This is a genomic window from Myxococcus sp. MxC21-1 (assembly GCF_032612255.1).
Taxonomy (GTDB): domain Bacteria; phylum Myxococcota; class Myxococcia; order Myxococcales; family Myxococcaceae; genus Myxococcus; species Myxococcus virescens.
In genome coordinates this window covers 2,573,737-2,687,275 of record NZ_CP123278.1, presented here as the reverse complement: position 1 = coordinate 2,687,275, position 113,539 = coordinate 2,573,737, and the positions used below count along the sequence as shown (strand labels likewise).

Here is a 113,539-nt window from a genome sequence, read left to right as displayed (position 1 = left end):
CGCAGGGCGATGTCGCCCAGGGCGCGCGGCACCTTCGGGTTGACGACGTGGGGCGCGCGCGGCGTCACCGTTTCGATGGCCGGCAGCAGGCGGTCATACGGAAGCTTCGGGTCGAACGCGTAGCCATCCGTGAGCGCCTCGTACAGCAACGCGCCCAGCGCGTAGAGGTCCCCGGGAACGCCCGCGTCGAAGTTGGCCCCCTGCTGCCGGTGCCCTCACGCAGGAAGGCGACGCATTCGGGCGGCAGCAGGTGCGGCGCGGCGGGCGCCACGCCCACCGTCAGCGTCGTGGCCCCGGGCAGCCGCACCGTGCCCAGGTCGATGAGGATGGGGCGCTCGTCCTCGCGGCGGATGAGGACGTTGTCGCCCTTCATGTCCCGGTGGTGCACGCCCCGGCGGTGCAGGTCCGCCACCACGCGCACCACCTCCGTGAAGACGGTCAGCAGGTGCGCCGCCGTGGGCTTCACCCGCCAGCGCCACTCATGGAACGTCTCGCCATCGATGTAGTCGGTGACGAAGTACAGGTAGCCGTCGGGAGGCTCGGGCCAGCGGTCCACGGCGTGCAGCGCCGGGAGGTTCGGATGGGGAGCGCAGGCCAGCAGCGCCGCGACCTCGTGCGCCAGCCGGCCGTTGATGTCCTCTTCCTCCGCCGCGTGGAGTCCCGCCGGGCGAAGCGCCATCTTCAGCGAGTAGTGGCGGCCCGCCCGCTCCACCTGGAAGACCCGGCCGAAGCCCCCGAGCCCAGTGATGCCACCACGCGCCAGGGGCCGACCTCGCTGCCCGGGACGAGTTGATCCGGATGGAAGGGAGGCGACCTCACGGCCACGGCCACTGCCCTCCTCCCGTCCCACCCGCGACGTCACGCGCGGGACACACGGCCCGTGGCGGCGCCATTCGCGCGAAAGACTCGGTAACCACCCAGGGAGCGGGGCTGGACAAGGGCAACCTCCAGGGTTGACCCTATCCTTTTCCCCGGGGATGTCACGTTTTCACTTACCCGCGAGGTAAGTCCGCTGCTCAGGAGGACCCAACGCCCTCCGTTGGGTTCACCGCCTCGGCGGCGTCCGCCCAGGCCCCACTCAGCCGGGCCTCGGCGGCCAGCGCTTCGTCCCAGGAAGGGCCGTCCGGCAGCAGGCGCGCCGAATGCGCCAGGACGAGCCGCTCCAGCGCGAGCTCCTCACACAGCCGCCGCAGCCCCACCGCGTCCAACCCCAGGCGCGCGAGGTGGGCCTCACGGCGCGAGGCGGGCACGCGCTGGGCCTGCCACCAACGGGCCTCTTCCTCAGCCACCTCGGCCTCGGAGACGCCCAGCCCCAGGGTGCGCGCCCAGCCCGCGAGCAGCGCCCGCCGCAACCCCGCCTCGGCCAGCGCCACCGCGTTCGGGGACTCCCGAAGGACGTCCAGCACCTGCCCCGAGGACACGGTCCCCGCCTGCGTCGCCGTCACGTCATCCACCAGCCGCCGACGCCGGACCAGGGATGACGGCTCGCGCGGAGCGCCGTGCGGCGCGGGCGCACCCGAGGCCACCCACTCCGCCGCCATCCGGAGGCACGCGAGCGCGTCCTGTCGCTTCAGGTCCTCCGCGCCGTGCGGAAACCACGCGTCCCACGCGGCCCGGGTGGACGCGGACCAGCGAGGTGCCACGGCCTCCAGCACCCGCGCCCACGACCGCTCCTGGTAGAAGACGGACTGGCCGGCGTCGACGAGCGCCCGGGCCGCATCGCGCGTCAGCACCCGGGCCTGGGCCGCGCATGCCGCCGCGTGCCGGACGTTGACCAGGGGCACCGTGAGCGGGCGCCAGCCATGCTCACCATCCGCGTGCAGCAGCGCCACCTCCGAGTCGTCCACCACGTCGCCGTCGCGGTACCACTCGAAGATGCGCCCCACGCCCACCACGCCGTGCGGCGCCAGCTCCGCCGCGCGCAGGGCACCCATGCTGCCGCCTCCGAAGACGGCCACGCCCGCCTCCAGCGCCGCCAGCAGTTCGTGGTGCCACACCGAGGGCTGTGCCTCGAAGACGCCATCCACCAGGGCGATGGCCCGGGGCCGCAGCCGCAGCGCGCGCCACACGTCGCCCTGGCGCGCGGGGGCAGCACCGTGCAGGGCGCCAGTCGCTTCGCTTCCGCCTCTGGGAGCGAGGGCCCCAGGAACACCACGAGATTGTCCGCGCGCCGCTTCATAGGAGCTCCGAGATGCGCATGCCCGGCACCACCACCTTCTGCACGTGAAGGCCCTCGACCGGTGACGACATCGCCACCGCCGCCGCTCGCGTGAAGCCCGCTCGCTGGAGCCGCGCCAGCACCGGCGCACCTGCCCCGCCGCGGCGCCCTTCGCCTTCGCGCCCAGGTCCGGCATGTCCGCGGCGCGCCGCCGTGGACGGACCTGGGCACAGGCCTCCGCGAAGCCTCGCGCCGCCTCCCGGTCCGCGGCGGCCACGTCCTCGCGAGCGCCGTGGATGTCCGTCAGCCGCGACTGCGCCGCCTCCAGCAAGGCCTTCAGCAAGGCCGCCTCGCGCGTCAACGCGCACGCATAACCCGCGGTGAGCGGCACCGGGCCCTCTTCCAGGTCCACCAGCACCGCCGCGCCTACAGGCAGCCCCACCGCGCCCGGCGTGCGCGCGGCGGGCGTGGCGTCGAAGAGGTACACACCAAAGCCCCGCTCACGCAGCGGTCCAGCCAGGGCCTCCACGGCGGGAGCGAGCTCGAGCAGTTCGGGCGTTCGCAGCAACCGCCGCTGGACAACCTCTTCCGTCCACCCCTCCGGCATCATCCGCGCGAGCTGGTCCCGCTCCGTGGCCTCCAGCAGCGCGTGCAGCAGGGCCCGCCCCGCGTCCGGATGCGCGCCGGAGCCGTTGCTCGTCCACGCCACCGCCACCGGGCCCAACGCGGGGCTCCCGGCGGGAGGCACGTGCAGCCCTTGCGCGGGCACCCACACCGGCTCACCGGAGTACAGCTCCCGCGCCTCGAGCCAGGCACAGCGCACGTGCGGGCTCCACAAGCGCGGCGCCACCAGCGCCCCCGCCGAGCCCAGTTCGTCCGCGCCCCACAGCGGACCCAGGTGGCCATCCAGCTCCGCTCGCGAGCCCCACACGAGGGCGTCCGGCACCACCGTCTCCGCCGCCCACAACTCCGCCGTCTCCAGCAGTGCGCCCCAGGCCGCGTCGTCGTAGGAGAGGCCCTTGCCGTTGCACACCTGGAGGACGTGACCGCCCGGCCGCACCGCGCACGCCACCTCCACGCCGGTCCGGTCCAAGCCGGTGACACGCGCCACCCGCGTCACGCCCATGGCCTGGGCCAATCGTTGTTGAAACCGCCGCGAAGACAGCTCGTCCCTGGGAGCCCGCACGGGCGCGGACCTTAGCCTGAACGCCGAACGCCTGTCCGGCGGGCCTGCGGCAAACCGAAGACCTTCACGGTGGGTTGCCCGCACGGCTGGGCGATGCGGACCGCGGCATCAGCCTCGACCATGGCGTGTGGTGGTGCGCGTCTACCCGTACCTGGACGACGTGCGCGCGGACCCACCCTCGGCCCCCTGACGGGCGCTCACTCCCACGAGCAGTGGTACTCGCAATGCGGTGCGCCCCGGGCGCGGCACATGGGGTGGGTGACATGCACGGCGCGGCCGCCACACAGCTCGATGGCGCGCTCGTGCCAGCCGATGATGGTGAGACAGTCCGGCTCGGTGACGTTCTCCGCGCCGAACGTCCGCAGCACCGCGGAGCACGGGCCTGTCTGCTCATAGGTGCGTGAGCCCACCGCGTAATAGAAGCGGTAGATTTTCGGCGCCTGGCTCAGCAGGAAGTGCGGGTCGCCTGCCTTGACGAAGACGTGCTGCGGGCCATGCAGCGCCTCATGGGCGGAAGCGCGCCCCATCTCCAGGAAGGCCCGGTCCTTGTCCTCGGGCGACATCACCCCCGCGATGGCCGCGTCCAACCGCAGGTTCAGCTCCAGGGGATACCAGCCGACGGGAAGCAGCATCTGCCTCAGCAGCGCCTGGTCCTCCGCGGGCAGCCGCCGCAGCACCGCGTCCACCCCGACCTGCCCAACGTGCTGACGCAGCATGTTGAGCCGCGAGATGAGCACGCCGCCCTTGATGCGTGAGCCAGTTCCTTGGGTCAACATGCCCCCGTCCCAGGTAACAACCGCCCACCCATTGTCCCCGCGCGGCCTGCTCGCCATCAACTCGGGAAGGCATGTTTCCTGGCTCAATATCTAGCAATTCACGGACAACCAGAAATTGATGACAGAAATCGGCCGAAATTAACCTTTATCTCCGTCCGGGGTTGGAGCCACGTGAGCATCAGGGAGACAGGCGGCCAGGTGGTGTCCCTGCCGGCGCGCATGGCCCGGGCGGGCCTGGAGCGTGCGCCGGACGAGGCGCTCTGCCGCGCATTCCTGGAGGGTGAGCCGGCGGCCTTCGAGGTGCTGGTGACGCGGCACCGCTCGCTCGTCTTCTCGCTGGTGCGCCGCTACGTGACGCGCCCGGAGGACGCGGCGGACCTGGTGCAGAGCGCCTTCCTGCGCGCGTTGGAGGCCTCGCGCCGCGTCTTCGCGCGCTTCACGCTGTCGGGACCGGCGCCCTTCCGGGCCTGGTTGGTGCGCATCGCGCTCAACCTGGCGAAGAACCACGCCCGTCAGGGGCAGCGGTGGCGCCCGGTGCTGGTGGCCTCCGGGCCGGACGACATGGTGGAGGACCCGTCGGAGTCCGCACAGGACCGGCTGGAGCGGGCCGAGCGCGAACGGCAGGTTCGCGCCGAGGTGCTCACCCTGCCCCGCCGCCAGCGCGAGGTGCTGACGCTGCGCGTGGACGGCGGGCTGGCATTCAAGGACATCGCCGAGACGCTCGGCATCACGGAGAACAATGCGAAGGTGCAGTTCCACCATGCGATGAAGCGCCTCAAGGCGCGGGTGGGCGCGCCCGAGGAGAAGCACTGATGGCTGCGTGCCCTGACCAGGAAGAGCGGCTGGACCTGCACGCCGCGGGGGCGTTGGAGGATGACGAGGCGCTTGGACTCATCCAGCACCTGGAGGGCTGCGAGGGGTGCCGGCAGGCGCTCGCGGCATCCAAGGAGCTGCTCTCGCTGGTGGCGCTGCCCGCGCTGTCACCCCAGGAGAAGACGGAGCTCCAGGAACTGCCCCGGCGCACGCTGGCGGAGTGGCGCCGCGGCGCCCGGCGCCAGGGTCTGGGCTTGAAGACGCTGGGCGCGCTGGTGGCCACCGTCGCGGCGGTGACGTTGCTGCTGCTGGTGCCCGGCGCGTGGCGGCTGCCGTGCCTGGGACCGAAGGCGCCGGTGACGGCGACGGCGGCACCCGCCACCGACGTCGAGGAACTGGACGCGGAGACGATGGCCGCCATCGAGGCCTGGGCGGGACTGGAGCCGCTGGACGCGGTGCTGTTCGAGGACTCCCAGGGCTGGGACGAAGCATTCGACATCGATGTGGGAGAGACGCTGTGAGGACGAGGGCGCGAACGCGGATGGCGGTGATGATGCTGGCCCTGCTGCCCTGGGTGGCGGTGGCCGCGCCTACCGGGCGCGAGGCCCGCGTCGAGGAGCGGCTGGAGCGCGCGGAGCAGCGGCAGCGGCTGCGGCAGGTGCTGGAGCTGTCGGACGTCCTGGACCTGGACAACGCGCAGGCGCTGAAGCTGGAGGAGACGCTCCAGCGCTTCGACGAGCGCCGCCGCCCGCTGCGCAAGCAGGTGCGTGAAGCGGCGCGCATCCTCCACCGGGCGTCGCGGGGTGACAGTGAGGCCCTGGCGCAGGTGGACGCGGCGGCGCTGGGGGCCTTCGAGGCACGCGAGCGCATCGCGGCGCTCGACAAGGAGCTGTACCGGCGCTGGCGAAGACACTGCCCCAGGAGAAGCGCGCCCGGCTCGCGCTCGCCCTGGCGCGCAGCGAGGGCCGCCAGAAGATGAAGCGGGAGCCCGGGAAGGACTCGTTGGGGCGCAGCGGATACGACAGCGGCATGCACTGACGCGGGGGCTTGGGGCCTGACGGCGAGCTCACTCCTCGGTGGGCTCGCTCGGGTCCTTCCTGCCGGTGGCCGGTACGACTCCGCGCGGGCCTCGAGGTGGGCGGCGAGCCGGGGCTCCACACGCGACAGCACCTCCCATTCGATATCCATGGCGCGGCGCACGACGGGCTTCGTCGGCGACAGGGGCTCCCCCGCGACGGAGGCCGCCGCCGCGCCTTCCCCCAGCTTCGCATCCCGATTACCGGCGCCCATGCTCGGATGCGAGGGCGCGCGCCCGTTGGTGGTGTAGTCCATCCGGTAGGCCCGCACCACGGAGCGGCCATCCGACAGCGGATGGACCTGCACGAAGACGCGGGACCAGTTGGCGCCCAGGTCCGTATTGCCCCGGATGCGCCAGGTGGTGTGGACGTAGAGCGGGTCCGAACTGGGAAGCAGCTCGTACTTCTGCTCCACGAGCAGGCGTCGTGCCGTCGTCACCAGTGCGTCCGGCGGCAGCTTGTAGATGGCGTTGCCGCTGGTGGTCTCCACCAGCTGCTGGCGGGTCTCGGGCGTGACGGCGCAACCGCAGGCTCCCAACAGGAGCCCCGCCGTCACCCACGTCGAAAGGCGTGAACGCATGACGATGTTCTCGGCATGCCCCTGCGGGGAAGACGAATGGAGCATGACCTCCGAGCCCGGGGCCCGGCTCACGGAGGACACCCCTGAGAACGCACCGGACGTGCCCTCATATCGCCGTGCGCATTGAGCGGGTGGGCCTCCCTCCGCGGGGCAGAGGACTCGCACCTCGGCCGGGGAGGACCGGGCATCCAGCCCGAGGGGGCCTCGTCATGCCGTGGCTACCGTCAGGGAGGCAACGGCGCGCACCGCGCCGCCACCGAGGAGGCTTCCTTGCGGCTGCTGACCCGAATCGCCCCACCGCTGCTGGCGCTCGCTGTCGCCGCGTGCTCCAGCATCGACGTGAACACCAACTATGACCCCACCGCCACGCAGAAGCTGGAGGGGTACCGCACCTATGCCTGGCTCCCACAGCCCACGGGCAAGGACGACCGCGTCTACAACCCCATCGTCGGCGCGCGCGTCGAGCAGACAGTGGACCGCTACCTGCAGGCGCGCGGCTACCAGCAGGTGGAGTCCACCGCCAACCCGGACTTCCTCATCGGCTGGCACGGCGCCATCCACAACGCGCTGAAGGCGGAGACGGTGGACACCTACTATGGCTATCCCTGGGGCGGTCCCTTCACGGACCCCTTCTTCGCGGGCGGCGCCGTCACCATGCCGGAGACGGAGCTGCGTGAGTACGAGGAGGGCTCGCTCATCCTCGACATCGTCGACCCGCAGTCCAAGCAGCTCGTCTGGCGCGGCACGGCCCAGGCGGAGCTGGACGAGAACGCCAGCGCGGAGAAGCAGCAGCGGCGGCTGGACGAGGCCGTGAAGGACGTGCTGGAGCGCTTCCCACCCAAGGCGAAGTGAGGAGAGCCCTTCGTGCGCACCGGCCTCGCGGCGACGCGCCTCCGCGAGGCCGGGCTTCACGGCGCGGGCTGCTCGGCGACCGTCCCCTCCTCCACGGCGCGGGCCGGGCGCAGGGACTCGGGGACGATGAGCGGCCGCTCCAGGCGCTCCCGCGCCCAGCCGCCCAGGTCCGCGCAGGCCTCGTAGGTGCTCTGGAGGAAGTCGAGCAGGTACGCCTTCGGGTCCTCCGCGCGCCGCACGTCGTCGTACGCCAACAGGTACTCCTTGATGTTGGCGTCGTACCGGGCCTGGGCCGGGCGCACGCTGGCGCGCGCGAAGCCCTCCGGCTCCGGGGCCGCGTAGCTGTAGAAGGCCGCGCCGCCGGTGGCCTGCATGCCGGGCCAGAAGCCCGCGCTGCTGACCTCGTCGCAGTAGGCCTCCTGGGTGATGGGGTCCGCCCCGGGGCGCGCTGGGGCGGGCTGGCCGGAGAAGCGCGTCACCGCCAGGTCGAAGCTCCCCCAGAAGAAGTGCACCGGGCTGCACTTGCCGGTGAAGCGCGCGCGGAAGTCCTCGAAGACGAGCGTGGCCTGCAGCAGCGCCCGCCACCAGTGCTCCACGGCTTCACCGTCATAGCTGGCGTGGTGCAAATCCTCACCGAAGGGCGTGGTGTCGTCGGGAATCTCGACGGGCTGCTCCCAGATGCGCACGTCGATGCCCATGGAGCGCAGCGTCGCCATGAAGTCCCGGTAGAACTCCGCGACGGGCCGGGGCTCCAACGCCATCACCCGGGACGGCCCACGGTTGGCGTGCACGTGCAGCTCGTGCGAGAGGAAGTCGAAGTCCACCTCGAAGGCGCCATTGCCGAAGGGAATGAGCCCCGTCGTCATGCCCCGCGCCGTCACGCGGAACGCGACGTTCCACCAGTGGTTCTGCGGCGGCGTCAGCGCCAGCTTCACCTTGCCGACGACCTGCGTGTACCGGTGCAACGTGGCGTAGGTGTCCTGCCACGCCTCCAGCGGCAGCGGCGGCCACACCGTGTCCCGGGTGTCCATGGGGCCTCCCTTCAAGCCGAGTCGGCATTCAGGGTGAGCCCCCACCGGCGCCCATGCCAGGGCGCCAGCCAGGGCCGCATGCCTCCAGGGCGGGGACCAGAGGGCCAGCCCCCACGCGCCCTCTGGGGGACTACGGCTGCGCGAGCGCGCTGTCGATGGCCGCCTTCAGCTCGGCGCTGTCCGGCGTCACCGCGCTGGGGAAGCCGGCCTTCACCTGGCCGTCCTTGCCCACCACGTACTTGTGGAAATTCCACTTGGGCGCGGGGTGGTGCTGCGACAGGAACGCGTAGACGGGCGACTGGCCGTCCCCCTTCGTCTTCACCTTCTCGAACATGGGGAAGGTGACCTTGTAGCGGAGCTCACAGAACTTCTTGATCTCCTCCGACGAGCCCGGCTCCTGGCCACCAAAGTCGTTGGACGGGAAGCCCACCACCACCAGGCCCTTGTCCTTGTATTCCTGGTGGAGCTTCTCCAAGCCCGCGTACTGCGGCGTGTAGCCACATTCCGACGCGGTGTTCACCACCAGGACGACCTTGCCCTGGTAGCCGGACAGCTTCTCCGGCTTGCCATCGAGCCGGTTGGCGGAGAGGTGATGGAAGGACATGGGCTTCTTCTCGCTCGTGGGTTCGGACTTCGCGGGGGGAGGAGGCTTCGGCGCCGCGGCGAGCGCCGGGGTGAAAGCCAGCGCCGAGGCCAGGGTCAACAAGGGGAGGGTTTTCATGCCGCTCCCCAGGATGCCCCAGTCCCCCGCCCGTTTCACGCCCGCCGCGCCGCGGCACGCGAGCGTGTGTCCTCATCCGAAAAGAGCGACTTGAGCACCCGGCCGGTGGGCGTCTTCTGCTTCGCCACCTCGCGGGGCGTGCCCTCCGCGACGATGTGGCCTCCCGCCTCGCCACCATCGGGCCCCAGCTCCACCACGTGGTCCGCGGCGCCAATCACGGACGGGTGGTGCTCGATGACCACCAACGTGTCACCGCGGTCCACCAGCCGGCCCATGAAGGTGATGAGCTTCTCCACGTCGCCCAGGTGCAGGCCGGTGGTGGGCTCGTCCAGCACGTACAGCGTGGGCTCGTGCCGGGCGGAAGCCGTCAGCTCGGCCGCCAGTTTCAAGCGCTGGGCCTCACCGCCGGACAGGGTGTTGGAACCCTGGCCGAGTTGGAGGTAGCCCACGCCCAGGTCGGCCAGGCACTCCAGCGGCGCGGCCACGCGGGGCAGCGCCTTGAAGACATCCTTGGCCTCGTCGGCGGACAGGCGCAGCACGTCGCCAATGGAGAGCCCGTGGTAGCGCACCTCCAGCGTGGCCGCGTCGAAGCGCGCGCCGTTGCAGGCCTCACACGGCGTCACCACGTCCGGGAGGAAGGACATCTCATGGGAGATGGCGCCCTGCCCGTCGCACGCGGTGCACCGGCCGCCACTGGCCGAGTTGAAGGAGAAGCGCGTGGGCGTGAAGCCCTTGATTTTCGCCTCGGGCGTGGCCGCGAACACGCGGCGCAGCTCGTCCCAGATGCCCAGGAACGTCGCCGGCACCGAACGCGGCGTGCGGCCGATGGGTGACTGGTCCACCGACAGCACGCGCTTCACCGCCTCCGCCCCGTGCAGCGAGGTGAAGGGGCCGGGCTTCGCCGTGACGCGGTCCAGCTTCTCACGCAGCGCCGGGTACAGCACCTGGCGAATCAGCGTGCTCTTCCCGGAGCCCGACACGCCGGACACCACGTTGAGCCGCCCCACCGGCAGCCGCAGGTCCACGCGCTTCAGGTTGTTGGCCCGCGCGCCATTGAGCTCAATCCACTGCTTCGCCTCGCCCCGGCCCGAGGGAGGCCGCACCTGCGACTCCTTCAAGGCCCGCGCGGTGGGTGAATCACTCTCCAGCACCACGTCCGGAGGCCCCTCCGCCAGGATGTGCCCGCCACCCCGGCCGCCCGTGGGCCCCAGGTCCAGCAGGTGGTCCGCCGCGCGGATGGTGTCCGAGTCATGCTCCACCACCAGCACCGTGGAGCCCGTGGCCACCAGGGCGCGCAGGTTGTCCAACAGCCGGTGCGTGTCGCGCGGGTGCAGGCCGATGGTGGGCTCGTCCAGCACGTACATGGCGCCGGTGAGGCCCGCGCCCAGCTGCGCGGACAGGCGCAGCCGCTGCATCTCCCCGCCCGACAGCGTGGCCGCGTTGCGGTCCAGGGACAGGTAGCCCAGGCCCACGCGCTCCAGGAACTCCATGCGGCGCAGCAGCTCCTGACGGGACGGCTCGCCCAGGAGCGCCCGGTCCCCCTTGAACTTCCAGCCGCGCACCCGCGTCAGCGTGGACGCCACGGACTGCTGCACCACCTCATGGTAGCGCGCGCCCTCCAGCCGCACGCCCCGCGGGACGGGGGCCAGCCGGCTGCCACCGCACGTGCGGCACGGCGCGACTTCGCCCTCGGCCATCGCCTCGGCGCCGCCCTGGATGCCGGTGCCCTCGCACGACTCGCAGCGGCCCTGCTTCGTGTTGAAGGAGAACCAGCGCGGATCCAGCTCCGGCACGGCGGTGCCGCACTTGGGACAGGTGCGCTCGGTGGACAGCAGCGTCTCGCCCTTGCCGGCGTCCACCTTCACCGCGCCCTGCCCCCAGCCCAGCGCCTTCTCGAAGACGTCGCGGTCCAGCTTCGACAGCTTGCCCTCGTACATGACGAGGTCGATGTCGTGCTCACGCGTCTTCGCCAGGCGCGGCGGGTCATCCGTGGACGCGAGCTTCCCGTCGACGACGGCCCGCGAGATTCCCGCGCGCGCCGCCGCCGCGAAGATGTCCAGGTAGGTGCCCTTGCGCGAGCGCACCGCGGGCGCCAGCAACGTGCCTTCGCCCTTCATCGCCGTGAGCTGCGCGAAGAGCACGTCCGGCGACAGGGAGGTGATGGGCGAGTCGTCATTCGGGCAGTGCGGCTCACCCAGCTTGGCGAACAGCAGACGCAGGTAGTGGGCCACCTCGGTGACGGTGGCCACGGTGCTGGTGGCTCCCGCTCGCGACGTGCGCTGCTCCAGCGCCACCGACGGCGGCAGCGAGCTGATGCGCTCCACATCCGGACGCGGCATGGAGGGCAGGAACTGCCGCGCGTAGGGGCTCAGCGTCTCCAGGAAGCGGCGCTGGCCTTCCGCGAACACCACGTCGAAGACGAGCGAGCTCTTGCCCGAGCCGCTCGGCCCGGTGACGACGGTCATCTTCCCCAACGGGATGCGGCACGACACGTCGTGGAGGTTGTGCTCGCGCGCGTGCTCCACCTCGATGGCGGGAACCTCGCCCTTGCCCGGCTTGCGCAGCTTCACCGCGCGGCCCAGCGGCTTGCGCTCGCCCCGCAGTGCCTGGGCGGTGGCGCCCTTGCCGCGAGCCACGTCCTCCGGCGTCCCTTCCGCCACCAGCCGGCCACCGTCACGGCCGCCCACGGGGCCCAGGTCGATGACCCAGTCCGAGGCCTTCATCACCGCCACGTCGTGGTCCACCACCAGCACGCTCGCGCCGAAGTCCACGAGCGCATTCAGCGCGGTGATGACGTGGCGCACGTCCTCCGCGTGCAGGCCAGCGCTGGGCTCGTCGATGAGGAACAGCGTCCCCTGCGCCTCACTCGCCAGCGCCCGCGCCAGCTTCAAACGCTGCGCTTCGCCCCCGGACAGCGTGGACAACGGCTGCCCCAGGGGCAGGTAGCCCAGCCCCAGCCGCGCCACCGGCCCCAGCGTGCGCTTCAGCGCCGCGTCGCCGCCGAAGTGCTGGAGCACCTCATCCACCGTCATCTCCAGCACCTGGGCCACGCTGAAGCCCTGGTGGCGGACGGCCAGCACCTCTTCCTTGAAGCGCCGGCCGCGGCACACCGCGCACAGCAGCGCCACGTCGGCGAGGAACTGCATCTCCACCGTCTCGTAGCCCTCGCCCGAGCAGGCCTCGCAACGGCCCTTGTCGACGTTGAAGGAGAAGTGCGCCGCCGTGAGGCCACGCACCTCCGCGTCGGGCTCGGAGGCGAAGCGCTCGCGCAGCCGGTCCCACGCCTTGGTGTACGTGGCCGCGTTGCCGCGCGAGGTGCGCCCCAGCGGGGATTGGTCCACCAGGGTGATGGCCTTCACCGCCTCCATGCCCTCCACCGCGTCCACCGCGCCGGGCGCCTCCACGTCCTTCACGCCCAGCCGCCGCGCCGGTGCCGGTACAGCACCTCGTCCATCAGCGTGCTCTTCCCCGAGCCGCTGGGCCCCGTCACCGCGCACAGCACGCCCAGGGGTACCTCCACCGTGAGGTCCTTCAGGTTGTGCTCGCGGGCCCCCGAATCACCAACGCCCCGGTGCGCGTGCGCGGCGTGCGCGGCACCTCGTCCACGCCGGCCAGCAGCCGCCCCGTGGGCAGGTCCTGCTTCTTCGCCAGCGCCTCCGGCGTGCCATCGAATACCAGCCGCCCGCCCTGCTTCCCGGCCCCGGGCCCCAGCTCCAGCACGCGGTGCGCCGAGCGGATGACCAGCGGGTCATGCTCGATGACCAGCGCGATGTTGCCCCGCTCCGCCAGCTCCGCGATGGCCTCCGTCAGCGGCGGCACGTCGCCCGGGTGCAGGCCCACGGTGGGCTCATCCAGCACGAAGAGCGCGCCGGTGAGGGACGTGCCCAGCGCGGCCGTCAGGGACACGCGCTGCGCCTCGCCGCCCGACAGCGTGCGCGCGGGGCGGTCCAGCGTGAGGTAGCCCAGGCCCACCCGCTGGAGGTAGCGCAGGCGGCCGGCCAGCTCACGCCGCGCCAGCTCCCCTGCCCCGTGGTGGTACGCAGCGCGTCCAGCCGCGCCAGCGCATCCGTCAGCTCCTGGTGGTGCCACGACGGCAAATCCAGCCCGCCCACGCGGTACGCACGCGCCTGGGCGTTGAGGCGTCCGCCGCCGCAGCTCTCGCACAACGTGTAGGCGCGATAGCGCGCCAGCAGCACGCGCACGTGCATCTTGTACGTGCGGCCCTCCATCCACCGGAACCACGCGCGCACGCCCGGATAGGCGCGGCCCTCGTCGTAGTCGCCCTCGCCCTCCAGCACCGACTCGCGCTGCTCGGGCGTCAGCAGGCCCCAGGGCTTGTCCCACGGAATCCCCCGCGCCTTGCACCAGCGCTGGAGCATGCCGCGCTCCCACGTGGTGGACTGGCCGGACCAGGGGCGGATGGCCCCCTGCGACAGGCTCAGCTCGGGGTTGGGAATCACCTTGCCCCAGTCGATGCCAATGGTGCGGCCGAACCCACGGCACGCGGCGCACGCGCCCACCGGCGACTGGTAGCTGAAGAGACCGGGCCGCGCGGCCTCGAACTCCCGCGCGCACCTGGGGCACACCAGCCCGCGCCGCAGCCGCTGGGGCACGCTCTGCCCCGGGACGAAGAGGTGCGCCTCGCCGTCCGCGCGGTTCCACGCGTCCTCCAGGGCCTGCGTCACGCGCGACAGCTGCGCGTTCGTCAGCTTCACCCGGTCCACCACCACGCGCGCGATTCCAGCCGGGTCGGTCGCCTCGGCGGGACGGAGCGACTCCAGCTCCTTCACCTCGCCCTGCACCATCAGCCGGTGGTAGCCGTCCTTCAGCAGCCGGGCCCGCGCGTCCAGGAAGGCCGCCGTGTCGGGGATGCGCAGCGGGAAGGTGAGGATGGCCTGCGCGTCCGGGTGCTCGCGGATGGCCGCGGCCGCCGCCACGCGCGCGTCCGTCCGCACCGCCTCCACGCCGCAGGTGCCGCAGACGGGCACGGCTTCGCGAGTGAAGAGCGCGGACAGGTACGGCTCCACGTCCGCCAGCGTGGCCACCGTGGAGCGCGAGCTCTTCACCGGCGCGCGCCGGTCCACGGCCACGCCCGCGGCCACGGGCTCCAGGGCATCCATGGGCGGCCGCTCCAGCCGCTCGAGGAACTGCCGGGCGTACGGGCTGAAGCTCTCCACGAAGCGCCGCTGCCCCTCGGCATACAGGGTGTCGAGCGCCAGGCTCGACTTCCCGGCGCCGGAGACGCCAGTGACACAGACGAACTCCCCTTCCGAGAGGTCGACCGACAGGTCCTTCAGGTTGTGCGTGCGCGCGCCAACGAGGTGAGTCTTGTGCATACGGGTGGCAGGTTTAACGACTGGACACTTCGCCGCCAATCACAACTGAGGGAGCACCTGTGGGAACTCGCCTCCCTGGCTGGCGATGAGGCGGACACCCGGAGCCCGGAGGCCCGCTCAGGCGCCCGTCCAGCGCACCCGCAGGGCGTACCCCGCGGTCTGCCGCTCCAGCACCTCCACCTGGGGCAACACCTTGGTGCGCAGCAGGACGCCTTCCACCACGCCGGCGACGAAGTCCGGCAGCGGGTCCGGGTCCACGACGCGGATGCGCCATTCCCCGCCTGCACCGGCTCCAGCAGCATCTTCATGTCCTCGCGCCCCGCCCGCAGATACGTGGGCAGTCGCGTCAGACACCGCTCCGTCCCCAACAGGGGCGCGGCGGTGGCGAAGATGCGACCCACCAGCGTCTGGGCGAACCCCTCCACATAGCGGTGCCCCAGGACGCGGTTGGCCGCCTCGGGCGGCTGCCCCACGCAGACATGGCGACGGGCCACTCCCAGCGCCGCCCGCCACACCGCCAGCGGGTAGTACTCCTGCGACGCCTCCATGTCGTAGCCAATGTCTCGCAAGGACTGGGCGAAGGGCCCCGTGGGCTTCAACGCATGGACGAAGAGCCCTTCGAAGTTCCGCCGAGGCACCTGCACCGGCAACGGTGGTGGCTTCCGCGGCTCAGTGGCCGTCTTGTCGTCAAAGCCCCGCCGTTCCATGAGTTCCCCCTGTCTCCACCGGTCCACCCCGGTCCTGAAGCCAGTGTATCAGCCCGGGCGCTTCGTCACCTGCACGCCACACCGGCACGGCACCCCGCTTTTACAACAGCAGACGTCGTGTAACGATGAGCGTTCGTCATCAAGAGGTGTCCCATGCGGGTCCTGATTGTCACCCAGGGGGGAGGGGCGGACCTGGCGCCAGTCGAGTCCTGGCTGCGTGAGCAGGGACACACGGTGGTCACCGTGACGCGCGAGGCGGAGGTGCCCGCCGCGTGGCGCAGCGGAACGTGCGCGCTGGTGATGGTAGATGCCCGGACGGACCCCTCCCGCGTCCCGCTGGTGCGCGCGCTGCGCAGCCTGCCCGGCGGCGAGGAATCCGTGTTGCTGCTCCTGGGCCACCGGGGCGCGCTGGGCGGACTGCGGCCCGTCCTGGAAGCCGGCGCCGATGATTTGCTCGCGTGGCCCGTGGACGAGGAGGAACTGGCGCTGCGGCTGGAGTTGGCCCGCCGCCGCTTCGTCCGGCGCGAGGGCCGCAAGGCGCTGCCCTTCGGAGATGACCTGAAGGAGACGCTGCTGGCCGTCAGCCCCGTGCCCACGGCCATCACCACCATCACCGAGGGGCGCGTGGTGGCGGCCAACGAAGCCTACTTCGAACTCTTCGGCTACACGCGCGAGGAGGTCATCGGGCGCACCACGGTGGAGCTGGCGTTGTGGGAGACGCCCATGGACCGCTCGCAAATCGTGGACAAGCTGCGGCGCCACGGCACGGTGCGCGGCGTGGACGCGCAGTACCGCACCCGCGAGGGCGAACTGCGGCACACGCTGCTCTTCATGGGCCTGGTCTCCTACGGCGGCACGCCCCACGTCATCGCCTTCTTCCCGGACATCACCCCGCTCAAGCGCGCCGAGGAGAGCCTGCGCCGCTCGGAGGTGAGCTTCCGCACCCTCATCGGCAGCCTGCCGGACCTGGTGGCCGTCTTCGACACCGACGCGCGCGTGCGCTACGCCAACCTCAAGGTCGCCACGGCCCTGGGCTACGAGAGCGTGAACGAGCTGCTGGGCAAGCACTTCTCCGACATCATCCCGAAGGAGGACTTCGCCAGCGCCAACGCGCGCATGCATGAAACCCTCCGCACCGGCCGCGCGGCGCTCCAGGAGCGGCGGCTGATCAAACGCGACGGCAGCGTGCTGCACGTGGAGTCCACCACCTTTCCCCTGCCCTTCGACGGCGAGGACTCCATCGTCTCCGTCTCCCATGACTTGACGGAGCGCTACCAGATGCAGGCGCGGCTGATGCTCGCGCAGCGCATGGCCTCCGTCGGCACACTGGCCGCGGGCGTGGCGCACGAAATCAACAACCCCCTGGCCTACCTCACCGCCAACCTGGCGTTCGCGCGCGAGGAGCTCGCCGGCGTGCTGCCCACCGGCACCCGGAACATGGAGCCCCGGCTGGCGGAGGCGGTGGCCAGCGCCCAGGCCGCGCTCGCCGAGGCGCAGCAGGGCGCCGACCGGGTGCGAAGCATCGTCCGGGACTTGAAGACGTTCAGCCGGGTGGACTCAGCGGAGAGCGAGGAAGTGGACGTCCGGCAGGTGCTGGAGTCCACGCTGAACCTGGCCACCACGGAGATTCGTCACCGCGCCCGCCTGGTGAAGCAGCTCGACGCGGTCCCCACCGTGGTCGGCAACGAGTCACGGCTGGGACAGGTGTTCCTCAACCTGCTGGTGAACGCCGCCCAGGCCATTCCCTCCGGGACGCCGGAGCGCCATGAAATCCGCGTCGTCACCCGCCTTTCGGGCAACGGCCTCGTCTGCGTGGAGGTGTCGGACACGGGCGCCGGTATCGCCAAGGAACACCTGCCGCGCCTGTTCGACCCCTTCTTCACCACCAAGGAGCCCGGGGTGGGCACCGGACTGGGCCTGTCCATCTGCCACAGCCTGGTGACGGCCCTGGGTGGCGAAATCCATGCGACGAGCGAGCCGGGCAAGGGCTCCACCTTCCAGGTGCTCCTGACCCCCTCCCAGCGGCTCGGGACGGAGCGCCCACCGCCCGCTCCGCCGCCCGCCCCCACGGAGAAGCGGGGCAGCGTGCTGGTGGTGGACGACGAGCCGCTCGTCTGCACGGCCCTGGGGCGTACGCTGCGTCCACACCACGACGTCACCCTCTTCACCCGGGCCCAGGAGGCCTTGGAGCGCATCGAGGCCGGCGAGCGCTTCGACGTCGTCTTCTGCGACCTGATGATGCCGGGCATGAGCGGGATGGACTTCTACTCCGCCCTCCAGGCCCGCCACCCCGAGCAGGCCCAGCGGGTCATCTTCCTCACCGGCGGCGCGGTGACGCCTCAGGCCCGCGCCTTCCTGGAGTCGGTGCCAAGCCCCCATCTGGAAAAACCGTTCGCTGGCAGGGAACTCCTCTCCCTGATCCAGGAACGGCTCGCGCACGCATAGCGAATTGTCAGCCTGTGGAAGATTTGGACAGGCCCCCCCACCCCCTGCCCCTATCCTCCCCACCGCCCCCGACCGTAGGGCAGGGAACCGTCCACAGGAGGCATGCGCAGAGTGTGCTTTCCGTGACTTTCCAGTGACACGCCGCGCCCAACCTACCGGAATCCCAGCGTTTTCTTGACGGCGGATTCGGGCGTGCGGGGCTGGTACGCGGGTTGCTGAGGCACTGACGCGCCGCACCGCGAGTCCACGCGGAGCGTGCGGTCGGGCGAGGTCCGGGACACCGGAGCCGTTCGGCGAAACCTCTCCTTCGGAGGCGCTCGGACGTGACGTCGTTGCGGCAGAAAGCGTTGAAGCTGGGTGCGCCGTGGCTGTGTGCCGTGGCGGTGGCGTCGAGCGGCGCCGCCGTGGCGGCTCCGCCGGCCAAGGCCCAGAGCGCGGCCACGAAGGGCACGACGGCCTTCTCCACGGAGACGGTGGTGGAGCGCGCGCGGGCGCTGGCGGCCAGGCCCTACCAGGCGCCGCCGAAGTCACTGCCGAAGGCGTACACGCAGCTCAACTACGACCAGTACCGCGACATCCGCTTCCGTCCGGAGCGCGCGCACTGGCGCGACGCGGGCCTGCCCTTCCAGGTGCAGTTCTTCCACCCGGGCTTCCTGTTCCAGTCCCCGGTGGTGATGAACGTCGTGGAGGCGGGCCGCTCGCAGCCGCTGCGCTTCTCCCAGGACCTCTTCAGCTACGGCAAGGTCGTCAACAAGGCGTCCCTGCCTCGCAGCGGCGTGGACGGCTTCGCGGGCCTGCGCTTCCACCACCCGCTCAACCGCCCGGACATCTTCGACGAGCTCGCGGTGTTCCAGGGCGCCAGCTACTTCCGCTCGCTGGGCCAGGGCAACCTCTACGGCCTCTCCGCGCGTGGCATCGCCATCGACACCGCGCAGCCGAGCCCCGAAGAGTTCCCGGAGTTTCGAGAGTTCTGGCTGGAGCGCCCGGCCTCTGGCGCGGGCCAGGTGGTGGTGCACGCGCTGATGGACGGCCCGAGCATCACCGGCGCGTACCGCTTCACCATCACCCCCGGCTCGAACACGGTGATGGAGGTGCAGGCCACCCTCTTCTCGCGCCGCACCATCGACAACCTGGGCGTGGCGCCGCTCACCAGCATGTACCTGTTCGGTGAGAACGACCGCGCGAAGTTCGACGACTTCCGGCCGGAGGTCCACGACTCGGACGGCCTCCTCGTCTGGACCCGGGACGGCGAGCAGCTGTGGCGCCCGCTGCAGAACCCGCGGCAGGTGCGCACCTCCAGCTTCCGCGCGGAGAACCCGCGCGCCTTCGGCCTGCTCCAGCGCGATACGGCCTTCCACAACTACGAGGACCTGGAGGCCCGCTACGAGCGCCGCCCCAGCGCGTGGGTGGAGCCCGTGGGCGAATGGGGCGCCGGCGCGGTGCGGCTGGTGGAGATTCCCACGCCGGACGAGACGCACGACAACATCGTCGCCTTCTGGGTGCCGGACGCGCCGCTCACCCCGGGCACGCCGCTGCGCGTGGCCTACCGCCTGCACTGGGGCGCCAGGTCGCCCTGGGAGAACACCGGCGGCGTCGTCACCTCGACGCGCATCACCTCCGCCATCACCCCGGGCATGCCCGTGGGCGAAGGCGTCACGCCGGCCACGCGCCGGTTCATCCTCGACTTCTCTCGCACCGCCCGCGCCGAGGACGGGCCGGTGGAAGCCGTCATCACCGCGGCCAAGGGCCAGGTGCTGCGCTCCACCATCCAGCGCCACGAACCTTCCGGGGGTTGGCGCACCACCTTCGAGCTGGAGCCCGAGGGCACCAGTGAACCCATCGAGCTGCGCGCGTTCCTGCGGCGCGGTTCCGAGACCCTCACCGAGACCTGGAGCTATCTATGGATTCCGTGACGACGCCGAACACCTGCCCCTCCGTGCCGACCGACTGGGTCCGCCCGGAGACGTGCGTGGCGCTCGACGCCTTCTTCCAGGGCTTCGGCTTCGAAGCCGCCGAGGACCTGGCCGCGCTGGCCGCCTGGGCGCTGGAGGGTGTCACCGCGTCCAACGTGAAGCCGCAGGCCGCCGTGGCCCTGGCCCGTGCCCGCATGGAGACGTGGCTGACGCGCGTGCTGGACATGGACGTGGTGGGCGAGGGCCGGCTGCTGACCCGTGGCCGCGCCGCCTTCGTCCTCAGTGACGGCGCGCGCTTCGGCGCCTCCGTGCTCACCCGGGACGCGGTGCCGCGCGAGCTGTACCGCGCCCTGCGCGCCGCGGTGCCGGTGCCGACGCCGGCGCAGGTTGCCACGCAGATGCCGGAGCAGCAGCTCGTGCTGTGGCCGCTGGGTGAGCGCCTGCGCCGCTGGCTGCGCGCCGGACAGCCGGACATGTCCGTCTCCCGCTGACGCAGCCTCCTGCTCCGGGAGATTCCTCGCGAGGTTCCGCCATGCACGCTCATTCGTTCTCACCGGAGAGCGCCGGCATCCGGCGCCTCTTCGTCCTGGGCCTTGCCGCCGTGTCCACCCTCGCGGGCACCTGGGAGATGCACCGCCTGCTGAGCGCGCGCGGCACCACCGTCCCCGAAGGCGTGCTGCTGGTGCTCTTCGCCCTGTGCTTCGGGTGGATTGCGCTGTCCTTCTGGACGGCGGTGGCGGGGTTCCTCCAGCTCGCCGTGAGCAAGCGGCTGCCCGGCCTGCGCTGGCCCACGGCGGAGGAGTCCGCCACGCGGCTCACCTCGCGCACGTCGGTGGTGATGCCGGTCCACAACGAGGACCCGGCCTCCGTCTTCGCCAACGTGCAGGCCACCTACGAGTCCGTGGAGGCCACCGGGCAGTTGGACGCCTTCGACTTCTACATCCTCAGCGACTCCACCCGCCCGGAGGCGTGGATCGCCGAGGAGCTCGCCTGGGCCGACCTGTGCCGCCGCGTGGGTGGCCAGGGACGCATCTTCTACCGGCGCCGCACGGACAACACCGGCAAGAAGGCCGGCAACCTCCAGGACTTCTGCGAGCGCTGGGGCCGGCACTACGACTTCACCATCGTGCTGGACGCCGACAGCCTGATGGACGGCCGCACGCTGGTGACGATGGCGCGGCTGATGGAGCTCAACCCGCGCGCGGGCATCCTCCAGGCGCCGCCGCTGAACGTGGGCCGCAGCACCCTCTTCGCCCGGCTGCAGCAGTTCGCCGGGCGCGTCTACGGCCCGGTGGTGGCCGCGGGCGCGGCGGCGTGGCAACTGGGCGAGTCCAACTACTGGGGCCACAACGCCATCATCCGCACGGAGGCCTTCATCCAGCACTGCGGCCTGCCGGTGCTCCCCGGCCAGCAGCCCTTCGGTGGCCACATCCTCAGCCACGACTTCGTGGAGGCCGCGCTGATGCGCCGCGCCGGCTACACCGTGTGGCTGGTGACGGAGCTGGGCGGCAGCTTCGAGCAGCCGCCCCCAGCCTGCTGGACTACGCGCAGAGAGACCGCCGCTGGTGCCAGGGCAACCTCCAGCACCTGAGCCTGGTGGCCGCGGGCGGCCTGCACCCCATCAGCCGGGGCCACTTCCTGATGGGCGTGATGTCCTACGCGGCGTCCCCGCTGTGGCTGCTGTTCCTGATGTCCGGGCTGATTGCCGGCCTCTACGACGGGTGGCTGTCCTTCTCCAACCCGCACCTGCTGGAGGACCTGGGCCCGGAGGCGCTGGCGTTCGACACCACGGGCGCCGTGCGGCTGTTCTCCGTGTCCATGGCCATGCTGTTCGCGCCCAAGTGCTTCGGGCTGCTGCTGGCGCTGGCCAGCGCCCAGGACTCGGCGCGCATGGGCGGCCGGGTGCGGCTGGTGCTGAGCGTGGCGCTGGAGAGCGTGCTCGCCACGCTGATGGCGCCGGTGATGATGCTGTTCCAGTCGCACTTCGTCTTCGGCACGCTGCTTGGCTACAAGGTGACGTGGTCCAGCCAGCAACGCGACGACGCCGACCTGCCCTGGGCCGAGGCGGCCCGGCGGCATGCCGTTCACACCACCGTGGGCGTGGTGCTGGCGGCGGTGGCGTTCTTCCTGTCGCCCGGGCTGCTGCTGTGGCTGTCGCCCGTCGTGGCCGGCCTGCTGCTGTCCATCCCCCTCTCCGTCTTCACGTCCCGCGCGTCGCTGGGCATCTGGCTGGAGCGGCGCGGGCTGCTCGTCATCCCCGAGGAGACGGAGCCGCCGCGCGTGTTGGAGCGGGCACAAGAGGTGGCCGAGGAGCACGCGCTGGAGCCGGTGAAGGACGCGGTGGACCACGTCATCTCCGATGCCAAGGCGCACGCGCTGCACCTGGCGCTGCTGGAGTCCCAGCCCTCGCCGGTCGCCGTGCCCATGGCCCTGGCATCCGCGCGGCGCAAGCTGCTGGGTGACAACGTGGAGCCGCTGTCCCCGCCGGAGAAGACGGCGGTGCTGATGGACGCGCACACGCTGACGGAAGCCCGCGAGCGCCGGCTGACGCTCGCGGTCTCCTGAGCACCAGCGGGACTACGCGAAGAGGCGGCTGAGCACGGCCACCATCTGCGCCACGTCGGTGGCGCAGGCCATCTCCCGGATGGAGTGCATGGACAGCATGGGGTTGCCCACGTCCACCGTGCGGATGCCGAGCTGGCCCGCGGAGATGGGGCCAATGGTGCTGCCACAGCCCAAATCCGTGCGGGTGACGAAGTGCTGCGGCGTCACGCCGGCCTCGCGGCACAGCGCCGTGAAGAAGGCCCACGACTCGCCATCCGTGGCGTAGGACTGATTCACATTCGACTTGATGACCGGGCCCGCGCCCATGTGCGGCTGGTGCTTGGGCTCGTGCAGGGACGGGTAGTTGGGATGGATGGCGTGCGCCATGTCCGCGCTCACCAGGAACGAGTGCGCGATGGCGCGGTGGAACGCGTCCGGCTTGCCGTCCGAGTGCGCCAGCGTCAGGCGCTCCAGCAGCGTGCGCAGGAAGGGTGACGCGGCGCCCTGCGCGCTGCGGCTGCCCACCTCTTCGTGGTCGAACAGGATGACGCCGCTGGTGGCCTCACGTGGCTCGCTGCTGGAGAGCAGCGCGGACAGGCTGGCGTGACAGCTGGCCAGGTTGTCCAGGCGCGGCGCGTGGAGGAACTCGCCATGCGCGCCCGAGCGGATGGACGGCTGCAAGTCATAGAGGCACAAGTCGTAGCCGAGGATGTCCCCCGCCTGCGCCTTCACGCCACCCTTGGCCAACTCCTCCAGCAGCAGCCCGTGCAGCTCCGCGACGCCCGCGCGCTCCAGGCCCAGCACCGGCACCATGTGCTCCTGCGCGTTCAGCTTGAGCCCGTCCGAGTTCACCCCGCGGTTGAGGTGAATGGCCAGGTTGGGCACGCGCAGCAGCGGTCGGCGGAAGTCCACCAGGTGCCGCTGGGGGCGGCCCTCCACCATCACCATGACGCGGCCGGCGAGCGACAAGTCCCGGTCCGTCCAGGTGTGCAGCAGCACCCCACCGTAGATTTCCACGCCAAGCTGCTGGTAGCCGTTCTTCGTCACCGCCGCGTTCGGCTTCACGCGCAGGTTGGGAGAGTCCGTGTGCGAGCCCACCAGCCGGAAGCCCGCCCGGTCCACGGGCTGGGTGCCGAGGTGGAACGCCGCGATGCTCGTGTCGCCGCGGGTGATGAACACGCGCGCGCCCGGCTCCAGCGTCCAGGGCTCGCGCTCGTCCAACTGGCGGTAGCCCGCCTGCGTCAGACGGCGGGCCGACTCGCGCACCGCGTGGTACGGCGTGGGCGAGGCGTCGATGTACTCGAGAAGGTCTCCAGCCAGGGCGTCGGTGTCGATGGGGCTCATAGGGCGCCCCAAGCTAACGCCGTCCGGCCCCACCGCCACTCCCGAAAGTCACCGGCCTACCGGGCGGACAGGCGTTTCGCTGGAGGCTGTGCGGGGAGAATGGTGGTCGCGGGCCGGGCCCCCGGGGCCGAGTCCAGGAAGGTGCCCAACAGGACCCAGCGGCGGGAGGTCTCCTCCTTCCCCTTCCGGGCCAGCAGCGGCGTCGTGTAGTGCCAGAAGGGCAGCCGGTACACAGTGATGCCGCCCACGGTGCTGACGGGGGCCATCTGCGTGAAGTGCCCGTCCTGGGCGTAGATGAGGTACTGGTGGTCCACCCCGGGCAGCGTGAGGCTGACGTGCATGTCCACGTAGCCGTCGCGGGCCTCGGGCTCCTCCGGGTGGTGGTCGTTGTGTGGCCCGGAGTAGTCCCCCGGCCCGTAGCACAGCGCCTGGATGCCCCACTTGCGCCGCAGCGCCCGGCCCGTCACCGCGGCGGCGAACCCAGCGAAGGTGTCCGAGCGCAGCATGTCCGTGAGCCCCACGGACTCCGCCGCGCGCCACGAGCGGGAGCGGCGGCTCTCCAGCAGCGCCGTGCTCACCCGCACCGTCTTGGGCAGCAGCTCCATGTAGTTCATCGTCTGCCCGGAGATGGAGTCCGCTGGAATCGGGTCCTCCATGGGCACCATCGTCTCGCGCATCGCCGCGTCCAACGCATCGCGGCATGCGGCGGCACGGCGTGGGTCGATGACACCTTGCAGTGACACGAAGGGACGCGCCGGGTCGAGCAGCGCGCCCACCACGTCACGCTCCTTGCCGTCGAGGATGCGGCGACCCCGGGGGGTCAGCCAGTCTGCGAACTCTTTGGGAAAGGCCTTCATCACGGTGGAACATAGCGCCCCACGCAACCTTTACAGCTGTCTTGTGATAATCACCGACAAGCTGATTTTTCTCGGAGCCCCCAGGCCATGTCCCGCATCGACAGCCGCCCCCGCGTCATCTCGACCCCCACCACCGCGCCTGCGCGGGCCCAGCAGGCGGCCAACGTGGCCCGGGCCACCGCCGTGGGTCACACGCAGGTGAACTCCTTCGAGGGCGCGGCCCGGGCCCGTCCGGCCGCGGCGGCCCAGCCGATTCCCGGTGCGTGGCGCGGCGGTCCGGACACCGAGGTGGGCAAGGCGGTGCAGTCCATCGTCTCGCGGCTCCAGTCGAACCCGGACGCGAACAACATCACCATCAAGGGTGACACCGCGGCCAGCCTGTTCAGCCGGGCCATCCTCGACAGCAAGCACGTGACGAACGAGCAGCTCATCGCCATGGCGAACGTGTCGCTGGACCAGCTCGCCAGCGACGAGAAGACCAAGGCGAAGGTCTACAAGAAGGTCCCGAACGTGCGCGACCTGCCGGTGCACAAGTTCACGGTGGCGATGATGTCCGCCGCGACGGGCATCGACCCGCAGAAGCTGTCCGAGGCCGTGCCGGACCTGGGCCTGACGGGCGCCCCCAACACGCCGCTGCTCTACGCGGCCAAGGGCGAAGGCATGCAGCGCTCCACCGCGCTGCACGACTTCACCGACTACCTGCGCGGCGCGGGCATCAAGGGCCTGAACAAGGCGGTGTGGGGCGTGGAGAACCGCGTCCTCTCCGCCATCGTCTCCGCCGTGGGCGGCGGCCGGTACTGAGCACCGCCACTGCGTCGCGGTGAGCACCGGGGCCGGGTTCTCCTTCGCGGAGGCCCGGCCCTTCGCCTTTCAAGCGCGCCCTGCCCCACGGCCAGGCTCGCGCGGCCGGGCCGCATCGAAGCGCTCCGCCAGAGCCGTGTGGGCAATGCCCGGCAGCGGGCGCGTCCCAACCTTCAGCCGCTTCGCCCCGTTTCCTCTTGGATGCGCTGCCGGGCCGCCTCCAGCCGCTTCGCGCGCACCTTGCCAGCGACGCCCAGCAGCACGCGGTCCCGAGCCCAGCGCTCTCGTGTGATGGCATCCGTGGCGGCCCAGAGGGGTTCGCACCGCTCCAGCACCGCGCGCTTGGTGAGCGCCAGCGCTCCGCCCAGGGCCACGTGCGTGGACGCCGCCGTCGGGTCCGACTGGGACAGGCCCCGCATCAGCACCGCCAGGGCGGACAGCTCCTCGCGCACGTCGTCCGGCCAGCCGCTGCGGCGCCCGACCTGGAGCAGCCAGCCCAGCATCGCGAGCTGGACGTGGCAGTCCTCCACGGTGCGGAAGGGCTTGAGGTAGCGCGCGTAGCCGTCTCCCGGAAGCACGTCCTCCGAGGCGACCGCCACGTCCTCCAGGGACAGCTCCGCGTGGGGAACCTCGGGGATGAAGGGCAGCTCCGGGAGCGCGCTCAGCCGCACACCGGGCCGCTTCGCGTCCACCGCCACCATGCGCAGGCGGTTGCGGCCCTGGGCGTCCTGCCCCTCCGACGCCACCACCAGCAGCAGCTCCGCGCGCGTGCCCAGGGTGACGAACGTCTTGGTGCCTGACAGGCGTGGGCCCGCGCCGGTATCCGTCAGCCGCGTCTCGATGGCATTGGGATGCGCGCCCCCGGCTCCGTGGCACAGAGCGCGATGGTCCGCTCCGCCGGGAGCTCCGGAAACAGGCGCCGGTGCGCGGCGTGGTAGCCAGAAGCGAAGGCGAACCCCAACCGGTCGGCGACAAAGCCCCCGGCCAGCGCCAGGTCCGCGGGCGAGGAGAAGCGGGAGGACAGCCCCAGGTGCTGGCGCCACCAGGCGTCGACTGAATCGAGGACCTGGGGCTCGGCGGGTGCGGTGAGCAGGAAATGGAGGACGTCGTTCACGGGGGGAGTCTATTGGCGACCCTCGCCGGCGCGTCCACCCGTTCTTGCATGAAGGGTCGAGCAGCCACCGCTGCCCTCCCCCCCAGGACTTCTCAGGGCTGTCTTACTGGCTCTGGGTATTCTGAACCACGCGGCAGCTGCGCCTACTGCACAGCAGGATGTAGCTGGCCTGCTGGTCACAGCCTCTCGCGCCAAACGTGTCACGATTCAGCCGCTGGGTTGATATCGAGTCCTGCTCACATTTCAGGTCGAAGGCCGCCTGACGAAGAAGGAGCTCCTGGATGTCGACCCCATGAGGCTCAGGGCAATACCCAAAGGCGTTGCAGCCCACCTCGTAGCGCCGAAGCTTCTGACAGCCTTCCGCATAGTACGCGCCCGACTCGTTCGGAGCCCCGGCGTAATCATAGACAGGATTGACTGCCAGGTCTTTCTCCGGACAGGCCATGTCCTGCGCAGCCTTCCCTCGGATGGCACTCAGAGCGCCGCTCCCACATCCGGATGACATCAACGCCACAACGAAAGCGAGTACGACGGCCCGCATGCAATTGGCTCCGTTTATGAAGCTCGGAAAATGTTTCGGCAGAGAACGCAAAAGACCACGAGCGCACTGTCAATGCGCAGCCCCATACGTGCCCAGCACCATCACGGCACGCACAGCCGGCACTGCGGCGCCCTCCTTGGGAGGGCGCCGGAGCCTGCGCGCAGCTCAGCTCGCGCGCTTACGGCTGGGCGACTTCGCCCGCCGCTGGGAGGACTTGCGGGTACCGGCGGATGACTTCTTCCCCGCCGCCTTCTTGGCCCCCGCGCCCTTGTTGCCCCGGGACTTCGACACAGACTTCTTTCTCGACGTCGACGAGGTCTTCGCCTTCTTGGCCGACGTCTTCCGGGCCGGCGCCTTCTTCGCCGGGGCCAGGATGGTGCCCCGGCAATTGGGCGCGCCGCAGCGGCAGACGTAGAGCGCCTCGGCTTCGGGCCCCATGTCCTCGGTGCGCTCGTAGCCGTAGTCGTACACCAGCTCCTCACCGGGCTCGATGGAGGTGAGCGCGTAGATGTAGATGTGGCCCTTTTCGATGAGGGCTTCACAGTTGGGCGCGCACGAGTGGTTGATGTAGCGCGCCTCGTTGTGAATCGTCCCCGCGTCCAGCACCGTCCTCTTGTCGAGGTTGAACAGGAACGTGTGGTGCCGCGCCATCGATTCGTCGTCGTAGCGGACGTCCGCCTCCGCCTGCGTGATGCGCTCACCGAGGTACTCGATGATGCGCGTGCCCTTGCGGATGCGGCGGATGGCGAAGGCACCCTGGCCCTGGATGGAGGACGGGTGCAGCTCGAAGGGAAGCGGCTTCGTTGAAGGAATGAAGTTGGGTGAGGTCATTCTGTTGTGAGCGCCCCAGGTGTTGATGTCGGCCAGGACGCTCCGGCTGCGGCGGTGTAGCGTGCACCAGTCCGACTTCCGATGAAAGGCGAACGATGATGCGGTGGTGGCTCGTCCTGGGTGCCGTGAACGCTTTCCTCTCCGTCAGCGCGGGGGCCTTCGGCGCGCATGCCCTGAAGAGCCGGCTGCCCCAGGACCTCCAGGTCATCTTCGAGACGGGGGCGCGGTACCACATGTACCACGCGCTGGGCCTGCTGGCCGTGGGCCTGCTGGGACACTTCCGCCCCTCGTCCCTGCTCAACGGCGCCGGCTGGGCGATGCTGGTGGGCATCGTCCTGTTCTCTGGCAGCCTCTACGCGCTCGCCCTCTCCGGCGTGCGCGTGCTGGGAGCCATCACCCCGCTGGGGGGCCTGGGCTTCCTCGCCGGCTGGCTCCTGTTCGCGGTGGCCGCCTGGCGCACCACGAACTGAGCCCCGCTCACTCCCTCCAGGACGGGGGGAGTGGGTAGTACCGGTCGAGGTCGTCGTGGTTGACGAAGCCACACGCCTCCCGCTGCACCATGAAGCACCAGCGCTGGTGCTCGGCTTCCTTGCGCAGGGCCTGGTGGCGGGCAATCTGCGCGCGCCGGTCGGCGGTCCGGAGGGACCGCAGTTGACGTTCGACCTCGGACAGCTCCCGCAGCGTCTCCTCCAGCTTCACTTCCAATTTCCGGAGCGAGGAGGCCTTCTCCGTCTGGAACTCGGCCTCTAGCGCCTGCAGTGCGTTCGAGCGGTCTTGGAAAGCCATGCCCGTCGAATTAACACCCAGGCCTTCCCGCCGCCCGAGCTTGCTCGCTCCCCTGCCTATGCGCGCCTTCCTCTTCGTCTCGCTGTTCGCCACCACCGTGGCGACCGCTGCCGAACCGACGCACACCGCCCCACCAGCGTCCTATCTGTTGCGTCCCGACCGCGTCTTCGACGGTGTCACCGCCAGGCCGCACACGGGCTGGGTCGTCCTGGTGACGGGCGGCCGCATCGCCGCCGCGGGTCCGGAAGCCAGGGTGAAGGTCCCCCAGGGCACCACGTCCGTTGACTTGAGCGGCACCACGCTGCTGCCCGGCCTCATCGAGGGCCACTCCCACCTGCTCCTCCATCCGTACAACGAGGCGTCCTGGAACGACCAGGTGCTGAAGGAGTCGCTGGCGCTGCGGGTGGCCCGCGCCACCAACCACGCCCGCGCCACGCTGGCGGCGGGCTTCACCACCGCCAGGGACCTGGGCACCGAGGGCGCGGCCGACGCGGACGTCGGCCTCAAGCAGGCCATCCACCAGGGCATCATCCCCGGCCCGCGCCTGCTGGTGGCCACGCGCGCCATCGTCGCCACTGGCAGCTATGGCCCCAAGGGCTTCGCCTCGGAGTGGCACGTCCCCCAGGGCGCGGAAGAGGCGGACGGCGTGGAGACCCTCACCCGGGTGGTGCGCGCACAAATCGGCCAGGGCGCGGACTGGGTGAAGGTGTACGGCGACTACCGCTGGGGCCCCAACCAGGAAGCCCGCCCCACCTTCTCCCTGGAGGAACTGAAGCGCATCGTCGACACGGCCCGAAGCAGTGGCCGCCCGGTGTCCGTCCATGCGAGCACGCCGGAGGGCATCCGCCGCGCGGTGCTGGCCGGCGCGGAGAGCATCGAGCACGGGGACGAAGGCACCGCCGAGGTGTTCCGCCTCATGGCCCAGCGGGGCGTCTACCTCTGCCCCACCCTGGCCGCCAGCGAAGCGATGTTTGAACACCGCGGCTACAAGCGCGGCGTGGACCCGGAGCCCGCCCACCTCCAACAGAAGCGCGCCACCTTCCGCGCGGCCCTCAACGCCGGCGTCCCCATGTGCGCGGGTGGAGACTCCGGCGTCTTCCCCCACGGGGAGAATGCGCGTGAGTTGGAGCTGATGGTGGCCTACGGCATGACGCCCGCGCAGGCGCTCCAGGCCGCCACCTCCAACAACGCGGCGATGCTCCACCGCGAGGACCAGCTGGGCCAGGTGAAGGCGGGGCTGCTCGCGGACCTGGTGGCGGTGGAGGGCGACCCGACGAAGGACATCACCACCCTGCGCAAGGTGCGCTGGGTGATGAAGGGCGGCACCGTCGCCGTGGAGCGTCGCTGAGGCGTTACGGCTTCCAGGCCGAGGACCACACGCCCTGCTTGCCCGTCACCGGGTCCGCCCCGGGCAGGGGCACCTGGGCAATCCGCCGGACGGAGGTGTCGTGCGTCGCCTTCTCCGGGCGCTGCAAATCGTAGTCGCCCGTCCCCTCCGGGTAGCCGCCCACCACCAGGAAGTCCCCGCTGGCCTCCAACCGGCGGTGGCCCGTGCCCGCGGGGAGCACCAGCACATCGCCGGCGTGGACGGTGACCTCCTGCCCGGACTCGCCGCCCAGCTTCAGCCGCGCGGTGCCAGAAGCTACGCCCAGCACCTCGTGCGCATTGGAGTGATAGTGGTGGAAGTCATAGACGGTGTACCGCCAGCGCGCCGGCCAGCCATTCGCGGTGAACAGCTTCTCCAGCGCGCTCGCCTTGTCCCCTTCCAGCGTCACGCCGCGATAGACGAGCGTGGGCAAGCGGCTGTTCGGCGTCATCCCGTCATCCTTGAACAGCAGCCGCTCAGGTGATGCCGCCTGCTGCACCTTCGACGTGGACGGTTGGAGTGTCGTCTGTGTCATGCCCGGAGCTCCCAGCAGGAAGGTGGTGGCCAGGGCGCCGCGAAGCAACCGGCGCTGCAGTCGCGTCATCGCCTCACTCCTGGGTGGGGGCCGCGGTGGGCCCCGGCACCTGCTTGCCTCGGTGCCACACCGACTCGATGCGGGAGAGGTCGTCGATGTTCGTCGAAGGGTTCCCCTGCACCACCACCAGGTCCGCCCGCCGCCCGGCTTCGATGACGCCCCGGTCCTTCAACCCCAGCAACTCCGCCGCGTTCGCCGTGGCCATCTGGATGGCCTGCAACGGCGTGAGGCCCGCCTCCGTGAGCAGCTTCAGCTCGCGGTGCTCGGCGAAACCCGGGATGCGCACGGGCGTGGCGCCGGAGTCCGTGCCGAAGCCAATCCGGACGCCCGCGTCGTGGAGCGTCTTCACGTTCTTCAGGTTGATGGTCAGCGCCTGCTTGTTCACCGGCGCTGTCTTCCCATCCTCCAGCACGCTGGCGCGCCACGCCGGGTCATCCAACTGGCGCGCCAGGTCGGGTGACAGCGCGCGGCGGAAGAAGGGGTCGGCCATCCACGCCGGTCCCTCGGCGTAGATGTAGAACGACTCATTGAGGCCCAACGTGGGGATGTACCAGGTGCCCCGCGCCTTCATCGCGTCCACGAGCTCCGCGTCCACCTCCCTGTCGCGAACGCCGTGCGCGAGCACATCCACCCCTGCCGCGACCAGGCGCTTGGCGTCCTCCAGGTCATGGATGTGCGCGGCGACCCGCAGTCCCTGCCGGTGCGCCTCGTCAATCACCGCCGTGTAGACCTCCGGCGTCATCTTGTTCTTCACCGTTCCGCCGAAGTCATCCACCCAGACCTTCACGAACGCCGGGTGGCGGGACGCCGTCTCGCGCACGTCCTGGCGCGCCTCGTCGGGCGTCGCGGGGCGATAGAGCTGATGCTCGACGACCTTCATCGGCGGCGCCCCTTCCGGCACGCCGATGCCCTGGTCCCCGCTGAGGATGGAGGCGCCCGGCAGCGTGCCTTGCTCGACCTCCTTCTGGAGTTCGTAGACGAGCGGCGTGTTGAGGCCCAGCGACGTCACCGTCGTCACGCCGTAGGACTCCCACTGCGTGAGCTGCCGCGCGATGTTGTCGCGCTGGTAGTTCTGCCCGCCCGAATCCGTGCCTCGCGTCATTCCCAGGTGGGAGTGGTTGGAGATGAGACCGGGAAGCACCGTCCGTCCCGGCAGCTCGATGACCGTGGCCGAGGCGGGCACTTCCACTTCATCCACCGGCCCCACGCGCTGAAGCGTCGCGCCCTGGATGACGACGGCGGCGTTCTCCAGCGGCGCACCGCCGCGCCCGTCGATGACCCGCACGCCCCGCAGCACCGTCACCTTCTCCGAATCCTCGCTGCGCAGCCCTTGTCGGCCCTGGCAGGCCAGCAGTCCCGTCGTCAGGGCACCGGCCAGGAGGAGCCGGCCCCAGGCATGGCGGAGTGGATGCTTCATGCGTGTCACCTCGGAAGCGTGGAGCGCGGGCCCTCGCCCCGAAAGCCCGCTCGTACACCGGCAACATGTTCGCGCCGCCACCACCTCGCACCCCGAATTCGGCCTCGCCGCCTCCACTCCTGGGAATGGAAGGGACAATCCCTCCTTCCCACGGAGGGCGGGGGGCCTACGGACGCGACACCGGCTCCGCCTTCACCTGGGTGAAGAGCCGCTCCACGTCCGCCCGGTAACACAGGTCCGTCCCCTGGGTGAGCAGCGCGGCCGTCCCGGAGGCGATGCCCCAGCGCAGCGCGTCCTCAGTGGACTGCCCCCGCGCGAGCGCAAGTGTCATCCCCGCGACAAAGCTGTCCCCCGCCCCCACCGAGCTGTACGTCCGCACCGGGGGCGGCGTCGCCCGGAACTGGGCGGTGCGCGTCGTCACCAGCGCGCCGTCCGCGCCCATGGACACCGCCAGCACTTCGGCGCGGCCCTGGGCCACCAGCTCGCGCGCCGCGGCGGCCTGGGTGGCGAAGTCTTCCACCGACGCGCCGCTCAAGTCCCTCAGCTCGCGGCGGTTGGGCTTGGCCATGAACACGCCCTCTTCCAGCGCGGCCCGCAGCGGCGGACCGTTGGTGTCCACCACCACGCGCACGGCCAGGCGCTTCCCCAGCCGGGCCACACGGGCATAGAAGTCCTCCGGTACGCCGGGCGCCGGCTGCCGCTGGCGACGATGAAGGCCGCACCCACGGCCACGTCCTCCAGTGCGTTGAGGCAGCGCTGCCACTCGCGCTCGGACAGCGTGGGCCCCGGCAGGATGAAGCGGTACTCACGCGCGCCCGTGCCTTCCGCCACCGTGAAGCTCTCCCGGGTGGCGTCCTGCAACGGCACGGAGCGGCGCAGCAGGCCCTTTTCCTCCAGGAGCTCCTCCAGTTGGCTCCCGGTGGCCCCGCCCCGCGTGTAGACGGCGATGGCCTCACCGCCCAGCTCACGCACCACGCGCGCCACGTTGATGCCGCCCCCACCCGGGTCCCTGCGCACGGGGCCACAGCGCAGCTTGTGCTCCGGCGTGACTTCCGGCACGGACGTGGCCACGTCGATGGTCGGGTTGAGCGTCAGGGTGACGATGTGCGGCATCGCGAAGGGCCTCCTGGGTTGCATCGGCGCGAAAGGGCCGAGCCTGCCCCACCCCGCGCACATTCGCCAGCCATCCGAGCGCCCGCGCCGCTCCGTCCCACGGGCAACACCCCACCCCGTGCATGGGGCCCTGGGGGGTTGCCTTCCCAGGTAGGCTCGCGAAGATGCGCGCCCATGACACCGCTCCGTCGCCCTTCGCGAGATGAGCTGGACGCAGCCACCGGTCGCACCATGCCGGACGTCATCGCTCCCCGGCTGCGCGTGCTCTTCTGCGGCATCAACCCCAGCCTCTACTCCGCGGTGGTGGGCTATCACTTCGCGCGGCCCGGCAATCGCTTCTGGCCCACGCTGCATGCCGCGGGCATCACCCCGCACACCTTCCAACCCACGGAGCAGGAGTCCTTGCTCGCGCTGGGCTACGGCATCACCAACGTGGTGGACCGCGCCACCGCCACCGCGGACCTGCTGAACCCCGCCGAGCTGGCCCGGGGCGCGAAGGCGCTGGAAGCCAAGGTGGCGCGCTATCAGCCCCGCTTCCTCGCGGTGCTGGGCGTGAGCGCCTACCGCATCGCCTTTGGCCGTCCCAAGGCCGCGCTGGGCGCGCAACCGGAGCGACTGGGCGACACGCGCTTGTGGGTGCTGCCCAATCCCAGCGGGCTCAACGCGCACTACCAACTCGACGCGCTGGGCCGCCTTTTCGGCGAGCTGCGACGCGCCGTGGAGCAGGGCTGACGACTCCCGGTGCGAGTTCGCGGTGCCTCGCGCACCGTGCCTTGACCCACGGGTGCTCCCGCATGCAACGCTGCCCGCCAGGTTCCCCCGGACCTGCATCGCAACAGGCGCCCCCACCTGGAGCAGACCCCATGGCCTCGAAGGCATTCGCAGCAATCATGAACGTATCGCAGCTACTCCTGGAGCGCGGCTTCGAGACCGCGACAGTCTCGGAGGCCCTGGGCCAGGTGGGCGTCGCGCTCGACGTCGACCGCGTCTACATCTTCGAGAACGCCACCAGCCCCACGGGCGAGCTGCTGTGCAACCAGCGCTACGAGTGGACCGCGTCCGCGGCCTCCGCGCAGCTGGACAACCCCGAGCTCCAGAACGTCCCCTACGCGGAGGTCATGCCCTCCTGGGTCGCGCCGCTGTCGTCGGGCAAGGCCGTCCAGGGACCGCCCCGTGCCTTCCCGTCGCCCGCTCGGGAGCTGCTGGAGGCCCAGGACATCCGGTCGCTGCTGGTCTGCCCCATCACCGTGGGCGGCGAGTGGTGGGGCTTCGTGGGCTTCGACGACTGCCGGACGGAGCGCAAGTGGCCGCCGACGGAGGTCTCCGTGCTCCAGGCCCTGTCCAACGCGCTCGCGGGCTCGCTCCGCCATGCGCGGCTGCGCAGCATGCTCTCCGGCGTGCAGTCCCAGCTGCGCACCATCATCCAGCGCTGCGAGACGACGGCGTCCTGACGCGAGCGGCGTCCGCGAGGCCTCAGCGAAGAATGCCGGCCTCGCGGGCGAACCCGGCCACCACGGGCGCCACGTGCTCGAAGGCGGCGGCGTTGCAGGCCAGCAGGCCGCGGCGGTTCTGGAGCTCCGAACCGTCATAGGCGTACGGCGTCCCGCCCAGGTCCGTGAGGATGCCGCCCGCCGCGCGCAGCACCGCTTCGGGCGCGCAGTTGTCCCAGCGATAGCTCTTGTCGCTGACGTGCAGGTAGAGGTCGCAGGCGGCCTCCGCCAGCAGACCGCACTTGAGGCCCACGGAGCCACACGCCTGCTCGTGCGTGATGCCCAGCCGCTGGGCCACCGCGTCCGTCAGGCGCGAGCGGTGTGAGCGGGACACCACCAGCCGCAGCGCGGACGGCTCCGCCGTGTCCGACACCCGCAGGGCGCGGCGCCCCTCGCGTCCTCCACGAAGCCGCCCTGCCCCACCACGCCCCAGTACAGCGTGTCTCCAACGGGCCGGTACACGACGCCCAGCGTGGCCATCCCCGCGATGGCGAGCCCGATATGGATGGCGAACTCGCCGTTGCGGTTGACGAACTCCTGCGTGCCGTCCATGGGGTCCACGAACCAGCAGCGCTCGAAGCGGCTCGCGCCGGAGGTGTTGTCGGACTCCTCGGCCACGACCCCGTCGGAAGGGAATGCGTCGCGCAGCGCTTCCACGATGAAGGCGTTGGCGCGCTCGTCGGCCTCGGTGACGGGCCCCATGCCGCCCGCCTTGTCATGGACGGCGAAGGGCGTGGCGTAGACCTCCAGGAGGATGGCTCCCGCCTGGCGGGCTACGCGGCGGGCGATGTCGAGTTCGGTGTCGAGCGGATGCATGCAGTGGCCGAAGTCTGCCCCTCCGTCCTCCTCCAGTCACGGCTCAGCGAGCCTCCGGGGGAAGGTCGACGACGAAGGTGGCGCCCTTCCCCGGCTGGCTTTCGACGCGAATCGTCCCGCCGTGCGCTTCCACGAGCCGCCGGGTGATGAAGAGCCCCAGCCCCAGGCCTCCGTAGTTGCGGGACGCGGCGCGCTCGAAGCGGTCGAAGATGCGCGGCTGCGCCTCCAGGGGAATGCCCACGCCATGGTCCTGGATGCGGATGCGGGCCCCCTCCCCGACGCGTGACACCTCCATGCGGATGGGCTTGCCGGCGCCGTACTTCATCGCGTTGGTCAGCAGGTTGATCATTACCTGCTCCATCCGGAGCCGGTCCCATCGCCCCAGGACCGGCGTGGGCGCCACCAGCTCGAACACGCAGCCCGCCCGGCCCATCTGTCCCCGCAGGTGGCCCGTGACGTCCCGGGCCACCGCCACCAGGTCCATGTCCTCGCGCCGCAGGTCCACCTGGCGCTCGTTGACGCGCGACACGTCCAGCAGATGCTCCACCAGGTGCGACAGACGCCGGAGCTGATCCCCGAAGACATCCAGCAGGGCGGCCACCTTCTCCACGGGAAGCTGGCCGGACTCCTGCCGAGACAGGGTCCGCGTCAGTTGCTGCACACGCAGCTTCATGGAGGTGACGGGCGTCTTCAGCTCATGCGAGGCAATCGACAGGAACTCGTCGCGAGCGCGGATGGACTCCTGGGCCTTGCGATAGAGCTCGGCGTTCTCGATGGCGAAGGCCGCGCGCTGCCCCAGCTCCTCGGCCAGTGAGCGCTCGCGTGGGCCATACGGACGCCCCGGATGCGCCGCGACAACGGACAGCACGCCCAGGATGGGGCCCCGCGCTCGCAGCGGGACATTCAGTGATGCCCGAGCGCTCAGTGCCCTCACCGCGCTCCACCGTTCGTCTCGGAGCCCATCCGGGTCCAGCAGGCCCAGGGCATCCGGGGACGACTCCGAATGCCCCGTCTCCAGCACCCCATAGGGACCATCCCGCGGACCGGAGACGGGGGGATGGGCCTGGAGGAACTCGCGAACGGTGCGGCCCCCTTCGGGCGAACTGGCGGCGACGGCCACGGGGCGCAGCGCCGCGTCCTTGCCCAACAGGGAGACGACGCACAGCTCCCCCAGGGTGGGGACGGACAGCTCCGCCACGCGCTGGAGCGTGGTCTCCGAGTCGAGCGACGTCACCAGCGCCTGGCTGGCCTCCGACAGGAAGCGCTGCCCCAGCTCCATCTGCTTGAGCTCGGTGACGTCGGTGGAGATACCGCACAGCGCATAGAGCGTGCCCGAGGAATCGATGAGCGGGAACTTCTGCGTGAGGTGGGTGTGGACGCCGTCTTCCAGGGGGATGCACTCCTCCCGCTGGACGAGCTCCCCGGTGGTGAAGACGGCCTGACTCGTCTCACGGAAGCGCGCCGCCTGCGGCCCGGGGAAGATGTCCGACGTGGACTTCCCAGCGACCTCCTGCAGCGTGCGGTGGAAGAGCCGCTCCCACTCGCGGTTCACGAAGATGTAGCGCTCCTGCCGGTCGAGGATGAAGAACACGGCGTTGGCGTTGTCCAGGATGGCGCGCAGCCGCTTCTCGCTCTCGGCGAGCGCGTCCTCGGCGCGCTTGCGCTCCGTCACGTCGGTCAGCACCGCCAGCGACCGAACCATCTGGCCCGACGCGTCCCGCTCCGAGATGGCGGAGAGGAGGACGTCGAGCACCTCGCCGTTCTTCTTCAGAATCTGGTACGGCACGTCCTTGCAGACGCCCGTCTTGAAGAACACGGGCAGGACGTGCTCGGTCGCATACCGGCGAGACTCCGGCGTGAAGAAGTCCACGGAGTGACGGCCCAGGACCTCCTCGCGCGAATAGCCCAGGGTGCGCAGCCAGAACTCGCTGACGCTGACCAGCCGGCCCTCCGCGTCGATGGAGTGCATCATCGCAGGCGTGTACCTGTAGAGGCTCCGGAACTTCTCTTCCTCCGCGCGAAGCGCTGCCTCCGTCTGCTTGATGGCGGTGATGTCCCGGAACACGGACGCCGCGCCGTATACGTCTCCCGTCGAGTCGGTGAGCACGCGCGCGCCCACCTGCAGCCAGAGGCCCTTGGGGTGGCGGGCGTTGCGTACGTAGACCTCCGCCTGGTCCACCGCCTCGCCATGCAGCAGGGCACGGCTGAGCGGCAGCGTCTCGACGGGATAGGGCGTCACGGTGTCGGGGAGGTAGAGCCCGAAGTACTTCGACCACTGGGACACCGGCATCTCCGGCGGGGGCAGCGCGCCGAAGATCTGCTGGGCCATGGGGTTGAGGAGGACGAACCGGCCGTGCCGGTCGACCACCGTCACGCCATCTCCCATGCTGAGGAAGACCGCCTCCAGGATGCCGAGCGGGATGCCGCCCTCGCCGTCCGCGAAGGCATGCCCGCCGGGACGCGTGCCATCGTCCCGGGCGAGCGGAGCCGACATCCAGGTGCTGTCTTCCAGGTGGTCCATGGGAGGGGCGCGTCCAACGCAAGGAGGCAACGAGGCGCCCTCCCCGTTGGCGTGCCTCCCGTCCACCAACGACTCCTGGACGCCCTTCCTCGTCAACAATGTTGTCTCGTGGCCACGCCGCCAAGCCGTGCATTCCAACGAGGCCATCGCTCGGTGAAGAAGCCCGTTATAGGAAGGGGCCATGCCTTCGCCAGGAGCCGCCATGCCCGTCACCCTCCGTCCCGCCAAGCCCTCGGATGAGCCCGCCCTGGGGCGCATGGGCGCGGCGCTCGCCCGGCAACACCACGCCTTCGACACCGCGCGCTTCATGCTCCCAGACGACGTGGAGTCGGGCTACCGCGGGTGGCTGGGCCGCGAGGCCAGGAAGCCCGACGCGGTCGTCCTGGTGGCGGAGCTGGACGGCGAGGTCGTGGGCTACGCCTACGGCCGCGTGGAAGGCATGGACTGGAATGCCCTGCTGGACCGCAGCGGCGGCTTCCATGACATCTGGGTGGACGAGAAGGCCCGTGGCGCGGGCGTGGGCGTCCTGCTCGCGGAGGAGATGATGAAGCGCCTGACGGCCCTGGGGGTGCCGCGCGTCGTCCTCCACACCGCCGCGCAGAACGCGACCGCGCAGCGCCTGTTCGCGAAGCTGGGGTGGCGCCCCACCATGGTGGAGATGACGCGCGAGGCGCCCCCTCGTGACGCTATTGAATGATTCGCCGCATCGTCGGGGGATGGGCCACCGCGGCCTTCTCGCTCGGCGTCAGACGCATGGACTTCAGCGACGGTGCCTGGGACGGTGGCAGGCCCTGCGCCAGTCCGAAGACGAAGCTGAAATCCGACGCGATGCCCGTCTTGCCAGCGAGCGTCGCGTTCCGGTGACAGACGATGCAGTTGCTCGCCTGGGGCCCCTGGCCGAAGTCCGCGGTCCGCTGGATATAGGTCTCCATGGTCGTGTTGGCGATGGCCACTGACCCGGAGGGCGTGGGCGCGGCGAAGGGCAGCGGCGCCTTCACGGGCTTCGTCGGGCTGGGGCTGGGATTGGTGGACCAGAGCACGTTCACCAGCACGTAGTGCTTCCATACCGATTCCGGGAAGTGCGTCGCGATGTTCTGCTGGACCCGTTGATTCACCCGCTTCGCCATCGGGTCGATGGGCGTCAGCCGCGTCACCTGGATGGGCACGGGCCCCGGGCAGCCGTCGCCAATGTGGTACGGCGGCGGCACGTTGGGCTCGCACCCCACCGTCACCTCCGTGGACGTCCCATCCGCCGCGCAGTTGGCGGGCACCGTCAGCGTGCGCGGCGAGCAGGCGGCATCGAAGAAGTTCCACGCGCCCGTCCCCGCGTCGGTGCCCTGGTCCGGCGCATTCGCCTCGTGTTCGAACGTGGCCCAGATGATGGACGGTTGGGACTGGGTGGCATGGATGATGTGCAGCCCCACCAGCGCCACGGTCGCCGTCCTACACCGCTGCGTCGACGGGTCCACCACCACGGCGGGCGACAGCTTGTACGTGTTCCAGCGCGCGTCGGAGGGATTGGCCACTTCCATCCACGCCGACTTCAGCTCGATGGCGCCCACCGAGCCGGGCGCTGGCTGGTACGCGCCTTGTGGCAGGACCACGGGCACGCCGGAATCCACCAGGGCCAGCTGGTTCGCCGCGTTGTAGAGACCCGCGTCGACGATGTAGTCGTATTCGGGCTGGTTGACCTTCACGTCGTACCAGACGTTGGTGTCTCCGGGCGCCCCCAGCCACGCGGGCGAGCCGTCGAAGGGGAACGCCTGGTTCGCGCTCCCGGGGAAGAAGTTCTCCGCGAACTTCGACGCGACCATCAACGGCAGGCGTTCCCGGGCCTGCGCCACGGAGAGCCCCGCTTCCGCCAGACACGCATCCGTGATGCGTGCCTGCGTGCCCCAGGCGGGAGGCGCGCCCCCGTCCGGCAGGAAGAGCTGGCCGGTGCTCATGTACGTCTGCCATTGCACGGGCTCCAGGTCCCCGGGGGTGCCAAAACCAGCCGTCCCCCCGTCCATGCCGGACTCGGGCCAGTTCAACGCGATGAACTGCTGCCAGGCGAAGCAGTTCGCGTCTTCCTGGCCCACCACCTGGCTGAAGTCCGGAGGCACCTCCGGGCCGAGCTCCAGAATCTGCTGACTGCCGCAGTTGAATTGCGGTGGAGCGCCGGAGGGGGCTGCACGGGCGGGAGCCGGAGCCCCCGTCTCCGCCTGGGCAACAGTCCCCCCCGGAGGCGCTTCCCGGGAGGCCCTGTCCCTGGCACAGCCAGCGGCGAGCAACAGCGACGCCAACGCGACGCCAACGCGATTCTGGAGCACGGGCATGGGCACGCTCGCGGGCCTACCGGGAGGTGACGTGCAGCGCCGCGGGGAACGGCGTCGGTGTCTTCGCCTGCCCCGCACCGGTGACGAAGACCCCCCGGGGGCCCGGCGCCGCGTCCGCCTGCACGGACACCAGGATGCGGATGGCCGCCACCGGCCCGGGATAGGTGTTCCCGGGCACCGCGTAGTCCACCGACTTCATGTCCTGCACCTGGACGGTGATGCCGCCCCCGTCGAAGGCCACAGTCGGCAGCGCGGAGATGTCGGGCAGCAGCGCGGTCAGCACCATGGGGACATTCGTGTCACCGGCCCTCACCGTCGGGGCAATCAGGGTGCTGTTGCTGGCCAGGTTCATGGGCACGCCCATCAAGTTGGGCACGTGGGTACCGGCCAGGGCGCTGAACACGCTGGAATGGAAGAGCTGTAGCGGCTGCGCCAGCTCCGTGGACGGCACGCCCACGCAGTCCTGTACCGGCGCGCGGGAGGGCTGCGCCAGTCCCATGCCGGTGATTTGCATGAGGAAGGTCTGCGCCACCTGCCCGGCCCAGCGAATCTTCTGGCCGTTGATGGTGATGTCGGAGACGGTGTAGCGCTTGTTCGGCGGCACCCGGAAGGTGGCGTGCAGGATGTAGTTGCCCGGCATGGGCCTGCCATCCGGGTCCGTCAGCGACGAGGTGCCTCGGACGATGGTCCAGAACTCCGCCGCGCTCGTCTGGTCCGGCGTCTGGTAGCCAGAGAAGTCTGGCATCTGGATGTAGAGCCCGGGCGGATTGGCCAGGGTGGCCTTGTTCGACGGCCGCTGCGGATTGGGCGGCGCGACGAGCTGATTCACGGACAGCCCGATGTGCGGGTCGCTGTTTCGGGCGGGCTGGCCATACTGCGCGCAGCAGATGAGCGTCTGCGCATTGGAGTTGCCCACGGGACGCGGCACCGTCGCGGCCGAGGCGAGCCCGATTTCCGTCTGGAGCGTGTTGGGCGTGCTCGTCAGGTGCATGGCGCCACCCTGGCTCGCCGTGGACACCGGCCCGCTGTTCCACCTGTTGAGTGGGTTGTACGCGGGGCGTCCCGTGGACGGGTCCTCCACCGGCCGTCCCGTGGACGGGTCCATCAGATACAGGTCCTCCAGCGCGATCTGCCGCTTGCCCAGGGTGGAGCGATACAGCTCCAGCACCTTGTTCGGGTCCACCGCCCACAGCGTGTTCCAGTACTCCGGATTCTCACACGTGAAGTCGATGCGGAGGATGTTGCCCTGGCTGTCGCGCTCGACGCTCCATTCGCAGTATTCGTCCTGCCAGCCCCGAGGGCCGAAGGGGCCGTAGTGGCTCACGTCCCCGGAACAGGGATTGGTGATTTGCGGCAGGTCCGAGAATGGCGTTCCATCCTTCGTCCGGCCCGTGTCCGCCAGGGCCAGCAGGTCCTCCTCCGGCAGTACCAGCCCCTTGGCATTCGTCCCACCCTGCCCGCCGAAGTAGAAACCCAGACGGCCGGGGAACGCATTCCACTGGATGGCGGCGTAGCTCCCCTGCGCCGTGTCCGTCTGCGCGGGGTTGAAATACCAGGTATTGTTGGCGGAGTTGGACATGTTCCACGGGTTGCCCGTGATGCCCTGGTCGGTGAAGCCCGTGAGGTTGAAGTTCCATGCCTCGTTGAGCTTCTTCTGTGCTGTCGGGTCCTCGGGAAAATCAATCTGGTTCGCCGGGGCCAGGAAGCGATGCACGCCATCGGGGGAAGGCTTTGCCATATCATGGGCTCCTTTTTCGACAGCCATTGACGCCAACCCTTGTCGTGCATGAATGACTGTCTATGCAAGACACCCCTTCACTTCTCATGAACAAGCGTCCGACAGAAAACCCGACTTCTGGACTAAGGGAAAACCGGGGCGGCCCGTGAAAACAGCTGCAATCACCCGCATCCCCGCACGTACTGCGCGAAAAGAAGGGGAGGTCTGAATGAGATGGCTGAGCGCGCGCCTCATGGGCGCACTGGTGGCTTGCGTGCTGGTGGCGCCGGTGGCGGAGGCGGCGAACCGGAAGCAGGAGGTAGACCGGTACATCCATGGGTTCCACCAGAAGGGCCTGTTCAACGGGACGGCGCTCGTGGCCCATGAGGGAGGCCTCCTCCTCAAGAAGGGCTACGGCTCCGCGAACCTCGAGTGGAAAGTGCCCAACGCGCCGGATACGAAGTTCCGCATCGGCTCCATCACCAAGTCCTTCACGGCGACCGTCATCCTGCAGCTCGTCGCCGAGGGAAAGCTCCAGCTCGATGACCCCATCACGAAGCACCTGCCGGACTACCGGGGCGACACCGGCGGGCGCGTCACCCTCACCCACCTGCTGAACCACACCTCCGGCATCCCCAGCTACACGTCGGCCCCCCAGTTCCGGGCCGACTCGGTCAACCCCTATGGCGTCGCGGAGTTCGTGAAGAAGTCCTGCAGTGGCGACCTGGAGTTCGAGCCCGGCACGAAGTACGCGTACAACAACTGCGGCTACTACCTGCTGGGCGCCCTCATCGAGAAGCTCACCGGCCAGACGTATGCGCAGGCCGTGCAGGCGCGCATCTTCGGGCCGCTGGGCATGAAGGACTCCGGCTATGACGTCACCGCCACGGTGCTGCCCAAGCGCGCCAGCGGCTACACGCCCAGGCCGGGCGGGTACGTCAACGCGCCCTACATCGACATGGGCCAGCCCTATGCCGCCGGCGCGCTGTACTCGACGGTGGAGGACCTGTACCGCTGGGACCGGGCCTTCTACGGCGACGCGCTGATGCCCGCGGAGCTCAAGCAGAAGATGCTCACCCCGGGCCTTCAGCACTACGGCTTCGGCTGGGCCATTGCCCCCGTGCAGTTGCATGACGGCAAGACGAAGCTCCCAGGCATCTTCCACAGCGGCGGCATCAACGGCTTCTCATCCCTGCTGGTCCGCGTGCCCGAGCGCAAGGAGGTCGTCATCCTCCTCGACAACGCGACCCACGGCGACCTCCAGGAGATCGCAAGCGGCGTGCTGAGCATCCTCCATGGCATCGCCCCCCGGCAGGCCCGGATGCCCATCGGCACCGTGATGATGGAGTCTCTCGGCAAGGGCTCCACCGCCGAGGCCATCGCCCACTACCGCGCGCTGAAGAAGACGAAGGAAGCCCAGTACGACTTCAGCGAATCGCAGTTGAACACGGTGGGCTACCACCTCTTGCGCGACGGGCGCGTGGCGGATGCCATCGAGGTGTTCAAGCTCAACGTGGAGACGTTCCCCAAGGGGGCCAACGGCTACGACAGCCTCGGCGAGGCCTACGCCGCCCACGGCGACAAGGAACAGGCCATCGAGAACTACCGCAAGTCCCTGGAGCTGGACCCCAAGAACGAGAACGCGGTGAAGATGCTCAAGGAGCTCGAGCAGCCCGCCGCGACGCGGTAGGCCGCGAGCCTTCCGAAGAAAGCACCGGACCGGGTGCCGCCAGCGTGGGCGGCACCCGGAAGCACGCCAGGGACTACTTCCCCTTGGCCTGCTCCTTCGTCCATGAGTCCTTCAGCGTCACCGTGCGGTTGAAGACGGGCTTGCCCGGCTTCGAGTCCTTCGGGTCCACGTAGAAGTACCCGGTGCGCTCGAACTGGTAGCGCGACTCCACGGCGGCATCCACCAGCATCGGCTCGACGCGGGCGTCGCGCAGCGTCTGGAGGCTGGCCGGGTTGAGGAACGTGGTGAAGTCCTTGGACTCGTCCGCGTCCGGCGCCTCCACGGAGAAGAGCCGGTCATAGAGGCGGACCTCCGCGATGGGCGCGTTGCCGGGCACCCAGTGCAGCGTGCCCTTCACCTTGCGGCCATCCGGCGCGTTGCCGCCGCGCGTGGCCGGGTCATACGAGCAGCGCAACTCCACCACGTTGCCCGCGGCGTCCTTGATGACCTGCTCGCACTTGATGAAGTACGCCGAGCGCAGCCGCACCTCCTTGCCGGGCGCCAGCCGGAAGAACCCCTTCGGCGGGTCCTCCATGAAGTCGTCCGCCTCGATGTACAGCTCGCGCATGAAGGGCACCTGGCGCGTCCCCATCTCCGGCTTCTGCGGATGGTTCTGCACCTCCAGCAGCTCCGTCTGCCCCTCCGGGTAGTTCTCCAGCACCACCTTCAGCGGGCGCATCACCGCCATGGCGCGAGGGGCCGTCTCGTTGAGGTCCTCGCGGATGCACAGCTCCAACAGGCTCATGTCGATGAGCTGCTGCGCCTTGCCCACGCCCACGCGCGTGGCGAAGTCCCGGATGGACGCCGGCGTGAAGCCACGGCGGCGCAGGCCGGTAATCGTCATCATCCGGGGGTCATCCCACCCGGCCACGAAGCCCTCCGTCACCAGCTTGAGCAGCTTGCGCTTGCTCATCACCGTGTAGTTGAGGTTCAGCCGGTTGAACTCGTACTGGTACGGCCGGTCCCCGCTGACGAGGCTGTCGACAATCCAGTCGTACAGCACGCGCCGGTTCTCGAACTCCAGCGTGCAGATGGAGTGGGTGATGCCCTCAATCGCGTCCGACAGGCAGTGCGCGAAGTCGTAGAGCGGGTAGATGGGCCACGCGTCGCCGGTGCGGTGATGGTGCGCGTGACGGATGCGGTAGATGGGCGGGTCGCGCAGCACGGGGTTGGGCGACGCCATGTCGATCTTCGCCCGCAGGGTGTGCTGGCCGTCGGAGAACTCGCCCGCGCGCATGCGGTGGAACAGGTCCAGGTTCTCCTCCACGGAGCGCTCGCGGTACGGGCTGTTGCGCCCCGGCGTGGTGAAGTCGCCGCGGTACTCGCGAATCTCCTCCGGGGACAGGCTGCACACGTACGCCTTGCCCTGCTTGATGAGCTGCACGGCGAAGTCGTAGAGCTTCGGGAAGTAGTCGGACGCGAAGAACTTCCGGTCCTCCCACTCGAAGCCCAGCCACTTCACGTCACGCTGGATGGCCTCGACGTAGTCGGTGTCCTCGGTGACGGGGTTGGTGTCGTCGAAGCGCAGGTTGCACTTGCCTCCGTATTGCTGCGCCAGCCCGAAGTTGAGGCAGATGGACTTGGCGTGGCCGATGTGGAGGTAGCCGTTGGGCTCGGGCGGGAAGCGGGTGTGCACGCGGCCCGCGTACTTTCCCGTCCGCTGGTCTTCCTCGATGATTTCCTGGAGGAAGTTCAGGCCCTGCGTTTCGTTCGTCGTCGTCATGATGGGGGCGAATCCTCGTGAAGCAGCCGGGAGCCGGCAAGGGATTCCTGCTCCAGGTGCCGCCCGGCCGGGCCTCCGGGACGAAGGTGGACGTCCCGAAGCCGTGCAGGGGAACCCCCGAGAGGGCTCATTTCATCCCCCCGTCCGGAAGGCGGGGGACCGGGCCCCTCTCCCGCTGTCAGAGCGACGAGAGCAGGGACTCCCAGGCCTTGAGGGCGCGGTCGGCGGACAGCTCCTCGGAGCGGCGCCGGGCCCGGGCGGACAGGTCGGCCCGGTGCACGTCGTCCTGGACGATTCGCGCCAGGGCGTCCGCCAGCGCCTGGGGCTGCTCCATGGGCACCAGGACGCCGTGCTTGCCGTGCTCCAGCACCTCCGCGGGGCCGGAGGGGCAGTCGGTACTGACCACGGGACAGCCCAGGGCCAGCGCCTCCAGCAGCACCATGGGCAGCCCCTCGAAGCGCGAGGACAGGGCGAAGGCCGCCGCCCGCCGCATCAGCGCATGGGGGTTGGGCGCGAAGCCCGGCAGGAAGACGGAGTCCTCCACGCCCAGGGACTTCACCAGCGCCTTCAGCTCCGCCTCCAGCGAGCCTTCCCCCAGGATGAGCAGGTGCTGGTCCACCCCGGCCTGGCGCATCAGCGCGTGGCTCCGGATGAGCACGTCGAAGGCCTTCTGGTGCTCCAGCCGCCCCACGGCGATGACCACGGGCTTGCGGAAGACGGGCTCCGCCCAGGCGGGCAGCGGGTGCTCACCGGCGGCGCGCACCCGGTCGCCGTCCACGAAGTTGGGGATGACGTGGAGCTGCTCGGGCCCCACCGGCACCAGGTCCCGGAAGGCCTTCGCTGAGTCGTGGCCGCACGCGACGATGCGGCTCATCCGAGGGTAGAGCCACCGCAGCCCCCAGAGCTGCCGCCGGGGCTGCTCCAGGTGGAAGGCGCCCCAGTCGAAGTGAATCATGCCCACCACGGGCTTGCGCAGCAGCTGCCCCGCCAGGCACGCCAGCAGCGCCGCCCGGCCCTCCTGCCCCGCCACGATGACGTCCACGTCGCGCGCCTCGCGCACCAGCCGCCAGAAGAAGCGCGGCAGCATGCCCCGCCGGTACTCAAAGGCGTCGGTGCCCCACACCACCTCGGTGCGCTGCGGAATCCGGTCGCTCTGGCTCTTCGGATGGGGCCGGTGGTGGAAAAACATCTTCGTGTCGAACCGGCCGGGGTCCAGCCCCGTCAGCACGTTGCACACGGACCGTTCGATGCCGCCCGAGCCCAGGAACACCAGCGTGAACAGCACCCGCTTCCGAGCGGCTACTGGAGGCGCCTCGCCCTGTGTCGTTACGAGCATCACCCGCACTCTCACGTGCTTCGAGACACCGCGGTCCAGGACCTTCGGAGTGACAGGACTCCCCCCGGCTCCAACCTGACCCACCCGCGGTGTAGCCAACTTGCATTCGCTCCGCCACCCCCTCGGCTCAGCTAGGGTTCGCTTTATTCCAAGCCAATCCTAGATATCCGTGAAAACACGCACTCAAGTCCGCTGTCTCATGGCGCTGGCGCCCCTCTGCGTGTCGCTCGCCGCGGCGGGATATCTCGTGGTGAACGGTCATCGCATCGGCCAGGGCCTGCTGCATCCGCCGCCCATTCCGGTGACACGTCCCCCGGCGGAGCCGGCGTTGTCGCCACTGAAGGACGTGGCCTTCACCACGTCCGACGGGGTGCCGCTCAAGGGTTGGTACGTGCCTTCCCGCAACCGCGCCGCGGTGGTGCTGGTACACGGCTTCGCGGACAACCGCGCGCAGCTGCTCTTCGAGGCCCGGACGCTCGCGGGCGCGGGCTACGGTGTGTTGCTCTTTGATTTGCGCGCGCACGGCGAGAGCGGCGGCGACACGGTGACGTGGGGAGACCGGGAGCGGCGCGACGTCACGGCGGCGCTGGATTTCGTCTCAGGGCGCCCGGACGTGGACCCGGGACGGTTGGGCCTCTTCGGCTTCTCCATGGGCGGCACCACGTCGCTCCTGGTCGCCAGCGAGGACGCGCGGGTGAAGGCGGTGGCCGCCGCGGGGGCGTATCCCGCGCTGGAGGCGGACATCTACGCGGGCTATGGCCGCTGGGGTGCGATGAGCGCGGAGCCGGTGCTGTGGGCCCTGCGCCGCGCGGGCGTGACGGTGGACGCGGTGCGCCCCATTGACGGGATGTGCCGGCTGGGCGGCCGGCCGCTGCTGCTGGTCAACGGCGACGTGGACCCGGACGCGCCCGCGAAGCTCCAGGCCAGCCTCTTCCAGGCCGCGTGTGAACCCAAGTCACTCTGGGTCGTCGAGGGCGCGGGCCATGGCCAGTACGCGCGTGTGGCGCCGGAGGAGTACGCGCGCCGGCTGCTCCAGCACTTCGGCGCGGCGCTCCAGGCCCTGCCTCAGGCCTCCTCGGGCGGCGCCACCCAGTGAGGCGCCGCGTCCAGCGCGGGCCGCTCCTCCAGCAACTCGTGCGGGCGGAAGGCGCCCTTGTAGCGCAGGGACGCGCAGGCCAGCACGCGGTAGCCCAGGTAGACGTGGGGGATGCCCCGCGCCTTCGCCAGCTCCACCTGGTGCAGCACGTTGGCCGTGCCCAGCGACAGGTGCGCGTAGGCGGGGTCGTAGAAGAAATACACGGCGCTCCAGGCGCGCGGCGTCTCGTCGCAGATGCCCACGCCCACCAGCCTGGGCCCGCCCTCCGCGCCGTCGTCGTACCACGCCACCTCGCGCGCGGACGGGTGCGGATAGGAGAACTGGAGCGAGTACTCGCGCGCGGTGATGGGTGACGGCTCCCATTCGCGCTTGGTCTCGCGCTCCGAATGCCACTGGCGATACAGCGCCAGCCGCGCGTCATCCACACGCGGCGGCCCCACCTCCACGCGCAGGTGCGCGCACGCGGCACGCGCGCGGCGCTGGCTGCGGTTGGGCCGGAAGCCCTCCACGGGGATGCGCAATGACACGCAGGCATTGCAGCCCACGCAGGCCGGCCGGAAGTACACCAGGCCGAAGCGGCGCCAGCCTCGCACCAGCAGGTGCTCGTACTCCTCCGGCGTGACGTCCTCCAGCACGAGGTTTTCGAGCGAGGCCTCCCGCTCCGGCAGGTAGCTGCAGGCCCGGGGCTGCTCGACTTCGTGTGCCAGGAGGAACGCCATGCGTGGCCTGTTCCTGTCGCGACCGTCGTCCCGCGTCAAGTCTGACCCGGTGCCCCGAAGCCACCACTTCCGGGCGAGCCCCCGCTTCTCAGAGGGAAAAGCGTCGTACGCGGCACGCCCGTCTGCCCAGCCGGCAGGCTGGCATGACGTCTGCACAACCAACGGCCAGCCTCGCGGAGTCGAGGCAGGAGGATGACCATGGCCCGCCACCGCACACAGCCTTCGCTGAACCGCCTGTCGCATTGGGATTTCGGTCGAGCGGACAGGCAGGTCCGTGCGGCCACTGGCAGCCATGACTGGGTGGTCGTGAGCGCCACATCTCCCTCGCGTCCGAGTGGCCATCGCCAGAATCCGGACATTCCTGTCCTACTGGCGGCGGTCCGGGCACAGGTCGAGTGCGACCCAGAAGCGGTGAATGGAGTGGATTTCGACCTGGAGTTCGCGAGCTACTGATGTGACGGGATGGCGCGCGGGCGCGCGGCTTCTCAGGCGTGGCCGCCAACGCGTATAAGTCCGCCATGTCCGTCATTGACGTCTCGGTGGTGATGCCCACCCACAAGCGGGAGAAGGAAGTGGTGGAGGCCATCCGCTCGGTCCTCCGCCAGGAAGGGGTGAACGTCGAGGTCCTCGTCCTGGACGACACGCCCGAGGGCACGGCGCGCGAGGCGGTGGAAGGGCTGAAGGACGAGCGGGTCCGCTACCTGGTGAACGACCCGCCGTCGAAGGGCCGCCCGGCCGTGGTGCGCAACCACGGCGCCACGCTGGCCCGCGGGCGCTACCTGCACTTCCTGGATGACGACGACATGCTCGCCGAGGGCGCGCTGCACGCCATGGTGAGCGCGCTGGACGCGCGGCCGGACGCGGGCGTGGCGGTGGGCTGGGTGGTGCCCTTCGGCGACGACGCGGACTGGCTCAAGGACAAGAGCGAGTACTTCGAGTGGGCCGCCCAGGTGGGCGCCAGCACGCCCAACAGTGCGTGGACGGTGGCTCACATCCTCTTTCGTGGCACGCTGTATGTGAACTCCGCGTGCATGGTGCGCCGCGAGCACTTCGCCCCGCTGGGCGGCTTCGACGCCACCATCCCCGTCTACGAGGACGTGGACTTCTACCTGCGCGGCATCCGCGCGTTCGGCCACGTCTACGTCAACCGGCCCATCCTGCACTACCGCACTGGCCGGCCGTCGCTGATGCACAACCTGGGCAAGGACGGCACGCTGGTGGTGCAGTCCAACGAGATGATTCACGGCAAGTACCGCAAGACGAACGGCATGCTGGAGTACCGCCTCATGCAGGCCGCCCTGCGGGTGCTGCCCTTCGAGGTCGCCCGCCGTCTGCCGCTGCGCCTGCGCAACCAGGGCCGCGCGTCATGAGCCTCAAGAGCCGGCTTCTCGGGACGGCCAGGCGCCAGGTGAAGCAGACGCTGCGCCCGGTACTCCAGCGGGCCATGGCCCCCGCGCGCAACCACATCCCCGCCTCGCACTGGGGCCTGCGGGACGTGCCCGGCCAGGGCCTGAGCCTGGAGGGTGTCCCGCTGGCGCAACTGGTGGAGCGCTGGGGCTCGCCGCTGCACGTGGTGCACATGGCGGCGCTGCGCCGCAACGCGGAGCGCTTCCTCGCGGTGCCGCCGGGGCGCACGGGCGGCTGCGAAGTCTATTACTCGTACAAGACGAACCCGGTGCCCGGCGTGCTGTCCTTCCTGCACGGCCTGGGCGTGGGCGCGGAGGTCATCTCCGCCTACGAGATGTGGCTGGCGCTGAAGCTGGGCGTGCCCCCGGAGCGCATCGTCTACAACGGCCCGGTGAAGTCGGAGGCCTCCGTGCGCGAGGCCATCTCCCGGGGCATCCAGTTGCTGGCCGCCAACCACGCGGAGGAGATTGCCGTCTTCGCCCGGCTGGCCGCGGAGCTGGACCGCCGCCCGCGCGTCGCCGTGCGGGTGACGACGAACAGCGGCTGGTCCGCGCAGTTCGGCACGCCCATCGCGGGAGGCGCCGCGCTGAGGGCCTACCAGCAGGCGCGCGGCTCGAAGCACCTGGACGTGGTGGGCCTGCACGCGCACCGTGGAGAAACCATCCGCACGGAGGGCGACTTCACGGCCTTCGTGGAGTCGGTGCTCGACTTCACGGACACGCTGCACCAGGAGCTGGGACTGGACTTGGAGGTGCTCGATTTGGGCGGCAGTCTCAACACGCCCACCGTCCAGCACATCGCCGAGCGCGACTGGCGCCTCAACCTCACCTTCTTCCGCGACGTGCCCGCGCCCGACCCGGCGGCGTCGCTGTCCATCGACCGCTACGTGGCGCTGGCGGTGGAGATGGTGGAGACGCACTACGCGCGGCGCGGCCGTCAGCGTCCCCGCATCTTCCTGGAGCCGGGCCGCGCCATGACGGGCGACACGCAGCTCTTGCTGGGCCGCGTGCACGCGCTCAAGGCGGGAGAAGACAGGACGTGGGCGGTGCTGGACGCCGGCATCAACCATGCCGAGTGCGTGCGCAACGAGTACCACCAGCTCTTCCACGTGAACCGGCCGGACGCGCCGGCCGACAAAATCTACACGGTGGTGGGCCCCATCTGCACGCCGGGCGACACGCTCTACCACGCGAAGCGGCTGCCCGAGCTGCGCGTGGGAGACACGCTGGCCATCATGGACGCGGGCGCCTACTTCGTGCCCTTCGCCACGTCCTTCTCCTATCCCCAGCCGGCCATCATCGCGCTGGAGGACGGGAAGGAGCGGCTGCTGCGGCGCGCGGAGACGTTCGATGACCTGGTGACGTTCGACGCGCCGGACAGCCGCGCCGCGCTCACCGGTTGAGCACCATCATCCGGATGAAGGCCCGGGGGTGGCGCGCGGAGCCATAGAGAATCTGCGCCACCTCCACCGCGGTGGGCATCAGGTCATCCGAGTCGATGAGCGGGTCCACCGCCACGTCCCGGTGTGACGCCAGCCAGCTCCTCCACTGGCGGGCCTCGTCCTCCGGCAAAGCACCGGACAGCCGCTGGAGGTTGAGCAGCATCTCCAGCGCGATGCGGTTGCAGAACACCTCGCCATTGCCGCGCCAGTCACGCGCGGCCCGCAGCTCGCGGCGCAGGGCATCCCGGTCCCCCAGCGCGGCGTGGTAGGCCAAGAGCGGCAGCGGCAGGCCCCGGGCGATGTCGAAGCCCATCTGCCCGTAGTAACGCGGGTTGAAGTCGATGAGGAGGAAGTCGTCCTTCGTCTGGATGAACTCCACCTCGAAGACGCCGTGGTAGCCCAGGCGCTTGCACAGACGCTGGAGCCCCGCGGCCAGTTCCTCGCGCACCGGGGCGGATTCGAAGCACACGCCCACACCCAGCCGCCGCGGACGCTGGAGCACCTTCATGGCGCCGCGCACCTCGAACAGCTCGCCCGTCTCGTCCACGAAGCCGGAGAGGCTGTAGATGCCCTCCGCCGCCTCCGGGTGGAACTCCTGCACCATGGGGCGCGACACCGCGGGGTCGAAGCGCACCAGCATGGGCGCGTACCCGTCTCGCGAGAAGGCGCGGTACTCCTCCGCGAGCTGCTCGGGCGCCTGCACCGGCTGTCCCTTGCGGTGGGTGGAGTAGAGAATCTGCGTGGTGGGCTTGATGAGGACCGGGAAGCGCGCCTCGCGGGACACCACGTTCAGGTCCGCTTCCGATTCGGGGAACCAGGTGCGCGGCAGCTTCAGGCCCACTGCCTGGCCCACCTCGAAGAGCTTGCGCTTGTTGAGCAGGCCGTAGACGGCGTCGACGCCCGGGTCGTAGAGGTGGAAGTACTCCGACAGCGCCTCGCGGTGGACGGACACCAGCCACGCCAGCTCATCGCTCGTCGGATAGAGCACGTGCCGCATCGGCTCGCGGCGGCCCAGGTCCATCAGCCACTCGATGAAGGCCTCGGCCTGGGACTCCGGAGGACACTGCACGCGGCGGCCCACGAAGCGAGACCAGCTCGCGGGCCCCAGCTTGCCGGGGTCCGCCACCGTGACGTCAATGCCATTGCGTCCGAAGCAACGCGCGGCCGCGAGCGTGCCGTAGAAGCCCGCGGAGAAGAGCAGCACGGACGGACGGCCCTCCATTCGAACCTGGGGTGCCTGCTCCAACATGACGGTGTCGTTCTCCCGCTGCGTTCCCGGCACGCCTCACGCGAAGGAGAGGAGGTGCCGTTTCAAGTCCTGGTCGCGCGAAGGATAACCGCACGCCACCCCACTTGGCTTCCCTCGGCTGCGCCCTCTCCTTCAGTCGTCAAGAACAGACGCCCCCCTTGGGCCTCCAAACAATGTAACCCTGGGACAAGAGCCACGGGTCGGTCGCCACTCCCTCCATGCGTGCGGAGAGCCCCAGTGCGGCTTCGCGAAACGCATCGGGTGGGTGCGTATGGCCCAGGGTCCGCGCCTGCTGCCAGGCGGCGCTCCATGCGGAGAAGAAGTCATGGATGGGCTCCCCCGGGCGTACCCGGCGGCGCAAGTCCCGGGGCAGCCAGTCCCGGAAGAGCATGGGCGCGAAGCCCAGGCTGAAGTCGGTGTGGAACAGGAGTGCTTCGCGCAGCGGCAGCTCCGCGCCCTCCCCAACGCCGCGGCGCAGCAGGTGCGCGGCCATCACCGCGCCCGTCGCATCCGCGCTCCCCTCCACCAGCAGGCCCGACGGCAGCAGGTAGCGGGTCAGGGTGCGGTGCACCTCGGGGACACGCTCGGGAGGGCCCTGGCGGAGCAGGTTCATGGCCCGCACCAGCCGGGCGGGCTCGTCGGGGCGAAGGGGCAGCGCGAAGCCGCCCTCGCGGAAGGACGTGCGGGCATCCGCGTCCGCCTGCGCCGCCCGCGCACGCGCCGCGTCCAGCTCCACGCCCACCACGGCGAGCTCCGGGTTGAGCGCGCGAAAGGCCTGGGCACTCTCCAGCGTCGTCCATGGGTGCTCGCCGAACCCCACGTCGACGAAGACCGCGTGTGCCCAGGGCCCGTCACGGCGTTCGAGCAACGGGCGCTCGAAGCGGCACAGGAACGCGTCCAGCGCGCGCAGGCGCCCGCGCGACGTCCGTCCCCGTGTCTTCGTGTCCAGCGGTGGCATGGTGCGCTCTTGGGTGAGTCTGGCGTGGCCGTCAAGCCCACCCCACTCCATCCCCCGATTTTCGCCGGACGCGGCGGCCTCCTAGAGTGGAACCACCGTGGAAGCCTCGTCCCCCAGGCCTGCCCCCGCTGCCAGTCACCTCGCGCCGCCGGGCCGGAGTGCCCCCGCTGCGGCATCATCTACGCCAAGGCGGAGGCCCGGGCGGCGCGGCAGCGCGAGGAAGCCCCCGCAGTGGCGCCCGGGGAACCACCGCCGCTCGTCGACCCCGCCTGGCTGGCGACGCCCGACCTGCGCCCGGACGTGCTGCCACCGGAGACGCCCGCCTGGGACGGCGACGCCGAGGAGGCCGCGTTCGAGCACCGCCTGCGCACCTGGGCCATCCCCGTGGCGCTCCTGGTGTCCTACGTGGCGCTGAACGGCAACTTCAGCGCCTTCGCGGCCCGGCTCATCACCATGCCCTTCCATGAGCTGGGCCACGCCATGACGGCCTGGTTCTGCGGCCGGTCCGCGTTCCCCACGCTGTGGAAGACGGCCATCTTCGGCCGCTCCTATCTCCTCGCGCTGATGCTCGCCGCGGCGCTGGGCGCGTGGGCGTGGTGGGGGTGGAGGCGCCGTCAGTGGCTGTGGGTGGCCTGCGGCGCGAGCCTGCTGGCGCTTCAAGCCGTGGGCACGCTGCTGCTGTCGCCGCAGACGGTGGACATGCTCATCACCTTCAACGGCGATGGCGGGATGATGGTGCTGGGCACGGTGATGATGCTGACCATCTACGCCCCGGCGGGCAGCTACCTCCACAAGCAGGCCCTGCGCTGGGGCTTCCTGGGGCTCGGCGCGCTGTCGCTCGTGGACGGCCTCCTCACGTGGTGGAAGTCGAAGAAGGACTTCAACGCCATCCCCTTCGGCAGAATGGAAGGCGTGGGCCTGAGCGACGCCAGCAAGCTGGTGGGGATGCCCCACAACTGGGGCGAGCACCAGCTCATCGGCAGGTACCTGACGGTGGCCACCGTGTGCTTCGCGGTGGTCGCCGGGGTGTACGTGGTGCAGTTCGTGCGAGGCAGGGCCCGGCTCGCCGCGCGCTGAGTCCCCGCGCGGCGGACACGTCACGCCGCGTCGCCGAAGGGCCACACGAAGCCAGGGTGGCGCACCACCTCCGGCGTCCTCGCGCCCTTCCAGCGCAGCGACTCTCCCGGCCGCAGCACCAGGGGCCTGGGAACGTCCTTCATCGTCCGCCGGACCTCGGCGAGCCGCTCCGGATAGGGGTCCGCGTCCGGGTTCTCATCCAGGTGACTGGCGCCGCTCACGGGCTCGCCGGGATAGCCCGCGTAGCGAGGCCCCATGCCCTCGCGCCAGTACCAGGGCGCCCCGCCGTCCGCACAAGGCACCACGTAACGCGCGCCCAGCAAGGCGCCATAGCGCAGCGCCTCCTCTGGCCCGGCCATGAGCCGCTGCGGCGCCTTCAACATGGCGCGGGGGACGTTGACCAGGAACGCCTCCAGCGTGGTGAAGCCAAAGAAGATGGGCGCCAGCCGGAAGCCGCGGACGCCGCAGAAGAGCACGTCCACTGGCGCCTCGCGGCGCACGCGCCGGCACACCGCCGCCATGTCTCCGCGCACGTCGTGCCCCGAGTCCGCGAAGAACGCCGCGGAGAAGCCGGGCGCCCGCACCAGCCACGCGTTGCCCTCATTGAAGAGGTCCGGGTACGGGCCTTCTCCATCCGTGGGCTGCTCGCCGTAGAACGGCAGCGCGCGCACGGTGACGTCGCCCACCTGCCGGGACTCGCCCCAGCGCAAGGGCTCCACGCGCGTGAAGCCCAACTGCGCCAGCCGCAGGGCACAGTCCGTGGAGAAGAGACTCTCACGCGCCACCGCCGGCACGAAGATGCGCGTATCGCGGGGCAACTGGAGCAATGAGCCCAGGTGGAAGTGGTCCCCATGTGAATGGGTGATGACCACCGCGTCCACGCGTCCCACGTCGCGGGGCTGCATCGGCGGATAGCCCGGCGCGTCCACCGCGCCCTCGGGCCGGAAGTACGGGTCCACCAACACACGTCCCTCGCGGCCCGCGACCAGCACCGTGTTGTGCCCCACGAAGAGCGCGCCGGGCGCGGGCACGTCCACGGGCGCTTCATGGCGCACGAGCCAGCCCGCCTGCCCCAGGTCCGTCACCAACTCCGCCAGCACGGGCAGCGCCGCGAAGGCCCGAAGCTCCGCGCGCGTGGCGCCGCGCGCGAGCGCCGCGAAGAAGTCCGCCACGGCGGGCCACTCGGACGCACGCACGGGTACATCCAGGCCCAGTTCCTCCTGGCGAAGGTGCAGCACGCGCGGCCGGTGTCGCGTGGCCACCGGGAACAGCACGTCGGGACGCAACACGCGTCGGCCCATGCGCCGCTGCTTGCCCACGCACAGCGCGGCATAGCGTGGGGTGTCTTCCAGCCAACGCACCAGCGCCTCCGCATCGTGCAGCGCGCCCTCGCGCCCCAGCGTGGCGACGTGCCGCTTCAGTGGGAGAAAGGCCCGGCGGACAGGACGCGCGGTGGGGCCCTGGATGCTACAGCCCAGGTCCGCGTGGTGGTCGTCCTCCGTCCGGGCCGAGGCAAGCACAGCCAGACTGACGCCCCGGTTCAGGGTGAATCGCATGACGGCGGATGTTGCCACGCGTCACGCGCGGTGCGGCGTTTCTCCAACGTTCGGGCGAGCGGGCGGCCCGTCCCCCTCACCCGACGGCCCAGGTTGTGACAGGAGCGTGGAAGGCCGGTACCCTTGCCTTCGAATGTCATTGTCAGCCCCCTCGCTCCCCCCGGAGCCCCCTCCCCCGTCCTCGGGCGGCGCCCTCGCGGAGCCCTCCCAACGTCGCTTCCACTGGCTACCCCCCGTGGGGACGTGGAAGTACCACCTGCTGCTGAGCGCCGTGGCCCTGTTCATCCTGGGGCCCCTGGGCGGCATCGCCGCCTCGTACATGAACTTCAGCGTGGGCTTCTTCGTCGGCGGCCAGGTGCTGGCCGGCATCCTCGGCAGCGCCGTCACCTACGGGTACGGCGCGGAGGGCAAGCACGGCGCCAACTACATGCAGACGATGGCCGCGTCAGTGGCCTCGCTGTGCGCCATGTCCGTGCTCATCCAGTCCATGGTGTGGCTGGGCATGGAGATGCCCGCGGCCTGGCAGCTCATGCTCTTCGTCGGCTGCGTGGGCATGTTCGCCGTGGGCGTGGGCATGCTCTACACGCCGCTGCTCGTGGACAAGCTCCAGCTCGACTATCCGTCCGGGCTGGCGGTGGCCAACATCCTGCGCGCCCTCACGGACAAGCGCCTGCTCAAGGCGTCCATCTCCAAGCTGGGCGGCGGCACCCTGCTGGGCGCCCTGGCGGCGTGGATGACGGAGAAGGTGGCCTTCGTCTCCTCCATCGGCACCAGCGCGGCGACGCTGGGCGCGGGCATGATTGTCGGCAGCCGCATCACCGTCCCCGCCATCGTGATGGCCGTCATCGGCGCGGTGCTGGTGCCCACCCTCCGTGAGATAGGGTGGCTCGGCCCTCAGGACCCGTTCCGTAAAATCGGCTTCGTCATCGGCCTGGGGATGATTTGCGGCGCGGCCGTGGTGGACCTGTCGCTGCTGGCGGTCCAGGCGGCGAAGCGCATCCGCGAACGGGCCTCGGTGAAGGACGAAGGGGAAGAGGAGTCCTGGAAGAAGGTCAACATCCCCCGGCTGCTGGCCTGGGTGGGTGTCTGGGGCGGCGCGACGCTGGTGGTGGGCACGCAGGTGCTGAATCAGCCCGTCGGCTGGCTCCTCTTCGGCATGCTGCTGGCCCTGCTGTTCGTGCTCATCAACGGCATCTCGTTCGGCATCACCGACCAGAACCCCATCTCCAGCGCCTTCGTCATCTCCGTGCTGATGATGTCCATGATGGGCCTGCGCGTTCCGCTGGTGGGCATGATGGCCGCCACCATCCTGCTCATCTCCACCTCGGTGGGCTGCGACATGCAGCAGGACCGCTCCACCGGCTGGCGCCTGGGCACCAACCGCGTCACCCAGTTCCGCTATCAGGTGCTGGGCGTCATCATGGGCGCGCTGCTGTGCGTGGGCCTGGCGCGCGTGTTCATGACCGCCTATCCGGCGCTCACCATCAACCAGTTGGACAACCCCAACGCCGAGGTGGGCCAATGGGGCTCCGCGATGACGTACAAGCTGGTGGGCGCCATCCGCGACCTCGGCTCGCTGTCGCAGGCCGTCGTGAATGCCCTGCTCCTCGGACTGGCCATCGGCTTCATCTACGAACTGCTGCGCAAGGTGGTGCGAGGCAACGCGCGCTACCAGCGGTACGTGAAGGGTTCCCGAAAGGGCTTCGCCGTCGGCTGGACGGTGGACGCCATCCTGCTCCCCAGCCCCTACGCGTCGTCGTTCGGCGGCTTCGTGGCGTTCCCGGTGTCGCTGTGGTTCGGCGCGGGCGGCATCGTGACGTCCGTCTGGAACACGTTCTCCAAGCGTGGAGAGCCCGCGGTGGGTGGCAGCCCGGGTGAAGGCGAGGCCCTTCCGGAGGACATGAGCACCATGTCCCTCATGGGCGGTGGCCTCATCGCCGGTGAGTCGCTGTTCTTCCTCATCGCCGGCCTCATCGGGCTCGCGTCGCTGTTGGCGTAGCAACACCTGCACGGGCCCTCCCAGTAGCGCAGGGTCCGTGCAGGGGCCGAGTTGACAATTCTCCGAGCCCCTCGCATCTTCTTCGCCGTGAGCTTCGTCATCACCACCACGACCACCGGCACCACGACTCGCTTCGGCGGGCGTGGAGCCGTGCGCGTCACGTGGTGAGCTGACGAACGCACGGTCCCCTGCCCCGCCTTCTCCGGCCGGGGCAACCGTGCGCTCGCTCAGCGCTCCGACCGGATGGCGTTTCACCCTTCCGAATCGGAGACGAAGCAATGCTCGACGAACACGACCACCGCGCGCTGGGCCAGCGCCTGGACCTCTTCCACCTGCAGGAAGAGGCACCCGGCATGGTGTTCTGGCACCCGCGCGGACTGGTGCTGTACCGGCTGCTGGAGGAGCACGTCCGCCAGCGCATGCGCCGCGAGGGCTACCAGGAAGTCCGCACCCCACAGCTCTACGCGCAGCCCTTGTGGGAGCGCAGCGGCCACTGGGACAACTTCCGGGAGAACATGTTCCTGGTGGAGGACGGCGCGCGACACCTGGGCGTGAAGCCGGTGAGCTGCCCCGGCCACATCGAACTGGTGCAGCGCATGGCGCCCAGCTACCGCGACCTGCCGCTGCGCCTGGGCGAGTTCGGCCTGGTCCACCGCGCGGAGCCCGGCGGCGCGCTCCACGGCCTGTTCCGCCTGCGGCAGTTCACCCAGGATGACGGCCACATCTTCTGCGCCGAGCCGCAGGTGGTGCCGGAGGTCGTCCGCTTCGCGCGCTCGCTGAGGGACTTCTACGCGGGCTTCGGCTTCGACGACGTCCAGGTGGCCTTCTCCGGCCGGCCCGCGTCGCGAGCGGGGCGCGATGAGCTCTGGGACAAGGCCGAGTCCTGGCTCCTCCTCGCGGCGAAGGAAGCGGGGCTCCAGTGCCACATGCAGCCGGGCGAGGGGGCCTTCTACGGGCCCAAGCTGGAGTTCGTCCTGAAGGACCGGCTGGGGCGCGCGTGGCAGTGCGGAACCATCCAACTGGACCTCGTGCTGCCGGAGCGCTTCGACCTCCACTACGTCGACGCCTCCGGGGCCCGCGTCCGTCCGGTGATGCTTCACCGCGCGCTGCTCGGCAGCCTGGAGCGCTTCATCGGCGTCATGCTGGAACACCACGGCGGCGCGCTGCCGCCCTGGCTGGCGCCGCAGCAGGTGGTGGTGGCCGCCGTGGGTGAAGGCGCGGGCGACTACGCCGAGCGCTTCGCCGCGAAGCTCCAGGAGGCGGGCTGCCGCGCCAGCGTGGACCGGCGGGGTGAATCCCTGTCCCGCAAGGTCCTGGATGCCCACGCGGCGGGCGTCCCATGGCTGGTGGTGGCGGGCGCACGCGAGGTGGCCGCGGGCAACGTCCGCCTGCGACAGCGGGACGGCGCGCAGCGGGACGTCCCGTGGGAGGATGCCGCGGCGGAGCTCGTATCGTCGTGCCGTCCGGCCCCGGACGCCTGAGGATGACACCAGGGCGCGAGCGGTGAAGCCCACCGCTCGCGCCCCGTCGCTTCAGACCTGCTGGAGCCGCTCCAGCACCTCGCCCGCGTGCAGGACTTCCTCTGGCACCGTGGCCAGGTCGTCCAGGCTCAAGAGCCCCACCGGCCGCCGCTCACCGTCCACCACCACGAGGCGGCGCACCATCTTCTCCTCCATCACCTGTTCCGCCACCTCGAGCGTCGCGTCCACGTCGCAGGTGATGACCGTGGCCGTCATCACCTCGCGCACGGGCGTGGTGTTCGGGTCCTGCCCCAGCGCCGCGGACCGCACCGCGATGTCCCGGTCCGTCAGCATACCCACCAGCTGCCCACCCTCCAGCACCGGCAGGGAGCCGATGTTGCACGTGCGCATCCTCAGCGCCGCGGCCCGGATGGGCTCGCCCGCTTCGATGGTCTCCAGGTTCTTGGTCATCAGCTCGCCAATCCGCATTGCACGCTCCTCGCTTTGCATGACGCCCCTCCCACTCCCGTTGAACCCCGGCGCCCCGCCGTCGCCTCCCGGATTGCGCCTGGCCCTGGAGCGAGGAGCCGGGCGAGTTCCCTCACACCTTGCTGCCCACCAGGCGCGACGCTGGGGCAGGATGCGCATCTGAAGTGCGCGTGGGCCCCGGTCCGGGCCCGGACAAGGAGCAGGAAGGCATGGTCGACAAGCTCACCCTCAGCGACGACGAATGGCGCAAGCGCTTGAGCCCCCAGGAGTATGAAGTCCTCCGCCGCCAGGGCACCGAGCGGCCTGGCTCCGGGTGCTTCCTGGGCACGAAGACACCCGGCACCTACGTGTGCGCGGGCTGCGGCAATCCCCTGTTCAAGGCGGGCACGAAGTTCGAGTCCGGCACGGGCTGGCCGTCCTTCACGCAGCCGGTGGCGCCCGACGCGGTGGCGGAAATCCAGGACGTCTCGCACGGCATGATTCGCACCGAGGTCCGCTGTGCGCGCTGCGACGGGCACCTGGGCCACGTCTTCCCCGACGGCCCCCCGCCCACCGGCCTGCGCTACTGCATGAACTCGGTGTCCATGAAGCACGTCCCCGAAGGCCAGCCGCTGGAGCTGGTCAAGGCATAGCCTCCGCACGGAACGAGTGAGCGGGCCGGATGCTGTCCCGGCCCTGCTCCCCGCCCAGCGAACCCGCGGCGCTCAGCCCAGCCAGACGCGGGCGTTGCGGAACATGCGCATCCAGGGGCCGTCGTCGCCCCACTCGCGAGGTCGCCACGAGTGCTGCACGGAGCGATGCACCCGCTCCGGGTGCGGCATGGTGATGGTGAAGCGCCCATCCCGCGTCGTCAGACCGGCGATGCCGTGGGGTGAGCCATTGGGGTTGGCGGGATACGATTCCGCCACGCGCCCGTGGTTGTCCACCCAGCGCGTCGTCACCAGCCCCAGCCCGTTGACGCGGGCGGCGTCCTCCGCGCTGGGGAACTCCGCGCGGCCCTCGCCGTGCGAGGTGACGATGAGCATCCGGCTGCCTTCCATGCCCTGGTAGAAGAGCGACGGCGTCTTCGACACCTCCACCAGCGACAGGCGCGCCTCGTACTGCTCGGAGGCGTTGCGCACGAAGCGGGGGAAGTGCTCCGCGCCCGGGATGATGTCCTTGAGCTGCGACATCATCTGGCAGCCGTTGCACACGCCCAGGCCGAAGCTGTCCGGCCGCGCGAAGAAGGCGGCGAAGGCGTCTCGCGCGCGAGGGTTGAAGAGGATGGACTTCGCCCACCCGCCACCCGCCCCCAGCACGTCACCGTAGGAGAAGCCGCCGCACGCCAGCACACCCTTGAAGCCTTCGAGCGACACCCGCCCCGACAGGATGTCACTCATGTGGACATCCACCGCGGCGAAGCCCGCCCGCGTGAAGGCAGCGGCCATCTCCTGCTGGCTGTTGACGCCCTGCTCGCGCAGCACGGCCACGCGAGGACGAGCCCCTTCGCGATGAAGGGCGCGGCCACGTCCTGGGCCGGGTCGAACGTCAGCTTCGGCGACAGGCCCGGGGCCGCCGCGTCAGTCCTCGCGGCGGACTCCTGCTCCGCACAGGTGGGATTGTCGCGCAGCTTCTGCATCTCGTAGCTGACGCGAGACCACGTGCGGCGCAGGGACAACGTGTCCTCCGCCAGCAACGTGTCGCCGCCGTGGCGCACCCGCACCTGCAACGCCGTCACCGGGCGGCCCAGCTCGTGGACATCCCGTGACAGGCCCTGCTGCGCCAGCACCTCGCGCACGCGCGCCACATCCGAGGCGCGCACCTGCACCACCGCGCCCAGTTCCTCGTTGAAGAGGGCCGCCGCCACGTCACCGCCCAGCGGCGCCAGGTCCACATCCAGTCCGCAGCGACCCGCGAAGGCCATCTCGCACAGCGTGGCCCACAGACCGCCGTCGGAACGGTCGTGGTACGCCAACAGCGAGCCGCTTTCGCTGAGCGCCTGCACCGCGGCGAAGAAGCCACGCAGCAGCGCCGGGTCCTCTACGTCCGGGCTCTCCGGCCCCACCTGCCCGTTGACGTGCGCCACCACGGAGCCGCCCAGCCTCTGCTTCCCGCGCGCCAGGTCGATGAAGAGCAGCCGCGTGTCGTCCGCCACGTCCACCAGTTGCGGCGTCAGGGACTTGCGCACGTCCAGCACCGGCGCGAACGCGGAGATGATGAGCGACACCGGCGACGTCACGGCCTTGCGGGCACCGCCCTCCTCCCAGACGGTGCGCATGGACATGGAGTCCTTGCCCACGGGGATGGTGAGGCCCAGCGCGGGGCACAGCTCCATGCCCACCGCGTGGACGGCGGCGTAGAGGCTGGCGTCCTCGCCCGGGCTGCCCGCCGCGGCCATCCAGTTGGCGGACAGCTTCACGTCGGACAGCTTGCCGATGCGGGCCGCGGCGATGTTGGTGAGCGCCTCGCCCACCGCCATGCGCGCCGAGGCCGCCGCGTCGATGAGGGCCAGCGGCGTGCGCTCGCCCATGGCCATGGCCTCGCCCGTGGTGCTCGTCACGGTGGACAGCGTCACCGCGCAGTCCGCCACCGGCACCTGCCAGGGGCCCACCATCTGGTCCCGGCTGCTGAGCCCGGACACGGTGCGGTCGCCAATGGTGATGAGGAAGCTCTTGTCCGCCACCGTGGGGTGGCTCAACACGCGCTCCGCCAGCACCGCCAGCGAGCCATCCAGCGTCAGCGGCGCGAACGACACCGGGCGCGACGTCACGTCGCGGTGCATGCGCGGCGGCTTGCCGAAGAGCACGTCCATGGGCAGGTCGATGGGCGCGTTGCCGAACTGCGTGTCCCCCAGCTTCAGGGTCTGCTCGGCGGTGGCGTCACCCAGCACGGAGAAGGGCGCGCGCTCCCGCTCGCACAGCGCGGCGAAGCGGGCCAGGTCCTCTGGCGCCACGCCCAGCACGTAGCGCTCCTGCGCCTCGTTGCACCAGATCTCCACCGGCGACATGCCCGGCTCTGCGTTGGGCACCGCGCGCAGCTCCAGGCGCCCGCCCAGGTCGTTGTCGTGGGCCAGCTCCGGCACCGCGTTGGACAGACCGCCGGCGCCCACGTCGTGGATGGAGCGGATGGGGTTCTTGTCGCCCAGCGCCCAGCAGCTGTCGATGACCTCCTGGCAGCGCCGCTCCATCTCCGCGTTGTCCCGCTGCACGGAGGCGAAATCGAGGTCCGCCGCGCTCGCGCCCTGCGCCATGGAGGACGCCGCGCCACCGCCCAGGCCGATGAGCATCGCGGGCCCCCCAGGACGATGAGCTTGTCACCCGGCTGCAGGCGCCCCTTCTGCACGTGCGGCGCGCGGATGTTGCCCAGGCCACCGGCAATCATGATGGGCTTGTGATAGCCCCGCACCTCCACGCCATCGGGCGTGGGGACCTGCACCTCGTAGCTGCGGAAGTAGCCCGTGAGGTTCGGCCGGCCGAACTCGTTGTTGAAGGCCGCGCCGCCCAGGGGGCCGTCCACCATGATGTCCAGCGCGGAGACGATGCGGTCCGGCTTGCCGTAGGCCTGCTCCCAGGGCTGCTCGAAGCCGGGGATGCGCAGGTGGCTCACGCTGAAGCCGGTGAGGCCCGCCTTGGGCCGGGCGCCACGGCCGGTGGCCCCTTCATCGCGAATCTCGCCGCCCGCGCCGGTGGCGGCGCCCGGGTACGGGGAGATGGCCGTCGGGTGGTTGTGCGTCTCCACCTTGATCATGATGTGGGCCGGCTCGCGCACGGAGCCCCACTCACCGGTTTCGGGGGACGGGAAGAAGCGGTCCACCTCGAAGCCTTCGATGACGGCCGCGTTGTCCTTGTACGCGCCGAGCACGCCTTCCTTGTGCTGGACGTAGGTGTTCTTGATGGCCTGGAAGAGCGAGCGCTCCTGCGGCTTGCCGTCGATGGTCCAGCTCGCGTTGAAAATCTTGTGCCGGCAGTGCTCGCTGTTGGCCTGCGCGAACATCATCAGCTCGACGTCGGTGGGGTTGCGCTTCAGCTCGGTGAAGCGCGCCACCAGGTAGTCCATCTCGTCGTCGGCCAGGGCCAGGCCCAGCTCGCGGTTGGCGGTCACCAATGCCGCGCGGCCTCCGCCCAGCACGTCCACCGTCGTGAAGGGCCGGGGCGTGTGCCCGGCAAACAGGATGGCCGCGTCTTCGAGACGCCCCACCACCGCCTGCGTCATCCGGTCATGCAGCACCGGCTTCAGGCGCTCCAGTTCCGCGTCCTGCAACGCCTGCCCGTCGGGGCCCGCGATGAAGAAGGCGGTGCCGCGCTCCATGCGCCGCACCCGTTCGCCCAGGCCGCAGTTGTGGGCAATGTCCGTCGCCTTGGAGGACCAGGGGAGATGGTGCCCGGCCGAGGCAGCACGAGCAGCAGGCTGCCGGCGCGCGCCCCCGTGGCCACGCGGGGCCCGTAGTCGAGCAAGCGGCCCAGGGTGGCCAGGTCCGCCTCGGAGAGGGGCGCCGGAGCGTCGATGAGGTGCACGAACTCCGCATAGACGGATGAAACGGAGGGCACCCGCTCACGGCACTGGGCCAGGAGCTTGGCGAGCCTGAAATCAGAAAGGGCCGGAGCCCCACGCAGGGTGTGCATGCTGGACATGGGTCGAGATCGTGGCTCTGGGTAACAGCGGGGCCGTCCTTATCACCGTGTGTCGGCCCGGCGCGTGAAGAGTTCGCGCCGGGATGCCTGACGGACATGCGGGCAGGAGCCACAGTAGGTGTCAGCCGCACGTCAGAGCCTGCGCAGCGCTCGTGACAAAGCGGGAAGCACCGCCAACAGACTTACCGGTCCCCCAGGGCGCCGGACGGGGCATCGCAGGAGCAAGCAACCTTCACGCTCCTCCAGGGCCCCCGCGCGGGATGCCCCCTCACCAGGCGTGCGTTCGCGCCGCTATGCCGCTTCGCGTTCCGGGACCTCCGGAGGCGGCGCCTCCAGTGTCGCCAGGTGGGCCCTGGCCAACTCCAGGTTGTCATTGTCCAGCGGGTGGAAGGAGGGGCGCAGGTACTGCCGCAAGCCCCGCCCCAGCACTTGGAACAGCACCGGGTCCTTCCGGTGAGCGCGCCACAGCTCGCGCAGCAGCCCCATCCGCCCCAGCCCACGCTCCTGGCGCAGCAGCGTCACCGTGGCGGCGAACCACAGGGCGAAGAGGGACAACACGCCCAGCACCATGCCCAGCACGCGCAGCCCATAGCCCGGTGCCACCTTCCGTAGCACGTCGAAGGCCACCGCCTTGTGCTCAATCTCCTCGGCGGCGTGCCACTCGATGAGGTTGCGCATCGCCGGGTGGCCGTCCGCGAACACGCCCAGCGTCAGCGTGTTCTCGCCCATCAGCGCCGTGTAGTGCTCCAACGCGGCGGTGATGGACAGCCGCAGCGACGGCGGAAGCTTCGCGTCGATGACGCCCCAGAGGAATGACTCGTACCGCCGCATGAAGCGGCGGATGTCGTAGCCCTGGGACTCCAGCAGCTCGATGTAGTCCTGGTGTTCGCGCGCGTGCTTGCCTTCCTGCGCGAAGAAGGCCTTCACCTGCGCGTGCAGCGCGGGCGTGTCCGCCAGCTGCGGCATGTAGTGGTTGACGCTGCGCACGAAGAACCGCTCGCCCTGAGGAAAGAGCATGTTGAGCCCGTTCCACAGGTGCGTGGTGCCAGGGCCGTTGCGATGCCAGATGCGCGGGAAGCTCGAGTCGAAGGGGAACTGGAGGTGCGGTCGCGGCCGGATGCGTCCGGGGTCGTGGGGGGAGACCATGGAGAGCTCTCGTGACGGAAGACCAGGAAGGTTCAAGGGAGTGCCGGGCGTCGCGGCCGGGCCCTGCTGACCGCCTCCGCGACGAGCACATCCCGGAAGGCCAGCAGCTTCTCGCGCGTGCCCAGGGCGCCACTGCCCGCGAGCGCCGCGAAGAAGCGCTTGCGCACGCCCGAGGGCGTCGCGTGGAGGACCTCTGTCACACAGAGGGCCACGCCGCCCCCCACGGCACACAGCGGCCGCATCGTGTTGAAGAAGAGCGGGGAATGCCGCGCCAGCGCTTCATCATCGTCGACCTCCAAGGTGATTTTGGACAGCAGGGCATTGCCTCCCAGGGCGGCGGGCACCTGCCGCAGCAAGGGCGTGAAGGCGAAGCCGTGCGTGGTGAGCGAGGGCATCCACCACGGCAGCGCCGGTGAGTACAACGTGGAGAAGATGTCCTTCAGCACGCCGCCCCCCCGCCGCGTCTGCTCCAGCAGGTGCGCGACGTGCGCGGGCGTCATCGGCCCTGTGCGCGTCCGCGAGGGCACCACCGCGATACCAATGCGCCGCCACTTCCGCGCCACGGTGTGCGGCGACGCGGGCAGCACCGGCACCAGCAGCGTGGGATTGTCGACGGGGAACACGCCCTCGCCGGCCCGCTGCACCGCCTGGAGCATCGCGCAGGTGAGGTTCCGGAAGTCGAGCCCTCCGGCAGCTCCACTCGCAGCAGCGGCGACGGCTCCTCGGGACCGGTGAGCCATTCGCCCGGCGCAGCGCGGCCCTCCCTGCGCGGCAAGCCCTCCGAGGCCGCCAGCGAGAGCTCGGCCATCGCGGTGCCATCCATCACCAGGTGGTCGAAGCTCAGCTCCAGGGCGCCCGTCGCCGCGTCCACTCTCGCGCCGAACCAGGCGCTCGACGTCAGCAGGTGGGACGTCCAGGCGCTGTCGCCTCGCGAGGCGCGGTCCACCAGCACCTGCGGGAACAAGCCCTCCCGGCGTGCCTCGGCCAGCGAGCGGCTGGGCGTGCGCGCCAGCAACGCCGCCACCGCGTCAGGCGTCAGCGCCGCGTCGTCCAGGGACAAACGCACCACCTGGAGCCCACCGTCCTCGCACGTGATGGCGGCGGTGAGGACGTCCGCATCCTGGACGCGTTGGCGTGCATCGGAGCCTTCACGGCCCAGGCGCGCCACCCAGACGTCCAGGGGCTGGTTCTGCCGGCGCACGCCGCGGCTGTCGCGGAACCAGCGCACCACACGCGCCAGCAGCACCGGCGCCCACGTCCCGCCGTCCGTTTCCACGCCCAACGGCTGCACCGTCACCATGATGCGGCGCGAGCGGCTCGGTCGTCAGGAACTGCTCCCACGTCGTCAGCGCGGGCACCACCTGGGTCGGCCACCGCGCCGGAAACAGCCGCCGCCACCCGTCGCAGAAACGCACGAGCCCGCTGATGGCATGACGCGCCACAGGATGCAGGTGTGGAAACTGATGCGTCAGCGCCGCATGCACGCGTCCGATGACGCCAACGTCCTGGGCTTCATCCGGAAACGGGAGGGGACCGGATCCGTCCATGGCACACCTCCGAGTGGTCAACGGGGGGGATGACCCACGGCATTGGCTGCGTAGCCTACTGGACACGCCACCTGTACCGTCAGGTCATCGCGCGATTTCACTTACAGCCATGCTTTTTGACCTGCCTGCGCGGGTGAAACACGACTCACGAAGGCGCCCCCTCACGGAGCGCATGGGCAACTCACGCAGCGGGCGTGATACGCAGCGCATCAGTCGGGACGGAATCTTCGCGCGACGTGCCACGTCGGCCGGCAAGAATGTCTGACATTGAATGCAAGCGAGCAAAAACGCCTGCCTTCACCCCAGACACATCCTGGTATTCTTTGACAGCCTGACATTCCCATGCACTCCCGCCCGGGGTGTCGGCTCAGGAGCAGTCATGTCTTTCATCCGCCGTCCCTTCGCCTGGAGTGCCGCCCTGCTGCTGACGTTCGCGACCGTCGCGGCGGCTGACCCCATCAGCTCCGGGCCCGAGGCGCTCTGTGAGAACAGCGCGAGCGCCGAGTCCTCGCTGGCCATCTGCTTCCAGTCCTTCTGTGACGAGGACTGGGAGTGTGCGAACGCGTGTCCCAGTGCGCAGACGGCCGCCTGCGTGAACTCCGTGTGCGAGTACACCTATCGAACGGGCGGCGGCACCGGCGGCTCAGGCGGCCCCTTCTGCTCGGCGATGTTCTGTGCGGATGACTACCACTGTCAGTGCGGAGACCGTCAGGGCTACTGCGGCTTCGACTCCATCTGCTACTTCTAGGCCGCTCGACGCGTCGTTCCGCTCGTCAGGCTCCGGGAAGAAAGCCCGCGCCAGTGAGTCCGGCGCGTCGGTGGACACCTTCCCGGAGCCGCCATGCCACGCATGCTCGACAGCCTTCCCCTTCTCTACCGCGACCTCCTTCCTGACTTCTTCCGGCAGGACGTTCCCGAGGAGAGCAAGGCCACCTGTTCGAACTGCGCCATGAGCCAGGGCTCCGCGCAGGGCGCCGTCGACTCCGTGGACGGCGTCAGCCGCATGTTCCGGCCGGACACCAAGTGCTGCACGTACTCACCGCGCCTGCCCAACTACCTGGTGGGCGCGCTGCTGTCCGATGACCGCCCCGAGCTGGTCGAGGGCCGGCGCCGCATGGAGGCGAAGATCGCCAGCCGCGTGGGCGTCACGCCGCAGTGGGTGAAGCCTCCCGCCAAGTTCCAGTTCCTCTACAAGAACGGCCACCAGTTCTTCGGCCGGGCCGCGTCCCTGCGCTGCGGCTACTTCTCCGCGGACAGCGGTGGCTGCACCATCTGGCCCTACCGCGAAGCCGTCTGCTCCACCTTCTTCTGCAAGTACGTGGCGGGCGCGGACGGCCGCAAGTTCTGGATGTCCCTCAAGACGTACCTGACGCTGGCCGAAATCCAGCTGTCACGCTGGACGGCGCTCCAGCTCCTCCCCGACTACGTGCTGTCCGGCAGGGACCGCGCGGAGACGCAGCCCGGGCCGCTCACCGTGGAGGACCTGGATGACACCGCGCCGCCCGCCAAGACCTACGCGGCGCTGTGGCAGGGCTACGAGGGACTCGAGCTCGACTACTTCCGGGAGTGCTACCGATTGGTGAAGGCGCTGCCCCCGGACGGCGTGGAGAAGCTGCTGGGCCTGGATGGCACCATCGAGCTGAAGACGCTGGAGAAGCTCCACCACACCGCCGTGGCGCCCCAGTTGCCGCGCACGCTCAAGCTCAACCCCGATGCCACCGTCCAGTGGATGCAGGACGGCAGCGTGGCCCTGGGCGCGTACAGCGAATACGACGCCGTGGCCCTGCCCGGTGAAGCCTATGGACTGCTCGTCGACTTCACCGGACGCGAGCCCGTGGACGCCGTGCGCAAGCACCTGCGCGAGCACAAGCAGGCGGACCTGTCCGAGGACGTCCTGCTGGAGCTGTACCGGCACCGCATCCTCGTGGACGCGTGAGGCAGGCGTCTGGCTACGACTGCTGGGACAGCTCTCCCAGCTCGCGCAGCGTGCGGACGGAGGCCTGGGCGTTGCGCCACGCGAAGACCGTCTCTGACAGGTGGTCCGCCATCCACGAGCAGAAGCCCGGGTCTCCGGCGCCCAGCCACGCCGCGGACTCGGACAGCTCCGTCTCGGCGGCTTCCCACGCGCGGCGGTAGGCGCTGGCCGCCGTCATCAGCTCGGACAGGGAGTGGGTGAAGGCGTCCAGGGCCGCGCGCAGCTCCAGCGGCGCGCCCGGCTCCCCCGGCGGGAATCGCGCAGCCGCCCCAGGTGGACCAGGAGCCCCTGCTCCAGCGCGGCGGCGGTCCCCAGCCGCGCCTGGGCGCCGTGGAGCAGGACCTGGAGGTCCTCGCCCAGCTCATGCTGAAGCTCCTCGGTGGAGCGCGCCACCGGGCGTCCCAGCCGCGTACACACCGCCTGCCACAGGCTGCTGTACCCCAGGAGCTCCGCCACGCCGCGGCGAACATGGGGCGGGACGCGATCCAGGAACTCGAGCGCGCACTGACGGGCGGACGTGGCCAGGGGCCCGCGCCCGGCCCCGCCTTCGCGCACTTCAGCACCCGCCAGGCCCACTGGAGCGTCGTCTCGGTGGAGCGGAAGAGGGCTTCACAACCCGCGCTCAGCGTCCCCGCATGGCTGGCGTCCATCAGCGAGGTGGAGGTCGCGGGCACGGTCCGGGCTTCCTCGCCGGAGACCTGCTCCGGGCGTGGCTCCCGTTCCGATGAACCGCGGTCCGGCGACATGCTCCGCCTCCCTCAACGCGACGAGCTACCCCAGGTATCGCATGCCCTGCGCACAAGCTCCAACACCCCATCAGGGGAGGGTTCAGGGCGCCGCGCGTGGCCTGAGACGGACCGGATGCCCGGGGATTCAAGCCGGTGTCGTGTCGCACGGGTTGAGAAAATCCGGCCGGGCGCCCGGAACGAGACACCCGGCCGGCGCGCATCCGCGCGGCACGCGCTAGTGAAGGGTGCGCTTGAGACGGCTGAGCCGCTCATGCGTCCGCTTCTGCGCGGGAATCAGCTCCATCCGCACGAAGCGTCGATTCTCGCCATGCACCTGGTCCGCGTCGCGCTGGTAGTCGGCGAGGCCATGGTCCTCGCCCTCCTCCAGCGCCTGGATGGCGGCCTTCTCGCCCAGGATGTCCGCGCCGCCTTGGACCAGCTTGGCGAAGGTGCCCCACATGCCCGAGCTCTCCACGGGCTCACCGCCCATCCTCAGGATGCGCTCGCGAATCTCCTCGACCCGGTGCTCATGGTCGTGCTGGCAATACTCCAGCGCGTCACGAGCCAGTGCGTCCGAGACGTGCCCGATCGCCTTGCGATAGGTCTCCACGGCGGAGATTTCGCCGCGCAGGAACGAGTTGAGCATCTCGACGTCCTTGTTGGTGCTCGCCATCGATGGCCTCCATGGGTGACGGGTGAATCCGGCTTGCCGCAAAAGGTGATGCCCGCTGCCGCATGGGCAACGCGGGCTCGCCTCCCCGCCTCCTTCCAAGGTCTGCGCGGACGTTCACCCGACGGCGCCGTGTCCCGCTCCCCATGCGTGCGGGCGAGCGGGCGTCCCTCGGGCAGGCCCAGCCCCGCATACCGCATCAAGGAGGACGGGTTGACGCGCGCCTGAAACAGCCGCTAGCGTAGGTCTTCGCGATGACGCACTCCCACACACCGACCGCCGCGCCGTTTGCCAGCCGCTGCTGTCCGTCGTGTGCCTGTTGTCGTCAGCCGGACCTGGGTTGTTGACGCGCACACGGGACGCCCTTCCAAGCCTCCCTCCTCGCGCTCTTCCCGGCCCGGTCTCCTCTCCCAGGAACCGGGCCGTTTTCGTTTCCTCCCCCAGCCCTGCACCGCGCCTCCCTCATGACCTTCACCGCCGACGCCCGTGTCCCCTGCGCTCCCGTGCTCCCCGCCGGGGGTGATGACGCCTGTGCAACGGGTGGCGCGTTCTGTCTGTGCCGTGCGAGTCCCGTGTGTCCGCCTGCAGGCGGGTGCCGAGCATCGAGAAGCGTGTAGCGCGTCCTTCTCGAACCTTCTTGCTCGTGCGGCCCGCCCTCGAAAGAGGCGGGCCTTTTCTTTTCCTGGAGTCACCATGTCGCCCCCGCAGCCCCAGGCCTCGGCCCTGCTCGCCGAAGCCGCTGATGTGAAGGACGCCCCCGCGCAGGACCTCCTCGCCTGGGCCGAGCGCCGCTTCGGCGCGCGCGCGGCCATCGCCTCCAGCTTCGGCGTGGAGGACATGGTCCTCATCGACCTGGCGCGCCAGCATGCGCCCAGCCTGCGCCTCTTCACGCTCGACACCGGACGCCTGCCCCCGGAGACATACGAGCTCATGGAGGTGGTGCGTAAGCGCTACGGCGTCACCGTGGAGACGTACTTCCCCGAGCGCGCGCGCGTGGAGGCGCTGGAGTCCACGAACGGCTACTTCTCCTTCCGCCAGAGCCTGGAGGCACGCAAGGCGTGCTGCGCCATCCGCAAGGTGGAGCCCCTGTCGCGCGCGCTCGCGGGCCAACAGGCGTGGGTGACGGGATTGCGCCGTGAGCAGTCCGTCACCCGCACCGACGTGGCGACGCTGGAGGTGGACAGCGTGCATGGGCTGCTCAAGCTCAACCCGCTGGCCACGTGGAGCAGCCGGGACATCTGGGCCTACGTCCGGGCGAACAGCGTGCCCTACAACGCGCTCCATGACCGTGGCTACCCGTCCATCGGCTGTGCGCCCTGCACGCGCGCGGTGAAACCCTACGAGGACGAGCGCGCGGGCCGCTGGTGGTGGGAGTCCGCGGAGAACCGCGAGTGCGGCCTCCATCCGGTCCGATGAAACGCGCCATGCCTTCACACGCCTTGGATTATCCCGTGTGCCTTCGACTCGAGGGACGCTCCGTCCTGCTGGTGGGCGGCGGCGCCATCGCGGAGGGCCGTGCCCTCGCGGTGCTCGACGCCGGCGCGCGACTGCGCGTCATCGCGCCGGAGGCCACCGCCACGCTGCGGCGGCTCGCAGCCGATGGACGCCTGGAATGGCAGCCCCGTTCCTACGAGGCCGGCGACGTGCGCGGCCATCACCTGGTGCTCGCGGCCACGGATGACGAGGCCGTGGGCCGGCGGGTGGCCGCCGAAGCCCGGGACCTGGGCCTGTGGGTCAACACCGCGGACGAACCGGCGCTGTGTGACTTCACCCTGCCCTCCGTCGGCAGGCGCGGCCCCATCACCGTCGCCGTGTCCTCGGCGGGGCGGGCCCCCGCGCTCGCCAGCCACCTGCGCAAGACGCTTACCGCCCAGGTGACGCGACACCACATCTGGCTGGCGCGACTCAGCGGCTGGCTCCGCGAACACCTGCCCCGAGGCGAAGCGCGCCAGCAACTGCTGAAGCAGGTGGCGGTGGGAGACATCGGCGCGCTGCTGGAGCAAGGCGAGCGCAAGGCCGCCTGGGCTCGGCTCCGCACGGAATTGGAGCACTCGAAGATTCTTGGAGAGACACGATGAGAGAGCAGACGAGAGGCCGAGTGTTCCTGGTCGGCGCGGGTCCGGGAGACCCGGAGCTGTTGACCTTGCGCGCCGTGCGCGTGCTCCGGGAGGCGGACACCGTCGTTCATGACCGGTTGGTCCACCCTGGCGTGCTCGAGCATGCGCGTCCCCACGCCCGGCTCATCTACGTGGGCAAGGAGGGTGGCGGAGACTCCGTGAGCCAGGAGGAGATTCACGTCATCCTCATCGCCCAGGCGCTGCTGGGGCGCCGCGTGGTGCGGCTCAAGGGCGGTGACCCTTTCGTCTTCGGCCGCGGCGGCGAGGAAGCGCTCGCGCTGGAAGAGGCGGGCATCCCGTATGAAGTCGTGCCCGGCCTCACCGCGGGGACAGCCGTGCCCGCGGCGGCGGCCATTCCCGTCACGCACCGGGGTGTCTCCGGGGCGGTGACGTTCGCCACCGCATACCGAGGCGGCAGCGCGCCGGCCTGGGACTTCCTGGCGAAGGCCCAGACGCTGGTCCTCTACATGGCGGGCAGCCGGTTGGAGGAGACGGTGCGCGCGCTGGTCGGCGCGGGGCGTTCCGCGTCCACCCCGGCCGCCGTGGTGGAGGCGGGCACGTGGGAGCATCAACGGGTGGTGGAGGCTCCGCTGAGCCACATCGCCCAGGCGGCGACGCGTGACGCGCTCGGCTCGCCGTCGCTGCTCATCGTGGGCGAGGTCGTCGCGCTGCGCGAGCGCCTGCCTTCGCTGGTGGCGCAGGGAACCTCGGAGCATGGACACGCGCCAGCGCGCGTGGCGGAGGGCGGTCATGAGTGAGCACACGTTCGCGCGGGCGTCCCACCTGTCGGAGCTGGAAGCGGAGAGCATCCACATCCTCCGGGAGACGGTGGCCGAGTTCGCCAACCCGGTGATGCTCTACAGCATCGGCAAGGACTCCCAGGTCCTGCTGCACCTGGCGCGCAAGGCCTTCCACCCCGCGCCCCTGCCCTTCCCGCTGCTCCACGTGGACACCACCTGGAAGTTCCGGGACATGTATGCGTTCCGGGACTCCTTCGTGGCGCGCCACGGACTGCGCCTCATCATCCACCGGAACCAGCGCGCGCTGGCCGAGGGCATCAACCCCTTCGACCACGGCAGCCAGAAGTACACCCATGCGATGAAGACGCAGGCGCTGCTGGAGGCGCTGGCGGCGCATGGCTTCGACGCGGCCTTCGGTGGCGCGCGGCGCGACGAGGAGAAGTCCCGCGCCAAGGAGCGGGTGTTCTCCTTCCGGGACCGGCACGGACAGTGGGACCCTCGCCGCCAGCGGCCGGAGCTGTGGAACCTCTTCAACGGCCGCGTCGACGCGGGCGAGAGCATGCGCGTCTTCCCGCTGTCCAACTGGACGGAGCTGGACGTGTGGCACTACGTGCTGCGCGAGCGCATCCCCGTGGTGCCGCTCTACTTCGCGGCGGAGCGTCCTGTCATTGACCGGGGCGGAACGCTGCTCATGGTGGATGACGAGCGCATGCGGCTGCGGCCCGGGGAGAAGCCCGAACTCCGGCGCGTGCGCTTCCGGACCCTGGGCTGCTACCCGCTCAGTGGCGCCATCGAATCCTCCGCCACCACGGTGGAGACCGTCATCCACGAGATGGTGAACGCCCGCCAGTCCGAGCGGCAGGGCCGACTCATCGACCACGACGAAGAGGGCTCCATGGAGCTCAAGAAGCGCGAGGGCTACTTCTAATGGACACCGGCTTGCAGCAACTGCTCGACCAGCATGCCTCCCGGGAGCTGCTCCGGCTCGTCGTGGTCGGCTCCGTGGATGACGGGAAGTCCACCCTCATCGGCAGGCTCCTCTACGAGTGCGACGGGCTCTTCGAGGACCAGATTTCCGCCGTGCGGAAGGCCAGCGCGAAGCGGACCGCCGCCGCCGTGTCCGTGCCCGCCGAGGCGCTGGTCCAGGGACTGAAGGCCGCGGCCGGCGCGGACGCGGAGGAACTGGACTTCTCCTCTTCACCGACGGCCTGCGCGCCGAGCGTGAGCAGGGCATCACCATCGACGTTGCCTACCGCTACCTGAGCACCGCGCGGCGCAAGGTCATCGTCGCGGACACGCCGGGCCACATCCAGTACACGCGCAACATGGCCACCGGCGCTTCCACCGCGGACGCGGCGGTCATCCTGGTGGACGCGCGACTGGGCGTGCTGCCGCAGACGCGCCGCCACGCGTACATCGCCTCGCTGCTGGGCATCCCCTACCGGCCGTGGCGGTGAACAAGATGGACCTCACGGACTTCGACCGCGGCACCTTCGAGCGCATCGGCGCCGAGCTGGTGGACTTCGCCCACGCGCTCGGCTTCGAGGGCGTGCGGCTCTTCCCCGTCAGCGCCAGTCGCGGGGACAACATCACCCGGCCCAGCGCCCGCACGCCCTGGCATGAAGGCGGCACCCTGCTCGCGTGGCTGGAGTCCCTGCCCCACCAGCGCCGGCAGGACGACGCGCCCTTCCGCTTCCCCGTTCAGTACGTGCTCCGGCCCCACCAGGACTACCGAGGGCTGGCGGGACAGATTGCCTCCGGCACCGTCCGCGTCGGGGATGAAATCCAGGTCCATCCCTCCGGGCGGCGCACGCGCGTGGCGAGCATCGACACCTTCGACGGACCGCTGGAGGAGGCCGCGTCCCCCGCGTCCGTCACGCTGCGACTCGCGGACGAAGTGGACGCCAGCCGAGGCGACGTGCTGGCCCACGTGGACCAGCCGCCGCTGTCGCTCCACCAGCTCGACGCGATGCTCGTGTGGTTCGGAGAACAGCCGCTGGACTGCTCGCGCCGCTACCTGGTGAAGCAGGCCTCGCGGACCGCGCCCGCGCACATCGAGCGGGTGCTGTGGCGCAAGGAACTGGCGGACCTGTCCGAGCAGCCCGCCGAGTCCCTGTCGCTCAACGACATCGGCCGGGTGCGGGTGGTGTGCCGTCGGCCGCTGCTGACCGACCCGTACCGCGACAACCGCCGCACGGGCGCCTTCATCGTCATCGACGCGCTCACGCACGACACGGTGGCCGCGGGCATGGTCCTGGGGCCCGTGGAGGAGTCGACGAAGGGCGACGTGGCCTCCTCGCTCGTCACACAGCCCGAGCGGCGGGGACGACTGGGTCAGCCCGGCGCCATCGTCCTGCTGCCCACCACGCCGGACGCGGGCTCACGCGCATTCCAGTTGGAGCGCCGGCTGTTCGACCTGGGCTGGCACGTCACCACCACCCCCGGTGATGTGGAGGTCGCGCTGGCGCTCGCGGCGGCGGGATTGGTGGCCCTGGTCCACACCGACGCGCCCCAGACACGCCGGGCCCTGCGCGCGGAGGCCCGCGATGCCGGCGCCGCGTGGCTGGAGCTGGAAGCCACTGAAGACCTGGAGCAACACCTCGACCGGATCATCTCCCTCCGGGAGGCCGCACGATGAGCGCATCCCCTGCCACCCACGCGCCCCCGTTCATCAACGCGCTGCTGGGTGAGAACAAGAGTGCCCTGCTGCTCAAGCTCGTGGAGGAGATGGATGCCTCCGCCCTGCACTGGCTGAGCGGCTACACGGCGGGACTGGCCGTCCGCGCCCCCCAGGCCACCGTCGTCCCCGTGGCGCCCGTACCCGTGGCGGCCCCCGCCGGTCACTTCACCATCATCTACGGGACGCAGACGGGGAACAGCCGCCTCCTGGCCGAGCGCCTCAAGCACCAGGTGGAGTCCGCCGGGCTCGCCACGCGGCTGTTCCGGGCCAGCGACTATCCGGTGCGGGAGCTGGCCAAGGAGAAGCTGCTCTGCGTGGTCATCAGCACCCAGGGAGATGGCGACCCGCCGGATGACGCACGCGGTTTCTGTGAGTTCATCCTCGGCAAGCGCGCGCCTCGCATGGAGGGGCTGCGCTACGCCGTGCTGGGGCTGGGAGACTCCAGCTACCCGCGCTTCTGCGAGGTGGGCCGGCGGCTCGACGCCCGCTTCGCGGAGCTGGGCGCCAGCCAGTTGTTGGCGCGTGCCGATTGCGACGTGGACTTCGAGCCCGTGGCCAAGGGTTGGCTCGACCAGGCCTACACCCTGGCGCGCGAAGCACTGACTCCGCAGGCGACGGTGACGGCCACTGTCGTGCCGCTGCGGGAGCCGCACGCCACGCCCACATTCACCAAGGAAGCGCCCTACACGGCGGAGGTGCTGCTCAATCAGCGCATCACCGCACGCGGCGCGCTCAAGGACGTGCGACACCTGGAGCTGGCGCTCGCGGGCTCCGGGCTGGAATACGCCCCCGGCGACGCGCTGGGCGTGTGGCCCCACAATCCGCCGGAGCTGGTGGCGTCCTTCCTGTCCGAGCTGCGCCTCGACGGAGAAGCGGCGGTCACCCGAGAGGGCCGCACGCTTCCGCTGGCGCGTTGGCTGAGTGACGAGCTGGAAATCACCAGGCTCAACCGCCCCTTCCTGGAGCGGCACGCCAGGCTGTCCGGCAGCGCGGCGGTGCGCGAAGTGCTCGAACCGGGCCGCGCCGAGGCCTTCCGCGCGCTGCTCGCGGGGCATCAGGTCATCGACGTACTCCGCGCCCACAAGGCCACCTGGGACGCCACGGAGCTGGTCCAGTCCCTGCGCCGGCTGACGCCCCGGTTGTACTCGATTGCCTCCAGCCCCAAGCGCGTGGGTGAAGAGGCGCACCTCACGGTGGCGGTGGTGGACTACACGGCGTTCGACCTGCGGCACTTCGGCGCGGCGTCGTACCACCTGGCCACGCGCACGGCCGGCACCGACACGGTCCGCGTCTTCATCGAGCCGAACGAACGCTTCCGGCTACCGGAGGACGGCGACAAGGACGTGCTGATGATTGGCCCTGGCACCGGCGTGGCACCCTTCCGGGCCTTCGTCCAGGAGCGCGCGGAGACCGGTGCGAAGGGCCGCAACTGGCTCTTCTTCGGTGAGCAGCACTTCCGCACCCAGTTCCTCTACCAGACGGAGTGGCAGGAGGCCCTGAAGAAGCAGACGCTGCACCGGCTGTCGCTCGCCTTCTCGCGGGACCGCACACAGAAGGTCTACGTGCAGCACCGGCTGCGTGAGTCCGGACGTGACGTCTACGAATGGCTCGAAGGCGGCGCCCACCTCTACGTGTGCGGCGACGCCCAGCGCATGGCCCCGGATGTCCACGAGGCACTGGTGGACGTCGTCTCCACCCATGGCGGCAAGAGCCGCGAGGACGCGCACGCCTGGCTCGAATCCCTGCGCGAGCAGCGGCGCTACCTGCGCGACGTCTACTGACCCATTCCGATTGCGAGCAACGACATGAGCCACCAGCCCAAGCCACTCTCCGAAGTGGAGCACATCAAGACCCAGAGCCGCCTGCTCCGGGGCAGTCTGGCGGAGAGCCTGGAGGATCCGGTGACGGGCGGCCTCGCCACGCCGGACACCAACCTCATCAAGTTCCACGGCAGCTATCAGCAGGACGACCGCGACGTGCGCGAGGAGCGGCGTCAGCAGAAGCTGGAGCCCGACTACAGCTTCATGCTCCGCACCCGCCTGCCTGGAGGCGTGTGCACACCGGCCCAGTGGCTGGTGATGGACGCCCTGGCACGCGAGCACGCCAACCACACGCTGCGCATCACCACGCGGCAGGCCTTTCAGCTGCACGGCGTCATCAAGGAAGACCTCCGGCCCACCATCGCCCGTATCAACGAAGCGATGATGGACACGCTGGCCGCCTGCGGCGACGTGAACCGCAACGTGCTGTGCAACCCCAATCCGGTGGACTCGCGCGTCCACGAGACGGTGTACCAGTGGGCGGTGCGCATCTCCGAGCACCTGCTGCCGAAGACGCGCGCCTACTACGAAGTCTGGCTGGGGAAGGAGAAGGTGGCCGGCGGTGAGGACGAGCCCATCTACGGCGCCACGTACCTGCCCCGGAAGTTCAAGACCGCCGTGGCGGTGCCGCCCCTCAACGACGTGGATGTCTTCGCGCAGGACCTGGGCTTCATCGCCATCATCGAGGGCGACGCGCTCGTGGGCTTCAACGTCTCCGTGGGCGGCGGTATGGGCGCCACGCATGGTGACGCGGCCACCTATCCCCGGCTGGCGGACGTCGTCGGCTTCATCCCTCCGGAGCAGACGCTCGCCGTCGCCGAGGAGGTGGTGAAGATTCACCGCGACTTCGGGGACCGCACCAACCGCAAGCACGCGCGCCTGAAGTACGTCCTGGAGGAGCGCGGCGTTCCCTGGTTCACGGCGGAGCTGGAGAAGCGGCTCGGCTTCCCGCTCCAGCCGGCGCGCCCCTTCGCGTTCGAGCACAACGGAGACCGCTTCGGGTGGACGGAGGGCCATGACGGCCGGTGGCATCTGACGCTGCATCTGGACAGCGGCCGCGTGGCGGACCGGCCCGGCGCCACGCACTTGACGGGCCTGCGGGAGATCGCGCGCATCCACACCGGGGACTTCCGGCTCACGGCGAACCAGAACCTCGTCATCGCGGGTGTGACGCCCGAGGCTCGCGACGCCATCGGCGCGCTGGTGACGGCGCACGCGCTGGACAGCTTCCGCACCGCCAGCCCGGTGCGCCGCAACGCGCTGGCGTGCGTGGCGCTGCCGACGTGCGGGCTCGCCATGGCGGAGGCGGAGCGCTACCTGCCCGCCTTCGTGGGACGGCTGGAGGACCGGCTGCGGGCGCATGGCCTGCAGGACGCCAACCTGCTGCTCCGCATCACCGGGTGCCCCAACGGCTGCGCGAGGCCGTACCTGGCGGAGGTGGGACTCGTGGGCAAGGCGCCGGGCCGCTACAACCTTCACCTGGGCGGAGATGCGCGAGGCCAGCGCCTCAGTCACCTCTACAGGGAGAACATCGACGAGGACGCCATCCTCGCCGCGCTGGAGCCATTGTTCGAAGGCTACGCACGCGAACGTCAGCCCGGTGAAGGCTTTGGCGACTTCGTGGTGCGCGCGGGCCACGTCCCCAGCCCAGCCATTCAGCCTCGGCCGGCCTGAGCCAACGCGGACCGCGCGCGTGTTCAATCGCCCGCGGCCCGCACCGCCGTGAGGAGCAGGTCGTACTTGCCGCCCAGGAACGTACGGAAGCCGTGCTGGTGCAGATAGCGGCGGTAGAAGGACAGGTCCTTCACCAGCAGCGACAGGTCAGGCTCGCGCAGGTTCCGCACCCGCGCGCCATAGACGACCTCCCCATCCCGGAAGCGGGAGTTGGGAAAGCCCAGCAGCAGCGCCGAGCTCGGCTCCAGGTGCTCCTGCACGAGCTTGCGCAGCAGCGCATGGTCGTCCACACCGGGGCTCTGCAGCGTGCCTACGGACACCACCAGGTGGAAGCGTCCCAGGTCCTCCGGCAGCGCATTGAGGTCGGCGACGACAAAGCGATGCCGGGCATCGGGGAATCGAGCGCGCGCCTCTTCGATGGCGCTGGCGCTGTGGTCCACCCCCACGAAGCGCGCGTCCGGGCTTTCCTCGAGCCACGAGAACGCCGCCAGTTCATCCCCGCGATTGACGCCCAGGTCGAGCACGCGGCCTGACGCCGGCAACCGGATGCGCCCAAGCGCTTCGAGCCAGGGCAACAGGAAGCCCGCGTCCTCCAGCTTGCGCAGGCGCGCGAACGCGGAGGCCGCGCCGTAGCGTTCTTGCGGTGACACCACTCCGTCCGCCTTGCCCCCCGCGTGCCAGGGCGCCTCAGGCCCCAGCCGCTCGAAGGTCAGCGAGATGTGCGTCGCATCCACCGCGCGGGGCGTCAGCAGCCGGCACGCGAGCCCCTCCGCCAGGTCGCACCAACTGCGCAGGGGCCGATGGAGCAGCGCGCCAGACGGGCCCACACGCTCGCCGGGGTAACACCCCCTGCCCAGGTCCGGGTCTGGCACCTCGATGGTGACAGGCCCCGCACCGAGCGACGCCAGCAAGTGCCGATGGATGTGGATCAGGGACTCGGCATGGAAGCGGCGAGGATGCGAGGAGGACTCGGTGGGGCTCGGCATGATGGCGCGGAGCCTATCGTGGCATCTGTCCTGTTCCGTGGCTTCCGCGCGGTGCACAATCTCCCCCAATCGAAGGCCCGCACCGCCGAGGTATTCCTTGCATCGGTTCCGCACCCCTTCCGCCCTTCTCGCCGCCGTCGCCCTCCTGGGCTGTCAGTCCAACAAGGAGGACAAGCCGGCCGCGCCCCCTGCCCCCGCGACAGCGCCCCGCGCGGAGGCCGTGCCCGCCCCTCCGCCCAAGCCCGCTCCGCCCCCCGCCGAGTCACAGACGGAGCTCGGCTACCTCAAACCCACCGAGGACGCCGAACACTGCGAATGGATGCGCCAGCCCTTGAAGGGCACGGCCACCCGAGTCTTTCGCTTCGACGCCTATTGCGACAGGTCCTCGGTGTCATGGAGTCCGGATGGCCAGCAGGGGCTCCTCTTCACGTGGCCCTCGGGCGAAGGGGAAGTCCCGCGTGCCTGGCGCGTGGACGTCGCCGCGAAGTCCGGGCAGCCGCTGGACCTGAAGTCCCTGCCCGGAGGAAACAGCGCTGGAAACCCCAACGAGCCCTCTGTGATGCGCGTCGGCTTCGACGCGCAGAGCCGACCCGTGGCGCTCGTCGTCCTGGCCTCGGAATCGAAGGGGCCCATCACCTTCGACGGCGAGAGCATCCCCGTGCCGAAGGGCAAGGGCGTGCCGGGACTGGCCATGGCCTATCGCCTGGAGGACGGTGGCTGGAAGCGCATCGAGCTCAAGGCGGCCCGCTTCCAGGGGGACGCGCCGTCCGAGCACGGCCTGCTCGAAGCGGAGGCGACCCTCACGCCGACATGGACGGCCTCACTGCCCACCCGGATTCCTGGCAGCAAGGCCGCGCCGACGGTCGCGAAGGAACTGAATGCGCAGGAGTCGGGGAGCGAGGGAACGGGCTGGTGGATGGAGCTGCCCGGCCCGGACGGCACGCTCTACTACCGGGCACGCCAGGAGGGCCCGATGCTCGTGCTCGGACAGCCCCTGCTCTGGGCCCATGGAGACCAGCGCCTGTCCTTGAAGGACCTCACGGAGCCGGACGCGTACCTGGGCTTCCAGTTCGACCGGGGACTCCTGCTGGTCACCTCCTACGGAGGCTATGCGGCGGCCACCGTCTGGGACCCGAAGACGCAGCAGCGCGTGGTGTCCGTGCCGGACGTCTACGCACCCGCCTTCTGGCCCACGCCCTGAGCGCCGGAAAGACGACGGCCCGGCGCCCACATCGGGAGCCGGGCCGAAGTCGCGGCACGTCGTGGTGAGCTACGCGGGGCCGGCGCCGTTGTACCAGCCGGTGATCTTCCGCACGTAGTCCTGCGTCTCCTTGAACGGAGGCACGCCGCCATACTTGTTCACGTTGCCCGCGCCCGCGTTGTAGGCGGCGAGCGCCAGCCGCACGTCACCGTTGAAGCGCTTGAGCTGCTGCGAGAGGTACTTGGTGCCACCCTCGATGCTCTGGCGCGGGTCCGTGCGGTTGGTGACGCCCAGCTCGCGCGCGGTGGCCGGCATGAGCTGCATCAGGCCCACCGCGCCCGCGCCCGACTTCGCGTTCGGGTTGAAGGTGGACTCCTGCTGGATGACCGCCTTGATGAGGCGCGCGGGCACGTTGTACTTCTGCGACATCTCGTTGATGAGGTTGTCGTACTTGTTCGACGAGAAGCCGCTCAGGTCGTTGTTGCCCTTCGCGGGGCCCGCGTTGCCCGTGCCCTGCGTACCGCCCGTTCCACCCGTGCCGTTGGTGGCGCCGGCGCCGCTGGCCACGGTGGCGCCAAGCTTCGAGAACGCCGCGCGCGTCAGCGGACCGTAGTAGCCCGTGTTCTTCACGTTGTTGGCGGCCTGGAACTCCTTGAGCGCCGATTCCGTGCGAGGACCGAAGACGCCCGGGCCCGTGTTCATCTCGGCCTGGGTCATGTAGCCGCCCTTCACCAGCGCCTGCTGGAGCTGCTCCACGGCTGGGCCGCGCGCGCCCTTCTCCAGGTCACCCGCGGGCAACTTCATGCCCTTCACCGAGCCGCCCGAGGTCGGCGGCGGCTGGGAGCCCACGCCGCCCGTGCCACCACCGCCATTCGTGTTGCCCGGACGCGGGTTGCCGCCCGAGAAGGTCACCAGCTCACCCGTCGTCTTGTAGCCCTGGGGGCCGCCCGACAGACGGTTGCCCTGGACGTTGAGGGTGATCTCCTTCCCCGTGGCCGGGTCGTTCGCGTAGTAGACGGGCTTGCCGTTCTGCGTGCCACGGCCGGTGATGGTGATCCAGTGGTCGGTGCCGTTCGAGCCACCACCGCTGCCCGCCTTGTAGTCCACGCCTACGACCACCGGCCGGCCCGCGTCGACCTGCCGGTTGATGGTGTCCAGTTTCCACGCCTGCTTCGCGGCGCCCAGGCCGCCCATGGCCGCCGCCGAGCCCCACTTGAGCGCGTTGCCCGAGTAGCCGTTGTTGCGGTCCAGATACGCGTCCATCTCCCCTGGGTTGATGGTCTTCCCGGTGATCTTGCTCACGGCCATGGCGGTGGCCGTCATGGCACAACCCGCCGCGGACAGGCTCGAACCGGTGCCCAGCCGCCGCGAGCCCCACTGCGCGTCGCCCTGCTTGTAGAGCGGCGTGCCGTCACGGGACGTGGGGAACTGCCGGCCGTCGTCGTCGCGAACCTGACCGTTGGCGGCGCGCGTCGTCGTCGCCGCGGGGGTGAAGTTGTCGCCGCCCGCCGGACGGTTGGCCGTGCCGGAACCCGTGGAGTCCCCTCCCCGCGTGGGCGCGCTCTCGAACGTGTCCGGAATGGTCAGCTTCTGGCCCGCACGAATCTTGTTCGGGTCAGTGATGTTGTTGGCCTGGGCCAACGCGGAGACGGACGTGTTGTACTTGCGGGCCAGCGCGTTCAGGGTGTCGCCACTGCGAACGGAATGGGTCTTCACGGCCAATACCTTTCGTCACCCGATGCTGCGTTGGGGCCGGGGGATATTCACGATTCTCGCCCGTGACGAAACGAAGTTGCCTCATCCCCAGACAAACACTGGTATCGAAATTGTCAAATCTGACAGGACACATCGATCCGTCATTTCTGTTCAATTCCACAAACACCACACAGGACGCGACGCACCGCGCAACGCGTGACACTTCTGTCAAAGAGCGCCGTGACAGGCTGTCACCCCCACGTCGCACCTCCGTGACAGGGAGGGCTGGGTGAATCCCGTGCGGGCAACGCCATCAGAGTGAGCGCAGCCCCACTCAGGCCCTGGCCTCGTGCTTGCTCAAGGGCCGCGTGTCACTCCTGAACCCAAAGGCACTCGGCCATGGCCCATCCACTCCGGAAGCACTTCTGGCTCCTCACCACGACAGTCATCGCACTCGCCATGCTGCTCCTGGCGAGCACGACCAACCTGCTCGTGGAGTTCGCATTTACGCCACGCATTTCAAACATGCGGGATGAGAAAGCCTTGCCGACAGAGGCTGCCTCACGCCCTCGCGCGGCATTGGAAGGCAGTCGTCTGGCAAGACTCACAGGACTGCCCCTCGACCAATCGCCGGAGCCAGCGCCGCCCTCGGGTGGCGGCACGGCCATGAACACGTCCCTGCGGCTGAAGCTGCTCGGCACCCTGGTGGCGCATGACTCGCAGTGGTCGCTCGCCTCGGTCGAGGACCTCGACGCGAAGCGCATCCGCAGCGTGATGACCGGTGACGACCTGCAGGGCGCTCGCGTCGTCTCCATCGAGCGCGAGCGCATCACCTTCCTGGTGGACGGCCGGGAGGAGTTCATCCGCGCCGACCGCCATGGCGGCGTCTCACCCGCGCCCTTCCTGACGAACGCCGCGCCCGCGCAGATGGGCGTCCGCGCGGTGGGTGAGCACACCTATGAGGTGTCCCGCCGCGCTGTCGAAGACGCGCTTTCCAATATGGACGGCCTGCTCGCCCAGGCCCGGGTGGTGCCGTCCTTCCGCGACGGCAAGCCCCAGGGCTTCAAGGTCTTCTCCATCAAGAAAGGCTCCCTCTACGAGCAGCTCGGCATCCAGTCTGGTGACGTGCTCCGGCGCATCAATGGCGTCTCGCTCGACGCGCCCGACAGAGCCCTGGAGGCCTTCATGCTGCTACGGGGCGCTTCGCACCTCGAGCTCGACATCGAGCGAGGAGGGAGCCCGGTCCGCAAGGTGTACGACGTGAGGTGATTGCCGTACGGCCCTTCAGCTCCGGACCAGTGCCGCCGCGAGCCGGGGAAGCGCATCCCCTGCCCGCGCCTCCAGGTGCACGTCCGCGAGCTCCACGCCCCGGCACTCCCCCAGGTTGAGGATGGCGATGGGCATCCGGCGCTCGGACGCGCGCACCAGGAAGCGGTAGCCGGAGAAGATGGCCAGCGAAGAGCCCACGACCAGCAGCGCGTCGCCCTCCTCCAACAGGGCGAACGCCGACGCCACGGTGGGAACCGGCACGTTGTCGCCGAAGAAGACGACGTCTGGCTTGAGCGTTCCACCACACACCAGGCACGCAGGGACCTGGAAGGACGACAGCTGCTCGGAGGTCAGGTCCGCGTCACCGTCCGGACGCAGCTCCAGCACCTCGAGGGAGAAGCCAGGGTTGAGCGACAGCAGCCGCGCCTGCAACGCCTCGCGCGCCTCCTGCGCGCCGCACGCCAGGCACCGGACCTTGGCCAGTGCGCCATGCAGCTCAATCACCCGCGAGCTGCCAGCGGCATGGTGCAGCCCGTCCACGTTCTGGGTGATGAGGCCTCGGACATGGCCCGCCTGCTCCAGCTCCGCCAGCGCCGCGTGCGCCGCGTTGGGCCGGGCCGAAGAGAAGCGCGGCCAGCCCCTCAGGCTTCGCGCCCAGTAGCGCGCCCGGGCCTCGGGGCGCGTGAGGAACTCGCGATGCTGAATGGGATTGCGCGCCTGCGCCCGCGTCCCGGGCCCCCGATAGTCGGGGATGCCTGACTCGGTGCTGCACCCCGCCCCGGTGAGCACCACCGTGCTGCGGCGCGAGAGCAATGAGACCAGCGCCTCCATGCTCGGAGCGAGGCTGGGAACAGGCAGGGCATCGTGCGGGGCAGTCATCGCGGCCTACATATTAACCGCGCGTCCCTGGCCGCGCCGGATGTCCGCCCTCCCCTGGGACCTCCCAGGCGCACACCTGCCCCCGCCCGCTCGGGCAGGCACGCCTGCCAGCCTGGCCAGCGGGGTGCTCACGCGCTCCGGACGGAAGACAGCCTGCGCAGGAACGTCGGTGCGACGAGGAAGATCAAGAGCAGCCGTCCCACCTGGACCGCCAGCACGACGGACAAAGTGGCACGCGTGCCCAGCGCGATGGCCAGCACGGAGTCAGCGCCGCCTGGAGACGTCGCGAAGTAGGTGGTGAGCAGGTCCACGCCCGTGGCGGCGGACCAGCCCCACGCCAGCAGCAGACACCCCACCACCATCCCCACCGAGGCCGCCAGTGCGACGTGAGCGACGCGCTTCAGCTCCTGCACCGCCGAGGCATCGAACTGGCTGCCCACGCGCACGCCCAGCACCCACAGGCCCAACGGGAGGAGGCCCGGGGCCACGCGCCCACCGGCAGGCCCAGCGCCGTGAGGGGATGCCCAGCAACACGGGCCCCAGGAAGGCACCGGCCGGCAGCTTCAAGCGCAGCCCCAGGAAACTGCCCACCGCGGACACTCCCGCCGTCGTCAGCCATGCCCACAGCGGTGGCGGCGAGCCCGGCAGGTCCGCCGCGCGGGCCACTGCCACATCCGGCGTATCCCCCACCCACCGCCCCACCACCACGGCCACGAGAATCACGATGCACAGGCGCATGAACTGGAAGAGCGTCACCAGCCGCGCGTCCGCGCCCAGCTCATCGCTCAGCGCCACCATCGCGGACGCGCCCCCGGCATCAGCCCCAAGGTGGCGGTGCGCGAGTCCAGGTAGCCCAGCTTCGCGCACACCCACGCCACGCCCTGCGCCACGGCCACCACGCCCACCACGGCGCCCAGTGACACGGCCCAGCTGTCCGCGAGCGCGCTCCAAGCCTCCGGAGAGAACGACGAACACAGCGCGCCCCCAGCACCGAATGCGCCACCAGCAGCCCCCGGCGCGGCACCGGGACGTGCACGGACAGCGTCAGCGACGCGGCGATGGACACCACCATCGCCCCCAGCAACGCCCCGGCAGGCAGGTGGGCAAGCTCCGCGAGTCCAGCGGCGAGCAGCGTCGCCACGGTGACGGCCACCACGCGGCGTGAGCGGCGTCCAGGCGCGGAGTCATTCGTCATCACGGCGCCGAACGTACCAATGAAGGGGGAGACATGCGCCGGGCATCCGCCGAGGAAAGCCCCGCACGCTAACCCATGCTAGACGCCCTCCTCATGCGATGCTGGCAATGGAAGTCCTTCCAGGCGCTGTCCCTCGATGAGCTGTACGACGTGCTCGCCCTGCGACAGGAAGTCTTCGTGGTGGAGCAGCGCTCCATCTACCAGGACGTGGACGGTTTCGACCGGAGCGCGGAACACCTGCTGCTCCACACGGAGTCGCAGGGTACCCGGCTGCTCGCCGGGTATTTGAGGGTGCTGCCTCCCGGTGCGAAGTATCCCCAGGCGAGCAGCCTGGGCCGCGTGGTGACGTCGCCCCACGCACGGGGCCAGGGGCTGGGGCGCGAGCTGGTGACGCGTGGCCTTGCCCGGCTGGACAGCCTGTACCCACAGGCCGCCGTCCACATCGGGGCCCAGCACTACCTCCAGCGCTTCTACGAAGGCTTCGGCTTCCAGACGCAGGGCGACGTCTATGACGAGGACGGCATTCCCCACATCGACATGGTGCGGCCAGCAGGCGGGCCGCGCTGACGCCGGGTCACGGCCTCGCGATGGGGGACGAGAGCGAGCCTTGACTGCCGCTGGGCATGGCGCTGCGGCACGCCCCCGTCACCCCGACGCCTGAAGCACGGAGGCTGGCGATGGGCCGACAACACTTCCCGGACGCCATCTGTCGCGTACCTCACGCGCCGGGGTGGCTGGGGCGGCCGGCGACTTCGTGGACCCATGACGCAATGCGCGTCCATGGCTTTCCTGCGAGGCCATGAGCCAGCGCACTCACATCGTCGACAATCCCTTCACCGGTGACGTCGCCGCTTCGGTCGAGCCCACGTCGCCCGCGAAGCTGGACACCGTCCTGGAGCGAGCCCGCGCCGCGTCGCGCGCGCTGCGCGCCCTGAGCGTGGCGGAGCGCGTGAAGCGGGTGCTGTGCGCGTGCGAGGCGATGGAGAAGAACGCCGACGCCATCGCACGGGACATCACCCGACAGATGGGCAAGCCGCTGTCCCAGGCCCGGGGTGAGGTGGGCGGCATGGCGGGACGCCTGCGCCACATGGCCGCCATCGCCGAGGAATCCCTCGCGGACATCGTCCTGCCGCCCAAGGACGGCTTCGAGCGGAGAATCGCGAAGGAGCCGCTGGGCGTGGTGCTGGACCTGCCCGCCTGGAACTACCCACTCCTCACCGCGGTGAATGCCATCGCGCCCGCCGTGCTCGCGGGCAACGCGGTCATCGTGAAGCATTCGCCGCGCACGCCCCTGTGCGGTGGCCACTTCGCGCGCGCCTTCGCCGAAGCAGGCGCGCCCGACGGCGCGGTGCAGGCCATCTTCCTGGACTACCCAGGCACGGAGCAGCTCGTCGGTGACGCGCGTGTGGACCACGTCCTCTTCACGGGCTCGGTGCTCGGCGGCCACAGAATGCAGGCGGCCGCGCGCGAGCGCTTCCTCCACATCGGCCTGGAGCTGGGAGGCAACGACCCGGCCTACGTCGCGCCGGACTGTGACTTCGACAAGGCGGTGGAGAACATCGTCGACGGTGCCATGTACAACGCGGGGCAGAGCTGCTGCGCCGTGGAGCGGGTGTACGTGCACCGCTCGCTGTACGAGCGCTTCATCGCCGCCGCGGAGCCACTCGTGCGCGCCTACGTACTGGGCGACCCGGAGTCCGAGCAGACGACGATGGGCCCCATCGCCCAGCCCTGGCACCCCGCCGAGTTGCAGTCCTTCGTCCAGGACGCCACGAGCCTGGGCGCACGGCTCGTCACGGGTGGCCGCGCGGCACAAGTGGAAGGACGGGGCCGGTTCTTCGAGCCCACCCTGCTCCGCGACGTGAGTCCCCAGGCGCGGCTGATGCGTGAAGAGTCCTTCGGGCCGCTGCTGCCCATCGCGCCGGTGGACTCGGATGAGGAGGCCCTGGCGCTGATGAATGCCTCGCGGCTGGGCCTCACCGCGAGCGTGTGGACGTCTGACCGGGAGCGCGCGGACCGGCTGGCGCGGCAACTGGAAGCGGGCACCGTCTACATGAACCGCTGTGACGCGCTGGACCCCGCGCTGCCATGGAGCGGCGTGAAGGACTCCGGACGCGGCGTGACGCTGAGCGCGCTGGGCTTCGACGCCCTGACGCGGCCCAAGGCGCTCCACTACCGCCTGCGCTTCTGACGCGCGGCTACAGCTTGCGCAGCCTCACCCGCTTCACCTTGTGGTCGGGGCCCTTGAGGAGGATGAGGCGCGCGCGCGAACGGGTGGGCGCGATGTTCTGGGCCAGGTTGGGCCCGTTGATTTCGCCCCACACCGACTCCGCGAGCTGAATCGCCTGCTCGTGGTTCAGCTCGGAGAAGCGGCGGAAGTAGCTGCGCTCGTCGCGGAATGCCGTCTGCTGGAGCTTGAGGAAACGGTTGACGTACCAGCGGCGGATGTCGTGCTCGTGCGCGTCCACGTAGATGGAGAAGTCGAAGAAGTCGGAGAGGAACGTCGCCGGCATCTGCTTCCCCTCCTGTGCCCCGGCCTGGAGGACGTTGAGCCCTTCCAGGATGAGGATGTCGGGCTGGCGGACCACCTGCGCCTCGCCAGGCACCACGTCGTAGACGAGGTGCGAGTACACCGGCGCCGCCACCTCCGCCCGTCCGGCCTTCAGCTCCGCCAGGAAGCGCACCAGGGCGCGCCGGTCGTAGCTCTCCGGGAAGCCCTTGCGCTTCATCAAGTCGCGCGCGGTGAGGACATCGTTGGGGAAGAGGAACCCGTCCGTCGTCACCAACTCCACGCGCGGGTGGTCCGGCCACCGCTTCAGCAGCGCCTGGAGGATGCGCGCCGTCGTGCTCTTGCCCACCGCCACGCTCCCGGCGATGGCGATGATGTACGGCACCTTCTGCGCCGAACCTCCCAGGAAGGCTTGCTGCTCCGCCCACAGCCGCTGCGCCGCGGCCACCTGCAGGTTCAGCAATCGGGACAAGGGCAGGTAGACGTCCACCACCTCGTCCAGGTCGAGGTGCTCTCCCAGGCCCCGCAGTCCATCAATGTCCTCGGACTTCAGCGGCAGAGGCGTAGCGGCACGCAGCGCCCGCCAGGCCTCCCGTTCCAGGTCGATGAACATGGATGGGGACAGACCGGTGGCTAAGGCCATGGATTCCACTCCAGGAGATGAACATCCTGGCCGCCGCGTAGCACAGCCGAGACGTTCACGCTCGGACGTTCAGGTGCCAGCCGCAGGATCCCACCCGTAGAAGCGCTTCAGTTCCTCATAGAGCTCCGGCGTCTTCTTCTGCATTTGCCGGGGTTTCTCGAAAAACGATTCGGTGGCCACCGCGAAGAACTCGGCCTCGTTGAGCCCACCGTAGTCATCCAGCACCTGCCGTTCCCGGCGCTGGCCCTGCTGAAGCTTGTGGAAGTGCTCGCTCATCACCGCGCTCCAGGCCCGGTAATGCGAATACGCGCGCAGGTTGGGCGTGCCATCGAAGGCGCCGTCGGCCCGGTCCAACACGTGGGCGAACTCATGCGTGGCGGTGTCGTGACCATCGCCCGGGTTGCGCAGCCCCGCGAGCACCGACTCCCACGAGAGGATGACGGAGCCCCAGTTCTTCGCCTCGCCCAGCACCCCGCCCGTGCGGTCCGGGATTCGGAAGGCGCTGGGATAGACGATGACCTCCCGCAGCCGGTCGTAATACGACAGGCCCAGGTGCACCACGAGCTGCACCGCGGTGGCGGATATCACCACGCGAATCTCGTCGGTGACCTCCAGGCCGCCGGCGCCGATGAACTCCTTCTCCCACGCGAACACCTTGAGCTTGTCCAGGAAGGACTGCCGCAGCTCCGGAGAGAGGGTGCGGAAGAAGGGCACGCGCGCGTCGAGGTAGCCCAGCCAGGCCTCCGGAAAGGGGCGGCGAAGCAGTCGCCGACGCCGGAACTGGCGGATGAAGGAGAACATGCGCCCTGGCATAGCAGACGCGCACGGCGCGAGGAGCACCTCCCGGGACGAAACTGGAGGTAGATTGCGCCTGGCGGGCGCGGCCGGCAGCCCCTTTCACGGACGTGCAACGAGTGATGAGCAGACGCGTGTGGGTTCGGTGCGCGGCGCTGGGGCTGAGCCTCCTGGCGTCCCAGGCACCGGCGCAAATCACGGAGTCAGACCCGGTCGTCGAGGAAGTGGTGGTCCGCGGCCCGGAGAAGACCCAGCCGGACACGGTGCGCGCCTATGCGCGCGTGGGGGAAGGAGACCCGCTCACGCTCGAGGACCTGGCCAAGGTCGAGCGGCGGCTGGTCGCCACGGGCCTCTTCCAGGAGGTGAAGGTCAGCTACGAGCCTTCCGGGCCGGGCCGGGTGCGGCTGATTCTGGAGGTGGAGGACAAGGCCTCCTGGGTGGTGGCGCCCACCTTCGTGCTGCAATCCGACAACGTCGGCGGCGGCGTGCTGTACGCGGAGAACAACCTCTGGGGTCGCAGCAAGAAGTTCGCGACCGCGGCCCAGGTGAGCACGGCGGAGAGCGGCATCTTCGCGGGCTTCCTGGACCCGAACCTCTTCGGGCTGCCCCAGCTCCGCTTCAGCCTGGAAGGCCAGCTTCGCAGCGACCGGGTAGACGAGTACCAGGCCGGCTCCGGTCAGCGGCGCCCAGAGGTGGTGCGACGGACGCGGATGAACTCCGCGTCCATCGCCGGAGAGCTGGGCTTCCTGCTGTTCGAGCGCGTCCGCGCGGCGGCCAAGTACCGGCTGATGTCCATCGACGCGAAGTCCCCCGACACCTCCGAGGAGGTGACGACGCCCGCGTTCTCCCTGGGCCCGTCGCAGCAGGATGCATCCCTGCGGCTGATGGTGGGCATCGACACGCGGCAGAACCTGCACGCGGTGATGGAGGGCCTCAACCTGGAGGCTTCCTACGAGCGCTCCAATCCCGGCGTCGGCAGTGACTTCCGCTACGAGCGCTTCGGACTGCTGTACCGCCATGGACTGCGGCTGGTGGGTGAACACAACCTGGTGCTGCGCGGCGAGGCCGTGGCGGGGGTGGACCTGCCGTTCCATCAGGAGTTCGTGATGGGCGGCAATTCACTGCGCGGCTTCGTCTACCGCCAGTTCCGGGGCGACACGCGCCTGTCCTTCACCGCCGAGTACCACTTCCCCCTCTTCACGGTGAACCCGCTGTCCTTCCGCGGCGTCGCCTTCTCCGACACGGGGATGATGATGTGGCGCAAGCTGCCCGGGGACCGGGAGTTGCGGGACGTCAATGGGCGCGTGGTGCGCAGCTACCTGCCCGACGCGGAAGACGGGCTGGGCAACGCCACGGTGGCCCAGGGCGTGGGCGCCGGCCTGCGGCTGTACCTGCGCAACATCGTGCTGCCCCTGGTGGGCGTGGACGCGGCCTACAGCGTCAACTCGGGCGAGTTCCGCTTCTACCTGGTGGCGGGGGTGAATCCGTCCTAGGGACGACACGTCAGGCAGCCCCGCGGTGGGGCGTCGGGTGCGGCGCGCCATGCCTCCATGTCATGAGGGCATGCGCGTCTCCCCTCCCCGCTTCCCGCGAGTCCGCCATGTCCGACGAACGCTTCACGACCAGCCGCGAGGTCTACCACCGCATCCAGTGGGACCCGCGGTTCGACCCCCGCGAGTTCACCATCGGCTACGACGCCCATGGTGAGACGCGCGAGGAGATGCCGTTCGCGGCCTTCGTTCCGGACGGCGAGATTCCCTGGCACCGCGTCTGGTACTTCAAGCGGGGCCACCAGGTGGTCTGGGACCGCGAGCAGCGCTTGGACCTGCTGAATTCGCCGCAACCTCCGCCCGGGTAGCGGGTTGAAGGGAGCGGATGCGAAGATGACGGGCATGCGGAGAACGCTGCTGGTCCTCCTTGGAGTCGTCCTGGCTGCCTGTGGTGAATCGGACGCGCCCACCCCGAATGGAGGCGCGTCTCCATCCGCCCCCGACGCGGGAGTTCCCCAGCCCGACGCGGGGAGCCCTCTGGACGATGCCGGAACCCCGGAGCCGGACGCCGGCTCGCCGTGGACCACGGTGACCGCCGTGCTGGAGGCACGCGTCGCCGAGGCGGGTTCCTCCGTCCCAGGACTGGGCCTCGCGGTGTACGACGCGCAGGACCGCAAGGTGTACGAGCACATCGTCGGGGACTTCGCGCCGGACCGGCGGGTGGCCGTGGCCTCCGCGTCGAAGATGGTGTCTGGCGCCCTCCTCTTCGAGCTCATCCGCCAGGGCCGTCTCTCGTTGGACTCCACCACGGGCCAGGTGCTCGGCTGGACGGGGAACAAAGCGGGAATCACCCTGCGACACCTGCTCTCCTTCACGTCGGGACTGCAGCCCTCACACCTCTGCACGTTCCAATCCGGCATCACCCTGGCGGACTGTGTCGCCAGCATCGCCCAGACCCCACAGGTCGCGGCTCCCGGGGCGCGCTTCGACTACGGCAGCACGCACTTGCATGTCGCCGCGCGCATGGCGGAGGTGAGCACGGGCAAGACGTGGAACGCCCTCTTCACCGAGACGCTGGCCCAGCCGCTGGGCCTGCCTTCAGGCGTCACCTACTTCACCGCGCCCAATCACCCGCTGGGCACCACCAATCCCCTGGTGGCGGGCGGGCTGCGCGCGTCGATGAATGAGTACGCGCCCCTGCTGGCGCTCGTCTTCCACCGAGGCACGCATGCCGGCGGTGTCGTGGGCACGCCGGAGCTCTTCGATGCACAGGCCGTCGAGCCCTTCCCTGACGTCGTCGTCGGCAACTCGCCAGCGGCGGACATGGGCCTGGACCTCCGCTACGGCCTGACGGCGTGGCTGGAGTGCCCCACGCCCGCGCAGGGCTGCGCCGTCATCAGCTCGCCAGGGGCGTTCGGATGGACGCCCTGGGTGGACCGGGAGGCGGGCTACTACGCCGTCCTCGGGATGCACCTCCAGCGAGATGACCCGGGCGCGGGCGTCGTCAGCTTCGCGATGAGCCTCTCCACGGAGGTGAAGCCCCTCATCCGGGCGGCGCTGGCCCCCTGAACCAGCGGCTATCCGTCGAAGCGCCTCCGCCGCAGGTCCAGCATCCACGCCTCCAGCGCGGCCACGGCCTCATCGGGCGGCGACTCGGGCAGCACCGAGTCCGCCCGCGCGGCTTCGAGCACCTCGAACGCGCGCGACACCTCGCCGCGCCACCGCTCGCTCAGGGCCTCCGGAAGCTCGCTCTTCTCCCCGCGCAGCTTCTGCTCCACCAGGGCATGGGCCTCCGCGAAGCCGTACCGCGACAGCAGCTCCGTGACGTCCGTCTCCACCACGCCGGTCCGCAGCGCATGGGTGCCCGTCAACGTGGTGCGCAGCACGTAGAGCAGCCGCTTCGCCGAACGGAAGCCGCTCTTCTCCCACTCGCGCAGCTGTCCCTGGGCAAAGCCGTTGTAGTGCCGGTACATCTTGCGCGACAGCGCCGCGCGCACCAGCGGACGCAGCGACTCCAGCTCCGGAGACACGCGCAGGGGGATGGCCCCCAGCACCCGCTCCAGGTAGTTCCCATTGCCTTGCAGGATGCCCTGGAGCACCGGCAGCAGTTCGTTGGACGAGTAGTCCACCTCCACGCCCTCCAGCACCTCCAGTCGCTCCGTGGGGACATGCACGGGCTGGAGCGTCAACAACGCCGCGGTATGCGCGACGTGGATGGACTTCAGGTCCAGGTCGCTGTCCGGCGAGGGGAAGCCATAGGCGTGCGCTCCGGACAGGGAGACGACCAGATGCGCGCGGTGCCGGGACTCCTCGTCCAGCACCCGGTCCGCCATCGCGCGTTGATGTTCCGTCAAGGTGCCCTTCATTCCGAATCCCTCCACCCCATGACCGGGGCCTCCGGCGCGTCACGTCCCAGCGGCCCGGGCTCCTTCAGCACCCAGCGCCGCGCCAGCTCCTCGCCCACGCGCCGCAGCAACCGGTCCGCGCGTTCGTAGTCCGGATGCTCCGGCAGACGGCTCTCCCGGTGCGCGGCCTCCAGGTCCGGCGCAAGGGCCTCCGCGTCCCGCAGCACGTCTTCCAGCGGCACGCGGCCCGCCTTGATGTCCAGCAGCCTCGCCTTCAGCGCGCCAGTGGCCTCGAAGATCGGCGTGCCTTCGCGCAGCCACCCTGTCGCCGTGGCCACCAGCCGCAGCAGGTTGTAGGCGTTCTTCGGGCGCAGCTCGCGCGCGGAAGGAGGCCGCTGACCGCCGCTTCGCGCATAGGCGGTGAGCGCCTTGAAGTCGTTGGCCGCCAACAGCCCCTGGTCCCAGAGCGAGCGGTAGAGCTGCTTCACGTACGTCTTCGCCGCCAGCAGCGCGTCCTGCGCCGACGGCGCCTCGCGGGGCGATACGGCCGACAGCCGGCGCGCCACCTCGTCCAGGTCCGGCGCGGGCTCCTCGCACAGCCATTCGAGCAGCAGGTCCCGATGCTCCGCCAGTCGCTGGCTGCGCGTGAGCTTGTCGAGCTGGCTCATGGCGTAACGCCCGAAGCTGCCGAACAGGGCCTTGGACACGAAGGCGTCACGCTCCGCCAGGAGCCACTCGCCCACCGGATCCAACGCCTTCACGCCCGGAACGAAGAGCGTCTCCAGCGTGTTCGGGTCCGCGCGGAGCGCCTGCTCCACCGCCTTGTGGACCTCCCAGTACGTGGTGCTGCCATCCGCGCTCACCAAATCCCTGGGCGCGTCGACCAGTCCGAACCGCCAGGGGAGCGGCAAGGCGAACACGCCCCGCACATCCACGTCCGAGCGCTCGTCGGCGAGCCCCCATGCATGGCTGCCCACGCGCGTCTCCAGCACCACACACGGCGTCAGCGCGCTCCAGGCCGCCTCGCGGCGCTGGGCGAACTGCACCTGTCCCGGGCGCCGGGGCACCAGCTCGTCCCGCGCGAACCACACCTCCCCCACGCCGACAATCTGCACGTCGAAGCCGCCGTCATGCGCGCGGACCACACGGCCCACCACGCCCTGCGGAATGCGCCGGCCTCCCGAGGCCGGCGCTCCACGCGCGTCGTCACCTCGGTGCCGTGGGGCAGCGGCACCGACAACCGGTCCACCTGCTCCATGCCCCGGATGCGCGCGCCGCCTGGGGAGGGAGCCTCCGTCGAGGAATCACTCATGGGGTCGTCACCTCTCGAATCAGTGCGAAAGCCGCCCAGGGACGGCGGGACGAGCGCCCCCTGACCCGACCCGAGGCGGGCCTCAGCGCCGGGTAGACACCGCCGCATCATGGCCCAGCTCCGCCGCCAGCCGCTCGTCGGGGTCCGGCCGCTTGTCGCGCAGGGTGACGAACTCCTCGGCCGCGGTGGGGTGGATGCCCACGGTGGCATCGAGCTGCTTCTTGGTGACGCCACACTTCACCGCCACCGCCAGTCCCTGGATGATTTCCGGCGCGTCCGCCCCCACCATGTGACAGCCGAGCACGCGGTTGGACTCGCGCTCCACGACCACCTTCATCATGGTGCGCTCATTGCGCCCGCTCAGGGTGTGCTTCATGGGGCGGAAGCTGGTGACGTAGATGTCCAGCTTCCCATGGCGCTCCCGCGCCTCCTGCTCCGTCATCCCCACGGAGGCCACGGGCGGCTGGCTGAAGACAGCCGACGGTACGTTGGTGTGGTCCATCTGCGTCGGGTTGTCGTTGAAGAGCGTCTCCGCCAGGGCACGCCCTTCCGAGATGGCCACTGGCGTGAGGTTGATGCGGTCGGTGATGTCGCCCACCGCATAGATGCTCTCCACCGAGGTGCGGGACCACGCGTCCACCACCACCGCGCCGCGCGCGTCCAGCACCACTCCCACTTCCTCCAGCCCCAGTCCCCCCGAGTTGGGAACGCGCCCGGTGGCGAACAGCACCGCGTCCGCCTCCACCGTCTCGCCCCCGCCCGTCAGCAGGCTCACCCCACCCTCGGCGCGCTTTTCGATGTCCCGGATGAAGGTGTCCGTCATCAGCTCGATGCCCTTCTTGCGCATCTCCTCCGTGAGGAAGGAGCGGACGTCGTCATCGAACCCGCCCAGCACGCTGGCGCCGCGAATCAACATCGTCACCTTGGAGCCCAGCCCGTGGAAGACGCCCGCCAGCTCCACGCCGATGTACCCGGCCCCGACGACGACCAGCCGCCGAGGCAGCTCGGGGAAGGACAGCGCCTCATCGGAGGTGATGGCGTGCTCGATGCCGGTGATGTCGGGCGGAAGGTAGGGCCGCGAGCCGGTGGCAATCAGGATGCGCTCGGCCGTGTACAGCTTTCCGGCCACCTCCACCGTGTGCGGGTCCACCACGCGCCCGCGTCCTTCCATCAGCGTCACGCCCGAGTCGCGCAACAGGCGCGCATACACGCCGCGCAGCCGGTCCAACTCCTTGTCCTTGGCGGCCAGCAGCTTGCTCCAGGTGAACTGCGGCTCCTGGACCGTCCAGCCGTAGCCCTCCGCGTCCTGGAACTCCTCCCGGAAATGCGCGCCGTACACCAGGAGCTTCTTGGGCACGCAGCCGCGGTGGACACACGTGCCGCCCACGTCGCGGTCCTCACACACCGCCACCCGGGCCCCGTGTGCCCCGGCCCTGCGGCTGGCCGCCACACCGCCAGAGCCGCCGCCAATGGTGAACAGGTCGAAGTCGTATCGGGCCATGCGCTTTGAATCTCCTCGGTGGCATTCGCGAATGAGCCTGAAGAGATAGCGCTCGGATGGGGCGTCGCGCACCGTCGACGTGCGCCTCCGCCGCGGAATCCGGGCCGCCCCGCTCTCCGCGTGTCAGGCGCCGGACAGGGCCAGGACGCTGTCCCGCAGGCGGCCCAGCAGCAGCCGCGTCACTTCGAGCTCCGTCCGGCACCGCTCGAGCCGCTCGGGCATGTCCTCCAGCAGCCCGGAGTCCGCCTGCAATTCGATGTCGCGGGCCTGCGACTCCAGCGCGCTGGCACCGAACCAGGCCGCGTTCGACTTGAGCGTATGCGCCGCCCGGCCCAGGTCGTCCGCGTGCCCACGCACCAGGGCCGAGTACGCGTCCTCCAGGAGCGCCGGCATGCTGTGCAGCGCGGTGTCGATGAGCTCGGGGAGAATCTGCGCCGCCTGCGCCCCCAGCTCCGCCCACAGCCGGGCGAGCGCGGCAGACTCCAGGCCCGGGATGCGCGCCGCGTCCGGCAGGCCTTCCATGACCGTTCGCAGCGGCGTCAGCGCGACCGCGCCGCTCGCGACCCGCCGCTCCGGTGCTACCTCTGAACGCCGGGGCTGGCAGCGCAGCAGCGCCGCCGTCAGCGCCTCCACGCGGATGGGCTTGCCCAGGAAGTCATCCATGCCCGCCGCGAAGCACTGCTCCCGGTCGGAGTCCATGGCGTTGGCCGTCATCGCGATGACCCAGGGCTGCGCCTTGGGCGGCAGTTCCTGGCGGATGCGGCGCGTGGCTTCCAGGCCGTCCATCTCCGGCATCTGCAGGTCCATGAGGACCGCGTCGTAGCGCTTCTGGGACAACGCCTGTAGCGCCTGGCGGCCGTTCAGCGCCACGTCAGCGCGGTAGCCGAGCCGCTCCAGCACGAGCAGCGCCAGCTTCTGATTGGTGGCGTTGTCCTCCACCAGGAGGATGTCCAGCGGGACCGTGTCCCCCGGCCGCTCCCCCGGAAAGGGCCCCGCTTGCGAGGGCCGCGTCTGCCGGGGCTCCGGGAGCTGGGGAAGGTGCTGCGAGAAGCACGACACCAGCGCGTCGTAGAGCTGCGAGTCCTTCAGCGGACGCGACAACACGGCCGCGAGCAGGCCCTCGGGGGATTGCCCCGCCGGCCCGGCGTCGACACCAGCACCAGGGGAAGGCCCCGCGTCTCCTCGCGCTGCCGGATGCGCTCGGCCAGCGCGGTGCCATCCAGCCCCGGCATGTGGTGGTCGATGAGCACCGCGTCGAACGAAGCCCCCGCCTCGAGTTGGGCGAGCGCCTCCATCCCCGACGCGGACTCCACGGGCACCAGGCCCCACGCCTGGAGCTGCCGGCCCAGCAACCTTCGAAACAGGGCGTTGTCATCCACGACGAGCACGCGCCGGCCCTGCAACAGCCCCTGTTCCTGGCGCGGCTGCACCGCGTAGGCCTGTGGCGCGGCCTGGGCGCGCAGGGTGAAGCGGAAGGTGGTGCCTTGTCCGGGCACGCCCTCACTCTCCACCCAGATGGTGCCGCCCATGGCCTCCACCAGCCGCTTGGAGATGGCCAACCCCAGCCCCGTGCCGCCAAAGCGCCGCGACACGGAGGCATCCAACTGGTTGAACGGCTGGAACAGCCCGGTGCGCCGGTCGTCGGGAATCCCCGGGCCGGTGTCCTGCACGCTGAAGGTCAGCTCCCAGTCCGCCGCGCCCTCCGCGCCGCCCAGGGCCAATCCCTCCACGCTCACCACCGCACCGCCGTGCTCGGTGAACTTGAGCGCGTTGCCCACCAGGTTGAGCAGCACCTGGCGGAGGCGCGACGCATCGCCCACCAGCATCTGCGGCAGCTGCGGCGCGAGGTCACACCCCAGGTCCAGCCCCTTCTCGCTGGCGCGCACGGCCATCAGGTCCAGGACGGACTCCACGCACAGGCGCAGGTCGAAGGGCCGCAGCTCCGCCTCGAAGCGACCGGCCTCGATCTTGGAGAAGTCCAGCACGTCGTTGAGCAACGTCAGCAGCGCCTCGCTGCTCTGCCGGATGGTGGCGACGAAGTCGCGCTGCTCTTCCGTCAGCGCCCGGTCCAGGAGCAGGCCCGTCATGCCGATGATGGCGTTCATCGGCGTGCGGATTTCGTGGCTCATGGTGGCCAGGAACAGGCTCTTGGCTTGATTGGCCGCCTCCGCCGCCTTGCGTGCCCGTTCGAGGTCGGTGATGTCGTGGTAGATGGCGATGAAGCCGAGCTGCCGCCCTCCCACCGACACCGGCAGCGCCCGCAGCTCCACGTCCACCACGCTGCCGTCCTTGCGGACCCGCCGGGTGACGGAGCGCAGCCGCCCGCGCTGCACCACCTCGCGCGACGCCTGCTCCGCTTCCGGGAGGACGGTGGGCTCGGTGGCGACCAGTTCGAAGATGTGCTTGCCGAGCGCTTCCGCCGGCGAATACCCGAACAGGCGCGTGGCCTCGGGGTTCCACGACAGCACGCGGAACTGGCGGGTGATGGTGATGATGGCCACCGGGCTGTTGATGACCACCGCCTCGAAGAACTCCTTCTGCTGCCGGAGCGAGGCCTCCACCTCCAGGCGGGCCGTCATGTCATGGAGCTGCAAGACCCAGCCCCCGTCCCCTTCTCCGGACAGGGGCAGCGTCACCACCCGCAGGTAGTGCGCGGGGCCAGAGCCGCCTGGGCGATGCCCGGCCAGCTCCGTCTCGCGCAGGGCGGCATCGGCGGGAGCGCGGGGCTCGGGAGGACGCCAGCCGGGCAGGAGCAGCCCCACCGGCTGCCCCACGAGTCTGGCACGCGGCCCGAAGATGCGTTCCGCGGCGCGGTTGACCTCCACGATGCGCTGCCCAGCATCCAGCACGAGCACCCCATCCCGCGAGTGCTCGAAAATCGCTGCATGTGCGCTTGACGCCAGGTCAGCCACCCTTCCCCCTGCCGCGAGAATGAAGGCCCGCTCGGACCGCATCATGCCAGACGCGCGCGCGGACCAGGTCGGTGTTGCAACGAGCGTCAGCGGCTGTTCCACCAGGCCTTGAACTCGTTCCAGGAAATCTTCCCGGTGCGGTCCGTGTCGACGATGTCGACGGCGATTTCCAGCTCCTCGTCGGAGATGTTCTGCCCCAGCGCCTCTAGCAAGCGCGCGAACTCCGCACGGTCGATGGTGCCGGTCCGGTCGCGGTCGTACCGCTGGAAGATGTCGAGCACCTCGTCGCCGGAGCTGGTGAACTCGTCCACCGCGGCGTGGACGGGCGCCAGGGGCTGGAGCCCCGCGGACGTCGTCTCCACCTGCTCGACGAAGGGCGCCCCTGTCACGGGCCGCTCACGCCGAGACTTGGAGGTCCGCCGCGTCGCCGCCTTGCGCGTGGTGGCCTTCTTCGCGGTGGTCTTCTTGGCCGCTGCCTTCTTCGCGGGGGCCTTCTTCGCCGTCGTCTTCTTCGCGGGGGCCTTCTTTGCCGCCGCCTTCTTCGCCGTGGTCTTTTTCGCCGTCGTCTTCTTCGTGGTCGTCGTCTTCGTCGCGGTGGTCTTCTTCGCGCCGCGCGCCTTGCCAGCCGCCTTCTTCGGCGTGGCCTTCTTCGCCGTCGCGGTACGCCGGGATGACTTCTTCGCAACAGCCGTCTTGCGTGACTTCGTCGCCATGATGAACCCCTCCCTGGACGGCGCGCATCGTAGCGCTCCCTCGTTCGGGTCCAAGCATCGGCACGCGCCCCCACCCACCCATTATGGGGTGCGGCCTCCGTCCCCTGGCGAACGCGGACGGTGGGGAGGGCCTGGAATCAAGCCCAAAACATGGTCCAAGATGACCCACCCAGCGCATTCAAAGCCCAGGCTACCCTGGAACCCCGGGAGGCAAACTGCTAGCAGGCCGTCCGCCAGCCTTCTTGACTGCTTGCCGCACCGTGTTGGTAGCAAGAAGGGCCCGCGAGATGTTCACATGCCGCCGTGCGCCGCGAACAGGGCCGCCCGCACGCTCGCTACTGCGCCGCCAATCCTGCCCGGCCCCCACTGGAACCCCGCGTCGGAATGAATGACTCGCTAGAGACCCTCCTGGCCGATGGCATCATCGAAGCCGTCATCGGCCAGTTGAAGACGGGCAAAGAGGCCGAGGTATGGCTGGTCCAGCATGCCGGCCAGGTGGTCGCGGCCAAGCTGTACAAGGAGCGCCACGAGCGCAACTTCCGCAACAACGTGGGCTACCGGGAAGGCCGCGAGGTGCGCAACTCGCGCACGCGCCGCGCCATGGAGAAGGGCAGCCGCTTCGGCCAGAACGCCGCCGAGGACGCCTGGAAGAGCGCGGAGTCTGACTCGCTCTACAAGCTGCACGCCCAAGGTGTGCGCGTGCCCACGCCGGTGCTGTTCTACGAGGGCATCCTCCTCATGGAGGTGGTGCTGGACCCAGAGGGCCACCCCGCCCCGCGCATGGTGGAAGCCCCACCCACCACCCCCGAGGACGCGCACGCCCTCTACGTGGACCTGCGGTCGCAGGTCATCAACATGCTGTGCGCCGACCTCATCCACGGCGACCTGTCCCCGTACAACATCCTCATGAGCTATGCGGGGCCGGTCATCATCGACTTCCCGCAGACGGTGGCGGCTGCTCGCAACAACCGCGCGGAGTTCTATTTCCGGCGCGACCTGGACAACGTCCGCAACTTCCTCGCGAGCACCGCGCCCTGGCTGCACAGCATCGCGAGCGACACGAGCGAAATCTGGAATGCCTACGTGCGCCGGGAGCTCACCCCGGACTTCGTGCCGTCGGGCAATTTCCGGGACGGGCCTCGCCATCACGGTCGCGGAGGGCCTCGGAACCAGGGGTTCCAGCCCCAGGGTGACGAGCGCAGGGGCGGGTTCCGTCCGCCGCCGCCCACGCCGGTCGAGCAAGTCGCCGCCCCCCGCGACATGACGCCCGAAGAGGCCGCCGAGGCCGAGCTTCGGGAGCTGGAGGCGCTGGTGCTCAGGCAGGGTGGCGGTGAGCGTGGCAAGCCCGCGGTGGCGGCACCTCCGCCTCGGGGCGGACGCAACCGGGGTTTTGGAGGAGGCCGGCCCCCGCCGAGGGGCGGAGGCAACGGCGCACGGCCGCCGCAGAACGGGCAGCGGACAGGCAGCGGTGCGCCTGGGCGCCCAAGCGAGCCGCGTGCGAGTGGTGGCCCCCAGGGCGGCCCGCGCGTGAATGAGCCTCGTGGCTCGAATGGCGGTCCGCGCACGAACGAGCCTCGTGCGAACGGCAGGTTCCAGAACGGCCCCCGCCAGAATGACGCGCGTGCGAACGGCAGAGGCATGGGCGGCTCCCAGCCGAATGAGCCGCTCGCGAACAGCGCGCCCTCGAGTGGCCCCCGCCAGAACGAACAACGCAATGGCCGGCCTCCCCGCTCCAACTCGCGCGGTGGCAATCCAAACGTGCCCGGCAATGAGCAGCGTGCGTTCGACAACGGCCGTCCATCTCGGACCAAGCCTCGCGGCGACGCCTTCGCCTCACCGGCGAACCCGAGGGGTCCTCGCGGTGGAGGGCCTCGCTCCGACCGGAACGAGCGGCGCGGCAATGGCAGGCCGGAGCCCGTCGTCGAGACTCGGTCCATGCCAGGCGCTCCCGCGCAGAACACCGTCCGGGAATCCCGTCCGGGCAATGGCGGCAACGAGGGTGGCCCTCGACAGCCGCGCCAGTCCCAGGGCCGCGGAGGACCGCGTTCACCGCGGACTGGCGGGCCCCAGGTCTCCTACGTGGCCCGCCCGGCCTCATCGTCCGACCCAGGCTCGCACGAAGCGGGTTCCTGAGCCGTCATTCGGGGCTCCCGGAGCGAACTCCGGGGCCCGACTTCGATGACCTCGTGCACGTCTGGCGATGGGGACTGCCTCACCCCACCCGGACGACCACCTTCCCGAAGTGCGCCCCACTCTTGAGGTGCTCGAAAGCAGCGCGTGCCTCGGAGAACTCGAAGACGCGGTCCATCACCGGGCGAACGGTGTGCAGCGCGAAGGCCCGGTTGAGCGCGTCGAAGCTCTGCCGGTGGCCCACGAAGATGCCCTGCACCCGCAGGTTCTGCATGAGGATGGGCGTCAGCGGCACCGTCCCCGCGCCACCGCTGAGCACGCCAATCACAGACACCGTGCCGCCGGGCCGGACCGCGCGCAGCGACTTCTCGAAGGTTCCCGCCCCACCCACTTCCACCACGTGGTCCACGCCCACGCCGCCCGTCAGCGCACGCGCCGCCTTGTCCCAGTCTGGCGTCGTCCCGTAGTTGATGCCTTCATGCGCGCCGAGCGTCCGGGCTCGCGCCAGCTTGGCGTCACTGCTGGAGGTGATGATGATTCGCGCGCCCAGCAGCTTCGCAATCTGCAACGCGAAGATGGACACGCCACCGGTGCCCTGAAGCAAGACGGTGTCTCCCGCCTTGAGCGCCCCATGGGTGACCAGCGCGCTCCACGCCGTCACGGCCGCGCACGGCAGCGTCGCAGCCTCTTCATCGGTGAGATAGGCGGGCGTGGGCACCGCGCCGTCCTCGTGCAGCAGCACCGTGTCCGCGAGGGCACCGTCCAACGGTCCCCCCAGCGTGCTCACCTGCGCCGCCCGCGTGGGCTCTCCGGCGCTCCAGGCCTGGGAGAAGAGGCTCATCACCCGGTCACCGGGCTTCACCCGCGTCACACCCGGGCCTACCGCATCCACGACGCCCGCCGCGTCCGAGTTGGGAATGAGTGGCAGCTTCTGCCGGGGGTTGTAACGCCCCTCCACCATCATCAAGTCACGGGAGTTGAGGCTCGTGGCCTTCACGCGCACCCGCACCTGCATGGGGCCGGGCGTCGGGTCCGGCCGCTCGACCTGCACCAGCTTGTCCAACCCGAACCCTGCTTGGATTTCATAGGCTTTCATAAGTGAGGCGTTGTATCGCGCCCCTCCCAATCACGCCTACAGTGCGGGGCCACCGTGTCCGTGCTCGTCCTCTTCACCTGTTCGCTGCTGGCCACAGCCCCCACGCCGCGTTTTCCCAAGGGCACCGCGCGCATGGACGTGGGACCCGCGCCGCATGGCCTGCCGGACTGGAATGTCCAGCGCTGCGCGGAATGCCACGTCGTCCAGGTGGACTCCTGGCGACACAGCGGGCACGCCACGGCCCGCACGGATGACGTCTTCCAGGTCGCGTTGACCGAGGACCGGCCCGGCTGGTGTGTGCAATGTCACGCGCCGCTCGCCCGGAACCTGGAGCGGGGCCCGCTCCCCAAGGACAGTCCTCCCGAGGAGCGCGGTGTCACCTGCGCCGGCTGCCATGCCCCCACGGGCAACGAGGGCCAGACGCCCGGAATGCCCTGTGCGGGCTGTCACCAGTTCGGCTTCCCCGTGCTGACGAGCGCGGGCCAGCGGGTGCGGCTGTCCCCCACGCAGCTTCAACAGGACACAGTGGGAGAGTGGCGCCGCTGGCAGACCCAGAGCGGCGACACGCGCCATTGCACGTCCTGCCACATGCCCCAGGGAGACCACGGCTTCGGAGGCACGCGGCGCACCGAGTCCCTCAAGGCCGCGCTCCGGGTGGAACAGGCGGGCGCATCACTCCGCGTCTCCACGCGCGAGGTGGGCCATGCCTTTCCCTCGGGTGACGTCATGCGCTGGGTGAGCGTGGAAGTCTCCGAGGGCCCCCTCTTCGAAACCTCCCGCACCGTGGCCACCTTCGGCCGCAGCCTGGAGGTCCGGGAATGGCCCCACGAGCCCCTGCCCCACCTGGGCGCGGTGGAGGACACGCGCTTGCTGCCTGGAGAGACACGCCAGGTGCCGCTCCCCAAGGGGGCCCGGTACGCGCGCGTCGTCTACCACCTCGTGTCCCGCGAGCAGGAAGACTCGGGGCTCTACCCGCAGGGCCTGTCCCAGTTCGTGCTCTGGGCCGAGCCCCTTCAACCTTTTCCGCTGTCACACAGCCCGAAGGAACGCACGCCATGATTCTCCTGTCGCTCCTCCTCGCCGCGACACCGCCCGTCATGCTCGAACCCAATGCGGGCTCGGCGAACCGGCTGCATCCCCGCCGTGTGACGGCCTCTTCCTTCCTGGAGAACGGCTGGAACAAGCACGCCCAGAACTATCTGCCGCTCTACATCGCGGATGACGACCCGGCCACCGCCTGGGTGGAAGGCGCCAAGGGCCGCGGCGAGGGCGAGGCCATTGAATGGTGGGGACCGGAGCTGTCGCGCGCGAAGACGTACCGCCTGTTCCTTCGCAATGGCTTCCAGAAGTCCGAAAAACTCTTCCGCGCCAACGCCCGGCCTCGCAAGGTGAAGCTGGAGCCGCTGGTCCAGGGAGAAACGGGCCCCCAGGCGACGGGCACCGCGCTGGAGCTGGAGCTGGAGGACGTCCTCGGCTGGCAGGAAGTCCGCCTCCCCGTTCCGAACAAGGTCCACGGCGTGCGGCTCACGCTCGTCTCCACCTATCCCGGGACGTCCTACGACGACACCTGCCTCAGTGACTTCCGCGTGTACGTAGAGGGGGAAGACCCCTACAAGCCGGAGGCCGAGGCCGCGGCCTTCGAGCAGGTCCGCACCTTCGCGCTCGAGCGGAAGCAGGCCGCTGCCCGCAGCGGGAGCGCCGCCAAGATGGAGTGGGCGCCCCGCTACGAGGTGGAGACGCTGCTCACGCTGGAGCGCTCCTACGAGGAAGGTGAGCCTCCGCGGGGAAATACCTACGCCGTCGGACTGTTCTCCACGGTCCCGGTGAAGGGCAGCTACAAGTCGGCGTTGGACCGCGCGAAGAAGGTGGCCGAACTCTTCGACCGCGCGAGCCTCGACTACGAGGGCCAGGACTCCGAGGCGCGCGCGAAGTGGACACGCGTCAAGCCGGCGCAGCTCAAGGCCCAGACGGCCTCGGCGCGCACGGCCCTGTCCGCCATGGAGAGCGACGGCATCGTGCGCGTCGCGGGGCTGCTCCACCTGGGAGACGCGTCCTTCTTCGAGGCGGATGCCAGCCAGGCGCAGATGCTGGCGAGCATCGAGAAGCTGGACAAGAAGGAGGCCCAGCAGACCAAGGCCTGCATCAGCAAGTGTGAGAAGCGCCGCGCGGGGACCCGCGAGGACAGCTACGACTGCTCCTGCGCGGACGAGTGCATGGGCTGCGGCGACCCCAGCCTCCCCGCGGCAGAGAAGCTCAAACACCAGCTCACCGGCGGCGACTTCCTCCTGGGCTCACTCGCCCGACCCACGGCGTTCCTGCGTGGCAAGTCCGAGCTCTCCGGGAGCCGTGAGTCCTGGTACGCCTTCCGTCAGACGCTCGTCACCTACGCGGGCGAGAAAGCCGATGTCGTGCTTACGAACGACCAGACAGACATGATGATGGAAGGCACCGTGTCCCTGCGCATCCATGTCATCGACTGGGGCGAAACGAACGGCAAGGCGAGCCCGACCGCCATCACCAGCTTCCTCGTCTCCGAGACCCGGGTCCAGGTGCTGCGCTACCGCCCGGCGCCTCGGGCCTGAGCCGCCTCAGCGCATCGACGCACACGGCGGACCCGGCAACCCTGTCCGGCTCCGCCGTGTGCGCTTCAGCCCCCGTGCTCCTTGCCGCACGCGGAGGTCGACGTCCCCGTCTGACAGACATTGTTGAAGCAGCAGCCCGCGCAGTTCGAGGCATCACACTGCACCTTCTGCGGCGTGCCGTCAGGGTTGTCGTCATCGCCACCACAGCCAACGAAGGTGGACAGGGCCAGCGCCGCGACCATCGCAATCCGGAACATGTTCTCTCGCTTGGGAATCGAGTGAATGTGCAGCTCGACGCGAAAGATGTTCCGGAGCGGGCGGCGTGTATCTACCCCCTGGGTGGTAGGCGAGCCACGGCCTGCCGGGGCGTGAGGATGGCAAAAGACAGGCCCGTACGGTCCGCCATGGACAGCACTCGCTTGTCCTTGCTCACCAGCCACGCCGCTCCGGCTCGCGCGGCCAGGCTCAAGAACTTCTGGTCGTCCCGGTCCCGGCAGCGGGGCAATGACGGCGTGGGCACGGACTCGGCGGACGGCGCCATGTGGACCTGGGCCCGGTAGCGCTCGAACGCAGCGGTCCGATGGGGCGCCCCCAGGCCGGGTTGAAAGTTGCGCGAGGCCAGCACGTAGCCCAGCTCCGCCAGCGTGTCCGCGTCCGTCCAGGCCGTCAGCGTCCCCGCCGCCAGGGCCTCGGCCAGCGGGCGTGTGTAGGGGTCATCGAACACGAAAAGGTCCAGGACCACGTTGGTATCCAGGACCACCGGCAGCGGTGTGAAGGGCATCAGGTGTTCCAATCCGGCCATCATGCCCTCCTGGCGGGCGGGAATCACGGTGCCTGCCCCGTGAGGCCCTTTCCCACGAGGCCTCGCGACGTGGTACCCCCAAGCCGTGAGCGACACCTTCGACAATCTGGGCCTCTCGCGGGAGACGCTGGGCGCCCTGCGCCGCGCGCGTTTCACGCAGCCCACGCCCATCCAGCAACAGGCCATCCCTCCAGCGCTCGCCGGGAGGGATGTCATCGGCTGCGCGGCCACCGGAACGGGCAAGACGGCCGCGTATGTCCTCCCCCTGGTGGAACGGCTCGCGGGGAAGAAGGGCACGCTCGCGCTGGTGCTGGCCCCCACGCGTGAGCTGGTCCAGCAAATCGCGGAGCCGGTGCGCTTCTTCGCGGAGCCCCGCCGCCTCACGCACGCCACCGTCATTGGTGGTGAGGACATGGGCGCGCAGGTCAATACCCTGAAGACGCTGCCTTCCTTCGTCATCGCCACGCCCGGACGGCTGGTGGACCTGATGGAGAACACCGCCATCCGCTTCCCGCACCTGGAAGCGCTCGTGCTGGATGAAGCGGACCGGATGCTCGACATGGGCTTCCTGCCGCAGCTCGAACGCATCGTCGCCCACCTGCCTCGCCGCCGGCAGACGCTGCTGTTCTCCGCGACGCTCGGGCCCGACGTCACCCGCTTCGCCAAGAGCCGGCTGTACAAGCCCGTACGCCTGGAGGTCACCCGCAGCGGCACGCCCGCCGAGCGCGCCGAGCAACGGCTGTACTTCCTCCGGCCCGAGGAGAAGACGCCGCTGCTGCTCACCCTGCTGGCCCAGGACTCGGCGACGGCGCTGGTGTTCACCCGGGCGAAGGAGCGCGTGGACAAGGTCCAGCGGGCGCTCCAGCGCGCGGGACACCGGACCGCGGTGCTGCACGCGGACCGCACGCAGAACCAGCGCAAGCAGGCCATGGAGGGCTTCCGGAACGGCACCTACCGCTGCCTCGTGGCCACCGACATCGCGGCGCGCGGGCTCGACGTGGAGGACGTGGGCCACGTCATCAACTACGACCTGCCCCATGCACCCGAGGACTACGTGCACCGCATCGGCCGCACGGCACGGGCCGCCGCCAGCGGTGTCGCCTCGACCTTCGCCACCACGCGCGAGGGGCAGGTCATCACGCGCATCGAGCACCTGATGCGCTCGGAGATTCCCCGCGTCCAGGTGCCGCGCGAGGACCCCGTCTTCAAGGAGGCCTGGGAGGCCTTCCTCGCCGCGCAGAAGGACCCGGGCCCTCCGCAGAAGGACCACGGGCAGTCGAAGCGCGCGCCAGACCAGGCACCGGGGCGGCACGCGCGCTCGCACGGCAAGCGCCGCTCGTAGGCGCGGGGCGGCCCTGCGTCAGGCCGGCGTGCCCTGCGCCTCGCGCGCGAGGGCCTCACGGAAGAAGGCGCTGCCCTGCGCGAGCTTCGCCATGTAGGGCCGCACGTCCTCGCGCGCCTCGCGGGAGAGCGCGGCGAACGGGATGACGTGCTCGTCCGGCACGTAGCGGAACGTCAGGTTGATGCGGCGGGTGCGGAAGTCCGGCAGCTCCGGGGCCAGCGTCTTGCCCGTGCGCGTGTCCACCCGCTGCACGCGGTGGAACGTCTGGTCCTTCCAGCGCGCGCCGCCGAAGAGCTGGAGCGAGCCGTCATCCAGCCACTGCTCCAGCACCACCGCGTCACGTTCACCTGGGCGGGAGGACGTGACGAACTGGATGAGGGCACGCTCACCGAAGGACAGCGAGGCCACGGGGCCCGGCTCGAAGTCCTTGTGCTCGCCCACTCGGGCGGTGTCCACCCAGCGCCCGTCCTCCAACCGGCTCCCGTAGAAGTTCACCAGGCAGGTGTTGAGGTGCCAGCGGGGAGGCATGTCCGGCCCGCGGTACATCCGCCGCGCCAGCTCCTCGATTTTCGTCACCTGGCGCTGGAGCACCGCCGGAAAGGGCTCGGCCTGGACGCACCGGTTCAGGATGCCCTTGGGCGGGTGGTAGTAGTCGAGACACGCGAACTGCCAGTTGCCGAGCCAGTACACCGGCCGCAGCAGCCGCCGCTGGGACTGCCCCGGTGGCGGAGGGAAGTGCTTGGAGTAGCGCTCTTCCCACAGCGGGTGGAGCGTCGCGAGCCAGCTCAGGGTCTCCGCGCGGTCGGCGGCGGACATGAAGCTCGCGTTGTAGTGGTGGCCGGGGGAGCGCTGACGGGCCTTGTGGGCCAGCGAGCGGCCCTTGTGCGGTGAAAACGCCATGGACGGCCCGTGCCTACCACACTCCGGAACGAACGAGCCCCGTGTCACCACATGGGAGACACGGGGCCCAAGCCTGCATGGCCGGTGGAGGACAGGTCAGCGGCCGTGAGTGATGCCCGCGGCGCCCTCGCCCTTCTCGCGCGTCGGCACGACGGTGGGCTCCATGGCCGGAGCCGGGCTGGACGCAGCGGTCTGCTCCGCCGGAGCCACCTTGGCGGAAGCGGGCTGCGCCACCGCGGTCTCCGTGGTGGCAGGCGTCGTCGCCGAGGCACCTTCCGCCGCGGCGGGGACCACCGTCGACGCCACGTTGACGGCGTTCGCGGGCTTCACCGTCGAAGCCACATTGATGGATGTCCCTCCAGCAGGCTTCACCGCAGCCACGTCCAGAGCCCCACCGGCCGCGGGCTTCACCACAGCCGCATCCACGGAGTTCCCCACAGCCGACGTCACCACCGGAGCCGACTCCCCCACGGGAGCGGAGGACAACACAGTCGATGCCGCCTCGACGGAGGCCGCGCCCACCGCGGGAACGACGGTGGCCGCCTCCTGCGCCACGGCGCCCTCGGTCCGAACACACCCATTCTCCGCCTTCGCCACGGGAGCGGCGGCAACCATCGCCGGCGCCACCACGTTCGGCGGCAGGCGCCGGGTGGGCAGCACGAGCGGCGGCGGAACCGGGCAGTGCGTGCAGGGCCCGCGCAGGGGCACGGACAGCCGGTTCCCCGCGCGCAGGAAGTTGTTCTTCATCCGGTTGGCCTTCTTGATCATCGAAACCGACGACCCGTACTTGAGCGCGATGCCGCCCAGCGTGTCACCGTTCCGGATGCGGTGCGTCGTCACGTTGTGCTCCGGCTGGAGCGCCAGGAACGGCTGCACCCGGCGGCCCAGCTCCTGGGCACGCGGGTTGTGGAAGCGGATGTGGAAGTGGTCGCGGTGGCCGCGGGCATGCCGGACGATGCCCGTGGGGCCGTCATTGAAAATCGAGTCCAACCACGCCTTGTCCTCGCCCGCGCGCACGGCGTGGTCGTAGATGACCTTCCGCACGCGACGGTCGACGAGAATCATCTGCACGTCCGTCTTCACGAGCACCGAGCGGATGAACTCCCAGTTCATGCGCACGTCGATGACGTGCTCGCGCGCGCGGGTCCGGATGGGGTCCACCGTCGGGTAGTAGAAGCCCACGTCCACGTCACGGCCGTTCTGGTGGCTCTTGTGAGGGCGCATGTAGCCGCCCTCCTTGTGGCTCATCCCATTGACCCGCAGCGGAGGCGCGTTCGGGAAGCGGGCGCGCACGTCGCGGATGGCGTCGGCCAGGTAGTTGACGGTCTCCTCGGTGGCCCAGGCGCCCGCGGGCGTGACGACAATCCAGTCCTCCCCCTGGGGGAACTGCTTCGCGTTCACCAGCCGGCCACTGTGCGCGAAGCCCACGGCCATGGAGCCCAGCGAGGCAATCTCGTCCTTCCACCGCCGCGCCAGCTCCTCATCGGAGATGTCAGCCGTGTAGAGCGGCCCGGTCGAAGCGGCGCCCGCGGCCACGGCGTCCGGCGTCTCCTTCTCGCCGTCGTCGCCCTCGCCCTCGGCCAGTTCCTCCTCCTCGGACTCCAGGTCCTCCGCGCTCAACGCACAGTCATCCGCGGTGGACGTGGGCGCGGAAGCAGCCTCCGCCACCGGGGCCACCGGCTCAGTGGCGGAAGCGGACGCCAGCGGAGGAGCCTCGGGTAGCGGCTCGGCGGCGGCCCCGGGGACGGAGTCCTGGGCACGCACGGCGGCGGCCGGCGCAGTGCCAGCGTGGGGGAGATACGCGCGGCACAGCCGGCGCAAACGAGGAGGAGCCAGATTGGGTAACGCACCGGCCCGGAGGATGGCCCGGAATCCCGCTGGGCACAAAGCACCGTCCGGGAATTCTGGCCGCCCCCGGCGCTGGAAAGCGCTCCGAGAGCGGCCCTCTCGTACCTTCAGAGCGGACAGGCCCCCTGCCCGCCTGCCCACCAACAAGGCGCTACGGCGTGGGTTCGGCGTGTGCGACGTCCAGGGCGAGCTCAATCATCTCGTCGAACGTCGTCTGCCGCTCCTGCGGCGTGAGCTTCTCCCCGGTGATGATGTGGTCCGACACCGTGAGCAACCCCAGCGCGCGGGCGCCCGACTCCGCGGCCACGCCGTAGAGGCCGGCGACCTCCATCTCGACGGCCAGGACCCCCATCCGCGCCAGGGTGGCGTTGAGCTGCTCCTGCGGGTGGTAGAAGAGGTCGGAGGTGAAGACGGGGCCGGCGCGCACAGGCTTGTTGCGCCGCTCCGCCGCCTCCACGGCCCTGCGCGCGAGCGTGAAGTCCGCCACCGCGGCGAAGTCATGCCCCATCAGCCGCATCCGATTCACGTTGGAGTCCGTGCCGGCCCCGGTCGCGACGATGACCTCCCGGACCTTCACGTCGGTGCTCAGCGCGCCGCAGCTGCCGACGCGGATGAGCGCGCGCACCCCATACGTCTTGATGAGCTCGGTGGCGTAGATGGAGATGGAGGGAACACCCATGCCGTGCCCCATCACCGACACGCGCCGGCCCCGGAAGGTCCCGGTGAAGCCGAGCATGTTGCGCACGGAGGTGACCTCGCGGGCACCTTCCAGGAAGCGGTCGGAGATGTAACGAGCGCGGAGCGGGTCGCCGGGCATGAGGACCACGTCAGCGAAGTCACCCGGGGCAGCGGAGATATGAGGAGTCGCCATGGGCGCACCATATACCGCGCTCAGGGCCCGGCCACCCAGGCCACGTGGAAGTGGGCGTCCAGCGTGGCGCCGGGGAAGTTCGCCGGCAGCGGCGGGAAGGGCGCCGCCTTCTTCACGGCCGACAGCGCGGCGGCATCCCACGTCTTCGAACCAGACTCCGTGGACACGTCGGCGGAGAGGAGCTTGCCGTCCCGGCCAATCACGGCCCGGACCACCGTCTTCTTCCCCAGACCGGGCGTGCCCTTTGCACCGGGTTGCCGCCACTTCCCCGCGACGCGCGAGTAGACCTTCTGCTGGTAGTCAGCGCTGGTCAGGTCCTGCTGGAAGAAGGCCTGGAGTTGCGGACTGCCCGCGGCGGCCAGGGCCATGGGCGACAGGGCCAGGACGAGCACGGCGGCGAGCGCCAGGCGACCATTTCGGAACAGGGTTTCCAAAAGCGTTCCCTCGTCAAGAAAAGGCCAATGGTAGTCCGCCAGCGTGCGCCCTCCAACGGGCCGGAGCCGGGCCCGGATGCGCTCGCCGCGGGGGATGAACACCCCATGCCCAGCACGAGGCTTCGTTGCCAGGAAGGGAGCTCGCGGCCATGTCCATCCATCCAGCGGGTGCGTCCACCGCCGCGCCCCTTCCGCCCATGTCACCAGGAGCCCCGCTGATCGGACATCTCCGTGCCCTGAGAAAGGACCCGCTCCACTTCCTGCAAGCCCAGGTGCGGGAATACGGCGACGTGGTGCGCCTCCCCATGGGGCCCACCGACCTCGTCCTGGTGGCGCACCCGGATGGCGTGCGCCACGTCCTTCAAGACCATGCGCGCA

General features: G+C 70.1%; 91 protein-coding genes and 12 pseudogenes (2 of these 103 running past the window's edge). 44 read left to right on the top strand and 59 right to left on the bottom strand.

What is annotated here, in order from left to right; translation table 11 throughout:
• The 5 genes and pseudogenes from QEG98_RS12505 to QEG98_RS12485 form a co-directional block, all read right to left on the bottom strand.
• Window positions 1–149, bottom strand: partial view of a hypothetical protein gene (locus tag QEG98_RS12505; RefSeq protein ID WP_316566904.1) — the 5' portion only. 451 nt of this gene lie to the left of the window's left edge; 149 of the gene's 600 nt are visible here — the first part of the coding sequence; the start codon lies at window positions 147–149; its stop codon lies beyond the left edge, outside the window.
• Entirely contained in the window at window positions 65–712 is a 648-nt protein-coding gene (locus tag QEG98_RS12500) for a protein kinase domain-containing protein (protein ID WP_316566903.1), read from the bottom strand. The genes QEG98_RS12505 and QEG98_RS12500 overlap by 85 nt, the downstream gene beginning before the upstream one ends.
• A gap of 304 nt (window positions 713–1,016) precedes the next feature.
• Window positions 1,017–2,179 (bottom strand): annotated as a pseudogene (locus tag QEG98_RS12495) (TfuA-like protein).
• Window positions 2,176–3,284: pseudogene (locus QEG98_RS12490) on the bottom strand (YcaO-like family protein). The pseudogenes QEG98_RS12495 and QEG98_RS12490 overlap by 4 nt, the downstream one beginning before the upstream one ends.
• A gap of 257 nt (window positions 3,285–3,541) precedes the next feature.
• A complete protein-coding gene (locus QEG98_RS12485; protein WP_316566902.1) occupies window positions 3,542–4,120 on the bottom strand; it encodes a TIGR02265 family protein in 579 nt (192 codons plus the stop codon).
• A gap of 171 nt (window positions 4,121–4,291) precedes the next feature.
• On the opposite strand from QEG98_RS12485, the gene QEG98_RS12480 reads away from it, so the two are divergent.
• From QEG98_RS12480 to QEG98_RS12465, 4 genes are all read left to right on the top strand, one after another.
• A complete protein-coding gene (locus QEG98_RS12480) occupies window positions 4,292–4,933 on the top strand; it encodes an RNA polymerase sigma factor (RefSeq protein ID WP_090489553.1) in 642 nt (213 codons plus the stop codon).
• Window positions 4,933–5,454 carry a zf-HC2 domain-containing protein gene (locus QEG98_RS12475; protein WP_316566901.1) on the top strand — a complete coding sequence of 174 codons (522 nt, stop codon included), beginning with the start codon at window positions 4,933–4,935 and terminating at the stop codon, window positions 5,452–5,454. The genes QEG98_RS12480 and QEG98_RS12475 overlap by 1 nt, the downstream gene beginning before the upstream one ends.
• Complete coding sequence (locus QEG98_RS12470) at window positions 5,451–5,912, top strand: hypothetical protein (protein ID WP_316566900.1); 462 nt, start codon at window positions 5,451–5,453, stop codon at window positions 5,910–5,912. The genes QEG98_RS12475 and QEG98_RS12470 overlap by 4 nt, the downstream gene beginning before the upstream one ends.
• Before the next feature lie 947 nt (window positions 5,913–6,859).
• Window positions 6,860–7,441, top strand: a complete 582-nt coding sequence (locus QEG98_RS12465) for a DUF4136 domain-containing protein (protein WP_316566899.1) — start codon at window positions 6,860–6,862, stop codon at window positions 7,439–7,441.
• Window positions 7,442–7,497: 56 nt separating this feature from the next.
• On the opposite strand, the gene QEG98_RS12460 is transcribed toward QEG98_RS12465, so the two are convergent.
• The 5 genes and pseudogenes from QEG98_RS12460 to QEG98_RS41845 form a co-directional block, all read right to left on the bottom strand.
• On the bottom strand, window positions 7,498–8,472 hold the full coding sequence (locus QEG98_RS12460) for a DUF5996 family protein (RefSeq protein ID WP_316566898.1): 975 nt from the start codon (window positions 8,470–8,472) through the stop codon (window positions 7,498–7,500).
• 130 nt (window positions 8,473–8,602) lie between these two features.
• Window positions 8,603–9,193 (bottom strand): glutathione peroxidase, encoded by a 591-nt coding sequence (locus QEG98_RS12455; protein ID WP_090489934.1) that lies wholly within the window; start codon window positions 9,191–9,193, stop codon window positions 8,603–8,605.
• Between the two features lie 35 nt (window positions 9,194–9,228).
• Window positions 9,229–14,529 (bottom strand): annotated as a pseudogene (gene uvrA, locus QEG98_RS12450) (excinuclease ABC subunit UvrA).
• Between the two features lie 117 nt (window positions 14,530–14,646).
• A complete protein-coding gene (locus QEG98_RS41850) occupies window positions 14,647–14,787 on the bottom strand; it encodes a hypothetical protein (RefSeq protein WP_410478002.1) in 141 nt (46 codons plus the stop codon).
• An 86-nt stretch (window positions 14,788–14,873) separates the two neighbouring features.
• Window positions 14,874–15,236: pseudogene (locus tag QEG98_RS41845) on the bottom strand (DUF2378 family protein); the annotation flags it as partial.
• A gap of 153 nt (window positions 15,237–15,389) precedes the next feature.
• Here QEG98_RS41845 and QEG98_RS12440 point away from each other — a divergent pair.
• From QEG98_RS12440 to mdoH, 4 genes and pseudogenes are all read left to right on the top strand, one after another.
• Entirely contained in the window at window positions 15,390–17,681 is a 2,292-nt protein-coding gene (locus QEG98_RS12440; protein WP_316566897.1) for a PAS domain S-box protein, read from the top strand.
• 323 nt (window positions 17,682–18,004) lie between these two features.
• Window positions 18,005–19,594 (top strand): glucan biosynthesis protein, encoded by a 1,590-nt coding sequence (locus QEG98_RS12435; RefSeq protein WP_316566896.1) that lies wholly within the window; start codon window positions 18,005–18,007, stop codon window positions 19,592–19,594.
• Window positions 19,582–20,085 carry a hypothetical protein gene (locus QEG98_RS12430; RefSeq protein WP_090489571.1) on the top strand — a complete coding sequence of 168 codons (504 nt, stop codon included), beginning with the start codon at window positions 19,582–19,584 and terminating at the stop codon, window positions 20,083–20,085. Before QEG98_RS12435 ends, QEG98_RS12430 begins: the two co-directional genes overlap by 13 nt.
• 41 nt (window positions 20,086–20,126) lie before the next feature.
• Window positions 20,127–22,159 (top strand): annotated as a pseudogene (gene mdoH / locus QEG98_RS12425) (glucans biosynthesis glucosyltransferase MdoH).
• Window positions 22,160–22,171: 12 nt separating this feature from the next.
• Here mdoH and QEG98_RS12420 read toward each other — a convergent pair.
• Window positions 22,172–23,482 (bottom strand): M18 family aminopeptidase, encoded by a 1,311-nt coding sequence (locus QEG98_RS12420; RefSeq protein ID WP_316566895.1) that lies wholly within the window; start codon window positions 23,480–23,482, stop codon window positions 22,172–22,174.
• A 56-nt stretch (window positions 23,483–23,538) separates the two neighbouring features.
• Complete coding sequence (locus tag QEG98_RS12415; protein ID WP_316567876.1) at window positions 23,539–24,339, bottom strand: hypothetical protein; 801 nt, start codon at window positions 24,337–24,339, stop codon at window positions 23,539–23,541.
• A gap of 87 nt (window positions 24,340–24,426) precedes the next feature.
• Here QEG98_RS12415 and QEG98_RS12410 point away from each other — a divergent pair, with 87 nt between their 5' ends.
• Entirely contained in the window at window positions 24,427–25,140 is a 714-nt protein-coding gene (locus QEG98_RS12410; protein WP_316566894.1) for a hypothetical protein, read from the top strand.
• Between the two features lie 173 nt (window positions 25,141–25,313).
• On the opposite strand, the pseudogene QEG98_RS12405 reads toward QEG98_RS12410, so the two are convergent.
• Window positions 25,314–26,254: pseudogene (locus QEG98_RS12405) on the bottom strand (acyl-CoA dehydrogenase family protein).
• 706 nt (window positions 26,255–26,960) lie between these two features.
• Entirely contained in the window at window positions 26,961–27,626 is a 666-nt protein-coding gene (locus QEG98_RS12400) for an SET domain-containing protein (RefSeq protein ID WP_316566893.1), read from the bottom strand.
• A 95-nt stretch (window positions 27,627–27,721) separates the two neighbouring features.
• Here QEG98_RS12400 and QEG98_RS12395 point away from each other — a divergent pair, with 95 nt between their 5' ends.
• Window positions 27,722–28,096 (top strand): DUF423 domain-containing protein, encoded by a 375-nt coding sequence (locus QEG98_RS12395; protein ID WP_316566892.1) that lies wholly within the window; start codon window positions 27,722–27,724, stop codon window positions 28,094–28,096.
• 7 nt (window positions 28,097–28,103) lie between these two features.
• Here the strand turns inward: QEG98_RS12395 and QEG98_RS12390 are convergent, their stop codons facing one another.
• A complete protein-coding gene (locus QEG98_RS12390; RefSeq protein ID WP_171443558.1) occupies window positions 28,104–28,412 on the bottom strand; it encodes a hypothetical protein in 309 nt (102 codons plus the stop codon).
• 40 nt (window positions 28,413–28,452) lie between these two features.
• Here QEG98_RS12390 and QEG98_RS12385 point away from each other — a divergent pair, with 40 nt between their 5' ends.
• Window positions 28,453–29,760 carry a metal-dependent hydrolase family protein gene (locus QEG98_RS12385; protein WP_316566891.1) on the top strand — a complete coding sequence of 436 codons (1,308 nt, stop codon included), beginning with the start codon at window positions 28,453–28,455 and terminating at the stop codon, window positions 29,758–29,760.
• A gap of 4 nt (window positions 29,761–29,764) precedes the next feature.
• Here the strand turns inward: QEG98_RS12385 and QEG98_RS12380 are convergent, their stop codons facing one another.
• The 4 genes from QEG98_RS12380 to QEG98_RS12365 form a co-directional block, all read right to left on the bottom strand.
• Complete coding sequence (locus tag QEG98_RS12380) at window positions 29,765–30,382, bottom strand: cupin domain-containing protein (protein ID WP_316566890.1); 618 nt, start codon at window positions 30,380–30,382, stop codon at window positions 29,765–29,767.
• A 4-nt stretch (window positions 30,383–30,386) separates the two neighbouring features.
• Complete coding sequence (locus QEG98_RS12375) at window positions 30,387–31,790, bottom strand: amidohydrolase family protein (RefSeq protein ID WP_316566889.1); 1,404 nt, start codon at window positions 31,788–31,790, stop codon at window positions 30,387–30,389.
• 166 nt (window positions 31,791–31,956) lie between these two features.
• On the bottom strand, window positions 31,957–32,421 hold the full coding sequence (locus QEG98_RS12370) for a 1-phosphofructokinase family hexose kinase (RefSeq protein ID WP_316566888.1): 465 nt from the start codon (window positions 32,419–32,421) through the stop codon (window positions 31,957–31,959).
• Window positions 32,331–32,903, bottom strand: a complete 573-nt coding sequence (locus QEG98_RS12365; RefSeq protein WP_316566887.1) for a PfkB family carbohydrate kinase — start codon at window positions 32,901–32,903, stop codon at window positions 32,331–32,333. Before QEG98_RS12365 ends, QEG98_RS12370 begins: the two co-directional genes overlap by 91 nt.
• Before the next feature lie 231 nt (window positions 32,904–33,134).
• Between QEG98_RS12365 and mug the strand changes: the two genes are divergently transcribed.
• Both mug and QEG98_RS12355 read left to right on the top strand, forming a co-directional pair.
• On the top strand, window positions 33,135–33,635 hold the full coding sequence (gene mug / locus QEG98_RS12360) for a G/U mismatch-specific DNA glycosylase (protein WP_316566886.1): 501 nt from the start codon (window positions 33,135–33,137) through the stop codon (window positions 33,633–33,635).
• A gap of 131 nt (window positions 33,636–33,766) precedes the next feature.
• On the top strand, window positions 33,767–34,354 hold the full coding sequence (locus tag QEG98_RS12355) for a GAF domain-containing protein (RefSeq protein ID WP_090489597.1): 588 nt from the start codon (window positions 33,767–33,769) through the stop codon (window positions 34,352–34,354).
• Between the two features lie 22 nt (window positions 34,355–34,376).
• Here QEG98_RS12355 and QEG98_RS12350 read toward each other — a convergent pair whose 3' ends face one another.
• From QEG98_RS12350 to QEG98_RS12340, 3 genes are read right to left on the bottom strand one after another with little or no spacing between them, the layout of a single operon-like run.
• A complete protein-coding gene (locus QEG98_RS12350; protein WP_316566885.1) occupies window positions 34,377–34,766 on the bottom strand; it encodes an inositol monophosphatase family protein in 390 nt (129 codons plus the stop codon).
• Window positions 34,700–35,209, bottom strand: coding sequence for a 3'(2'),5'-bisphosphate nucleotidase CysQ (locus QEG98_RS12345; RefSeq protein ID WP_316566884.1), 510 nt, complete (start codon window positions 35,207–35,209; stop codon window positions 34,700–34,702). The genes QEG98_RS12350 and QEG98_RS12345 overlap by 67 nt, the downstream gene beginning before the upstream one ends.
• A 43-nt stretch (window positions 35,210–35,252) precedes the next feature.
• A complete protein-coding gene (locus QEG98_RS12340; RefSeq protein ID WP_316566883.1) occupies window positions 35,253–37,730 on the bottom strand; it encodes a PAS domain S-box protein in 2,478 nt (825 codons plus the stop codon).
• Window positions 37,731–37,932: 202 nt separating this feature from the next.
• Here QEG98_RS12340 and QEG98_RS12335 point away from each other — a divergent pair, with 202 nt between their 5' ends.
• Window positions 37,933–38,427 (top strand): GNAT family N-acetyltransferase, encoded by a 495-nt coding sequence (locus QEG98_RS12335; RefSeq protein WP_316566882.1) that lies wholly within the window; start codon window positions 37,933–37,935, stop codon window positions 38,425–38,427.
• On the opposite strand, the gene QEG98_RS12330 is transcribed toward QEG98_RS12335, so the two are convergent.
• Both QEG98_RS12330 and QEG98_RS12325 read right to left on the bottom strand, forming a co-directional pair.
• Window positions 38,417–40,048, bottom strand: a complete 1,632-nt coding sequence (locus QEG98_RS12330; RefSeq protein WP_316566881.1) for a cytochrome c family protein — start codon at window positions 40,046–40,048, stop codon at window positions 38,417–38,419. The two genes, QEG98_RS12335 and QEG98_RS12330, sit on opposite strands and share 11 nt — an antisense overlap.
• Window positions 40,049–40,064: 16 nt before the next feature.
• Complete coding sequence (locus QEG98_RS12325; protein WP_316566880.1) at window positions 40,065–41,786, bottom strand: hypothetical protein; 1,722 nt, start codon at window positions 41,784–41,786, stop codon at window positions 40,065–40,067.
• Window positions 41,787–41,994: 208 nt separating this feature from the next.
• Between QEG98_RS12325 and QEG98_RS12320 the strand changes: the two genes are divergently transcribed.
• The gene (locus QEG98_RS12320; protein ID WP_316566879.1) at window positions 41,995–43,455 is read left to right on the top strand and encodes a serine hydrolase; all 1,461 of its coding nucleotides are present in this window, start codon (window positions 41,995–41,997) and stop codon (window positions 43,453–43,455) included.
• Window positions 43,456–43,528: 73 nt separating this feature from the next.
• On the opposite strand, the gene QEG98_RS12315 is transcribed toward QEG98_RS12320, so the two are convergent.
• Complete coding sequence (locus QEG98_RS12315) at window positions 43,529–45,217, bottom strand: glutamine--tRNA ligase/YqeY domain fusion protein (protein WP_090489609.1); 1,689 nt, start codon at window positions 45,215–45,217, stop codon at window positions 43,529–43,531.
• Between the two features lie 178 nt (window positions 45,218–45,395).
• Complete coding sequence (locus QEG98_RS12310) at window positions 45,396–46,553, bottom strand: glycosyltransferase (RefSeq protein WP_316566878.1); 1,158 nt, start codon at window positions 46,551–46,553, stop codon at window positions 45,396–45,398.
• Between the two features lie 199 nt (window positions 46,554–46,752).
• Between QEG98_RS12310 and QEG98_RS12305 the strand changes: the two genes are divergently transcribed.
• Window positions 46,753–47,649: an alpha/beta hydrolase gene (locus QEG98_RS12305; protein WP_316566877.1), complete on the top strand. Its 897-nt coding sequence runs from the start codon at window positions 46,753–46,755 to the stop codon at window positions 47,647–47,649.
• On the opposite strand, the gene QEG98_RS12300 is transcribed toward QEG98_RS12305, so the two are convergent.
• Window positions 47,619–48,368 carry an arginyltransferase gene (locus tag QEG98_RS12300; RefSeq protein WP_316566876.1) on the bottom strand — a complete coding sequence of 250 codons (750 nt, stop codon included), beginning with the start codon at window positions 48,366–48,368 and terminating at the stop codon, window positions 47,619–47,621. The genes QEG98_RS12305 and QEG98_RS12300 overlap by 31 nt on opposite strands.
• 198 nt (window positions 48,369–48,566) lie before the next feature.
• Between QEG98_RS12300 and QEG98_RS12295 the strand changes: the two genes are divergently transcribed.
• The 3 genes from QEG98_RS12295 to QEG98_RS12285 all read left to right on the top strand — a co-directional run bounded on the left by QEG98_RS12295 (window position 48,567) and on the right by QEG98_RS12285 (window position 51,177).
• The gene (locus QEG98_RS12295; protein ID WP_316566875.1) at window positions 48,567–48,821 is read left to right on the top strand and encodes a hypothetical protein; all 255 of its coding nucleotides are present in this window, start codon (window positions 48,567–48,569) and stop codon (window positions 48,819–48,821) included.
• 65 nt (window positions 48,822–48,886) lie between these two features.
• Window positions 48,887–49,738: a glycosyltransferase family 2 protein gene (locus QEG98_RS12290; protein WP_171443547.1), complete on the top strand. Its 852-nt coding sequence runs from the start codon at window positions 48,887–48,889 to the stop codon at window positions 49,736–49,738.
• Window positions 49,735–51,177: a pyridoxal-dependent decarboxylase gene (locus QEG98_RS12285; protein ID WP_316566874.1), complete on the top strand. Its 1,443-nt coding sequence runs from the start codon at window positions 49,735–49,737 to the stop codon at window positions 51,175–51,177. The genes QEG98_RS12290 and QEG98_RS12285 overlap by 4 nt, the downstream gene beginning before the upstream one ends.
• Here QEG98_RS12285 and QEG98_RS12280 read toward each other — a convergent pair.
• Window positions 51,167–52,465 carry a carbamoyl-phosphate synthase gene (locus QEG98_RS12280; RefSeq protein WP_316567875.1) on the bottom strand — a complete coding sequence of 433 codons (1,299 nt, stop codon included), beginning with the start codon at window positions 52,463–52,465 and terminating at the stop codon, window positions 51,167–51,169. The two genes, QEG98_RS12285 and QEG98_RS12280, sit on opposite strands and share 11 nt — an antisense overlap.
• A gap of 139 nt (window positions 52,466–52,604) precedes the next feature.
• Complete coding sequence (locus QEG98_RS12275; RefSeq protein ID WP_316566873.1) at window positions 52,605–53,423, bottom strand: methylase; 819 nt, start codon at window positions 53,421–53,423, stop codon at window positions 52,605–52,607.
• Window positions 53,424–53,447: 24 nt separating this feature from the next.
• Between QEG98_RS12275 and QEG98_RS12270 the strand changes: the two genes are divergently transcribed.
• A complete protein-coding gene (locus QEG98_RS12270) occupies window positions 53,448–54,500 on the top strand; it encodes a hypothetical protein (RefSeq protein ID WP_316566872.1) in 1,053 nt (350 codons plus the stop codon).
• A 20-nt stretch (window positions 54,501–54,520) separates the two neighbouring features.
• Here QEG98_RS12270 and QEG98_RS12265 read toward each other — a convergent pair whose 3' ends face one another.
• Window positions 54,521–56,056: an MBL fold metallo-hydrolase gene (locus tag QEG98_RS12265; protein WP_316566871.1), complete on the bottom strand. Its 1,536-nt coding sequence runs from the start codon at window positions 56,054–56,056 to the stop codon at window positions 54,521–54,523.
• A gap of 235 nt (window positions 56,057–56,291) precedes the next feature.
• Between QEG98_RS12265 and QEG98_RS12260 the strand changes: the two genes are divergently transcribed.
• Together QEG98_RS12260 and thrS are read left to right on the top strand one after the other, a co-directional pair.
• Entirely contained in the window at window positions 56,292–58,055 is a 1,764-nt protein-coding gene (locus QEG98_RS12260) for an OPT/YSL family transporter (RefSeq protein ID WP_410478001.1), read from the top strand.
• 278 nt (window positions 58,056–58,333) lie between these two features.
• On the top strand, window positions 58,334–59,536 hold the full coding sequence (gene thrS / locus QEG98_RS12255) for a threonine--tRNA ligase (RefSeq protein WP_316566869.1): 1,203 nt from the start codon (window positions 58,334–58,336) through the stop codon (window positions 59,534–59,536).
• A 51-nt stretch (window positions 59,537–59,587) separates the two neighbouring features.
• On the opposite strand, the gene QEG98_RS12250 is transcribed toward thrS, so the two are convergent.
• Window positions 59,588–60,025, bottom strand: a complete 438-nt coding sequence (locus QEG98_RS12250; protein ID WP_237079351.1) for a CBS domain-containing protein — start codon at window positions 60,023–60,025, stop codon at window positions 59,588–59,590.
• A gap of 188 nt (window positions 60,026–60,213) precedes the next feature.
• Between QEG98_RS12250 and msrB the strand changes: the two genes are divergently transcribed.
• Window positions 60,214–60,636, top strand: a complete 423-nt coding sequence (gene msrB / locus QEG98_RS12245) for a peptide-methionine (R)-S-oxide reductase MsrB (RefSeq protein ID WP_090489950.1) — start codon at window positions 60,214–60,216, stop codon at window positions 60,634–60,636.
• Between the two features lie 72 nt (window positions 60,637–60,708).
• On the opposite strand, the pseudogene purL reads toward msrB, so the two are convergent.
• From purL to QEG98_RS12225, 4 genes and pseudogenes are all read right to left on the bottom strand, one after another.
• Window positions 60,709–64,614 (bottom strand): annotated as a pseudogene (gene purL / locus QEG98_RS12240) (phosphoribosylformylglycinamidine synthase).
• Window positions 64,615–64,905: 291 nt separating this feature from the next.
• A complete protein-coding gene (locus QEG98_RS12235) occupies window positions 64,906–65,760 on the bottom strand; it encodes a metal-dependent hydrolase (protein WP_316566868.1) in 855 nt (284 codons plus the stop codon).
• A gap of 32 nt (window positions 65,761–65,792) precedes the next feature.
• Window positions 65,793–66,260, bottom strand: a complete 468-nt coding sequence (locus QEG98_RS12230; RefSeq protein ID WP_316566867.1) for a hypothetical protein — start codon at window positions 66,258–66,260, stop codon at window positions 65,793–65,795.
• Window positions 66,257–67,060 carry a hypothetical protein gene (locus QEG98_RS12225; protein WP_316566866.1) on the bottom strand — a complete coding sequence of 268 codons (804 nt, stop codon included), beginning with the start codon at window positions 67,058–67,060 and terminating at the stop codon, window positions 66,257–66,259. Before QEG98_RS12225 ends, QEG98_RS12230 begins: the two co-directional genes overlap by 4 nt.
• 626 nt (window positions 67,061–67,686) lie before the next feature.
• Between QEG98_RS12225 and QEG98_RS12220 the strand changes: the two genes are divergently transcribed.
• Together QEG98_RS12220 and QEG98_RS12215 are read left to right on the top strand one after the other, a co-directional pair.
• The gene (locus QEG98_RS12220; protein ID WP_316566865.1) at window positions 67,687–68,055 is read left to right on the top strand and encodes a hypothetical protein; all 369 of its coding nucleotides are present in this window, start codon (window positions 67,687–67,689) and stop codon (window positions 68,053–68,055) included.
• A 93-nt stretch (window positions 68,056–68,148) separates the two neighbouring features.
• Window positions 68,149–69,243, top strand: a complete 1,095-nt coding sequence (locus tag QEG98_RS12215) for a hypothetical protein (protein ID WP_316566864.1) — start codon at window positions 68,149–68,151, stop codon at window positions 69,241–69,243.
• 13 nt (window positions 69,244–69,256) lie between these two features.
• Here QEG98_RS12215 and QEG98_RS12210 read toward each other — a convergent pair whose 3' ends face one another.
• From QEG98_RS12210 to QEG98_RS12200, 3 genes are all read right to left on the bottom strand, one after another.
• Entirely contained in the window at window positions 69,257–69,460 is a 204-nt protein-coding gene (locus QEG98_RS12210) for a hypothetical protein (RefSeq protein ID WP_316566863.1), read from the bottom strand.
• Window positions 69,460–69,738 (bottom strand): hypothetical protein, encoded by a 279-nt coding sequence (locus QEG98_RS12205; protein WP_316566862.1) that lies wholly within the window; start codon window positions 69,736–69,738, stop codon window positions 69,460–69,462. Before QEG98_RS12205 ends, QEG98_RS12210 begins: the two co-directional genes overlap by 1 nt.
• A gap of 507 nt (window positions 69,739–70,245) precedes the next feature.
• The gene (locus QEG98_RS12200; RefSeq protein WP_186817892.1) at window positions 70,246–70,683 is read right to left on the bottom strand and encodes a DUF2383 domain-containing protein; all 438 of its coding nucleotides are present in this window, start codon (window positions 70,681–70,683) and stop codon (window positions 70,246–70,248) included.
• Window positions 70,684–71,373: 690 nt separating this feature from the next.
• Here QEG98_RS12200 and QEG98_RS12195 point away from each other — a divergent pair.
• From QEG98_RS12195 to cysI, 7 genes and pseudogenes are all read left to right on the top strand, one after another.
• The gene (locus QEG98_RS12195) at window positions 71,374–72,096 is read left to right on the top strand and encodes a phosphoadenylyl-sulfate reductase (protein ID WP_316566861.1); all 723 of its coding nucleotides are present in this window, start codon (window positions 71,374–71,376) and stop codon (window positions 72,094–72,096) included.
• Complete coding sequence (locus QEG98_RS12190; protein WP_316566860.1) at window positions 72,093–72,758, top strand: bifunctional precorrin-2 dehydrogenase/sirohydrochlorin ferrochelatase; 666 nt, start codon at window positions 72,093–72,095, stop codon at window positions 72,756–72,758. The genes QEG98_RS12195 and QEG98_RS12190 overlap by 4 nt, the downstream gene beginning before the upstream one ends.
• Window positions 72,755–73,555, top strand: a complete 801-nt coding sequence (gene cobA, locus QEG98_RS12185) for a uroporphyrinogen-III C-methyltransferase (RefSeq protein WP_316566859.1) — start codon at window positions 72,755–72,757, stop codon at window positions 73,553–73,555. Before QEG98_RS12190 ends, cobA begins: the two co-directional genes overlap by 4 nt.
• Window positions 73,548–74,465 carry a sulfate adenylyltransferase subunit CysD gene (cysD, locus tag QEG98_RS12180; RefSeq protein ID WP_316566858.1) on the top strand — a complete coding sequence of 306 codons (918 nt, stop codon included), beginning with the start codon at window positions 73,548–73,550 and terminating at the stop codon, window positions 74,463–74,465. Before cobA ends, cysD begins: the two co-directional genes overlap by 8 nt.
• Window positions 74,465–76,175, top strand: a pseudogene (locus QEG98_RS12175) (sulfate adenylyltransferase subunit 1). The gene cysD and the pseudogene QEG98_RS12175 overlap by 1 nt, the downstream one beginning before the upstream one ends.
• Window positions 76,172–77,998, top strand: coding sequence for an assimilatory sulfite reductase (NADPH) flavoprotein subunit (locus QEG98_RS12170; protein WP_316566857.1), 1,827 nt, complete (start codon window positions 76,172–76,174; stop codon window positions 77,996–77,998). Before QEG98_RS12175 ends, QEG98_RS12170 begins: the two are co-directional and overlap by 4 nt.
• A 24-nt stretch (window positions 77,999–78,022) precedes the next feature.
• Window positions 78,023–79,711 (top strand): assimilatory sulfite reductase (NADPH) hemoprotein subunit, encoded by a 1,689-nt coding sequence (gene cysI, locus QEG98_RS12165; RefSeq protein WP_316566856.1) that lies wholly within the window; start codon window positions 78,023–78,025, stop codon window positions 79,709–79,711.
• A 23-nt stretch (window positions 79,712–79,734) separates the two neighbouring features.
• Here the strand turns inward: cysI and QEG98_RS12160 are convergent, their stop codons facing one another.
• A complete protein-coding gene (locus QEG98_RS12160; protein WP_316566855.1) occupies window positions 79,735–80,697 on the bottom strand; it encodes a class I SAM-dependent methyltransferase in 963 nt (320 codons plus the stop codon).
• Between the two features lie 97 nt (window positions 80,698–80,794).
• Here QEG98_RS12160 and QEG98_RS12155 point away from each other — a divergent pair, with 97 nt between their 5' ends.
• Window positions 80,795–81,898, top strand: coding sequence for a hypothetical protein (locus QEG98_RS12155; protein ID WP_316566854.1), 1,104 nt, complete (start codon window positions 80,795–80,797; stop codon window positions 81,896–81,898).
• Between the two features lie 69 nt (window positions 81,899–81,967).
• On the opposite strand, the gene QEG98_RS12150 is transcribed toward QEG98_RS12155, so the two are convergent.
• The gene (locus tag QEG98_RS12150) at window positions 81,968–83,614 is read right to left on the bottom strand and encodes a transglycosylase SLT domain-containing protein (RefSeq protein WP_316566853.1); all 1,647 of its coding nucleotides are present in this window, start codon (window positions 83,612–83,614) and stop codon (window positions 81,968–81,970) included.
• A gap of 378 nt (window positions 83,615–83,992) precedes the next feature.
• Between QEG98_RS12150 and gspC the strand changes: the two genes are divergently transcribed.
• Entirely contained in the window at window positions 83,993–84,862 is an 870-nt protein-coding gene (gspC, locus tag QEG98_RS12145) for a type II secretion system protein GspC (RefSeq protein WP_316566852.1), read from the top strand.
• A 15-nt stretch (window positions 84,863–84,877) separates the two neighbouring features.
• Here the strand turns inward: gspC and QEG98_RS12140 are convergent, their stop codons facing one another.
• The 4 genes and pseudogenes from QEG98_RS12140 to QEG98_RS12125 form a co-directional block, all read right to left on the bottom strand.
• On the bottom strand, window positions 84,878–85,741 hold the full coding sequence (locus tag QEG98_RS12140; protein ID WP_316566851.1) for an NAD-dependent protein deacetylase: 864 nt from the start codon (window positions 85,739–85,741) through the stop codon (window positions 84,878–84,880).
• 128 nt (window positions 85,742–85,869) lie between these two features.
• Window positions 85,870–86,229: an AbrB family transcriptional regulator gene (locus QEG98_RS12135; protein WP_316566850.1), complete on the bottom strand. Its 360-nt coding sequence runs from the start codon at window positions 86,227–86,229 to the stop codon at window positions 85,870–85,872.
• A 91-nt stretch (window positions 86,230–86,320) separates the two neighbouring features.
• Window positions 86,321–86,718: pseudogene (locus tag QEG98_RS41840) on the bottom strand (AbrB family transcriptional regulator); the annotation flags it as partial.
• Window positions 86,719–86,774: 56 nt separating this feature from the next.
• Window positions 86,775–86,936: pseudogene (locus QEG98_RS12125) on the bottom strand (AbrB family transcriptional regulator); the annotation flags it as partial.
• Between the two features lie 93 nt (window positions 86,937–87,029).
• Between QEG98_RS12125 and QEG98_RS12120 the strand changes: the two are divergent.
• Window positions 87,030–87,503: a GNAT family N-acetyltransferase gene (locus tag QEG98_RS12120; RefSeq protein WP_316566849.1), complete on the top strand. Its 474-nt coding sequence runs from the start codon at window positions 87,030–87,032 to the stop codon at window positions 87,501–87,503.
• A gap of 232 nt (window positions 87,504–87,735) precedes the next feature.
• The gene (locus tag QEG98_RS12115) at window positions 87,736–89,127 is read left to right on the top strand and encodes an aldehyde dehydrogenase family protein (RefSeq protein WP_316566848.1); all 1,392 of its coding nucleotides are present in this window, start codon (window positions 87,736–87,738) and stop codon (window positions 89,125–89,127) included.
• A 7-nt stretch (window positions 89,128–89,134) separates the two neighbouring features.
• Here QEG98_RS12115 and coaA read toward each other — a convergent pair whose 3' ends face one another.
• Together coaA and QEG98_RS12105 are read right to left on the bottom strand one after the other, a co-directional pair.
• On the bottom strand, window positions 89,135–90,088 hold the full coding sequence (gene coaA / locus QEG98_RS12110; protein WP_090489673.1) for a type I pantothenate kinase: 954 nt from the start codon (window positions 90,086–90,088) through the stop codon (window positions 89,135–89,137).
• Between the two features lie 69 nt (window positions 90,089–90,157).
• Window positions 90,158–90,889, bottom strand: coding sequence for a zinc-dependent peptidase (locus tag QEG98_RS12105; RefSeq protein ID WP_316566847.1), 732 nt, complete (start codon window positions 90,887–90,889; stop codon window positions 90,158–90,160).
• 116 nt (window positions 90,890–91,005) lie between these two features.
• On the opposite strand from QEG98_RS12105, the gene QEG98_RS12100 reads away from it, so the two are divergent.
• The 3 genes from QEG98_RS12100 to QEG98_RS12090 all read left to right on the top strand — a co-directional run bounded on the left by QEG98_RS12100 (window position 91,006) and on the right by QEG98_RS12090 (window position 93,942).
• Complete coding sequence (locus tag QEG98_RS12100) at window positions 91,006–92,376, top strand: BamA/TamA family outer membrane protein (RefSeq protein ID WP_244171662.1); 1,371 nt, start codon at window positions 91,006–91,008, stop codon at window positions 92,374–92,376.
• Between the two features lie 107 nt (window positions 92,377–92,483).
• Window positions 92,484–92,741: a DUF504 domain-containing protein gene (locus QEG98_RS12095; RefSeq protein ID WP_171410160.1), complete on the top strand. Its 258-nt coding sequence runs from the start codon at window positions 92,484–92,486 to the stop codon at window positions 92,739–92,741.
• Between the two features lie 34 nt (window positions 92,742–92,775).
• Window positions 92,776–93,942 carry a serine hydrolase domain-containing protein gene (locus QEG98_RS12090; RefSeq protein WP_316566846.1) on the top strand — a complete coding sequence of 389 codons (1,167 nt, stop codon included), beginning with the start codon at window positions 92,776–92,778 and terminating at the stop codon, window positions 93,940–93,942.
• Between the two features lie 8 nt (window positions 93,943–93,950).
• Here QEG98_RS12090 and QEG98_RS12085 read toward each other — a convergent pair whose 3' ends face one another.
• The 6 genes and pseudogenes from QEG98_RS12085 to QEG98_RS12060 all read right to left on the bottom strand — a co-directional run bounded on the left by QEG98_RS12085 (window position 93,951) and on the right by QEG98_RS12060 (window position 101,234).
• Window positions 93,951–94,739, bottom strand: coding sequence for a DNA polymerase beta superfamily protein (locus tag QEG98_RS12085; RefSeq protein WP_316566845.1), 789 nt, complete (start codon window positions 94,737–94,739; stop codon window positions 93,951–93,953).
• Window positions 94,736–96,030, bottom strand: a pseudogene (locus QEG98_RS12080) (DNA polymerase beta superfamily protein). Before QEG98_RS12080 ends, QEG98_RS12085 begins: the two are co-directional and overlap by 4 nt.
• A gap of 82 nt (window positions 96,031–96,112) precedes the next feature.
• A complete protein-coding gene (gor, locus tag QEG98_RS12075; protein WP_316566844.1) occupies window positions 96,113–97,531 on the bottom strand; it encodes a glutathione-disulfide reductase in 1,419 nt (472 codons plus the stop codon).
• A gap of 123 nt (window positions 97,532–97,654) precedes the next feature.
• The gene (locus tag QEG98_RS12070) at window positions 97,655–98,635 is read right to left on the bottom strand and encodes a response regulator (RefSeq protein ID WP_316566843.1); all 981 of its coding nucleotides are present in this window, start codon (window positions 98,633–98,635) and stop codon (window positions 97,655–97,657) included.
• A complete protein-coding gene (locus tag QEG98_RS12065) occupies window positions 98,617–100,443 on the bottom strand; it encodes a PAS domain S-box protein (protein ID WP_316566842.1) in 1,827 nt (608 codons plus the stop codon). Before QEG98_RS12065 ends, QEG98_RS12070 begins: the two co-directional genes overlap by 19 nt.
• Window positions 100,444–100,529: 86 nt before the next feature.
• On the bottom strand, window positions 100,530–101,234 hold the full coding sequence (locus QEG98_RS12060) for an EF-hand domain-containing protein (RefSeq protein WP_316566841.1): 705 nt from the start codon (window positions 101,232–101,234) through the stop codon (window positions 100,530–100,532).
• 306 nt (window positions 101,235–101,540) lie between these two features.
• Between QEG98_RS12060 and QEG98_RS12055 the strand changes: the two genes are divergently transcribed.
• On the top strand, window positions 101,541–103,289 hold the full coding sequence (locus tag QEG98_RS12055) for an RIO1 family regulatory kinase/ATPase (protein ID WP_316566840.1): 1,749 nt from the start codon (window positions 101,541–101,543) through the stop codon (window positions 103,287–103,289).
• A 79-nt stretch (window positions 103,290–103,368) separates the two neighbouring features.
• Here the strand turns inward: QEG98_RS12055 and QEG98_RS12050 are convergent, their stop codons facing one another.
• Window positions 103,369–104,382, bottom strand: coding sequence for an NAD(P)-dependent alcohol dehydrogenase (locus tag QEG98_RS12050; RefSeq protein ID WP_316566839.1), 1,014 nt, complete (start codon window positions 104,380–104,382; stop codon window positions 103,369–103,371).
• 54 nt (window positions 104,383–104,436) lie between these two features.
• On the opposite strand from QEG98_RS12050, the gene QEG98_RS12045 reads away from it, so the two are divergent.
• Together QEG98_RS12045 and QEG98_RS41835 are read left to right on the top strand one after the other, a co-directional pair.
• Entirely contained in the window at window positions 104,437–105,441 is a 1,005-nt protein-coding gene (locus QEG98_RS12045; RefSeq protein ID WP_316566838.1) for a multiheme c-type cytochrome, read from the top strand.
• Window positions 105,438–105,905, top strand: a pseudogene (locus QEG98_RS41835) (NADase-type glycan-binding domain-containing protein); the annotation flags it as partial. The gene QEG98_RS12045 and the pseudogene QEG98_RS41835, both read left to right, overlap by 4 nt.
• Before the next feature lie 1,124 nt (window positions 105,906–107,029).
• Here the strand turns inward: QEG98_RS41835 and QEG98_RS12035 are convergent.
• Both QEG98_RS12035 and QEG98_RS12030 read right to left on the bottom strand, forming a co-directional pair.
• Window positions 107,030–107,221 carry a hypothetical protein gene (locus tag QEG98_RS12035; RefSeq protein WP_316566836.1) on the bottom strand — a complete coding sequence of 64 codons (192 nt, stop codon included), beginning with the start codon at window positions 107,219–107,221 and terminating at the stop codon, window positions 107,030–107,032.
• Between the two features lie 71 nt (window positions 107,222–107,292).
• Entirely contained in the window at window positions 107,293–107,769 is a 477-nt protein-coding gene (locus tag QEG98_RS12030) for a putative toxin-antitoxin system toxin component, PIN family (RefSeq protein ID WP_244171666.1), read from the bottom strand.
• A gap of 82 nt (window positions 107,770–107,851) precedes the next feature.
• On the opposite strand from QEG98_RS12030, the gene QEG98_RS12025 reads away from it, so the two are divergent.
• Window positions 107,852–109,108 (top strand): DEAD/DEAH box helicase, encoded by a 1,257-nt coding sequence (locus tag QEG98_RS12025; protein WP_201424897.1) that lies wholly within the window; start codon window positions 107,852–107,854, stop codon window positions 109,106–109,108.
• 18 nt (window positions 109,109–109,126) lie between these two features.
• Here the strand turns inward: QEG98_RS12025 and QEG98_RS12020 are convergent, their stop codons facing one another.
• From QEG98_RS12020 to QEG98_RS12005, 4 genes are all read right to left on the bottom strand, one after another.
• Window positions 109,127–110,008, bottom strand: coding sequence for an alpha-ketoglutarate-dependent dioxygenase AlkB (locus QEG98_RS12020; RefSeq protein WP_316566835.1), 882 nt, complete (start codon window positions 110,006–110,008; stop codon window positions 109,127–109,129).
• Window positions 110,009–110,104: 96 nt separating this feature from the next.
• Window positions 110,105–111,772: a penicillin-insensitive murein endopeptidase gene (locus tag QEG98_RS12015; RefSeq protein WP_316566834.1), complete on the bottom strand. Its 1,668-nt coding sequence runs from the start codon at window positions 111,770–111,772 to the stop codon at window positions 110,105–110,107.
• A gap of 235 nt (window positions 111,773–112,007) precedes the next feature.
• Window positions 112,008–112,727, bottom strand: a complete 720-nt coding sequence (gene deoD, locus QEG98_RS12010; RefSeq protein WP_316566833.1) for a purine-nucleoside phosphorylase — start codon at window positions 112,725–112,727, stop codon at window positions 112,008–112,010.
• Window positions 112,728–112,747: 20 nt separating this feature from the next.
• Complete coding sequence (locus QEG98_RS12005) at window positions 112,748–113,119, bottom strand: energy transducer TonB (protein WP_316566832.1); 372 nt, start codon at window positions 113,117–113,119, stop codon at window positions 112,748–112,750.
• Window positions 113,120–113,310: 191 nt separating this feature from the next.
• Between QEG98_RS12005 and QEG98_RS12000 the strand changes: the two genes are divergently transcribed.
• On the top strand, window positions 113,311–113,539 hold the 5' portion of the coding sequence (locus QEG98_RS12000) for a cytochrome P450 (RefSeq protein WP_316566831.1). Its footprint extends 1,148 nt past the window's final position; only the first 229 of its 1,377 coding nucleotides appear in the window; its start codon is at window positions 113,311–113,313; its stop codon lies beyond the right edge, outside the window.

What these genes read in the sequence shown, in the direction of transcription:
- coaA (WP_090489673.1), bottom strand. Translation starts at nt 90,088, where the DNA reads ATGGCCTTAGCCACCGGTCTGTCCCCATCCATGTTCATCGACCTGGAA.
- QEG98_RS12090 (WP_316566846.1), top strand. Translation starts at nt 92,776, where the DNA reads ATGCGGAGAACGCTGCTGGTCCTCCTTGGAGTCGTCCTGGCTGCCTGT.
- QEG98_RS12085 (WP_316566845.1), bottom strand. Translation starts at nt 94,739, where the DNA reads ATGAAGGGCACCTTGACGGAACATCAACGCGCGATGGCGGACCGGGTG.
- QEG98_RS12215 (WP_316566864.1), top strand. Translation starts at nt 68,149, where the DNA reads ATGCCACGCATGCTCGACAGCCTTCCCCTTCTCTACCGCGACCTCCTT.
- QEG98_RS12100 (WP_244171662.1), top strand. Translation starts at nt 91,006, where the DNA reads ATGAGCAGACGCGTGTGGGTTCGGTGCGCGGCGCTGGGGCTGAGCCTC.
- QEG98_RS12485 (WP_316566902.1), bottom strand. Translation starts at nt 4,120, where the DNA reads ATGTTGACCCAAGGAACTGGCTCACGCATCAAGGGCGGCGTGCTCATC.
- cysD (WP_316566858.1), top strand. Translation starts at nt 73,548, where the DNA reads ATGAGTGAGCACACGTTCGCGCGGGCGTCCCACCTGTCGGAGCTGGAA.
- QEG98_RS12225 (WP_316566866.1), bottom strand. Translation starts at nt 67,060, where the DNA reads ATGGTGACGGTGCAGCCGTTGGGCGTGGAAACGGACGGCGGGACGTGG.
- QEG98_RS12020 (WP_316566835.1), bottom strand. Translation starts at nt 110,008, where the DNA reads ATGGCGTTTTCACCGCACAAGGGCCGCTCGCTGGCCCACAAGGCCCGT.
- QEG98_RS12430 (WP_090489571.1), top strand. Translation starts at nt 19,582, where the DNA reads ATGGATTCCGTGACGACGCCGAACACCTGCCCCTCCGTGCCGACCGAC.
- QEG98_RS12330 (WP_316566881.1), bottom strand. Translation starts at nt 40,048, where the DNA reads ATGCCCGTGCTCCAGAATCGCGTTGGCGTCGCGTTGGCGTCGCTGTTG.
- QEG98_RS12275 (WP_316566873.1), bottom strand. Translation starts at nt 53,423, where the DNA reads ATGCCACCGCTGGACACGAAGACACGGGGACGGACGTCGCGCGGGCGC.
- QEG98_RS12050 (WP_316566839.1), bottom strand. Translation starts at nt 104,382, where the DNA reads ATGAAAGCCTATGAAATCCAAGCAGGGTTCGGGTTGGACAAGCTGGTG.
- QEG98_RS12410 (WP_316566894.1), top strand. Translation starts at nt 24,427, where the DNA reads ATGTCCCGCATCGACAGCCGCCCCCGCGTCATCTCGACCCCCACCACC.
- QEG98_RS12280 (WP_316567875.1), bottom strand. Translation starts at nt 52,465, where the DNA reads ATGTTGGAGCAGGCACCCCAGGTTCGAATGGAGGGCCGTCCGTCCGTG.
- QEG98_RS12335 (WP_316566882.1), top strand. Translation starts at nt 37,933, where the DNA reads ATGCCCGTCACCCTCCGTCCCGCCAAGCCCTCGGATGAGCCCGCCCTG.
- QEG98_RS12315 (WP_090489609.1), bottom strand. Translation starts at nt 45,217, where the DNA reads ATGACGACGACGAACGAAACGCAGGGCCTGAACTTCCTCCAGGAAATC.
- QEG98_RS12235 (WP_316566868.1), bottom strand. Translation starts at nt 65,760, where the DNA reads ATGGTCTCCCCCCACGACCCCGGACGCATCCGGCCGCGACCGCACCTC.
- QEG98_RS12095 (WP_171410160.1), top strand. Translation starts at nt 92,484, where the DNA reads ATGTCCGACGAACGCTTCACGACCAGCCGCGAGGTCTACCACCGCATC.
- QEG98_RS12055 (WP_316566840.1), top strand. Translation starts at nt 101,541, where the DNA reads ATGAATGACTCGCTAGAGACCCTCCTGGCCGATGGCATCATCGAAGCC.
- QEG98_RS12395 (WP_316566892.1), top strand. Translation starts at nt 27,722, where the DNA reads ATGATGCGGTGGTGGCTCGTCCTGGGTGCCGTGAACGCTTTCCTCTCC.
- QEG98_RS12120 (WP_316566849.1), top strand. Translation starts at nt 87,030, where the DNA reads ATGCGATGCTGGCAATGGAAGTCCTTCCAGGCGCTGTCCCTCGATGAG.
- deoD (WP_316566833.1), bottom strand. Translation starts at nt 112,727, where the DNA reads ATGGCGACTCCTCATATCTCCGCTGCCCCGGGTGACTTCGCTGACGTG.
- QEG98_RS12265 (WP_316566871.1), bottom strand. Translation starts at nt 56,056, where the DNA reads ATGCGATTCACCCTGAACCGGGGCGTCAGTCTGGCTGTGCTTGCCTCG.
- QEG98_RS12285 (WP_316566874.1), top strand. Translation starts at nt 49,735, where the DNA reads ATGAGCCTCAAGAGCCGGCTTCTCGGGACGGCCAGGCGCCAGGTGAAG.
- QEG98_RS12030 (WP_244171666.1), bottom strand. Translation starts at nt 107,769, where the DNA reads ATGATGGCCGGATTGGAACACCTGATGCCCTTCACACCGCTGCCGGTG.
- gspC (WP_316566852.1), top strand. Translation starts at nt 83,993, where the DNA reads ATGGCCCATCCACTCCGGAAGCACTTCTGGCTCCTCACCACGACAGTC.
- QEG98_RS12300 (WP_316566876.1), bottom strand. Translation starts at nt 48,368, where the DNA reads ATGGCGTTCCTCCTGGCACACGAAGTCGAGCAGCCCCGGGCCTGCAGC.
- QEG98_RS12195 (WP_316566861.1), top strand. Translation starts at nt 71,374, where the DNA reads ATGTCGCCCCCGCAGCCCCAGGCCTCGGCCCTGCTCGCCGAAGCCGCT.
- QEG98_RS12035 (WP_316566836.1), bottom strand. Translation starts at nt 107,221, where the DNA reads ATGTTCCGGATTGCGATGGTCGCGGCGCTGGCCCTGTCCACCTTCGTT.
- QEG98_RS12325 (WP_316566880.1), bottom strand. Translation starts at nt 41,786, where the DNA reads ATGGCAAAGCCTTCCCCCGATGGCGTGCATCGCTTCCTGGCCCCGGCG.
- QEG98_RS12160 (WP_316566855.1), bottom strand. Translation starts at nt 80,697, where the DNA reads ATGCCGAGCCCCACCGAGTCCTCCTCGCATCCTCGCCGCTTCCATGCC.
- QEG98_RS12390 (WP_171443558.1), bottom strand. Translation starts at nt 28,412, where the DNA reads ATGGCTTTCCAAGACCGCTCGAACGCACTGCAGGCGCTAGAGGCCGAG.
- QEG98_RS12455 (WP_090489934.1), bottom strand. Translation starts at nt 9,193, where the DNA reads ATGAAAACCCTCCCCTTGTTGACCCTGGCCTCGGCGCTGGCTTTCACC.
- QEG98_RS12295 (WP_316566875.1), top strand. Translation starts at nt 48,567, where the DNA reads ATGGCCCGCCACCGCACACAGCCTTCGCTGAACCGCCTGTCGCATTGG.
- thrS (WP_316566869.1), top strand. Translation starts at nt 58,334, where the DNA reads ATGCTCGACGAACACGACCACCGCGCGCTGGGCCAGCGCCTGGACCTC.
- QEG98_RS12355 (WP_090489597.1), top strand. Translation starts at nt 33,767, where the DNA reads ATGGCCTCGAAGGCATTCGCAGCAATCATGAACGTATCGCAGCTACTC.
- QEG98_RS12210 (WP_316566863.1), bottom strand. Translation starts at nt 69,460, where the DNA reads ATGACGGCGGCCAGCGCCTACCGCCGCGCGTGGGAAGCCGCCGAGACG.
- QEG98_RS12345 (WP_316566884.1), bottom strand. Translation starts at nt 35,209, where the DNA reads ATGCATCCGCTCGACACCGAACTCGACATCGCCCGCCGCGTAGCCCGC.
- QEG98_RS12220 (WP_316566865.1), top strand. Translation starts at nt 67,687, where the DNA reads ATGTCTTTCATCCGCCGTCCCTTCGCCTGGAGTGCCGCCCTGCTGCTG.
- mug (WP_316566886.1), top strand. Translation starts at nt 33,135, where the DNA reads ATGCCGGACGTCATCGCTCCCCGGCTGCGCGTGCTCTTCTGCGGCATC.
- QEG98_RS12400 (WP_316566893.1), bottom strand. Translation starts at nt 27,626, where the DNA reads ATGACCTCACCCAACTTCATTCCTTCAACGAAGCCGCTTCCCTTCGAG.
- QEG98_RS12140 (WP_316566851.1), bottom strand. Translation starts at nt 85,741, where the DNA reads ATGACTGCCCCGCACGATGCCCTGCCTGTTCCCAGCCTCGCTCCGAGC.
- QEG98_RS12460 (WP_316566898.1), bottom strand. Translation starts at nt 8,472, where the DNA reads ATGGACACCCGGGACACGGTGTGGCCGCCGCTGCCGCTGGAGGCGTGG.
- QEG98_RS12170 (WP_316566857.1), top strand. Translation starts at nt 76,172, where the DNA reads ATGAGCGCATCCCCTGCCACCCACGCGCCCCCGTTCATCAACGCGCTG.
- QEG98_RS12365 (WP_316566887.1), bottom strand. Translation starts at nt 32,903, where the DNA reads ATGCCGCACATCGTCACCCTGACGCTCAACCCGACCATCGACGTGGCC.
- QEG98_RS12415 (WP_316567876.1), bottom strand. Translation starts at nt 24,339, where the DNA reads ATGAAGGCCTTTCCCAAAGAGTTCGCAGACTGGCTGACCCCCCGGGGT.
- QEG98_RS12475 (WP_316566901.1), top strand. Translation starts at nt 4,933, where the DNA reads ATGGCTGCGTGCCCTGACCAGGAAGAGCGGCTGGACCTGCACGCCGCG.
- QEG98_RS12380 (WP_316566890.1), bottom strand. Translation starts at nt 30,382, where the DNA reads ATGACGCGACTGCAGCGCCGGTTGCTTCGCGGCGCCCTGGCCACCACC.
- msrB (WP_090489950.1), top strand. Translation starts at nt 60,214, where the DNA reads ATGGTCGACAAGCTCACCCTCAGCGACGACGAATGGCGCAAGCGCTTG.
- QEG98_RS12190 (WP_316566860.1), top strand. Translation starts at nt 72,093, where the DNA reads ATGAAACGCGCCATGCCTTCACACGCCTTGGATTATCCCGTGTGCCTT.
- QEG98_RS12230 (WP_316566867.1), bottom strand. Translation starts at nt 66,260, where the DNA reads ATGACGCCCGCGCACGTCGCGCACCTGCTGGAGCAGACGCGGCGGGGG.
- QEG98_RS12375 (WP_316566889.1), bottom strand. Translation starts at nt 31,790, where the DNA reads ATGAAGCATCCACTCCGCCATGCCTGGGGCCGGCTCCTCCTGGCCGGT.
- QEG98_RS12200 (WP_186817892.1), bottom strand. Translation starts at nt 70,683, where the DNA reads ATGGCGAGCACCAACAAGGACGTCGAGATGCTCAACTCGTTCCTGCGC.
- QEG98_RS12305 (WP_316566877.1), top strand. Translation starts at nt 46,753, where the DNA reads ATGGCGCTGGCGCCCCTCTGCGTGTCGCTCGCCGCGGCGGGATATCTC.
- QEG98_RS12340 (WP_316566883.1), bottom strand. Translation starts at nt 37,730, where the DNA reads ATGGACCACCTGGAAGACAGCACCTGGATGTCGGCTCCGCTCGCCCGG.
- cysI (WP_316566856.1), top strand. Translation starts at nt 78,023, where the DNA reads ATGAGCCACCAGCCCAAGCCACTCTCCGAAGTGGAGCACATCAAGACC.
- QEG98_RS12105 (WP_316566847.1), bottom strand. Translation starts at nt 90,889, where the DNA reads ATGTTCTCCTTCATCCGCCAGTTCCGGCGTCGGCGACTGCTTCGCCGC.
- cobA (WP_316566859.1), top strand. Translation starts at nt 72,755, where the DNA reads ATGAGAGAGCAGACGAGAGGCCGAGTGTTCCTGGTCGGCGCGGGTCCG.
- QEG98_RS12420 (WP_316566895.1), bottom strand. Translation starts at nt 23,482, where the DNA reads ATGAGCCCCATCGACACCGACGCCCTGGCTGGAGACCTTCTCGAGTAC.
- QEG98_RS12250 (WP_237079351.1), bottom strand. Translation starts at nt 60,025, where the DNA reads ATGCAAAGCGAGGAGCGTGCAATGCGGATTGGCGAGCTGATGACCAAG.
- gor (WP_316566844.1), bottom strand. Translation starts at nt 97,531, where the DNA reads ATGGCCCGATACGACTTCGACCTGTTCACCATTGGCGGCGGCTCTGGC.
- QEG98_RS12310 (WP_316566878.1), bottom strand. Translation starts at nt 46,553, where the DNA reads ATGCTCGTAACGACACAGGGCGAGGCGCCTCCAGTAGCCGCTCGGAAG.
- QEG98_RS12440 (WP_316566897.1), top strand. Translation starts at nt 15,390, where the DNA reads ATGCGGGTCCTGATTGTCACCCAGGGGGGAGGGGCGGACCTGGCGCCA.
- QEG98_RS12115 (WP_316566848.1), top strand. Translation starts at nt 87,736, where the DNA reads ATGAGCCAGCGCACTCACATCGTCGACAATCCCTTCACCGGTGACGTC.
- QEG98_RS12290 (WP_171443547.1), top strand. Translation starts at nt 48,887, where the DNA reads ATGTCCGTCATTGACGTCTCGGTGGTGATGCCCACCCACAAGCGGGAG.
- QEG98_RS12320 (WP_316566879.1), top strand. Translation starts at nt 41,995, where the DNA reads ATGAGATGGCTGAGCGCGCGCCTCATGGGCGCACTGGTGGCTTGCGTG.